We start from the raw sequence: 115343 nt of genomic DNA, 5'->3' as shown, positions 1-115343 counted from the left end.
AGGTAGTCTCCTGGTTGCTGCCGGCAAGCTGTTGCTATTCTCCCTTTTTGCAATTGAACAGACGAACTCTGTCCGCGCGACCGCTTCGGTGCTTCATGGATGGATGCAGATTGGATAGGCAGCCGCAAGATCATGCGACCTGGCCGGCGAATCTCACCGCGTCAATAAACCGAGTGAGATTCGACCCCGCCACCTGAAAGGTATACTACAAAAATACATTTCTTCAAGGAAAGTTTCAATTGGGACGTAGTGCTGAGCGCGGAGGCCGGCGACCGGCAAAGGAAGATCAGCCGCGGCGAATGCGGCGAACCATCTGGAAATCCGTTTTCCCGATTACTTCGACGCCAGGATATCGATTTTTTCGATGGCTGGCGGCTGCGAAAACAGTTCGGCCGACCTGCCCATCAGCGCAGCGGCTACCCGCCCGTTGAGATGAGCCTGACGGCCCGCCTCGTCAGGAAAAGTGTCGAAGATGCCGTAGGTGGACGGTCCCAGCTTGATGGCGTACCAGGTGGTGGTCGCCAGCTCCTGTTGCACAACTGCCAAGCCGTCGTGCAGAAATGCCTCGACCTCGGCTTCTTTTCCCGGCCGGGCTTCCAGCCTGACGAATAGACCCAGATTAGCCATGTCGACCTCCCGCTGATATGCATGGAACTAGAGTTTAGCCGTCCCCGTACGCATTGCAATGCTGCTGAATCAAGCTATCAGACGCGCACCAGCAGCTTGCCGATATTCTTGCCCTCGAACAGACTGTTGAGCGCATCCGGCAACTGTTCGAAACCGTCGACATAGGTCTCCTGGAACACGATTTCGCCGCTTTTCACCCAGGGCGCCACGATCGCTAGCATCTCATCCATGCGATTGGTGTAGTCGCGCGCCAGGATGCCCTGGATGGTGGCGCGCTGGAACAGCATATGCTGCAGGAAGCGCGGACCGAGGTCGGGCGTATCGAGGCCGCCATCATACTGGCTGATGGCGCCGCAGATGATGATGCGGGCGCGCCGCTTGATCAACGGGATGACTGCATCGGTGATAGGGCCGCCGACATTGTCGAAGTAGATATCGACGCCGCCGGTAGCCGCCTGGATCGCAGCGCTCAATGCTTCAGGCGTCGTATGCGCGCGATAGTCGATGGCGCCATCCAGCTTCAGCGTCTCGGTCAGGAACTTGCATTTCTCGGCGCCGCCGGCGATGCCGATCACGCGGCACCCTGCCCGCTTGCCGAACTGCGCCACCAGTGAACCGACCGCACCGGCGGCTCCCGACACCAGCAAGGTATCGCCCGGACGCGGACGACCGGCTTCGGTCAGGCCGAACCAGGCGGTGCGGCCCGGCATGCCCAGCACGCCGAGCGCGGTGGAAACCGGCGCAGCGCCGGGATCGAGCTTAGTCAATTCGCTGTGATGACAGCGCGCATACAATTGCCAGCCGCTATAGGCCGATACCCAGTCGCCAGCCTGATACAGAGGGCTGGCCGAAGCAACCACTTCGCCGACCACGCCGGCGCGCTGCACGATCCCCAGCGGATGCGGCACATCGTAGGTATTGCGCTCGTGCTGCTGGATACGGATATACGGATCGACGCTGATGAATTTGGCGCGCAGGATCACTTCATTGGTCGCCAGGTTGCCGTCGAGTTCGCTTTCACGCAATTCGTAGTGATCATTGCTGACCCGTCCATCCGGACGCTTGACGTAAAACCACTGGCGGTTCTGGTAGGTGTTTTGCATGTTGGAAGCCTGGTTGCTGTTGGCCTGACAGTGTAGCGAAATTGCCAAAGCTGCGCTGGCCTCGGGCATAAAGCCGACTGGACGGCAGTTGTCTAAAGAGATCGATCAACATCAACTCAAGAGGTATCGTATATTATAAAATAGCAACACTTAAAAACCTCCGCGTCGCCTGCAATTCGCCGAGGTCTAATCCGGTTTTGCCAAGGAGATTTTGGTTGAGGCAGCTATTTAGTTACCGACGTGCTTCCTGGACGGTTTTCGCCAGCGCCTGGCTTCTTCCAGTTGGATGGGCCTGGCGCCAGCAGGCGCAACTCGAAAATGCCTATCCGCTGTCAACATGCGGCATGCCAATATTTTCGATATATGCGCTCGCCGCAATTGTGGCCGCAGTACTGTCAGCTGCAGCGCTTACTTTGGGCATCGTTGCGTTCCGGCGCCTCCCTTTGCCGTCAACCAGAAAAAATGTGGCCGAGTTGCTTGTGCTGGCTGCACCGCTGGCAGCGGCGCTTTTTTTCATAATCGCGCTGTTTGCCGGCTAGCGCACCGGACAAATCATATAAACGGTATTGAAATTGCACCCGTTGCCACAAAATCTCGCCAGCCTCCCCATGCGTATTGACCAGGATATTGTTGTTCGCCTTGCATAGGCCTTGAATACGCCATATGGGAAAACATCACGCCACTCAGTAGAAACGCAGCATTCTCAAAAAGGAAAACAATGATAGAAGGCAGCACGATCAATATCCGGCACGCCAGCAAAAGCGACCTCGCAACATTGATGCCCTTGATGAATGACTTGAAGGCGCGCGGAGAATATCTGCCCAGCAGCCTGTTTGCGCCAGCCTCGATTGAAAAAAGCATCGACGCCACTGGCGGATCTTCAGGCGATGATGAACGTTTCCTCATTGTCGACAAAGAAGACCGCATACTGGGACGCATATGGCATTTCAAGGCAGGTCCCTATTTCAATGCACGGGAAATAGGCTATATCCTGTTTGCGGTGGACAAGCGGGGAAGCGGCATGACCAGCGAAGCGGTAAGGCTTTTGACTAGCTATCTGTTCCAATCCCTCATGATCAATCGCCTTGAAATCAAGATGGACGTTCTCAATATCGCTTCTGAAAAAGTAGCGGTCAAATGCGCTTATCAAAAGGAAGGCGTGGCGCGAGGCGCCGCTTTCATACGCGGCAAGCATATCGACATGAACGTGTATTCGTTGTTGCGCAGCGATTGGGAAGCTGACAAAAACTACGTCAGCAATCCATCCCGACCAGCAACGCCATCATGACGACATCGTCATACCGTCCATCCAGGAACCTGGCCTTGCGCTTCACGCCTTCTTCGACGAAGCCATGTTTCCGGTAAAGCCCGATCGCAGCGGCATTGCCAGCATACACCTCCAGCTCGACCCGGGTAATGCCGCGCCTCAGGGCGCTTTCGATAGTTGCCGCCAGCAAGGCCCGGCCGACGCCTTGGCCGCGCCAGGATTTGATCACTCCCATGCCGAGCGTGCCGCCGTGGCCGAAGCCTGGCAAGGGATGGGGCAGGATGTCGCACCAGCCGATCATCTGCTCGCCGTGCAGGGCAACCAGTTGTGCACAATCGTTCTTGACGTTGTTGGCGACAAAGTTGCTGACCCAGGCCGGCGAGCGCGCTTCTGTCTGTCCGAGATAAATACGCTCGCGTGCGATTGCGTCCAGCACTTGGTGGAATTGCGGAGCGTGCTCGGCACGGATCGGCATGATGCTGAACATGGTTTCTTTCATCGCGTAGCATTCGCTTTCAACTGGCGCCCCGCGACGCCTCCTACGCGATGCTAACGCAAATCATGCAATCTGCCCATGATTGTCTTCATCTGTCGGCAGCACCCTGGCCCACGGACAAGCCGCTTCATGGCTTTTCTCGAAAGCGCAAATCTGCGGCAGCATTTGCAAGGTTGCACCCACCATATCCAACCCTTCGACGATCATTTTCCTGTGCCGCTCGCCCAGCGTAAAACCGAATACCAGCGATCCGCACGACAGCTGCATCTGTTCCAGGTCGATAAGCAGGCGCTGCCAATTGCTCTCCAATGCCTTCAATAGCAAGGCAATCCGGTCATGCTCCAGCACGATCAGCAGCAAGCGGTTATTCAGCGCATTACTGAAAAAAATCTCGCCAAAGCTGGGGGCAATGACGGCTTCCACTCCCAATTGCTGCAAGCCCCATACAGCATGCTCACGACTGGAACCGCAGCCGAAATTGGAGCCGCCGATCAGGATGATGGCGCCCTTGTACTCGGGGCGGTTCAGCACAAAATCCGGCCTGGGACTGCCGTCCGGATGAAAGCGCAGGTCGAACAGCACGCCCCGGTCCAGTCCTTCCTTGCTGATCGTGCGCAAGAACTGCTTGGGCATGATCTGGTCGGTATCTAGGTTATCGATCGGCAGCGGCGCGGCAATGCCTTCGATGCGTTTGTTGTCAGGCATGCTGTTTCTCCAGTGCGCGGACATCGCTGATGCAGCCACTGATGGCGGCGGCGGCGGCCATCGCCGGACTCATCAGATGAGTCCGGCCACCCCTGCCCTGGCGGCCTTCGAAATTACGGTTGGTGGTGGAGGCGCAGCGCTCGCCCGGCGCCAGCACGTCATCGTTCATTGCCAGGCACATCGAACATCCCGGCTGGCGCCATTCAAAGCCGGCATCGATGAAGATGGCGGCCAGGCCTTCCTGCTCGGCCTGGCGTCGTACCGCGCCGGAACCGGGCACCACCATCGCCCGCACCGTGGCGGCGACGCGCTTGCCGGCGACGATGGCGGCGGCAATGCGCAAATCCTCGATGCGGCCATTGGTGCAGGAGCCGATGAAGACGCGGTCTAGCGGCAGGCCGGCAATTGCGGTTCCGGCCGAAAGACCCATGTATTGCAGGGCCCGGGCCGTGGTTGCCGCTACCTGTTCGTCGCTTGCCAGCGCCGGATCAGGAATCAAGGCATTGACTGCAATCGCCTGGTCGGGACTGGTGCCCCAGGTGACAAACGGCGCGACTTCCTGTGCGGCGAATATATGTTCGATATCGAACACGGCATCTTCATCTGAATATAACTGCTGCCAGTCGCCCAGCGCCCGCACAAAGCCGTGCTCGCCAAGATCCTGCGCCTTCGCCCTGATATAGGCATAAGTCGTCTCATCGGGCCGGATCAAGGCCGCCTTGGCGCCGGCCTCCACCGCCATATTGCACAAAGTCATGCGCGCCTCGGCTGACAGCGCCGCTATCGTCGTGCCGGCAAACTCGACGGCGTAGCCGCGCGCGCCCTGGGCGCCGATGCGGGCGATGATCAGCAGGATCAGGTCCTTGACCGATGTGCCCACCGGCAGCGCGCCGTCGACCCTGATGCGCATATCTTGCGCCAAGCGGTAGACCAGGGTCTGGGTCGCCAGGATGTGCTCCACTTCAGAAGTGCCGACGCCGAATCCTAGGGCGCCCAGCGCGCCGTAGGTGGTGGTATGGCTGTCGCCGCACAACACCACCATGCCGGGCCGGATCCAGCCATGTTCGGGTGCGATGATGTGCTCTATGCCTTGTTCTTCATCGTTGGTATCGAACAGCTTGATGCCGAACTCGCGGCAGTTGCGCTTGAGGTTGCTGGCTTGCAGCGCCGAGGCCGGATCGAGGATCACGCGCTGCTCGATGCTGACCGGATGGGTCGGGATGATGTGCGACACCACGGCAAGCTGCTGCCGCGGCCGCAGCACGGTCCGATTACTGGCGCGCAAGCTGCTGAATGCCTGCGGACTGGTGTATTCGTTCATGATGTGCAGGTCGGCATACAGCAGCACGTGCTGCTCATCCAATACGGCGACGGTGCGGCTGTCGACCAGCTTTCGATATAGTGTGCGATGTGGCATGGCGTGATCTCCGGCGTTCAGTCGGCGAAAAATGGCAGGACTTCCGCCAGCAACTGGTCTGGCGCCTCTTCCGGAATGTAATGGCCGCAGGCCAGCGCCTTGCCGCTCAGATGCGTCGCCAGTTTCTCCCATTCCGCTAGCGGATCGAAGCATTTTTCGATGACGCCGTTTGCGCCCCACAAGACCTTGGTTGCGCACTCGATCTTGTTGCCTTGCGCCAGGTCCAGCCGCTCATGCTCCAGGTCGATGCCGGCGCTGGCGCGGTAATCCTCGCAGATGCCATGGATGGTGGCCGGATCGCTCAGGCAGCGCAGGTATTCGGCATAGGCCGGCGGCGTGAACGGCGCCAGGCCGGCGCTGCGGCCGCCTATCGTGTGCTCCAGGTATTCCTCGGGATGCGAGCCGATCAGCAGTTCTGGGAACGGCGCCGGCCGGATCAGGAAGAACCAGTGGTAATAAGCCGTGGCGAAAGCCATGCTGGTCTGTTCGTACATGGCCAGCGTCGGCGCGATATCCAGCAGCACCAGCTTGCGCACCGCCTGTGGCTGATCGAGCGCCATGCGATAGGCTACCCGGCCGCCGCGGTCGTGTCCCATCAGCAGGAATTGCGGAAATCCCAGCTGCGCCATCAGTGCTATCTGATCTTGTCCCATGGTGCGCTTGGAATAGTTGCTGTGGTCCGCCAGGCCGGCGGGCTTGCCGCTGTCGCCATAGCCGCGTAGATCGGCGGCGACGACGGTGAACTGGCGGGCCAGCCGTTCAGCCGTCTTGTGCCAGATTACGTGGGTCTGCGGATGGCCATGCAACAGCAGCAAAGCCGGACCGTTGCCGCCGCGGATGTAGTTGATCTGCGTGCCGTTGACCTCGGCCATGCCATGCTCGAATCCTGGAAACATTGCTCGCTCTCCTTTTGATGAAGAGATTGTATAACCGGCAGTTAGATTTATAATTCATTAATATTGATTCTATTATTTCTTTCAAGTTAATAATGAATACGCTTTCCGACCTTGCGTTCTTTGCTGCCCTGGTAAAGACCGGCAGCCTTGCCGCGCTGGCGCGCGAACTTGGCGTTACCCCGCCGGCGGTCACCAAAAGACTAGCCAATCTTGAGCAGCGCCTGGGGGTGCGCCTGCTGAACCGCACCACCCGGACCATGAGCGTGACCCATGAAGGCGAGATCTACCTGGCGGACGGCGCCCGCATCCTGGCTGACATCGAAGCGCTGGAACGCACTATCGGCAGCAGTCGCGCAGTGCCCAAGGGCCTGTTGCGCGTCAACGCCAGCTTCGGCTTCGGCCGTAAGCATATCGGCCCCGCCATATCGGAATTCAGCAAGCGCTTTCCGGAAGTGGAAGTGCAGCTGCTGCTATCTGAACGGCCCTTGAACCTGGCAGACCAGGCTTTCGATATCGGCATCCGCGTCGGAGAAATGCCGGACGCGCGCATCATTGCGCGCAAGATCGCCGCCAACCGCAGGCTGTTGTGCGCGGCGCCAGCCTACCTGAAGCAGCATCCGGCGCCGGCCACGCCGCGCGATCTGCAAACCCATGCCTGCATCGTGCTGCGAGAAAACGATGCCGCTTACGGCAGCTGGCGTTTAAGCCGCGGCAAGCGCCAGCAAACCATCAAGGTGCGCGGCGCTCTCAGCAGCAACGACGGCGAAACCGTACTGGACTGGGCGCTGGCAGGCCATGGCATATTGATGCGCTCCGAATGGGACGTGGCGCCATATCTGCGCTCCGGACGGCTGCGCCAGGTGCTGCAGGAATGGGCACTACCCTCGTCCGACATTTTCGCGGTCTACCCGGAGCGCCTTAATCTGTCGGCCAAAGTCACTGCCTTTGTCGACTTCCTCGCGGCGCGCTTCACAGCCCATCTTCTGCCGCAGAAGGATGGACAGCATGGCTGGTAGGCATTTCCAGCCGGCCGAACTCGCCGCGCCGGTAAGCCTGCAGCCGGTCGTTCATCTGCTCCACGGTATTCATCACCAGCGGCCCGTGCTTGACCATCGGTTCCCTGAGCGCCGGGCCGGACAGAATCACGAAGTGGGCGGGCTCCGCCGCCGTCAACCTGAGGGCGCTCGCTTCGGCTACTCCTAGCGCGTGGCCCGCCGTCAGCTGCTGGGCGCAGGCAAAGGCGTCCATGCTCAGGCCGAGCGTTCCCTGTACCGCATAGATCATGGCGTTCCAGCCGGCAGGGATGACGTGCTCAAAGGTCCCGCCAGCTTCGAGAAAGCCGTCCAGCAGCGTGAACGGCTGCGGCAGCCGCGCCGGCGAACGCAAGCCCTGGGATTCGCCTGCCGCCACCCTTACCCGCACGCCCGGCGCCCGGAACACAGGGATGTCGGCGGCGTCCACATGCACCGCATGCGGCGCTATCATTTTCTGCGCAGCCGGCAGGTTGACGAAAATCTGCAAGGCATGCACATGCGGATTCTGGCCTTCCGGCTGTTCGGTGTGCACCGCGCCACGGCCGGCGACAAACCAGTGCAGGTCGCCGGCATGGATCGGCCCCTGGTTGCCGAGCGAATCGTAATTGTGATGCGGGCTGGCGGAATCTTCAAACACATAGGTCACCGCCGAGATGCCGGCATGCGGATGCGGCTCGAAGGTTGGCGCTGTCATGTGGAAGTGGTCCAGCATGACGACCGGATCGACCAGTCCCCGGAAATCGTTCTCCGCAAAATGCCTGGCCTTGAAACCCTGGCCGATGTGCATCTCATGCCCTGCGACGATCGGCGAGACAGATAATTTCTTGTTCATGTGAATTCCTCTGTTCCGGATAAGTGATGGCAGCTTTATTTATTGCTGAATGCACTGTGCAATTGCCAGACCAGGTTGGCGAACGGCATGTCCAGCGCCGCGTAGACATCCTGCGCCTTCGGGTCGGTATTATCCCTCAGCATTTCCACCGCCGCCGTCGCATAGTCGGTCACCGGCACGCCGGCCCCGGCCAACCTTTGCAAACCAACGGTGCGCTTGGCGTCATTGAATGTGCCTGACGCATCCAGCACCACACGCGTATCGTAGCCGGCAGCCTTGGCAGACAGCGCCGGAAAGGTAGCACAGACTTCCAGCGAGACGCCGGCGATCAGAATTTGCTTGCGTCCGGTTTTACGGATCGCTGCTTGCACCTGCGGATCTTGCCAGGCATTGACCACGGTGCGGTTGATCACCGGCACGCCTGGCAAGGCTGCGCGCAGTTCCGGGATGGTCGGGCCCCACATGCCATCCGGCATGGTGGCCGTCATGATCACCGGCACGCCCAATGCCTGCGCCGCCTTGGCCAGCGCCACCACATTGTGCTTGAGCTCGGCTACAGGCATGTCGCGCACGCCAGTAAACAGGCCGACCTGGTGATCGACCAGCAACAACACGGTGTCGTCGCGCGATTGCGGGGTGAGATAAGCATTCGCGCTCTGGACACGCGCATCGGCGGCGACAGCTGGGGCGGCTGCCGCAGCGTTGGCGGCGAATAATGAGAAAGCCAAGGCGGCAATGGCGCCAGCCTGGATAAATTTGCTGTGTTTCATGTGATTCTCCTGTGTGGAAGCAGTTTTTGATGAGCGGCAGTTGCTTTCTTTGCCTGGGATCCATCATGCGCTTGCAACGATCATGGATAAAGGTGCAAAATAACAACCTATCGTTTCGCTGGTGGAACGATAAAAACAAGCAAGGTACCTGCTTCCATGAATCCTCTGGCGATCGACCTGAATGACCTTTACCTGTTTGCCCAGGTAGTCGAGCGGCGCGGCTTTACCGCGGCTGGCGATGCGCTGGGCATTCCGAAATCGCGCATTTCGCGCCGCATCACGCAACTGGAAACGCGCCTGGGTGCGCGCCTGCTGCAACGCACTTCGCGCCGCATGAGCCTGACCGACGCCGGCCAAGAACTGTACCGCCATTGCTCCGCCATGATCGCCGAAGCCCACGCCGGCGAAGATGCGGTGCGCAAGCGCCTGGGCGAGCCCAGCGGCACGGTGCGCGTCAGCCTGCCGATGGCGATCGCCGACATTGCCTTGCCACGCCTGCTACCGCGCTTCATGCAGCAATACCCCAAGGTGCGGCTGATGGTGCAAGCCAGCAACCGCCAGATCGACCTGATTGAAGAAAACATCGATGTAGTGGTGCGCGGACTCGGCGCCCAGCAGGAGCCGTCGAGCCTGGTGCAAGCCAGCCTCTGCTCGGTGCACTGGGTGCTGGTGGCTAGCCCGCTGTATCTGAGGCATAGCGGGCCGATCGACGATCTGCCTGCGCTCGCTGCCGCCGACGCCTTGTACTACGCGCCGCTCAGCGACAGCGACGCCAGCTGGCGCCTGCTGGGACCGGACGAGGCGCGGCATCAGGCGCCGATCGGCAAGCTGCGGCTGCAGAGCGATAATTTATCCATGCTGAAACAGGCAGCGCTGGCAGGCATGGGTGTCGCCACCCTGCCGCGCTATGCCTGCGCTGCCGAACTGGCTGCCGGCACGCTGCAAGTGGTGCTGCCGGAATGGCGGCCCAAGGCCGGTCATATGGTGGTGCTGTTTCCGTCGCGCCGCGGCTTGGCGCCGGCGGTCAGGGCATTTGTGGATTTCCTGAAGAGCGAATTGCCGGCCGCGCTAGCTTAGCCATCGACGGCCGCCCAGCACACAAGCACTGCCTGACCGATAATAGGCACGACCATATCCGCTCGCCCCTATCTGAGGTATTTTGCATGCGCACACCATCCAATTCCATCCTGGCCTATATCCAGGCCAAGGACGGCAACCGGCCCCACCTGATGGCGCACGCCTTTGCCGAGGACGCCACGCTGGCCATGGCGGTCAACAGCGGCGCCATCACCTTCCCGCCGTCCACCGTGGGACGCGACAATATCGCCGACGTGCTGGTGCGCCGCTTCGGCCAGACTTACGAGAATATCTACACCTTTTGCCTGGCGGTGCCGCCGAAGAACCAGGAATCCGTCTTTTCCTGCGACTGGCTGGTAGCCATGACGGAGAAGGAAAGCCGCGCCGTGCGCGTGGGATGCGGCCGTTACGACTGGGCCTTTGCCGAAGAATCCCATCTGGCGCAAGGTTTGGCTATCACCATAGAAGCCATGCAAACGCTGCCGGCAAACGTGGTCGACGCTGTCATGGAATGGGTCTCGGTCCTGCCCTATCCCTGGTGTTCAGCCGACGCCGTGATCGCCGGCGCACCCGCCATCGAAGGCTTGGACGCGGTGCTGGCATATATCGCACTAAAAGGCCGCTAGTGCGGATCCGCCGCCGCGCCGGATTGATTCCACCAGCCTCCGCCCAGTGCCTGCAATAGCGCCGCCGTATCGGTGTAGCGCGCCGCCTGCGCCACGGTGCGCTCAAGATCGGTCTGCATGTTTTGGCGCTGGGCCTCAAGCAAGCTCAGATGGCTGACGCCGCCGGCCTGATACTGCTTCAGGGTGATCGCCAGGCTGTTCTGGGAATTCTCAGCCGCCTGCGTCCTTGCCTGCAGCGCCAGCGCATCGTTCTCCAGCGCACGCAGGCTGTCCGCCACCTGCTGCAAGGCCTGCAGCACCGTTTGCTGATAACCGGCCGCGGCTGCATCGTAGGCGGCGACCGCTGAACGCTTCCTGGCGCGCAGCTCGCCGCCGTGGAACAGGGGCTGCATCAGCTTCAGACCAAGGCTCCAGACATTCAGGCTGTTGGCGATATCGGCGATATGCGTCTGTTCCGCGCCGGCGCTGCCGGACAAGGTGAGTTGCGGATAGAGCCCGGCCGTGGCCACGCCAACCTGGGCGCTGGCCTGGTGCAAGGTGGCTTCCGCCGCGCGGATGTCGGGACGCTGGCGCGCCAGCGCCGAAGGCAGGCTCAGCGGCAGCCGCTCCGGCAAGATCAGCGCATCCAGTTCCAAAGGCGGCAAGTCAGCCGCGCCGGGCGCCTGCCCTAGATAAACCGCCAGCTGATGTGTGACCTGCGCCATTTGCTGCCGCAACGCCGGCAACCCTGCTTCGCTCTGCGCCACCAGGGTTCGCTGGTTCTTGAGGTCCAGCTCGGCAATGCCGCCCGCGGCCAGGCGCTGCGCCATGATGGCGAGCTGCTGGCGCTGCAGTTCCAGCATCCGTTCAGTGCTGTCGATCTGGGCATGCAGGGCAGCCTGCCTGATCGCCGCCGTGACGACATTGCCGGCCAGCGCCAGGCGCGCCGCCTGCAATTCCTCGGCCTGGTTCTGCGCCTGCGCCTGCAAACCTTCCAGCATGCGGCTGTTGCCGCCGAAGGCATCGACGGTGTAGGAAACATTGAGCGAGGCGTTGTACAGGTTGAACGGGCCGGCCTGCGGCACATTCGGAATCCCCAGCGCAGTGGTGTCGATCTGCTGGCGCGTGCCGCCCAGTTGCAGGTCGGCCCTGGGATAGCGGGTGGCGCCGGCTTCCGCTTCCAGCGTTGCGCCGGCCTGGCGCAGGGTGGCTTTTGCTTGCGCTATCTGCGGACTGTTGGCCAGCGCGGTACGCACCAGCGCATCCAGCCGGGGCGAATGGAACAAGTTCCACCATTGCGCCGGAATATCCATGCCGGCGTCGAACTGCTGGGCTGCACCGCCTGCTCCACCGCTGGCGGCGGTGGCCTGCGGCTGCGCGCCTGGGGTGTACTGCTGCACGGCCGGCGCCGCCGGCGCCTGGAAATCCGGCCCCACCGCGCAGGCGCTGAGCAGCGCGCTTAGCCCCAGGCACCAGGCCGGGTTCGCTGCGCGCCGCATGTGGACTAGCATGGCTGCCGGCTTCATGACGACTCCCTCAATCCAGTGTGCTGCGGTAAAAGCGCAGCGCAATGCCCATCACGATCACCGTGAACAGCATCAGCGGCCAGACGTTCGGCCACAGATCGATCCAGCCGTTGCCTTTCAGCAGGATGCCCCGTATCAGGCGGTTGAAATACGTCAGCGGCAGCAGGTTGCCGATGAACTGCGCCCACTTCGGCATGCCCTGGAACGGGAACATGAAACCCGACAGCAGGATGTTCGGCAAGAAGTAGAACATGGTCAGCTGCATCGCCTGCAACTGGTTTTGCGCGATCGACGACAAGGTGATGCCCACCGTCAGGCTGGCGGCGATGAACAGCAGCGCCGCCAGGTAGATCGCCAGCACGCTGCCGGCGAACGGCACGTGGAACATGAAGCGCGCACCCAGCAGGATGATGCTGGCCTGGATCAGGCCGATGGCGATGTAGGGCATGATCTTGCCGGTCATGACTTCGATCGGCGAGACTGGCGTCGCCAGCAGGTTTTCCATGGTGCCGCGCTCGCGTTCGCGGGTCATCGAGAGACCGGTCATCATCACCATCGTCATCGACAGGATCACCCCCATCAAACCAGGCACGACATTGTACTGGGTCACGCCTTCCGGGTTGTACAGGCGCTGCACCTGGACCTCGAAGGCGGGCGCGCCGCCGCTGAATTTCGCCAATGCCCCTTTCAGGTCCTTGTTGGCTACCGATTGCACCAGTTGCGGCAAGGCCGCCAGCGCCATGCCGGTGGCGGTAGGGTCGGTGGCGTCGGCTTCCACCAGCAAGGCCGGCCGCTGGCCGCGCAGCAGGTCGCGCGTGAAGTCGGCGGGGATGTTCAGGACGAACAGCACTTTTCCCTGCGCCAGCGCGGTGCGGGCTGCCGCTTCGTTGGGCAGTTCGGCGACGATGTCGAAGTAATCGGAAGCCTTCATGGCAGCGATGAAGGTACGCGTGAATTCGCTATGGTCGGCGGCGATGACGGCGGTCGGCATGTGCTTGGGATCGCTGTTGATGGCAAAGCCGAACAGCACCATCTGCATCACCGGGATCACGGTGATCATGCGCACCGTGACGCGGTCGCGCATCAGCTGCAGGAATTCCTTGAGGACGATGCTCCACCAGCGGCTGAATGAAAACCCCGAAAAACCGCTCATGGCTGATCTCCGAAATTGTCGGCGGAGCGGTTCATCATGTAGATGAAGACGTCTTCCAGGCTGGTGTCGATCGGTTCCATGCGCAAGCCCTGGCCGGCGGTGATGCGGCGCAAGGTCTGCTCCAGCAAGGCGGCGTCCTTGCCGCACACGTGCAGCGAGGTGCCGAACACCACCAGCTGATCGACTCCGGGCTGCCCGTGCAACTGCCGGGACAGGCCGACCAGCTGGTTGTCGTCGCTGTCGCGGCTGTTATAGATCGCCCAGGTCGTCAATCCCTGCCCCGCCGCCACTTCAGCGGCAGTGCCCTGCACCAGCAGCTTGCCGTAGGCCAGGTAAGCCAGCTTATGGCAGCGCTCAGCCTCGTCCATGTAATGGGTGCTGACCAGCACGCTGATGCCTTCCGCCGCCAGCCGGTGCAGCTCTTCCCAGAAATCGCGCCGCGCGGCCGGATCGACGCCGGCGGTCGGCTCGTCCAGCAACAGCAGCTCCGGCTGGTGCAGCATGCTGGCGGCCAGCGCCAGCCGCTGCTTCCAGCCGCCCGAGAGCGAACCGGCGAGCTGCTTGGCGCGGCTGCTCAGGCCGAGCTTCTCCAGGCTCTGGTCGACCACTTCCTTGCGCTGCTTCATGCCATAGATGCGCGCCACGAAATCCAGGTTTTCGCGGATGCTGAGGTCGTCCCAGTAGGAGAACTTCTGCGTCATGTAGCCGACCCGGCGCTTGATCTGGTAGCTCTGCTTGATGATATCGAAGCCCAGGCAGGTGCCATGGCCGGAATCCGGCGTCAGCAAGCCGCACATCATGCGGATCGATGTCGTCTTGCCGCTGCCGTTCGGCCCCAGGAAGCCAAAAATCTCGCCGCGCCTGACCTGCAGCGACAGGTCTTTCACCACATGCTTGCTGCCGAAGTGCTTGTTGATGCGGTCGACATCGACCACCAGGTCGCCGCCGGGCTTTTCGGCATCGCTGTGAGATTCGCTGGCGGCAGTCATGGCAGTTTCACTTCCACAGGTTGGCCCGGGTGCAGCTTGAGCGCATCGGCCGGCGCCGGCCGCGCTTCGATCATGTACACCAGCTTGGCGCGCGACTGGTTGCTGTAGATGATGGGCGGGTTGTACTCGGATTCGGTCGATATATAGGAAATGCGCAGCGCCACGCTGGCCTGGCAGCCATCGCAGCTGAGCGTCAGCGCCTGGTTGATCCGAAGCCTCCCAAGTATGGTTTCCGGCACGAAGAAACGGATCTTGACGTTTTCCGGCGGCAGCATGCGCAGCACAGGGCTGCCGGCGGCCACCCATTCGCCTTCCCGGTACATGGTGTCAAACACCAGTCCGGCACGGCTTGCGTTTATCGTCTTTTGGCCCAGCTTCCAGTCGGCCTGCTCCAGCACCGCCTGCGCAGCGGCGACCTGTGCCTGCTGCGCCCGTACCTGGGCCGCGCGGCTGGGCAGGCGGTCGACCGCCAGCTGGCTTTGCCACTGCCTGACCTGGGCGCTCGCCGTTTGCGCCGCCGCGCGCGCATCGTCAAGCTGCTGGCGCGCGATACCGCCGGCCTGGAACTGCAGCTCGTCGCGCCGTAACTGCAACGCGGCTTTGCTGGCCGCCGCCTGCGCTTGCGTCAACTGCGCCCGCGTCACATCCTGCTCTTGCGGCCGCTTGCCGCTCTGGATATCGGCCAGTTGCGCTTCGGCCGCGTTCAGCTGGCGTTGCGCCTGGTTGCGGGCGGCGCTTTCATCGCCCGCTTCCAGCGTGAACAACGGCGCGCCCAACGCCGCCTGCTGGCCGCGCTGCACCGACAGCCGATCCAGCCGCCCTCCCTGGGAAGAAGCGACGTACACATACTCGCCTTCGACATAGCCCTGCCAATCGTTGTCGTTGGCCGGTGTGCAGGCCGCCAGCGCCAGCCAGCTGACGGCTGCAGCCGCCATGGCTGCAGGGCGGGAAAACTGCTTGAGATGGTCGGCCAGGCTGTAGCGCATGGAAAGTCCCCGGTTAGTCGTCTGTGAGGGCGGCGCCAGGCATGGCCAGCCCGTGCAACAGCAGCGCCTTGATATGGCGCACCAGCGCCGCCTTGTCCATCAGCGCCACCTTGTGCGCGATCGGCAATGACGGCTTGTCCTTGAGCGTACGCGCCATCGCCAGCGGCAGCATGGTCAGGCCGATGACGGAAACGAAAATCAGGTTCGGCTCCAGCTGCGGATTAAGCTGGCCCGCCTGCTGGCTGCGCGCGATGCTGTCGGCGAACACGGCCAGTTTATCCAACGGCACCCGCCGCACCATGCGCTCACGCAGCTGGCCGCCGTCGCTCAGGACTTCGCGCACCCACAAGGCCGGCATCCAGGGCATTTTTTCGGTTGTGCTGATCATCCGGTCGACGATACCCATGATCATCTCCCCCGGCGGCTGCTCGCCGCTGATCGGATCCCAGATGCTGTGGATGAACAGGCTGATCCGCTCCTCGACCACGGCTTCGATCAGCTGGTCGCGGTTCTTGAAGTAGTAATGCACCATGGCGGCAGTGACGCCGGCCTGGCGCGCGACGGCGGCTACCGTGGTGGCCGCGATGCCCTGCGAGGAAAACAGCAAGGTGGCGGTATCGAGCAGCTTTTCGCGGCTGTCCTGGTCGGATGCCAGCGGTCTGCCGCGAGCGGGTGTAGACGTGGTCATGCATCGAAGATTAATCAATGCATTAATTAATTACAAGGATGGAGATGTAACGGCAAAGCCGCATCAGATCGAATAAAAAGCTTTAATAAAATTCACTAACAACATGATTTAAATGGATATTCCTCAATAAAAATCCGTACCACAAACCGGCGTGGCCTTCTTAAAATTAAAAAAATACCATTAAATGTACTAACTCAGACTTGACCAGATATTCGTTGTACGAATCTCCGTCCGGAAACGACTGTGGATTCAACTGGTGGCTACCTGGCTGCCAGACTCACCGTCGAGTTGATGACCTGCAAACTAGCGATTAGTTGCGAACTCAGCGTAGGGGAAATTACTCGCGTCCAAAACTGAGAATGGCTCTTCCTATTGAATTTCCTGATACTAACGGATTCGGCATCCAGGCCGTAAAGACGACGAGCGTGTCTCCATCAAGCTTGTAGAATCGTTCCTGCTCACTGCCGTTCCAGGCTTCATTCCAAGATGTGTCAACTTTTGTGATGAACCTATCCCCATCTATCCGATACCGTCCTGTATAGGCCATCACAGTACGGAAAAGTGCCACCAGTTTCTCATCTGTATTCCCTGGCTCCCGCGCCTTTGCGGTAATTAGTACCATCATTCGCCCATCAGAGCCGAAAATAAGGTACCCATTGGGGGCGTCGCCCCACGGATGAGTGCGCTCCTTTGAGTCCTGAAGCTCAGTATCACAAGAAACCAACCGCCAGCAACCGTGGAGCTTAGTGTCGCGCTCAGACATATTCCCTCCTGTAGTAGTTCGCCTAAATGTACCCACCTGTCGAATGTTGCGTAAGTTGCCATGCAAATTGCAATAACACCATCAAATTCGCGGCATGCGCCACGGACCGCTAATGGCCGGTTACCGACGTCCACGGCGGCGCTTCCATTCGTCCACTACATCACCCATATTCTTCGGGAGTCCGTTACGTATATAGGCCATCAGTTCGCGGTCAAATTTGAAATCCGTCCCACACTGACTGGAGAGAAAGCGCCGAACGTTTTGTGTGTTCTTGTAGTCGGAATCGATTTCAGTTGTGGGCGATATCATCCCACCATGCCAATCAAATTTCATCTTCGCACTCCATCGGTATCAAAACGCGAACGGCGGCTCCTGGCCGGTTCCTGCCAATAGCATTACCGACCGATCTAGATTTGACCTGGCACTTCCTGTCAGGTCAAATTTGAACTAGTACGCGTTAAACGTGTGGCGTTTGCTCTTGCTTCAGCGACTGCGCCAGCTCACCTGCCTTGAGCGAACCCATCAGCGACAGCAAGGTATTGAACGCATTGGTATCGCCACCGCCGCCCATCTGAATCTGCGGCACCAGCGGCACCTTGGAAGTTTCAAACGCTTCAGCCAGGCGCAGCATCACGGTTTGCATCAGCTGCTTGTCGGCGCCCTCTCCTTGCATCGCTTCTGACTTGGCCTTGATCGCGGAGGCTTCGGCCTCACCGACCGACCTGATCGCGGAAGCACGGCCGGAGCCTTCCATTTCCTGCTTGAATTTCTCCGCATGGGCCAACGCTTCGATTTCCTGGCGCTTCTTTTCAGCCGCCTTGACGTTGGCCGAACCCTGGTTTTCCTTGATCGAGATATCCACCAGCGAACCGGTCAGTTCCTTCTGCTTGGAGGCTCGCTGCTCGGCCTCGTTGAGCTCGCGTTCCTTGTCGGCGGCAATCTGCTTTTGCGCAAAGGTTTCCACCTGTTCGCGGGCGATCTGGCGGTCACGCAGCTGCGCCATGATGTTTTCGATCTTGGTGTCGCCCGGTTGCGGCTTCGGCGTGCCGATCAAGACCTCCTGGAATTCCAGCGAATACGCCTGGAAGCGCTCTTTCATGTCGGCCGAAGCATTGCCCTGCAATTCGCTGCGCGACTGGATCAGTTCGATGAAGGTCTTGGTTTGCGAGACATTCTTGAAATACGACGACACCATGGGGTCTAGCGTCTGTTCCACCAGCTGGGCGACATTGCCGAAGCGCTGCACCACCATCGGCGCTTTGCGGTAATCGATATGCACCACCACAGACAAGGGCAATTGCGGCTCAAATGCGTCCTTGGTGATCAAGGTGATCTCGCGCAGGTTGCTGTCGAAGCTGGAACCGCTCTCGCCGGACTTCCACATCAGCACGAAATTGGTGGTCGGCACCAGTTCGATCTTGCCGGCGTAAGTGTTGAACGCGTATTTCCCCGGCATCAAAGGATCGCGCCAGACGCCGCGGCAACCGCTTTCGACCAGCTCGCCATGGCTGTACTCCTTGCCGGACAAGTCGGAACCCTTGCGCCCGGTATAGGACACCACCACGCCGACATAGCCGACCGGGATGATGGTCTTCTTGATCAGCTCAACCGTGGCGAACAAGCGGTTGATGTAATACGTGCCCTCCACCAGCACCCGTTCCTGGCGGCCGCGCTGGCCGCCGGCGGCGAGGAATTTCTCCGGTTCCTGGAATGAATTGTGGCTGTCGCCGACATCCGGCGCCAGCAACTCATCCTTGGGCAAACCGGGGCCATCCTGCACGGTGACGATGGCCAACTGGTCGGAATCATGTGTGCCGGCCACTTCCTTCAGCACCACCGGCGTAAAGCCGCTGCGCTCGTCGAGCACGCCGCGCATCTGCTCGTAATACGCCTTTTCCTGGGCATCCAGCGACAGCGAATAGGTCGCTTCTTCCGTCATCACCACGAACAGCGCCGGGTTGATGATGTGCGTGCCTTCGCGCAGGATCTTGCGCTGCGGCCCCTTCTGGCCGCCGCCCTCGAGGAAGGAGCGGACATCGCGGAAGTCTTCCACCTTGGCGTTGTCGGCCAGCGTCTGCCCGGCAGGCAGGTCGATGCCGTCGCGCGCAAAGACATAGCCGATACGGCCCTGGGTGACCGATACCATCGGATGGATGTGCACGCGGAACTGGAACGGCGCAAAAAAATGGAAGCCGCCGCGCCGCAGGTCAGGCTGCAAGCCAGCCTCGCCATGCAGGGCCAGCAAGCCGGCTTTGACCGAGCCGCTGGAACTCCACAGCTTCTCGACCACGCCGATCCTGCCGTTCGGAATGTATCGGATGATGCCCGACACCGAAAAAAATATGGCCAGCAAGATGGCCGCCGCTACAAGAATGATAAGCGCCGTAGGCAACCAGCCCAGGCTTGTGATCAGATTCAGCATTTTGTTTCTTTCTTTTATTTTTAAGTGCTACGTTTTCCCCGTCGCCGCGAGTCTGCCGGCGATTTTCCAGCCAGAGTGTCATAGCAAAGTTTGGGATTTTTATGACGATATGGGGGCTGGGCCCGTCAGGAATTTGCGCCACGATCCCGATCCAGCGAGAAGCCGAAATCACCGTCGATCCAGGTATCTTTGTCGCGGATGATGGCCTGCGCAGGCAGCGCCGCGGTCTGGACCGAGAAGCCAGGTATTTTCTTGACCGCGGTGCCGATCGCCATGAATTCCACCAGGCCGTTGCCGATTTCGGCGATATAGGTCTTGACCCCGACCACTTCTTCCGCGCCCAGCGCATCGGCTTCGTTCTTCAGGCGCTCGATTGCAATTTCGCGGGCGTCGTGGATCAGTGTGGTGAGGTCGCTGATTTCGCCCTTGGTGAAGGATTTGAAGGCTGCCATGAAGCCACCCACCACGCCCAGCGAGTAGATCGAGGTCGACATCAGCAACTTGACCGGCGCATAACCAAGACTGGTCATGGCCCACAGCTCTTCACCGGTAAGGTCGCTGGTGACCGGATTGCCGTCTGCGCTGGTGGGCAACGCGCTATGCCGCGACGCGGTGCCGGCCATCAGCATTTCGTGCGTGCCCATCCATGGCAGGATGGTGGTGCGGATGCCGACCACGGCATTGGCGCCATCCGCCTTGGCCTGAGCTACCAGCCGCTCAAGCGCCTTGTGGCGGGTAGCGTTGAAGATATTGCTGTATTCGGCGATTTCGCCCCGCACCAGGGTTTTCAGCGACCCGATGATGCCGCGGCCGACGCCCATCGAATAGGCGATGTTGCCGAATGCGTGCTGGATCGGCATATAGCCGGCATCCATATGGCAGTACAGCTCCTGCGCATCGCCGGCAGTGGTGAAGAAACGGCCGGACAGCGCGCGCGAGTGGATGCAGGAGCCTACGAACAGGAATTCGGTGCTGCCGCTGAACGAGCGCAGTTCGCTGGAAACCCCCGCCACGCCGGAAGCGCCCTGCTGCATGGCTTCCTTGCTCATGCGTTCAAAAGCATTGGCGCGGCCTTCGTGGATCGCCGCGGTGACTTGCGTGATCTCCCCGCCCAGCATGTTTTTCAGGCCGGCGCCTATGCCGCCGAGGAAGCCCATCGAGTTGACGCTGTTGCCTACTACAATTTCGCCCGCCGAATAATTCTTTAACGCCAGGCAGAAAATTTCATTCCCGGATAAACCAGTTACTTTAGCCATACGCCTTCCTTTTCATCGACGATAAATCTCCAACGGCTCACTCCAGAATATCTGGGGAAATGAACTGAAGACGAAACGATTCTGAACCTTAAACTGGCCGCTAGCTACTGATTTCGGAGGCTTGCGATTGGAGTATTTCCTCAGGCCGGCCCGCATGAATTACTGATATTCAGGACGCATATTTCTCCGGCATTTTTAGAGCAAGCCAGCGGCGATGTCGTCTAGCGATGCGCAATCGCTCGGCATCTGGAGCAACGCGCGCTGATATTGGAAGCCGATGCCGGAAAAAAGCATCCTGCATGAATTGACAGTTGTCCGGGTAAGCTGCAACAGGCAATAATCCAGGTTGAATTTTTGGCGCAAATGCCATAAAAACAACTCCATCAGACACCGCCCGGAAAGCCTCACAACCCAGAGCGTTCCTTCTATGCAGGCGTAGTGGAAAAAGCAGGCCTTCCGCGCGCCAGAAAACCTTCATTTTGCCGGACCACTACATCGTATTTTGGATATGATGGCAGCTGGCAGCCAGGCGATCCCTGAACCCCGCAACCACCTAACACTACCTACCGGAGTAGCACAGCGTGACCACCACCACCCCACCCCAGCATCGCGCCCGCGAGGCTGCCATGCCCTTCATCATGCTGACGGTGTTGATCGACATGATTTCGATAGGCCTGATCGTTCCGGTCCTGCCGGCGCTGGTCGGCCAGTTCACCGGCAACCATGCCGACCAGGCGTTCTGGTACGGCGCCGTGGCGTTTGCTTTCGGCCTGGCGAATTTTTTCGGTTCACCTATCCTGGGTGCACTGTCCGATAACTATGGCCGGCGGCCGGTTTTGCTGCTGGGGTTTTGCGGACTGGCGTTGAATTTCTTCGCCACGGCTTTTGCCACTGCCCTGTGGATGCTGATCGTGGTGCGCCTGATCGGCGGCGCCATGCAGTCCAATGCCGCGGTGTGCAATGCCTATGTCGCCGACATCACCGCGCCGGAACAGCGCGCCAAGCGCTTCGGAATGATAGGCGCCATGTTCGGCGTCGGCTTCATCATCGGGCCGGTGATGGGCGGTTTGCTTGGTGCGGTCGACCTGCGCCTGCCCTTCATCGTCGCCGGCAGCCTGGCGCTGGTCAATCTGGCCTACGGTTATTTCGTCCTGCCGGAGTCGCTTCCAGTGGACCGGCGCCGCGCCTTCCAGTGGAAATTCGCCAACCCGCTGACCTCGCTGCAAGCCTTGTCGCGCCTGAAGACAGTCGGCCCGCTGGTGGCGGTGATCGCCTGCAACGGCCTGGCGCAATTCATGCTGTTCACCATCTGGGTCTTGTACACCTCCTTCAAGTTCGGCTGGGGTCCGCTGGAAAACGGCCAGTCGCTGGCGGCGGTCGGCATCGTGTCGGTGCTGGTGCAAGGCGTGCTGCTGGGACCGCTGCTGAAGCGTTTCAGTCCGCAGCGGCTGGCAGTCATCGGCCTGGTGTCGTCCACCGCCGCCTATCTGCTGTGGGGCGCCGCCAGCCACGCCTGGATGATGTATGCGGTGATTTTTGCGAATATCTTCGGCTCCACGGTGAATGCCTCGATCCAGAGCATCATTTCCAGCGCAGTGGATTCGCATAGCCAGGGACAGACGCTGGGCGCGGTCAGCTCACTGAACAGCCTGATGGCGGTGGTCGCGCCTATCATCGCCGCCCCCTTGCTAGGCGCGGTATCGCACCTGCCGAAAGATGATTGGCGCATCGGCACGCCATTTTATTTTTGCGCGGCGCTGCAGCTCGTTGCACTGGTGCTGGCGTTCTTGCACTTCCGGCGGCAACGCCATGCGCGCGCGGAATCCCAGCCGGCAGAAAGCCCGCAGGAAACTGAAGAAGCCATGTAATGGATGAAATTGCTGCCGGCGCCACCGATGTTGATGGCGGCGCCGGCGGTGAGGTTTACGCCGCCGCGGTCGCCGGCAAAGCCATGCTGCGGCCTGATGCGCGCGCCGACAAGCGGCTCAGGGGGATTTCCACCCAGCGGTAGAAAATCGCGCCGGCGGCAAGGCTGGCGGCCCATGCCATCAGCATGCCGATAGCCTGGTAGAGCGGCTGCGGCGGGACAAAACGCGCGAAGGCGGCGTTGACCACCAGGCACACCGGGAAATGCACCAGGAAAATGGAATACGAAATACGTCCGAAGGCACGGATCCAGGACAGGCGCTGACGCGACATCAGCATGCTGCGCCGGCTCACCAGCACCAGGGCGCAGGCGACAATCAGCGCTACCGCGATGCGGGCGCGGAAATCGATGGCCAGCGCGCACAAGGCTGGCAGCAGGATCGCTACCAGCAACAAGGCCACCACCGCCGGCCGACGGCTAAGATCGCGCGCCCACCAGGCGATGATGCCCAGGCCGTAGCTGCCGAAGAAATACGGCGCCCAGGCATCCCAGGCGGAGTCGCGGTTGAAGTACAGCAGCGAGGCAGTAACGCCGATCACGACCAATACCGGCGCCAGCCAGGGCGCCGAACGGCGGTTGGCGACGCTGCCGGTAAACCATAGCAGCACGGTGAGCAAGGCGTACAGCTGAAAATCGATGGCGACATACCAGGCGCCAGCCGAAATCGATTCATAGCCGAGCACCGTGTGCAGCAGCAGCGCGTGCGCGGCCAGCTGCAGCGCTGACGGCATGGCCGAGATCGAATAATGGCTCATCCACAAGGCCGCCCAGGCCGACGCCCCGACCGCCAGCGCGGTCGCTATCAGGAACGGCGGCACCAGCTTCATGTAACGCCGCCACAAAACGCGCATGGGATCGGCAATGCCGGAATTGCCCTGCGGCGACAGCGACTTGGCGGCGAGGAAGCCGCCGACCACCAGGAACACCTGCACCGCGATGCGGGCGTAGCTATCCAGCCAGCCGATCAGAGTAGGCGCGACCGGCCGCACGTAATCGGCCATCGGGCCGTAAAACGCCAGGTGATGCAGAACGATTAACTGGGCTGCCACTACCTTCAGCAGATCGATGAAGCCGAATTGAAAATTGGTATTGCGATCAGGTGCGGAGGATGAGCTTGCAGTTTGCGGTGAAACGCTCATTGTTACATCCGTGTTAAAAAAGATGCCAATGATAAAGACTCAGTCGCGCTTGTCCAGCATAATATTGTTTTGTAACACTTGACGGCGTTGACATATTCTACATAGTTGACAGGGCAACATGACATTTGTCATACGGATTCAGTTTTTCCCCACCGACAGCTGGTATTTCTTGATCTTGTCATACAGGGTCTTCTTCGGCAGGCCGAGACGGTCGGCGGCGCTGGCAACGTTGCCGCCGCTGGCTTCCAGCATCTCGACAATCAGCATACGCTCATATACATCCAGCTGCTGCGGCAGCGAGGCGGCCGGCGGCAAGCCGGCGCTGCCAACCGGGATCGGATCGGCCACGCCTTCCGCCACGCCCAGCACCAGGCGATCGGCGAAATTGCGCAACTCGCGCACGTTGCCGGGCCAGTCGCGGGTCTGCCATTGCGCCATCTGAGCCAGGCTCCACTGCGGCAGCGGCCGCTGATAGCGTAGCGCCGCGCCCTGGATAAAGTGCGCCAGCAGCAACGGGATATCGTCACGGCGCTCGTTCAGGCGCGGCAAATCGATGCTGACCACGCCGATGCGGTAATACAGGTCTTCGCGGAAGCTGCCCTGCGCACTCATCAGCAGCAGGTTGGCCTTGCTGGCGGCGATGATGCGGCAATCGATGGCGATCGCTTCGTTGCCGCCCAGCCGCTCCAGCCTGCGCTCTTGCAGCACGCGCAGCAGCTTGACTTGCAGGGCCAGCGGCATGGATTCGATCTCATCGAGGAAAACCGTGCCGCCCTTGGCATATTCCAGCTTGCCGATGCGGCGTTTCTGGGCGCTGGTGAAGGCCCCGGCTTCGTGACCGAAGATTTCGCTCTCGAAGACGGCTTCCGGCAAGGCGCCGCAATTGATGGCCACAAACGGCCCCTGGCGGCCGCTGGCCAGGTGCAGCTGGCGCGCCACCACTTCCTTGCCGCTGCCGGTTTGGCCGTTGATCAAGATATCGACCATGGTCGGGCCGACGCTGCGGATCATGGTGCGGACCCGCTCGATCGCTGCCGACTGCCCGATCAGGCTGGGCATGTCGGGATGCGCCACCCAGGCCGCCTTGAGCCGCCGGTTCTCCAGGATCAGGCTGCGCTTTTCCTGCGCCCGGTGCGCGGTTTCCAGCAAGCGCTCGGCGCCGAACGGCTTCTCGATGAAATCGTAGGCGCCGGCGCGCATGGCGTCGACCGCCATGCTGACGTCGCCGTGGCCGGTCACCACGATGACCGGCAAGTCCGGATCCAGCGTCACCACCTGGGTCAGCAATTCCAGGCCGGAACGGCCGGGCAAACGCACATCGGTGACGATGACGCCGGCAAATCCCGGCGTCAGCCATGCCTGCGCCTGCTCCACGCTGCCGCAGGCGTGCACGGTGAAGCCGCCCAGCTCCAGCGTCTGCGCAATCGCTTCCCGCACCGACTGCTCGTCCTCGATCAATACTGCTTCCAGCGCTGCCGTCGTTGTCGCCATCATGGTTCCGTGGTTTTCTCTAGCGTTTCCTGCAAGGGTATGCGCAGCACGAATTCGGCGCCGCCCTCGCTGTGATTATTCGCCGTCAGGCGGCCGTTCATCGCCTGCACGATGGAAGATGATATCGCCAGGCCCAGGCCCAGTCCCTTGCCGGACGGCTTGGTGGTAAAGAAAGGCTCGAACAGATGCAAGGCGACCTGGGCCGGAATGCCCGGGCCGGAATCGCGAATGCGGATCACGGCTTCGCCGGCATCGCGCTCCAGCACCAGCGAGACGATTTTTTGCCCGGCATTATCCACCGCGTCCAGCGCATTGCGCAACAGGTTGATCAGCACCTGCTCGGTGCGCACCGAATCGCCCACTACCTGGGCCTGGTCGCGGACATCGATGCGCAGCTCGGCGCCGTGGGTCTGGAATTCGTTGCCTAGCAAGAGCGCAGCAGCCTCTATCGATTTCGACAGGTCGATCGCCGCCACCGCCTCATGGCTTTTCCTGGAAAAACCGTTGAGCTGGCCGACGATCTTACCCATGCGAGCGCTGGCGTTGCTGATGTGGCCGAGGTTTTCCGTAGCCTTGTCGCGCTGCTCGCGCGCCAGGAAGGTAATCGCGTTGTCGGCAAAGGCGCGGATCGCCGCCAGCGGCTGGTTCAGCTCGTGCGCGATGCCGGCCGCCATCTGCCCCAGCATCGCCAGCTTGCCGGCCTGGATCAGCTTGTTCTGGGTCGAACGCAGCAGATGCTCGGTTTCCTTCAGCTTGGCGTACTTCGCTTCCAGGGTGTGATTCGCCACCATCAGTTCCTGGGTTCTTTGGGCGATGGTGCGGTCCAGATATTCCGCCGAGGTCAGGCGTTCTTCCAGACGCCGCCGGCGCTGGTAAAAAGCCCACAGGGAAATCGCCGCTATCGCCAGCAGCAGCGCCGCTGCCAGGGTCCACAGCATGGCGATGCGGGCGATCCGCGCTTGCGAGGGAAACAGCATCAGCTGCCAGCCGAGGCTGCCGATATTGCGCGTGACGTGCTGGCCGAACTCGGCTCTTTGCTGTTTCGGCAGGGAGCTCACGGGAGTGATGGCCTGGTCGGCATATTGGTGGGTGCCGGCGAGATTCTGCTGCACCTGGCCGTCCAGCGAATACAGGCTGTGATACTTCCACGCCGGCCGGTTGCTGAGGAACACCACGCCGCTGCTGTCGACCAGCGTGATCGGCTCTTCGCTGCTGCGCCAGGTATGCTCGAATTCGGTCAGGTCGATCTTGATCGCCATCACGCCCAGCACCGCATTGGCGCCATAGTCGGCAGCGCTGGCGTAGATCGGCTGGGCAATAAAATAACCGGGAACGTTGGTGGCATTGCCGATGCCGTAGAAGCGCCCGGGATTGCCTTTGATCGCCTCGCGGAAATAAGGACGGAAACCGAAGTCCCTGCCGACAAAACTGACGCTGCTGTCCCAGTTGCTGGAAGCCAGCGTCATGCCCTTGCGGTCCAGCATGAAGATCGCCACCACTTTCGACTGCCGCTGTATCAGTTGCAGAGCCTGGTTGAGGCGCTGGATGTTCTGCCGGTCGTCAGGCCGCGCCAGCGCCTCCAGGACATCCGACTGGAAACCCAGCGCGAACGGCAAGGTCTCGAATTTCTGCAGCACCGATTCCAGGTCCAGCGCGATGATCTGCAGCTGGCGTTCGCTGGCTTCTCCGATATCGTTACTGGCTTTCCTGGCCGCCAGCAGGTAGGTGGCGGCTAGCACGGCCAGCGCCGCGATCAGCGCCAGCGCCGGCAACAACAGCTGCTTTCTCAATTTCATGGCGGCATCCGCGCTTTAATCGTGATCGGCGGCGGCGCCTGCAAAGCTGTCGCCGCACTGCCTCTTCAACGGCTCACAGCCGCACCGTCCGGCGTAAATTGGCGGGCTTCCAGCGGCACGTCCTTGAGATAGCCTTCCTTGCTAGGATCGCGCATCTTGTAGGCGACGATGAAGGCGATGGCGCACATGGCCGATACGTACCAGTAGAAAGTGGATTCGGAGCCCATCCCCTTCAGTGCCAACGCCACATATTCCGCGGTGCCGCCGAACAGCGCATTGCCGACCGCATACGACAGGCCGACGCCCAGTGCGCGCACTTCTGCCGGGAACATTTCCGCCTTGATCAGGCCGCTGATGGAGGTATAGAAGCTGACGATGAACAGCGCCAGGGTCACCAGCCCGAACGCCGCATACGGACTAGTGACGTCTTTCAGCGCATGCAGGATAGGCACGGTGGCGACCGTGGCCAGGGCGCCGAACCAGAGCATCGAAGTGCGACGGCCGATCTTGTCAGACAATATGCCGAACAGGGGTTGCACCACCATGTAGACAAACAGCGCCGCCGTCATCACCGTGCTGGCGGTCTTGACGCTCATGCCGGCAGTGTTCGCCAGGTATTTCTGCATATAGGTGGTGAAAGTGTAGAAAATCAGCGAACCGCCGGCGGTGAAGCCGACTACCGTCAGGAATGCCCGCTTATGCTTCATCAAACCTGCCAAGGTGCCGGCATCCTTGTTCTTACGCGTCTCTGCGGTCGAGGTTTCGCTCAGCGATTTACGCAGATATAGCGCGACCAATGCCGCCATCGCACCCAGCACGAAGGGAATGCGCCAGCCCCAGGCATGCAGCTGCTCCGAGGTCAGCAGCTGCTGCAGGATCACCAGCGCAAGCACCGCCAGCAGCTGGCCGCCGATCAGGGTCACATACTGGAACGAGGCAAAGAAGCCGCGCCGCCCTTCCAGCGCAACCTCGCTCATATAGGTAGCACTGGTGCCGTATTCACCGCCCACGGACAGGCCTTGGAACAGGCGCGCCAGCAACAGCAGCAAGGGCGCGGCGATGCCTATGCTGGAATAGGTCGGCAGGCAGGCGATCATCAACGAGCCACCGCACATCATCAGCACCGAGATCATCATGGCAGTGCGACGGCCATGCTTGTCTGCGATCCGTCCAAACAGCCAGCCGCCGATAGGCCGCATGAAAAAGCCGACGGCGAAGATGGCCGCGCTGTTGGCGAGCTGGGTGGTCGGATTGCTGCTGGGGAAAAACATCGGCGCAAAATAGATCGCGCAGAATGAATAGATGTAGAAATCGAACCACTCCACCAGGTTGCCCGAGGAGGCGCCAACGATGGCGAAAATGCGTTTGCGGGTATCCGCGGCGGCGGCAGGATCGGAAGGATGAAGCACGGACATGGTTATCTCCTGGTTTTAATGTTTTTTGTACAATCCCGGCAACGACCGTCTTGCGGCATCTTGAACTCATGCGCAAGTTACATCATGCCATTCAGAAGGCACAACTAGCAAAGGGGGAATTTACGGCCTGGGTTCAGCGTCTGGCCAAACGACGGGCGTCGGCTCGGGCATGGCGGGCAAAGCGGTCTGGTCGGGCATGTTTGTCTCCTGTGGCTTATATTTTTACATAAGCCATTGCAGGGTTCGTGCCAGCCTGACCATAAACGCCAAGCCATTGATTTATTGGATATTTTTTTACAAAAACAATAACCGACAGGCGGTTATTGTGCGGAAACCCGGAATTGGCGCCGCCCGGCTTGCGGTTTTCCGCCCGCCTGGAGCGGATTCCCGAATCGGATATTCAGATATGTTCAGATATGACGGGCGCTATTGCGCTACCATCTGCGCTGCAAAAATCAAGGAAACGCTATAGGAAACGCTATGAATCAAGAAGAACGCATGGTCGACATCGAAATCAAGCTGACGCGCCAGGACGACCTGCTGGATGAGCTGAACAAACTGGTATATCGCCAGCAATTGAAGATAGACCAGCTGGAAGCGCTGTGCGCCGCGCTGGCGCAGCGTATCAAGGATGCCGCCGATAACAGTAATGCGAGCCAGGCCGCCAACGAGCGGCCGCCGCATTACTGACGGCGTCAGGCTCTACAAAGGCTGGGTACGCTCTTCCAGCCACTGCTTGGCGTCGCCGCGCACATGCGGCGACAGGCGCATGCGTACTTCGGCATGATAAGCGTTGAGCCAGGCTATCTCGTCGCTGCGCAACAGGCTGGCGTCGAGGCAGCGCGTATCGATAGGACACAGGGTCAGCGTCTCGAAACGCAGGTAGTCGCCAAACTCGGTGCTCTCCGCCTCCTGGTTCAGCACCAGGTTTTCAATCCGCACGCCCCAGCGGCCGGGACGATAGATGCCCGGCTCGATCGAAGTGATCATGCCCGCCTCCATGGCGGTATGCGCTTCCGGCGCCGCACTGTTGGAAATCACTTGCGGACCTTCATGCACATTCAGGAAGTAACCGACGCCATGGCCGGTGCCGTGACCGTAGTCGATGCCGGCAGCCCAGATCGGCGCGCGGGCGATGGCATCCAGCATCGGCGATTTGAGCGACCGCGGGAACTGCGCCGAAGACAAGGCAATCACCCCCTTCAGCACCAGCGTGCAGTCGCGCTTTTGCGCGGCTGACGGTTGGCCGACCGGCACCATGCGGGTGATGTCGGTGGTGCCCCCCACATACTGGCCGCCGGAGTCGATCAGCAGCAGGCCCTCGCCGCTGATGGTAGCGTGCGATTCGGCAGTCGCCTTGTAGTGCGGCATGGCGCCGTTGGCGTTGAAGCCGGCAATCGTCGCGAAGCTCGGGCTGACAAAACCGGGACGGCGCGCCCGCGCAGCGGTGATATGTGTATCGACCATCAGCTCGGTCACGGCTTCCTGCTCGCGCCTGGCGATCGCCTGATCCAGCCAGCTGAAGAATTCGCACAAGGCGGCGCCATCCTGCTCCATGGCGGCGCGTACATGCGCGACTTCCTCCGCGCTCTTGCGCGACTTGGCGAAGGTGGTCGGGTTGATCGCCTCCACCGCCTTGACGGTGGCGGCAATCGCCTGGCGCAATCCCAGCGTGACGCGGCGCGGATCGAGCAGCAGGACGGCATCGGCCGGCAATGCGGCCAAAGCCTCGGCGGCTTGCGCATACGGCGCCAGCACGACGCCATCCTGGCTGAGCAGTTCGCGCAAGGCCTCTGGCACTTTGCCGTCGGCGACGAATAGCGTGGTTTGCTGCGGCCCAATCAGTGCGTGGGCCAGGAATACCGGGTTGAAATTGACGTCGGCGCCGCGCAGGTTGAACAGGTAGGCGATATCGTCCAGGGTCGAAATGAAATGCCAGCCGGCGCCCTGCTGCTGCATGGCCCGGCGCAGGTTGGCCAGCTTGGCGGCACGCGTCAGCGGTGCATGGGCGGCGTCATGCTGATAGATTTCAGCCATGGGCAGGCCCGGCCGTTCGCTCCAGATATCGCCGAGGACGTCGAGATCGGTGCGCAGCTTGCTGCCGCCCTTGGCCAAAGCCTGTTCCAGCGCGCGCGCCGTCGCCAGGCCCAGCACTGCGGCGTCGACCGCCAGCGTCTGGCCGGCTGGCAGGTTGTTCGACAGCCAGTCCAGGTGCAGCAGGCTGCTGCCGGTCGGCGTTTTCATCAGGACGATTTCAGTGCCCGCCAGTTCGGCTTCAGCCTGCGACCAGTAACGGCTGTCGGCCCAAAGGCCGGCGAAATCGGCGGTAATGATCAGGTTGGCGACCGAACCTGTGAATCCCGACAGCCATTCCCGGCCCTTCCAGCGCCCCGGCAGATACTCGGACAGATGCGGATCGGCCGACGGAATCAGACAGGCATCGACATTGTGGCGCTTCATGGCATCGCGCAGCAGCTGGATGCGCGGCGCGGCGGTAGTTTGGGAGAAGGTTCGGGAGTTCATCGTTGAGTATGGGCAGAATGGAAATTCGGGACAATTCGGATATGGAGAGTCACTTACCGCGAGCGTCCTGACTTAGGTACTCGCCGAATGAGAAAAGTGCTGTAATCGGTGTCAAGCTAGGCGCAAAACGGAGCAAGGGTGGGACCCTTGCGAGTATTTGCAACGACGCATGGCGCCGATTACAGCACTTTTCTTCGGCGAGTACCTAAGTCAGGACGCTAGACTGCAAGCATACCACTGCGCGAGAGTAAACGGGGTCTTGCGCCATCTCCAACTGACAATCAAAAAAACGAGTAAGCTCTCACGTCACAGCCGCTGCAAAATATTCTGATCATCATAATTTCTCACAGAGGAAATCGTCATGAGCCGCAAAACCCCATTGAGCGCTACCGCAACATCGGCATCAGCGCCCACATCGACGCCGGCAAGACCACCACTACCGAGCGCATCCTGTTTTACTCCGGCGTCAGCCACAAGATCGGCGAGGTGCACGACGGCACCGCCACCATGGACTGGATGGAGCAGGAGCAGGAACGCGGCATCACGATCACCTCGGCCGCCACTACCTGCTTCTGGCAGGGCATGGCCGGCAATTATCCCATCCACCGCATCAACATCATCGACACCCCGGGCCACGTCGATTTCACGATTGAAGTCGAGCGCTCGATGCGGGTGCTGGACGGCGCCTGCATGGTGTACGACGCGGTGGGCGGCGTCCAGCCGCAATCCGAAACAGTCTGGCGCCAGGCCAACAAGTACGGCGTGCCGCGGCTGGCGTTCGTCAACAAGATGGACCGGGTCGGCGCCGATTTCTTCCGCGTGCACCAGCAGATCAGCGAGCGCCTCAAGGGCAACCCGGTGCTGGTGCAGATCCCGGTCGGCGCCGAGGAAAATTTCCATGGCGTGGTCGACCTGATCAAGATGAAGGCGATCATGTGGGACGACGCCACCCAAGGCGTCAAGTTCGAGTACATCGAGATCCCGGCGGCCCTGCAGGAAAGCGCCAAGGAATGGCGCGGCCGCATGATAGAAGCGGCGGCCGACGCCAGCGACGCCATGATGCAAAAATACCTGGAAGGCGAAGACATCAGCGAGGATGAAATCAAGGCGGCCTTGCGGCAGCGTACGATCGCCGGCGAAATCGTGCCCATGCTGTGCGGCAGCGCCTTCAAGAACCGCGGCGTGCAAGCCTTGCTGGACGCCGTGATCGATTTCCTGCCGGCGCCGACAGATATCCCGCCGGTCAAGGGACACGATGGCGATGACCTGGTGGTCGAACGGCGCGCCAGCGACGACGAGAAGTTCTCAGCCCTCACCTTCAAGATCATGACCGACCCCTTCGTCGGCCATCTGAGCTACTTCCGCGTGTATTCCGGGGTGCTGGTGTCGGGCGATTCGGTCTTCATCCCGAACAAAGGGAAGAAGGAAAGGATAGGCCGCGTGCTGCAGATGCATGCCAACCACCGCACGGAAATCAGCGAAGTGTATGCCGGCGACATCGCTGCCGCGGTCGGCCTCAAGGAAGCCAGTACCGGCGATACCCTGTGTGATCCCGGCAGCATCATCACCCTGGAAAAAATGATCTTTCCAGATACCGTGATCTCCCAGGCGGTAGAGCCGAAAACCAAGGCCGACCAGGAAAAGATGGGGGTTGCGCTGAGCCGCCTAGCCGAAGAGGACCCGTCGTTCCGTGTCAAGACCGACGAGGAATCCGGCCAGACCATCATTTCCGGCATGGGCGAGCTGCACCTGGAAGTGCTGGTGGAGCGTATGCGCCGCGAGTTCGGCGTCGACGCCTCGGTCGGCAAGCCGCAAGTGGCATTCCGCGAAACCATCCGCAAGGTATGCGAATCCAGCGAAGGCAAGTTCATCAAGCAATCGGGCGGCCGCGGCCAGTACGGCCACGTGGTGATCAAGATCGAGCCGCAAACGCCCGGCAAAGGCTTTGAATTCGTCGACGCCATCAAGGGCGGCACCGTGCCGCGCGAATATATACCGGCGGTGGAAAAAGGTGTACGCGAGACCCTGGCTGCCGGCGTGCTGGCCGGCTATCCGGTAGTGGACGTCAAGGTCACCTTGTTCTTCGGCTCCTCGCACGATGTCGATTCCAACGAGAACGCCTATCGCATGGCGGCCTCGATGGCGTTCAAGGATGGCTGCCGCCAGGCCAGCCCGGCCTTGCTGGAACCGATGATGGCGGTCGAGGTGGAAACGCCGGAAGAAAAAATGGGCGACGTCATCGGCGACCTGTCGTCGCGGCGCGGCATGATCCAGAGCATGGACGACATCCCGGGCGGGGTCGGCAAGATCGTGCGCGCGGAAGTGCCGCTGGCTGAAATGTTCGGCTACTCCACCACGCTACGCTCGCTGACCCAGGGCCGCGCCACCTATACGATGGAGTTCAAGCATTACGCGGAAGCGCCGGCCAATGTGACCGACGCCGTGATCAATGCCAAGCATGTAGGGAACAGCAGACACTGACAGCCGTCTCGCAGATCTGGTTGAGGCGCTTGACCCGGTCTGCGTTTACAGCTCGTTTTCGTCGAGATCGCGTTCCAGGCCGTCAACCGGCAGCAAATGCCCGAGTTTGACCGCCTTGGTGTCGAGGTACTTGGTATTGAAGGGATTGCGGTTGAGTATCAGCGGAATCCGTTCGACCACGTTGATGCCGATTTTTTGCAGCGCCGCGACCTTGCGTGGATTGTTGGTCATCAGCCGCAGCGCAGTGATATCCAGATGTTCCAGCATGGTTTCGCACAGGCTGTAGTCGCGCAAATCCGCCGCGAAGCCCAGCTGCTGGTTGGCTTCCACCGTATCGGCGCCGCTATCTTGTAAATGGTAGGCGCGGATCTTGTTGATCAGGCCGATGCCGCGTCCTTCCTGGCGCAGGTACAAGATCGTGCCGCGCCCTTCGGCGGCGATTTTTTGCAAGGCTCCCTCGAGCTGGGCGCCGCAATCGCAGCGCTGGCTGAACAGCGCATCGCCGGTCAGGCACTCGGAGTGGACGCGCGCCAGTACCGGCGCGCCGTCGTTGACTTGGCCCAGGGTCAGGGCCAGATGTTCTTTGCCGGTAGAGTGTTCGATAAACGCATGCAGTTGGAAAGTGGCCCAAGGGGTAGGCAGCGCGCAGGAAGTCACGTACTCCAGTTTTTGATCTGCTACGGCGGCAGCTAGGCTGCCTTTATTATTAGTGGTGCTCATCAGATAAGTTTATGGTGAATAAAAGGCACTCATTGTTAAAACAATATGCCAACAATACGCGATTCGACAGGACATTGCATAACGTATCAACGGTAGCCATCATTTTACGAGCATTCGAAAAAACGCGTATGACGCTATGACATCACACTCGTCCTGGGCGAGCCGACGGCATGCCAAGGGCCCGGCTATTGCCAGAATTAATCGTGGAATACGGAATTTTAATGTTAATTTAAAAATGTCCGTACGCCGTTTAGTCCGCGGACCAGACAATCTGTTCGAATAGCTGCTGCAGGCGCTTTCCGCGTTGCGGGTTGACCATATGCAGGTAGGCCACCTTCCCGGCAAGGAATTGCCGATAATTATCCCGCCCCTCCCGATTCTGCGATGCGGGCCCATGACGGATGCAGTTGGTCAGCGCCGCCTTCAGATTATCGAAGTCCGGGCGCGCAATATTGGGGTGGCTGTTGACCACAATGCCGGTTATTTGCTGCCTGACGGCGCTGCGCATCATGCGCGTTTTCCTGGTATTTACAGAAAAACCTTCTTCCAGGGCGATTGCCGCTACTTGCACATGGAAGCGATGCATTGCCCGTTCCAGTTCCTGGTCGCCGGAAAATACCAGGTCGTCGGCGTAACGGCTATAGCTGGCGTTGAGCGAAACCGCCAAAGCCTGCAGCCGCATATCCAGCCGGTAAGCACATAAATTGGCCAGGGCCGGAGAGCATGGGGAGCCCTGTGGCAGATGCCGCGTACGCAAGGCTAGACGTTCTTGCCAAGACATTACATGAGCGCTGCGCAGTCCTTTGTCCGGATTTGCAAGCACGCTGGCGGGTGTGCGATGCGTGCAAAGACGGGAAAAAACACCCGCGACATTGGCCGGATAACCCAGCTTGACGAACAATCCATGAATTCTCGCGGCCGGGATGCTTGGAAAGAAATTGCTTAGATCCATCCGCATGACCACCCGCTTGCCGGCGTGCAGCGCGGCGTGCGTCGCGCACGAGTGCGCACGGCGGAAGCCATGCGCCGCCGGGTGCGGCGGCACCAGGTCCAGCAAGTGGCGCAGTATCTGGCTTTGCATGGCGCGCAAGCGCAACTTGGGAATTTCGAGCAGGCGCAGACCGCCGCTGCGCTTTTGCAGCCAGCGATAATGATAGTGCTGCAAGGCGCTCGGCGCCGGCATATTGTTGCGCCATTTATCGGCGAACCAGTCGAGTTCGAGCGGCGCCACCTGCAGCCACTGCGCCAGCTCGGCAACGCTGGCAAGCCTGGGCAAGCCGAGCGCGGCCAGCCAGCCTGGCTGCTCGACTGCCAGCGGCGCGTCGAGACAATAATGCCTGATCTGCGGTGGACTGCTTTCCTGCCAGGCATCCGAGAAGCCGTCGTGCGCCAGGATCAGCGCAGCCAGTTCGGAGCGGCCGAGGCAATGCAGCTGCTCGCCATGCTGCTTGAGGATAGTCCGGAAGAGGGAAGGTATCCAGCGCCATTTTTTGCCTAGCGCCCGCCTTGCCCCTGCAATCAGGGCGTTGGTGCTGGCATCGTGCGCGAGGAAGGTGTCTGCGAGCGCCAAGGCGACAAAAGTTTTAGGAGTCATCGGGTTACAGTAGACTAGGCAGCGGAGAGCCTTCAACCAGTCCCGTCATGCATGAGCAAACCTGCATCAGGGTGCAGCGCCGCTCATGCGCTGCATTGCCAAGCCAAAATATCCCACGGGGTAGCCCCGCAGAGGCGCTCCGCTACACCAGGTAACAGCACGCCGACTTGAAGGATCCGCTGCCCGGCCACACTATTTGAATATGATAGGAGTGTCAACCAAATTCCTGCCTGAATGTCAAGCTGACATGGCATATACGCGACTGCCGCGCCCGGCATTCCGGCACTGGCCAACGATCAAGTTAACTATCTGTCGGTGGCAGCGCAGATTATTGTTAGAATCCTATCTGTCCACTTTATTGAATACTCATGCGCGAAGTCCCAGATCTGATTGCCTGCGAAGGATGCGATGCCCTGTACCGCAAGGTGCAGTTGCAGCGTGGCGAGATCGCCCATTGTCCGCGCTGCGGCACCGAACTGGAGCGCGATGACGGCCGCCAGCGTGAACGTATCTTGCCGCTCACCGTGGCCAGCCTGATCATGTTTTTCATCGCCAACTGCTTCCCGATCGTCGAAATCGAGCTGCAAGGCCTGCGCAGCCAGACCACCCTGTTCGGCGCGGTGCTGTCGCTGAGTGCCGAAGGCATGTCGCTGGTCGCCATGCTGGTGCTGGCGACCACCATCCTGTTCCCGCTGCTGCAACTGCTGTTCCTGCTATACCTGCTGCTGACGCTGCGCAACGAACGCAGTCCTCCGGGCTTCCGCTGGCTGGTGCATGCCATGCAAAACCTGCGGCCCTGGGGCATGGTGGAAGTATTCCTGCTGGGGGTGCTGGTTGCGGTGGTCAAGCTATCGAACATGGCGACGGTGATTCCCGGTGTGGCGCTATGGGCCTTCGGCGTGCTGACCGTGCTGCTGACGGCGGTGGTTTCCTTCAATCCGCGCCGCTTCTGGCAGATGGCGTTTGCCGACGGCAGCCAGCAAGGAGCACCATGAACAGCGCCAGCGGCGGCAGCGCCGATGCCGACAATCCGATCATCGTAGCCGGCGACGAAGACCTGCCGGCGCATACCGCCGCCGGCCAGGGCATGATGTCTTGCCACCATTGCGGCACGGTGTGGCAGGACGTGACTGAACATGACGACTGCCAGCGCTGCGGCACCGCGCTGCACCTGCGCAAGCCGCACAGCATCATGCGCAGCTGGGCGCTGCTGATCGCCGCCTGCATCATGTACATCCCGGCCAACCTGATGCCGGTGATGGTCACCAAGACTTTGCTAGGCGTGCAGCAGGACACCATCATGAGCGGCGTCATCTATTTCTGGGTCTCCGGCTCCTGGGAGCTGGCCGCGATCATTTTCATCGCCAGTTTCCTGGTGCCGCTGTTCAAGCTGGCTTCGCTGATCCTGCTAACGGCGACGGCGCAAAAACAGAGCCGCTGGCGCCGCCTGCAGCGGGCAAAACTGTACCGGCTGGTGGAAATCATAGGCCGCTGGTCGATGCTGGACGTGTTCGTGGTGTCGCTGCTGGCGGGGCTGGTGCAAATTGAAGGTTTCGCCAAGATCACTGCCGGCTTCGGCGTGGTGGCGTTCGCCTCGGTGGTGGTGCTGACCATGCTGGCCGCGCTCAGCTTCGACCCGCGCCTCACCTGGGACAGCCATGCGGACCGTCATGAGCATGCGTGAGCAAAAAACGAAACGAAGCAAGAAAATCAGCAAATAAGTAAGCAAAAAAGTGAAAGCACAAGATGAGTGATGAAAACACCCCGCACAGCGCCCTGCCGCCGCTGCCAGAACCAAAGCTGAGCCGCAAGCACGACTGGCTGCCGTCGCTGATCTGGCTGATTCCTATCGTTGCCGCCGTGGTCGGCCTGACGCTGGTGGTCAAGATCCTGGTCGAACGCGGGCCGTCGATCACCATCACCTTCCGCACCGCCGAAGGCCTGGAAGCCGGCAAGACCAAGGTCAAGTACAAGGATGTCGACATCGGCCTGGTGCAGACCATCACCCTCAGCAAGGACCGTTCGCACGTGCTGGCCAACGTCCAGCTGTCGAAGGAAGCGGAAAGCTTCACCGCCGCCGATACCCGCTTCTGGGTGGTGCGGCCGCGGGTCGCTGCTTCCGGCGTCTCCGGACTGGGCACCTTGCTGTCGGGCGCCTACATCGGCGCCGACGCCGGCACCTCCAAGGATAAGAAGGACGAGTTCACCGGCCTGGAAGTGCAGCCTATCGTCAGGCTCGACGCCAGCGGCAAGCAGTACATGCTGCACGCCGCCGATATCGGCTCGCTGGATATCGGCTCGCCGATCTATTTCCGCCGCATCAAGGTCGGCCAGTTGGCCGCTTACGACCTGGACGAGGACGGCAAAGGGGTGACGCTGCGCATTTTCATCGATGCGCCGTACGACAAATTCATTGGCGTCAATACCCGTTTCTGGCATGCCAGCGGCTTCGACATGCAGATCAACGCCAGCGGCTTCAAGCTGCGCACGCAATCGCTGGCGACCGTGGTGCTGGGAGGCATAGCGTTCCAGTCGCCGGATGACGAACTGGGCATGAAAGCCAAGGAAAACACCACCTTCAATCTGGCGCAGGACGAAGAAGCCGCCCTGAAAGAGCCGGACGGGCCGTCGGAAACCGTGGTCATGTATTTCAACCAGTCGCTGCGCGGCCTGACGCCAGGCACCACGGTCGATTTCCGCGGCGTGGTGCTGGGCGAAGTCAAATCGATAGGTATCGAGTACGACGGCAAGCAGCGCGAATTCCAGATGCCGGTCGCGGTGCAGATCTATCCGGAGCGGCTGGGCCGCAAGTATGCCGAGGAGGAGCGTCGTTCCACCTATAGCGCCAAGCAGCGGCTGGAATACATGGTCAGCCGCGGTTTGCGCGGACAGCTGCGGACCGGCAACCTGCTGACCGGCCAGCTGTATATCGCGCTCGACTTTTTCCCGAAAGCGCCGCCGGTGAAAATCGACACCTCGACTTCCGTAATTGTGTTGCCGACAATTCCTAACAGCCTGGATGAAATCCAGTCGCAGATCGCCGAGATCGCCAAGAAGCTGAGCAAGGTGCCGTTCGACCAGATCGCCGCCGACCTGCAAAAAACCATCGGCACCATGAACCGTACCCTGCTCAACGCCGAACAGCTGACGAAGAGCCTGAACAACGACGTCGCGCCGGAAATCATGGCGGCGATGAAGGACGTGCGCAAGACGCTGGATAACGCCGACCGCACCCTGTCCGACAATTCGCCGCTGCAGCAGGACATCCGCCAGACTTTGCAGGAACTGACGCGTTCGGCGGCCTCGGTGCGAGTCCTGACCGATTACCTGGAACGCCATCCGGAGTCACTGATCCGCGGCAAGCAAGAGGAAAGCAACAAATGATATCGACCAAGACCACAGCAAGCCGCCTGCGCGGCGCCCTCTTCACCGTAGCCGCAGCGCTGGCGCTGGCCGGCTGCACCTCCAGCCCGACGCGCTTCTATACCCTGTCGGCGCCGCCGGCGGCGCCGACACAGACGCAAAATGCGCGCCTGTTTATCGAAGTGTCGCCGATAGCCCTGCCGGAGCGCCTGGCGCGGCCGCAGCTGGTGGTGCGCAGCAGCGGCGCCAATGCCGGCACCCGGGTTGACATCCTGGAACAGGAACGCTGGTCATCGCCCTTCAACAATGAATTGCGAGACGCGCTCGCCAGCGGTCTCGCCAACCGCCTGGGCGCGACCGACGTCAGCCGCAGCGGTAGGCCGACCGACCAGCCGGTCTACCGGATCGCCATCGAACTGCGCGAATTCGATGCGGCTCCGGGTGATAAAGTGCAAGCCACCTACGGCTGGAGCATCACCCGTTCGGACAATGCCAAGACCGGCGCCTGCCAACTGACCGTCTCGGAACCGGTCGCCGCCGGCATCGATGCCCTGGTGCTCGGCGTGCAACGGACAGTGGCCGATGCGGTCAACGCCATTGCCGCCAATGTCAACACGTTCAAGAGCGGCGCCACGCCGGTCTGTCAGAGCTGAGGATGCGATGCAGTAATCCGGACATGGCAGGTCAGCAGCCATGATGGACAAACGGCGAGAGCTGGAAAGATCAAAGAATGTCGCGATGCTGTTCCTGGCCGCTGCCAGCATCGTGTTTATCGTCACCTTGCTGCTGCCCGGCGGCTTCTGGCCCGACCTGGTCAAGGCCGTTTCCGAGGCGGCGATGGTGGGCGCGCTGGCCGACTGGTTTGCGGTGCACGCCCTGTTCCGGCGCGTGCCGATTCCGCTGCTGTCGCGCCATACCGCCATCATTCCAAAAAACAAGGACAAGATCGCGGACAACCTGGCGCTGTTCGTCAAGGATAAATTCTTCGACGTCGAATCGATCGCAGGCCTGATCCGCAAGCACGACCCGGCCAACCTGCTCGCCACCTGGCTGACCGCCCCTGGCAATACCGAAAACTTCGGCCGCCACCTGCTGAGGGAAGCCGCGCGCATACTGGACTTCATCGAGGATGCTCCGGTGCAGCGCTTCATGACGAGGGCGCTGCACGTGGCGCTGGCAAAAGTGGACCTGTCGCAATCGGCTGGCGTGATTCTCGACCAACTGACCAAGGACGGCCGCCACCAGGCTTTGCTGGACGAAGCGCTGGTGCAATGCGCCGGCTTGCTGGCAAACCCAGAAACGCAAGAATTGATAGCCGGCGAAATCGTGATCTGGCTCAAGCAGGACCATCCTTTGAAAGAGAAAGTCCTGCCATCCGATTGGATAGGCCGGCAAGGCGCGGACATTGCCGTCAACGCAGTAAGCCACCTGATTGCGGAGATCAGCAGCGATAAAAACCATCCAATGCGCGGCAGGTTCGACGTCTTTACCAAGCACTTCATCGAACAGCTCAAGGACGATCCGGAATTCATCGCCAAAGGCGAACAGATCAAAACCTATCTGCTCAACGACCCTACCCTGTATCTTTATCTGAAAAACCTGTGGGGATCGCTGCGCACATGGCTAAAGGAAGACCTGCGCCGCAGCGAATCGCTGCTGCACCGGAACATCATCGCTGCCGGCCATTGGCTGGGAAAGACGCTGGCGGACGATCCGGTATTCCGGCAGTCGGTCAACCAGCATCTGGAGGAAGCAGCGAAGAATATGGCGCCCGATTTTGCCGATTTCCTGACTCGCCATATCAGCGATACCGTCAAGAACTGGAACAGCCAGGAAATGGCGCAGCAGATTGAACTGAATATCGGCAAGGACCTGCAATGGATACGCATCAACGGCACCATAGTCGGCGGCCTGATCGGCTTGCTGCTGTACCTGATTTCGCAGCTGCGGCCATGGCTGCCGCATTTTTAAGCAAAGCCAGCCGCTAAGAACCTGCGCTCAGAACCGTTCGTAGCCCAGCAGATAGCGCCACTCGCCGACCGCCAGGCTTGCCATTGGCAGGCGGCCGATGCGGATGCGCTTGATCGCCACCACTTGCAGCCCGACCTGTTCGCACATATGCGCCAGCAAACCACGCTGCGGCGCCTTGAGGGCGAAGCGCAGGCGCTTTTCATTCTGCCAGCTGACCTTGATCGGCGGCAGCGGCTTACGGTTGAAGCTCAAACCGTGGTTCAGCAGCTTCAGGCCGTCCGGGATGATGTCGCCGGCGACTTCAACGATGAATTCGTGTTCGATCTTGGCGGCGTCGTCGACCAGCTTGCGCGTGACACGCCAGTCCTGGCTGAAGATAAGCAGTCCGCTGGCCAGCGTTTCCAGCGGTTCTATCAGATTCAGGTTGCTCAGGTGGCGCTTGAGGAAGCGCAGCTCGGCACGGTCGTCGGCGGCCCGCTTGTCCGCCGTCACCAGGCGTGCCGCCAGCTCGGTCATCGGCGTCTCGGCGAACAGATTCAGCCCGGCCGGCTTATGGAACAGGATGGTGACCGGGTCTTGCGGTTCCAGCGTGGCGTCCGGCAGCAGTTCGATTTGCTGCTGGATGCCGATGCGCTGTCCCGGCTCTTCCACCAGCACGCCGTCGACCTTGACCCAGCCGCCTTCGATATATTGTTCGGCTTCGCGGCGTGAGCAGGAAAGCTGTTCGGCGAGTTGTTTTGCCAGGCGAACGGATTCAGTCATGTATGAGTGCCTTGATCTTTATTTGCGGTACAGTTCTGGACGCGACTTGTTGCGCTGTTCGTAAATGGTCTTGGCGTCTTCCCGCGCGCGCTCCAGCGTACGCATGGCCGGATCGTCGTCGTGCAGGGTAAAAAAGTCAGCGGCCTGAGCCCGCATCACGTATTTGATCGCGGCCTCGTCCTTGAGGTCGTAGAGTTCAACCATCAGCGTGGTGACTTCATCCAGATATTCTTCGTAGGTCATGATTAACTCCTGTGTTTCCCGCCTTGCCCACCTTCATCCACTGCGTTACAGGAAGGGCTCGGCGGGCGTATTTTCTCATCAATCAGGCCTAGTGTAGTGCTTCGCAAGTAATGGAGCTTCAGAAATGGTGGATTTTCGTGCCAGGCTAGGCGCAAACCGGAGCGATAGCGGGACTATCGCGAGGATTTGCAACGACGCATGGCGCGAAAAGACGCCGTTTATGAAGTTTCATTACTTGCGAAGCACTACACTAACAACCAAGTTATCGGCCTTAGTCGGGTTTCGCAGGCGGCGCCAATTCAGCGAATTTGCGCCAGACCCGCTTGATTTTCGAGCTGCGCAGCCTGGCGCCCTCGTCCAGCAGGCTCAGCGCCAGATCGCAGTGCGGCTCCAGTTCGGGGTGCTGTTCGGCGATCTGTTGCAGCAAGCTGCCGGCGACATTGCGGTCATTCGAGACGCCTAACAGATCTTGCAGCTCGCTCAGAGCTTGCACATAGGGGCGCATGCGCTTGAACGGAAAATACGATTCGAAGAACTCCGCCGCATAGCGTACCTTCTTCGCCGCGATCCTGAGCCGATGCCGCTTCGCCGGCCCCTGGCGCTTGATGCCCTTGGCGCGTTCCAGCAACTTCTTCTGCAGCCTGACCAGTTTGCTGCGTGCAAATTTTTTCAGCGGCATCGACAATGCGGCAATCTGCTCGGTGCTTTGCTGCTGGCGCCAGCGCCGCCCCTCCAGCCAGCTTCCCAACGACAGCAATAATCTTGCATATGCACGGGAAGCCAGCGCATTTGCGGCCGCATGGCGGTGTTTGCCTGCGACGCTGGCAGCGTGCTGCCGCAAATGCTCCAGTTGCGGCTCATGCGGCCGGCGCCGGGCCGCGTCGCTCAAGGTGGATGCCGCCAGCACTTCCCAGTCGCGCGCCGGCCCCAGCATGCCGGCCAGCCAGCGCAACTGCATGGCGATCTCGGGCGGCGCCTGGATGAATTTCTTGAACAGACCCAGCGTCGCGCGCAGGCGTCGCAGTCCTACCCGCATCTGGTGCAGGTGTTCCGGATCGCTGCCATGCATCACGCCGTCTTCATTGCCCTGTATCTGCGCCAGGCAGTTATGCATCAGCACCTGGAAGCCCTGCTCCAGCGTCAATGCCGGCGACAGGGTGAGCGGCAGCGCCTTCACCGCTTCCGGCGCTTGCGGCGAGTGCAAGGCATAGCCGCGCTCGGCCTTGCTGACATTGGCGGCGCGCAGCGGCAGGCTGTTCTGCAGTTCGAGGGCGACATCGAACAGACTGGCTGAATCGCCGGCTTTCAGTTCCAGCTCGATCTCGCTGATAGGGACCGTCTTGTCGCCATGAATCACTTGCCCCTGGTCCAGCGCCAGTTCGATTTCAGCGCCGGACGGCAGGCGCAACAGCCAGATGGTGCGCCGGAACTGCGTTGTAAAAATCGGCTGCAGGCGTTCGGCCAGAGCCGGCGCCGACATCAGCCTGGCCACCGCCGATCCGGCCTCGATAAGTCCGAGCAAAGCCGGCAGATCGGGCTTGGCGCCGCTGACTTCCGACTCCCATTCCGGGCGCTGGTGCAAACCGGCTGCCACCTGGCCGCCGCTTTTGCAGGTCTGCACCAAGCGCCGCCCCACCTGGCGCACGCGCAAGGCGGTGTGATTCTGCTTGAGGTACAGCTCGGGGGTATCGAAGTAAATACTGTTCAGCTGCCGCGATTGCGGCTTGTTGAGCGCATGTTTTTTTAATAATGGGTGGCGTCGAAAGCGATTTACATCGACCGGATCCAGCAAAAGTTTTAGTTCGATTTCCATGTTTTCCAATGTTAAACAAAATTGTGGATAGCGGCAAAACTACCCGGCGACACCATCACGATCGTGACGCCATATGTACAGTATATGCAGCCTTACCGGGCTTGCGCCGGCATTTTTTATTGCAAAAAATATAGGTAATTACTGCTTGATTGGAAAGCTTTTCATTTTACATTCATGATAGACAAGCAATAATTCATTTTTTGCTTACACTTCCATTCATTGATCTTTATTTTTTCTTATTTTTCACTAAATTCTTTCATCATCATGCATTTACATCTCAAAATCACTTAACAATCATTGCTAAAAAGGAATTTATTTATCACATTTTTTGTGAAAATAGTGATGCACGGAAAATAAAACAACGGAAAACCTACGTAAAAAGTTAAATATTTCAGACGCGTTACATCTGCTCACAACTTGATACAGAATGAAATGGCGATGACCCAAACCGTTGCAATGCGCGGGTCACCGTTTGTCGATTGGACGTACACAGTCCACCTCGAGAATACAAAACGAAACATGCTCTACGGCGAATTTACCGAATTGGCCGTAACAAAAGCATGAAGCGAAATTGATCATTTCCTTATTAATAAAGTGGAGAGCTCCCCAGATGAAGAAGACGTTCTTGGCATCAGCTATAGCGGCAATCGGCCTCATGCATGTACCCCTGGCCTTCGGTGCTGATCAAACCACCACCCCCTCCGACAGTCTTGAGCGCGTCACCATCACCGGCTCAAATATTTCGCGCGTCAACAAAGAAGGGCCGACCGCTGTCGAAATCATCAAAAGAACCGACATCGAAAAATCAGGCGCCAGCACTGTGGTTGAACTGCTGAGCAAACTGCCGTCGGTTTCCGTGGAATTGAGCGGCAACGACAACAATTCGTTCGCCAGGGGCGCGGCATCGGTGGGCTTGCGCGGCCTGGGGGCGAAATACACTTTGATCCTGCTGAATGGCCGCCGCCTGGCCAATTACGGCTTTGCCAACAATGCCGAAGATACGTTTGTCGACCTCAACAGCTTGCCGCTGGCGGCGATTGAATCCGTCGAAATCCTGCGCGATGGCGCTTCCGCGATCTATGGCTCCGATGCGGTTGCCGGCGTGATCAATTTCAAGACCAAGCGTAACTATCAGGGTGTCGAAGCGACGGCCAATCTCGGGAGCAATGAAAAAGGCGATGGCGGCACCGCCGGCGCCAGCGTCACCGCCGGCTGGGGCGACCTGGACAAGGATGGCCAGAATTTGCTGCTGACAGTCGATGTATTTCGCCGCAATCCGCTATACAGCGATAAGCACGACGCCACCGCCAATCGCGATTTCGGCCGCTTTGGCGGAAGCGATGGCAGGAGCATAGACCGTTACCTGGGAAGCCTGACCGACCTTACCACCGCCGAACCTGGTTTCCCTATCCCCGGTTGCCGCGGGACGGTGGGCGTCAGCCGCGACACGCGCGACACGCGTTGCTTTACCAATCCTGTGATCCGCTTATCGCCGAAGGTGCTGCGTGGCGGCATTTCAGCGATTTTCACCAAGCGGCTCAATGGGCAGGACGAATTGTTCGGCGAAGCTTCCTACAGTCACAGCGAGAGCACCACCGAATTCGGCTTACCCGCGTTTGACAGCGCCTTCATCGGCAAAACTGCCGGTTCGACCAATCCAGGCCTCGCCAATTTACCCGGCCCCAGCGCGGACGGCTCCCTGGCGGGCTTCACGCCGGGTGATCAGCTCCGCGTCTTCCGTAGCATTTACGAAGCTGCACCAAGGCAAAACAAGGTTACCAGCGACAGTGTGCGCCTGGTTGGCGGGTGGCGCGGTGAAATCGGCAAGTGGGACAGCGAGGCGGCCATCAGTCTTAACCAGAACCGCCTCAGCGACGTTGGCTCGAATGCCGTCTTGAAAAATGAGTCGTCGGCGTCGCTGCAAAGCGGCTTGCTCGGCAACGGCGGCTATGACCCGTTCGCTTACTGGAATCCGCCTAGCGTGGTCAATCCCTTGCTGACGTCCGTCGAACGGGTGGCGATATCGCGCCTCGGAACAGTCGACTGGAAAATGTCGACGCCGGACCTGTTCTCGTTCAATGGCGCGCCGGTCGGTTTCGCCTGGGGTACGCAGGCCAGCCATGAATCGATTGACGACCGCCCGGACCCATTGACTGTCGCCAACAAGATCGCCGGAGCCGGCGCCAACAGCAGCAAGGCCAGCCGTTCGGTGTATTCCTTGTACGGCGAATTCAATGTGCCGCTGATGAAGCAGCTTGAAATGCAACTTGCCTTGCGCGGCGACCACTACAGCGACTTCGGCAATTCGATCAACCCGAAAATCGCTCTTGCCTGGCGGCCTTCGGAGCAGATCCTGCTGCGCGGCTCGGCCACTACCTCGTTCAAGGCGCCGACCTTGCCCGAGATCGCCTCGACCACGACCGCCTACACCACCGTTGCCGACCGTGCCCGTTGCGGCCCGCTGGGGTACGTAGGCGCCGCCTGCAGCTATAACCCCAAAGTCTACCTGAAAGGCAATCCCGACCTGAAGGCTGAAAAGGCCAACAACTATTCCTTTGGCGTCGTATGGCAGCCTGCCAAAGATCTGTCGGCATCGCTGGACTGGTACGGCATCAAGCAACGCAACACGATTCAGTCGCTTGATGCGCAATACATCCTGGACAACGAAGACATCATTCCGGGCTACGCAGCGCTCATCGGCCGCGATCCTCGCAACCCTGCTCTGGAACGGCGCAACCCGGGGCTGAACAAGGGGCGGATCAACAGCATCACCTCGCCCTATATCAACGTCGGCAGAACCGATCTCCAGGGTCTCGATCTGGATGTGAAATACGATATCGGCCTCGGCAGCTGGGGCAAGCTCAAGTTCCGTGAAGTCAACAATTACACGCTGAGCTTCAAGCAAAGCACCACTCCGGGCGCCGATCCTGTGAGCCGGCTGGATTCGCTCAACCATCCAAGGTGGAACAACTCCTTCCGTACTGCTTATGAGTATGCCACCCACGAACTGGCGCTGACGGCGAGAACCTACGCCAGCACGCGCAATATTGACGATCCTACCCACTCCCAGGATCCTGCCATCACAAACGCACGCATTCCTTCGTACACAGTGTGGGACCTGAATTTCAACACCAGGCCGACGAAAAGCCTGACCTTGAATTTTGGCGTCAACAATCTGTTCGACAAGGCGCCGGTGTACGCAAACACGGCTTACTCCGACACTTTTGTCCAAAGCACCAATGACCTGGTTGGCCGCTACGTCTATGCCAACATGCGTTATCAGTTCCAGTAATCCGTATGGCGCAGGCCGGGATAATGCACCCATCCCGGCCTGCGCATTTTCTGATCAAAGAGATTTTAATCCGTCAGCTTTTGCGCGCGCTGCTGCACGTCTCCCAGGTCACCTTTCACCGCCGTCGTCAGGCGCGTCCCGTACTCCGCATCCGCCTTGTAGAAGTGACTCAGCATGACCTGCCGGATTTCTGCATTTTTCACCTGCCCCAGATCCGCCGCCAGGTTGCCGATCAGGTTTTCCCGGTCTTGCTTCGACAGTGAGCGGTAGAAACTGCCGGCCTGGCTGAAGTTGTCGGTCTTGACGATCGCTGCCTGCTGCGTGCTGCCCGACAATGGCGTCTGCACCGACTTGTAAGCAGGATCATCGGTTGCGCTGCCGCTTTGCCGCGACGGCTGGTAGTTGACATCGCCGCTGCGCTTGCCGGTGTCGCCAGGGCCGTCGATATTGTTGTTGTTCACCTTCACCAGAGGCTGATTGACCGGGATCAGCTGGTTGTTGGCTCCCAGCCGGTGCAATTGCGTATCGGCATAGGAGAACATGCGGCCTTGCAGCAGACGGTCTTCCGATGCTTCGATGCCCGGCACCAGATGCGATGGCGCAAACGCCGCCATCTCGGTGGTTTCAAAGAAATTGTCCGGCACCTTGTTGAGAGTCATGGTGCCGATCTTGGTTTCTGCGATGTCAGGCCAGATCTTGGTGGCATCCAGCGGATCGAACTTGAATTTATCCAGGTCTTCCGGCTTCAGGATTTGCACGTACAGGTCCCACTTCGGAAAATCGCCGCGCTTGATCGCTGCGTAGAGGTCGCTGGTCAGGTTGTTGAAGTCCTCGCCTTGCACGCGCGCCGCCTCGGCGCGGGTCAGGTTCTTTTCGCCCTGCAGGCTCTTCCAGTGGAATTTCACATAGCGCACCTGGTTCTGGCCGTTGACCATCTTGTAGGCATGCACGCCATTACCATCCATCATGCGATAAGACGCCGGGATGCCGAGGTCGGAATAGACTCGCGTCAGCATATTGGTGCTCTCTGGCTGATGGCTGAAGAAATCGAAGAAGCGGTTAGGATCCTGCGTATTGGTGACCGGCGACGGCTTCAGGGAATGCACCATGTCCGGAAACTTGATCGCATCGCGAATGAAAAAGACCGGCAGATTGTTGCCGACCAGGTCCCAGTTGCCTTGGTCAGTGTAGAACTTGGTGGCGAAACCGCGCGGATCGCGCAGGGTTTCCGGCGATCCCTTGGGATGGATGACGGTAGAAAAACGCACGAAAACCGGCGTCTTTTTACCGGCCTCGGCGAACAGGCTGGCGCGCGTCAGCGTCGACAGATTTCCTGCCGCCACGAATTCGCCAAAGGCGCCGGTGCCGCGTGCGTGCACCACGCGCTCAGGAATGCGCTCGCGGTCGAAGCGCTGCAGCTTTTCAATCAGATGGGCATCTTGCAGCAAGGTCGGACCGCGTTGACCGGCGGTCTGGGAATTCTGGTTGTTGCCGACCGCTGCGCCGTTGTCGCGTGTCATGGTTTGGGCGCTTGCGGCGCCAGCCAGCAAAGTGGTCAATCCGATTGCGGCCAGTTGCGAAGTTGAATAGGCTTTTGAGAAATGCATGCTTGGTTCTCCTCATTTTTATACGCGAGAATGCGTATTGCCAAACTTACACAAATAGTCGTTAACTATATAATTTTAAATATTAATTGATTTAATAAATTAAAACTATGCCTTATAGCAACACCGCTTGCCGGGGAAACAGATAAGCGAGGCGCAAAAAAAACGGCCCGTATGGACCATCCACCGTCAGCGCCAGGATTTTCAAATTGGTTTTGCTGCCAAATGACAGCGATCCGGGCATTGCTGTCCCGGACCGCTGATGCAGGCCGGTACTCAGAATTTGTGACGCAGCCCCAGCCGCAACATCCCTTGCCGGGCAGCTGATGAAATATCGGTTGCGCCAGGAATATAAGCGCGGTCCAGCACCGAACCGGTCGCACTGCCGGCAACCTGCTGATAAACGGCTTGCGCATAAACGTCAGTGCGCTTGGACAACTCGTAATCAGCCATCAGGCCCAGCATGTGCCATTTCGGCTTGAAATTGGCTTCCGAAGTATTGAATTTCCCTTGGGTAAACGTGTACATCGCCGCCAGCGAGAAAGCCGGCGTCAATTGATATTTGGCGTTGAGTTCGTAGTTGTTGAACACCAACCGGTTCAGGCTGCCCGCAGCCGGCGTAATCGGTCCGACATAAACTGATGACAGCGGATTGGTGAAATTGGTGTTCGAATACACAAAGCCGTAGGTGGCGTTGCCCATCGTGTAGTTGATGCCGGCGCCCGCGGTGCGCTGCTGGGAAGCGATGAAATTGGCATCATTGGTAGCGATCGAGCCGATGGCGGTTGAACCCGGCAGCTTGTTGCTCATGTATGTCGCGGCCAGCGCCCACGGACCGTTCACGTACCGGGCGCCAAGGCTGTAAGTGAGATTGGTCCGTTGCGCGCCGGCAGTCTCGCCCAAACCGACCAGGCCGCCAAAGCTGAAGCCGTTATAGTCGGCGCTGGTGTATTTGACAGCGTTATTGATACGGAAGGAATTGTCGGTATTGTCGTTGTCGAACGGATGCGAAAACAAATAACCGCCCCAGTTGCCGTTGGCAGTCAGCGGGCCGAGGAAATCCACGACTGAATCGTACTGGCGCCCCATGGTCAGGGTTCCCAGCTGTTTGCTGGACAGGCCGACGAACGCCTGCCGTCCGAACAGGCGCCCGCCTTGCCCCAAGCCGCCGGTATCGGCGTTAAAGCCGTTTTCCAGCTGGAACACGGCGCTCAGGCCGCCGCCCAGGTCTTCCTTGCCCTTGAAGCCGATCCGACTGCCGGAGGGATAACCGCTTTCCATCTGGTAGGCGCGGCTGCCGCCGGCGTTATTGGTGAAGTTGAGTCCCAGATCGACGATGCCGTAGATGATGACGTTGCTCTGCGCCTGCGCAGCGCTGGCCATGCCGCCAAGAATACCAGCTATCAAAACCATTTTTTTCATGCCATATCCTCTGTTGATTGAAAGCAGGGTTGTCGCCTTAGTCGCTATCCCCTTCATGTATTTCCCGGCCCTGATACTGCGTTGCCCGTAGACAGGCTCGTGTAGCGGCGGACGGCCAATCAATAGTATATACAAAATGACAATTAGTGATAAATAGATAATTGTAGGAATATTCCTGGATTGGCACACCAAGGACTGATCTTGATCAGCTGAACCGCGCGGGGCGGCGTTGTACCAGCCCGCAACGCGCGCAACAGCGTACTATTCAGCTGTTGCCCAGCAAAAAAATCGCAAGCTATGCCTATTCCCTATCTGAGAAAGCTGACCGGCAAGGACCGCAGCCAGCAAGCAAACCGCCATCTGGCATGCTTCCTGTCCTTTATCGCGGGAGCGATCAATGCCGGCGGCTTCCTGGCAGTTGGGCAATACACCTCTCACATGTCCGGCATCGTCTCATCGATGGCGGACAATCTGGCTTTGGGATCGCTCGGCCTGATGCTGGCGGGCCTGGCTTGCCTGCTGGCGTTCCTGGCCGGGGCGATGACATCGGCGCTGCTGATCAACTGGGGCCGGCGCCAAGAGCTGCAGGCAGAATATGCGTTGCCATTGATGCTGGAAGCGGTTTTGCTATTGCTGTTCGGGCTGCTGGGCGGCAACCTGGAGGGCCATAAATGGCTGTTCGTGCCGATCACGGTCATCCTGCTGTGCTACATCATGGGCTTGCAGAACGCCATCATCACCAAGATTTCGAAGGCGGAAATCCGCACCACCCACATTACCGGAATGGTGACCGACATCGGCATCGAGCTCGGCAAGCTGGTCTATTGGAACAAGCTCAAGCCACACCAGAACCGGCAGGACGTGCTCGGCGACCGCGACAAACTGCGGCTACTGGCGACGCTGGTGACCCTGTTTTTCAGCGGCGGCCTGACCGGCGCCATGGGCTTCAAGCATGTCGGCTTCATTGCGACCGCGCCGCTGGCCGCGACATTGATGTGCCTGGCTATCGTTCCCATTTTCGATGATTTCCTGAGATTCCGGCGCAAGGCATGACGCCGTTTGGCCGGTGCGGCTGCGCCGGCCAAACGGGACATTTCAGGGCAAACGGATTTATCTGATCTAGGCCAGGTTCAAAGTATTGGTCAGGTCACCCAGCGGCGCCTGCTGGTTCTGCAGGAAGGCCACATCGCGCGCCACCAGCGCATCGAGCTTGCGCAAGCCATACAGGCGCGTAATGAAACGCATGATCGAGGTCGTATCGTACACGGTGTGGTCGACAAAACCCTTCTTGGCATAAGGCGAAATGATGGTCGCTGGAATCCGCGAGCCCGGCCCCCAGCGATCACCCTTGGGCGGGGCCACGTGATCCCACCAGCCGCCGTTTTCATCGTGCGTGACGATCACCATCATGTTCTGCCATTGCGGCCCGCGCTGCAAATGAGCGATGACATTGGCGATATGGCGGTCGCCGGATTCGACGTCGGCGTAGCCGGCGTGCAGGTTGAGATTGCCCTGCGGCTTGTAAAAGCTGACCTGAGGCAGGCGCCCGGCGTCGACATCCGCCAGGAATTTATTGGTGGCGGGATCGTCGCCCAGGCCAGCGTCCTTCAGATGCGTCTCGCGCGCCGCGGTTCCCGGCGCAAAGCTCTTGAAATAGTTGAACGGCTGGTGATGATACTGGAAGTTCGGCACCGCATCGTCGTTGGCCTTGCCATCCAGCGCCGCCTGCCAGGCGCCGGAGTACCAGCTCCAGCTGACGCCTTTTTCCGACAGGCGGTCGCCGATGGTCGGATAGGTCTGCGGCGGCAGCACCATCGGATCGCTGGCGTCGGCATAGGCGGCATCGCCGCCCGTGGCCGGCTTGACGAAACTCGGCTGGTACGGCGGCGCCATGGTGTTCACCGCATAGCCGTCCGGGGTGATGGCGCGGTCGCGCAGGAATTTAGGCGGGCCGTCGATGGCCGAGGCCGGGTTCTTGTCATCCAGCTTCAGGCGCGTGCCCTTGGGGTCGTCGCCCTCCACCGTCGATACATTATGGCGCGCCGGGCTATTGTGCACATCCGGATAGAAAGGCGTCTGCCCGGAAACCAGGAAGATATGGTTGAGGTAGGAACCGCCGAAGGCCGACATGAAAAAATTGTCGCAAAGGGTGTATTGCTCGGCCAGCTTCCACAGGTTCAGCTTGCCGGCGGTTTCGCCGTAATGGCCCATGGTCAGGCCGCCGGAATCGGCCCAGGCCACGAACTGGTCGTTCTTGCCGCCGTTGATCTGCATCTGGTTCTGATAAAACTTGTGCCATAGGTCGCGCGTGATGACGCCCTGCGGCAAGGGCTTGCCCTGGGCATCGCTCAGTTTGAACGGTGCGTTCGGCAAGCCGTTGATCTGTTCTTCGCTGATCGCATAGCGCCGGCCGTCGACCTGCTGCGCCTGCGGCACCAGGCCGCCCCAGATCTTCGGCAGTTGCGGCAGCGGCGTCTTGCCGTCGCGGTCCAGCTGCGTGTAGCGCCCTTGCATGGCTTGCGCCAAGGGCCTTTGCACACCCGGGAAATTACCGTACAGGTTATTGAAGCTGCGGTTCTCGGCATAGATCACCACCACGTGCCTGATCGCCGCCTGCAGCTGCTGGTCCAGCAATTTTTCCTGGCTGGCGTCGGCCACCTGCTGGCTGCCGTCGCTGGCGCAATCGGCCAAGGCCAGGGTGGCGCCGACTGCCACTACGCTACCGAGAAAACGGCGGCGCGAAAAACCGCCTGGCTCATCTTCCGTGGTCAAATCAGGTTTGTCGTTTTCATTCATGGATGGGTTTCACAGTTCTTGATAGAGATATTGATAGCCGGCCTGCCGCGGCGCTGAAAACGCACCCGGCGGTCAGGGCCAGGGAAGATTGCATTGGATTTATTGCGTTTCAGACAGCGGCGTGCGCAAGGTCACGAACTCTTCCGCCGAGGTCGGATGGATGCCGATGGTGTCGTCGAACACGCGCTTGGTGGCGCCGGCGCGCAAGGCCACGGCGATGCCCTGGATGATTTCACCGGCGTCCGGGCCGACCATGTGACAGCCGAGCACCTTGTCGCTGTCGGCATCGACCACCAGTTTCATCATGGTCTTTTCATGATAGTCACCCAGGCTCAGCTTCATCGGCCGGAAGCGCGCTTCGAACAGCTTGATCTTGTGGCCGGCGCTGCGCGCCTCCTGTTCCGTCAGGCCGACCGTGGCGATATTCGGCAGGCTGAACACCGCGGTCGGGATCAGCTTGTAGTCCACCGGCCGATATTCCTCCGGACGGAACAAGCGGCGCGCCACCGCCATGCCCTCGGCCAGCGCCACCGGCGTCAGCTGCACCTTGCCGATCACGTCGCCCAGGGCCAGGATCGACGGCTCCGAACTGCGGTATTCGCTGTCGACCTTGATGAAGCCTTTTTCATCCAGCGCCACATCGACATTTTCCAGGCCCAGGTTGTCCAGCATCGGACGCCGTCCGGTAGCATAAAACACACAGTCGGCTGCCAGCACACGCTGGTCCTTCAGTGTTACCTTCAGGCTGCCGTCAGGCTGCTTGTCGATGCGCGCGATGTCGGCATTGAACTGCAGGCCCAGACCCTTTTTCTCGAACTCTTGTTTCAGATGCAGGCGCACGCCCTGGTCGAAGCCGCGCAAGAACAGGTCGCCGCGGTACAGCAGGCTAGTCTCGGCGCCGAGGCCATGGAAAATCGAAGCGAACTCGACCGCGATATAACCGCCGCCGACCACCAGCACGCGGCGCGGCAACTGCTTGAGGAAGAACGCTTCGTTGGAAGTGATCGCATGTTCCTTGCCCGGGATTTCCGGCACCTGCGGCCAGCTGCCTGTGGCGACCAGGATATTGGCGGCGCTGATGCGCTCGCCGTTGATCTCGACCGTGTGCGCGTCCACCAGCCTGGCATGACCTTCATGCAGGGCGACGCCGCTGCCCTGCAGCAGGCTGCGGTAGACTTCATTGAGACGGTGGATTTCGCGGTTCTTGTTGGAGATCAGGGCAGCCCAGTCGAATTGCGGCTTGCCGGCAGTCCAGCCGAAGCTGGAAGCGACGTCGAAATCCTCGCTGAAATGGGCGCCGTACACCAGGAACTTCTTTGGCACACAGCCGACATTGACGCAGGTGCCGCCCAGGTAGCGGCTTTCCGCTACGGCGACACGGGCGCCGAAACCGGCGGCAAAACGGGCGGCGCGCACACCGCCGGAACCCGCTCCAATTACGAACAGATCGACATCGAAAGACATTGGCATTCTCCTAGAACCAATTATTACTGAGCAAAAACGGCGAACAACAGCGGACAACAATGGACAACGGCCAAATCTTACGCCATAGCGCGTTTACGAGTGAAGCCCGCCGTATGAATCAATCAATCCAGCAGGCTCTCGTCCCAGGCATGCACCGTCTGCTGCTGCTCGCCGAGGCCATCGATACCCAGCCTGACGACGTCGCCATGCTTCAGATACAGCGGCGGCTTCTGGCCCATGCCGACGCCGGGCGGCGTGCCGGTGGAAATGATGTCGCCCGGGTACAGCGTGGTGAACTGGCTGATGTAGTGGACCAGGAAAGCGACGTTGAAAATCATGGTCCTGGTGCTGCCGTTCTGGAAGCGCTTGCCGTTGACTTCCAGCCACATCGAGAGATTTTGCGGATCACCGACTTCATCGGCCGTCACCAGCCAGGGGCCGACCGGACCGAAGGTATCGCAGCCCTTGCCCTTGTCCCAGGTGCCGCTGCGTTCGATCTGGTATTCGCGTTCGGACACATCGTTGACGACGCAATAGCCGGCGACATGCGACAAGGCCTGATCCAGTTCGACGTAACGCGCCTTGCTGCCGATGACCACACCTAGTTCGACTTCCCAGTCGGTCTTGAGCGAATTCTTCGGCATCACGATGGGATCGTTGGGACCGCCGAAACAGCTGTTCCACTTGTTGAACAACACCGGCTCGGCCGGCACCGCCAGGCCAGATTCGGCGGCATGGTCGCTATAGTTCAAGCCGACGCACATGAATTTTCCGAGGCCAGTGAACGGCGCACCGATGCGGCCGGCTGCGCTGATTTCCGGCAGGCTGGCGGCATCGATCGCGCGCAGCTGCGCCAGGCCGGCCGGCGTCAGCTGCCGCGCCGTGATGTCGGCGACGACGCCGGACAGATCGCGCAGCTTGCCGCCGCTATCCAGCATGGCCGGCTTTTCCTGCCCTTTGGGACCTACTCGTAATAGCTTCATCTGTTGCTTCCTTGTGTTTTTGCGGGACTTGGCTAAACGATCATACTATCAAACAGAGAAGCGCCAAGTCCGGCTATGCAGACGCACGGGTTTTACGTCAGAATACGGGGCCTGGCCCGATGCGGACCTCACCCTATCTCTCTTCGAATCATCTATGCCGAATCTTAATTTACTGCTGGGTTTTGCGCTGGTCGCCTTCGGCATGGTGCTGACGCCAGGTCCCAACATGATCTACCTGATTTCGCGCTCGATCTGCCAGGGGCCGAAAGCCGGCTTCATTTCGCTGGCTGGGGTCGCCGCCGGATTCGTGTTCTACATGCTGTGCGCCGCCTTCGGCATCACCGCCCTGCTATTTGCGGTGCCGCTGGCCTACGATGTCTTGCGCTTCGGCGGCGCGACCTACCTGCTCTATCTGGCATGGCAAGCGGTCAAACCGGGCGGCCGTTCGCCTTTCGCAGTGCGCGACCTGCCGATGGACAGCAACCGCAAACTGTTTTTCATGGGCTTGTTCACCAATCTGCTCAACCCCAAGGTCGCCCTGTTGTACCTGGCGCTGATGCCGCAGTTTATCGATCCGAACGGCGCCAGCATTCTGGTGCAGTCGCTGGGACTAGGTGTGGTCCAGATCCTGATCAGCATCACGGTCAATTCGATGGTGACGCTGGCGGCCGGCAGCATTGCCGGTTTCCTCGGCGGCCGCCCGAGCTGGCTGCTGATCCAGCGCTGGCTGATGGGTACGGTACTGGCCGGCCTGGCGGTGCGGATTGCGATGCAGGCAAAGAAATAAGGGAGCCTAAGGGAGTTATAAGCGCCAATTCGTCAATTATTGGCTAAGATGCAAGCTGCCCCACAAATCCGGAGTCGCCTGAATGCCGCATTTGCCGTTTGCACTGGTTTCCGCCACCGTTCTGCTGTTGCATGCCGCCGGCGTCGTCGCCGCCATCCATGCCCTGATGCATACGCGCACGCCGCAAGGCGCGGTGGCCTGGGTATTCGGCCTGGTGCTGCTGCCCTACTTCACCCTGCTGCCTTACCTGTTCCTCGGCAGCAAACGCTTTTCCGGGTACGCCGAACTACATCACTCGCGCCAGGCGCGCCTGCAGCAGCTGGACGATCCGGCCCAGCTGGCCTTGTCGGCGGAATATCCGCCGCACCCCGGCGCCCAGCGCTATCAGGCCATCAGCAAAATGCTCGGCGTGCCCTTTCTCAGCGGCCATCGCCTGCGCCTACTGGTCAACGGCGCCGCCAGTTTCGAGGCGATCTTCGCCGCTATCGCCAGCGCCGAGCGCTACCTGCTGGTGCAGTTTTTCATTATTCACGACGACGAGCTCGGCCGCAAACTGCAGGCTGCGCTGCTGGAACGCGCTGCCGCCGGCGTCCGCGTGTACGTGCTGTACGACGGCGTCGGCAGCCACGATCTGCCTGCTTCCTATGGCGCCATCCTGCGCGCCGGCGGCGTCGAGATCCATCGTTTCGCCACGCGCCGCTGGCGCAACCGCTTCCAGCTCAACTTCCGCAATCACCGCAAGGTGGTGGTGGTGGACGGCTGGCGCGGCTTTGTCGGCGGCCTCAATGTCGGCGAGGAATATCTCGGCCACAAGCCGCCGCTGGCGCCCTGGCGCGACACCCATATGGAACTGCAGGGGCCGGCGGTGGCAGATCTGCAGCTGGCGTTCGACGAAAACTGGCAATGGATCACCGGCCAGCCGCTCAAGCTGTCGGCGCCGCGCCCGGCCAACGGCCAGGCCACCAGCCTGGTGGCCGCCACCGGCCCGGCCGATGCCCAGGAAACCTGTTCACTGTTCTTCATCCAGGCCATCCACGCCGCGCGCCGCCGGCTGTGGCTGACCACTCCCTACCTGGTGCCTGACTCGGCAGTCAACGCCGCCTTGCAGCTGGCGGTGTTCCGCGGCGTCGACGTGCGCATCCTGATTCCCGCCATTCCCGACCATCGTACCGTGTTCCTGGCATCGACCTTGTACGCACACGAACTGGTGCGCGCCGGTGTGCGCATATTCCGCTACCAACCCGGCTTCACGCACCAGAAGGTGATGCTGATCGACGACGACACCGCCTCGGTCGGCAGCATGAACCTGGATAACCGTTCGCTACGGCTGAATTTTGAAATCACCTCCCTCAACATCGACAGCACATTTGCCGGCGAGGTCGAAACCATGCTGCAGGCCGACTTCGCCCAAGGCGTAGAAATCGACGTCGCCGATTACGCCAAGCTGCATTATCCGTACCGGGTGCTGGTCCATGTGGCGCGCCTGGTCAGCCCGTTACTCTAAAGTTGCCGTATTTGCAACAACATCAAAACAGAACAAAAAAACTGACTTTGCACACTGTATTTACATACAGTAGTGCTATCCTATGGCCGTATCGAATATTACATTTCACATGCCCCATGGAAGCAGCAATTCGTCGTATCGCACACCTGGATATGGACGCTTTCTACGCGTCGGTGGAGCTGCTGCGCTATCCTGAGCTGCGCGGCCAGCCGGTCGTCATCGGCGGCGGTTCGCGCCACCAGCCCACGGCCGGCGCCGACGGCAAACTGCAATTCCACAAGCTGCGCGACTACGTCGGCCGCGGCGTCGCCACCACCTCCACCTATGAAGCGCGCGCGCTCGGCGTGTTTTCCGCGATGGGCATGATGAAAGCCGCCAAGCTGGCGCCGGACGCCATCCTGCTGCCTACCGATTTCGAATCCTATCGCCACTACTCGCGGCTGTTCAAGAACGCGGTGGCCGCGATTGCGCCGCTGATAGAAGACCGCGGCATCGACGAAATCTACATCGACCTCAGCGAGCACGAGGAAGCAATCCGGCCGCTGGCGCAGCGCATCAAGGACGCCGTGCGCGCAGCCACCGGCCTGTCCTGCTCGATCGGCATCGCCCCCAACAAGCTGCTGGCCAAGATTTGCTCGGAGCTGGAAAAACCGGACGGCATCACCATCATCACCGAGGCCGACATCGCCGCCCGCATCTGGCCGCTGGCAGCGAAAAAGGTCAACGGCATCGGCCCCAAGGCGGCGGAAAAGCTGAGCGCGCTTGGACTACATACCATCGGCGACCTGGCTGCCGCCGACCCGGCTCTGCTGCAAGACCATTTCGGGCGCACCTACAGCGAATGGCTGATGCGCATTTCCCATGGCCTGGATGAGCGCCCGGTAGTCACCAGTTCGGAAACCAAGTCGATCAGCCGCGAATCGACCTTTGAACGGGACCTGCACGCCAAGCTGGACCGCGATACGCTCACGCCCATCTTCACCGATCTCTGCGTACGCCTTGCCGGCGATCTGCAGCGCAAAGGCTATGTCGGGCGCACCATAGGGATCAAATTGAAGTTTTCTGATTTCCGCGGCGTGACGCGGGATCTGACCTTGCCGGATGCCACTGATGATGCGGCGACAATCCGCCAGGCTGCGGGGGAATGCCTGCGCCGGGTTACCCTGGACCGGCGCTTGCGCTTGCTGGGAGTGCGGGTTACAGCGCTGTCGCGGAAAGAACTTGCTGACAGCGCTCCGGCAATTGTCCAGGGAGAGCTGTTCAACAACGATTAGTTTTCGCGGGCAGTCGCGAGAATGGCCAGATATCGATTGCTTGCATGCTTACAAATTAGTTGGCGCGACGCCTGCTATCGGCGGGAAATACGAGCCAGCCGCCAGTCAGACGTTATCCATTGAATCTGTCCCTCCGGATATTTCACGACATCGTCATCGATGCCGGCGCGCAGCATGCCGCTCACTTCGAACCGTTCATTCGGCACACAAACCATATCGAATGAGTAACCCTTCAATATATCGTGCTCATGTCCATGCCAATTGTCGGGGCTGTGGAGAGGCGTGATGTAATACCAGCAGGAGTAATCCAGTTTCTCGAACTTGTCGACGGCTTGATTCCGCACCTCGGTATTGTTGATCTCCACGTACACCATCGGGCGGTGGCGCAAGATGGATGCGCCGGCGCCGGCCAGCAGTTCAAGTTCGTAGCCTTCGACGTCGGCCTTGATGAAATCGAGCCGCTCCAGCTCTAGCGCATCCACTGTCGTGCAAGGTATACGCTCCGTTTTATCTGCCCACGGCCATTTCAGCGAGGCGCCGCCAAAATTCCATCCCTGGCGTGGATCCAGCAGCGGAAACTCGACCTCGCCACTTTCAGCGCCGACGGCTTTCTGCATAGCCATGACGTTGATGCAGCCATTGGCGACCAGGTTGGCGCACAGCAACTGAAAAGTATGGCGCGCCGGCTCGAAAGCAATGACGCTGCCGCCGTCGCCGACCAGCCTGGAAAGGCAAATCGTATGCGAGCCGAGGTTGGCGCCGGCCTCAATCACGACGTCTCCCGCTCTGATAATTTGCTGGAACAGCGCAACCTCCGGCTCCGACCATTCGCCATAGGTCTGCAGGCTGCGCCCCACATGCGTATCGTTGCGGTTGACGAAAAAGCGTCCATGCCGTCCTTCCGTCTGGATGAAGACGGATTGCTCGCCCGATGCCGGCACGGCGACTGTGCGCTGCGCGGCGCGCCGGGCATCGTTGCGCATCACCACTGCCCGCAAGCGGTCGGGGTAGCCCATGTAATGCAGCATGAAACTGTCGGCATCGTAGAGCGCGGGATGCGAATTGAAGGACACGCAGTCCGACAGCGGCATGGCCGCCGCCCCGCCTGCTTCTTCCCACGCCGAGATGAAAAAACGCTGATCGCCGCCCGACGCATAGACGCCGCTCTTGTCAGGCACGGCGTCTATCAATGACTGCACCCGCTCCAGGTAGGCGCGGCAGGCCGGCGTATTGCCGAATACCATGAAGCCGCTATTGAAAGCATGGCCGGAGACATCGCGCGCCAGCGTCACCGGCTTGCCTTGCGTGATAGCCGCCAGCGGTCGCGCCAGGTCGTGTATCAGGATGTCCGCATCGACCCAGATCACCTGCTCGTGTTCGTCGAAATGGCGCAGCAGCAAGGCCGCCTTGATCCAGTTGCCGCTGACTTGCTTCCCCATATCCTGCGGCAGATCCCTATAGATATAGTGAGAATAACCATGACGCAGGCAATATGCCGTGATGTTGCGCTCCGAAATGAGGGCGTATGGAGCAATATTCGGCGTATAGCATGTCACCAGCGCAACGGCTTTCCCCGGATTGACGATTTCATGCGCCGGTTTCACCGAAAGGTCGGTGTCAATATCGTCGAAGAGTACGCCATTACGCGCGCGCACTTCGTTGAGATAGCGCACGAATATCGCGACCACCCGGGCATCATGCGTGTTTTGATGAGCGCTAGGATTGAATGAAAGTACAAAGGCGGACAGCTCCGGCAAGTGATGGCCGAATGGCGTGAACAGCAGGATGGGCCGATTGACGGCGCCGACAGGCTGATCGTAAGGCTGGGCCGAGATGCCTGCGAGTTCAGAATGATTCCAGCGGTCCGCCCCCTTGTCCGGGATGTTGCGCATCTGATCCAGGACGCCGTCGACCAGGCGCAGCGCCTGCGGGCCGGATTTCATGACGAAAAAGCAGGCCTCGGGGTGATCATGGAATTCGCACTGTGCGAACCACTGTGCTGCATCGCCGATCACTTCCTGGATCGGCAGCGGCATGTAAACGGCCGCCGATTCATCGGCAAAAATCAGGGTCGTGTCCGCTGGCGCCGAGGTCAGGATTTTTCGAATCAGACTGTACTTGTAAAGCAGCAGCGTACGAGCGCCATTGTCCGGGCTGGCGATCGCGTGCGTGGCATGAGCGTAGCCATGCAGCCGGCAATAGGCGCGATGGTTTTCCAGGATTTCATCGCCAGCGGCGGTAAGCAGGATCGAATGAAAGGAAACGGGGCTTGGATTCATTGACTATGATCGAAAGAATATTGCAACATCATAGCAATTTGTACTTGCGGGTATCGGAAAAAATCAAATCCCCCGCAATTTATCTTTCGTGCCGGATCGGACGGCAAATTCAATCATGGGTGCAATGACTCATTCCTGAAATCAGATTCCGCGAATGTGCACCTGACAATCGAACATCATGTGTCACTGCAAGGCTTGACCCTGCGCGCCCATGGTGCCTCGCCTCGGCGACTTCCAAAAAGCCATCAGGCAATGGAACATGCGAGGGTCTCGTTGCTCACAGCCGTTCCTCGCTCAAGCATTCCTGAAGGTATATGGCGCCCCGTCGACCAGCTCGGCGCGTGCCCGCACCCGCAGTTCAAGGTGGGCGGCCTTATGCACGTTGCCATCTTGTTTGTGTACGAAAACCGGTTTGGTATTGATATTTCCAACCAGCTCCTCCAGCGATACCGGATGAGGCTGATAACCACGCAATATGAAAATCTGCATGAATTCACTGCGCATGAACGCCCAGCGGGCGTGCCACTGGAAATCGTACTCGGACCATACCGAGATATGCGCTTCCGAATGCTCCATCCCGCTGACATCGTAGTACAGAAATTCCGGGGCGATCACGATGGTGTAGGCGCTACGGTAAGCCAGGAAATTCAGCAGGTCGAGCGCCTGCGATTTGGGAATATGCTCGATGCAGTCGCCGATCGTTACGATGTCGTACAAACGATTTCTGCACGAGCTGTCGATCACCATCTGCGCGGCATCCATAATCAAGACTTCGTCGTATTTTTCGCGCAATCCGAAACGCTCAACGTAATCGGGCACAACTTCCATGGCGGTCATATGCGGCTGGATGCCTGCCTGTCGTGTCAACTCAGCGTATTTCCCCTGTCCCGCGCCGATGTCCAGCAGGGTCTTAGGTGCGATTTTTTCAGCCAGCCTGAGATACAAATCATTGAATATCCCACAGGAGATTCCAGACATATTTGCTCCGTCAACCTACGTTGTATGAAAAAAGAAGTGAGTACAAGGCCAGCAATCTATCGCCGCCTTAGCAATTTGTCAAATCAGGCGCCGTCGAATACTGTTGAACAGGAAACCATGGGGTCTTGCAATGACATATTGCTTGTGCCAAGACGCCGCGTTACTTACCAGTTACAACCTCAATGCAGTACAAACCCCAAGGACACAGCGCAAACCGCTGAGCCAGCGGCTTTTGCGCCAGTTCCGGAATGCGGTCGGCGTCATAAATGGCGAAGATGGGGCCAAAACCGCCTATCGACAGCGGCATGCCGTCAATCTGCGTGGCCAGGATGTAGTCATATTTCCGTAGCTGCGCAAAGCTGAGCTGCGGCATATAGCCGTCGACCGAATGGAACACGATCTGGGTATCCGCCGCCTTGCTGGCGCCGAGCATGTCCAGCACCGCGGTCAAGCGCGGGCCGCGCAGCTGGTGCTGCTTGCCGTCGTATTCCAGCGTCGGCTTGATGGTCGCCGCGGGCAGCTTGTCGAGCGCGGCCAGGTCAAAGGCGAAGGCGCGCTTGAATTGCACGTTCTGCTTGTGCAGCATCTGGTCGATCACCGCATCGACCGGGCCGCGGTTGCTGCGCTCGATGGCGCCGGCGATGGTCAGCACGGCCGGGCCGGAGGATTTGACATCCGATGCCGTGCCGGCAGCCGCGAATACCGGTAGCGCAGACACTCCAAAAGCCCCCGCAATGGAGGCGGCAGCGGTTGATATGAACTGGCGTTTCTTCATTCATGGCTCCTTGGTGAAAACAGCTCGCTATAGGCACCGCGAGATCTGCAATTGTAGGAGCGCTTTCAGGCAGCCATGACATTTTTTTTGCAAAAAAATAAACCGACAACAAAGCGCCGCTTACTGCGCTGAGGTTTTCGGCTTGACCAGGTAACCTAGCCCTGCCGCAATCAACAACAGCACAGTCGCTGTCGCCAGAGCGATCCTGACGCCGCTGCTCATGTCGCCGGCCGCGCCATCGCTCACCAGTGCGCCGAATACCGCGACGCCGACCGCACCGCCGACCTGCCTTGCGGTATTCAATACCGCCGAAGCGGTGCCGGCCCTGCTCTTCTCCACGCTCGACAGGATCGACGTGGTCATGGCCGGCACCGCCAGCCCCATCCCGGCCGGGATCAGTACGAAGCCGGGCAGCATGTGCAGGAAGCTGGCGTGCTCGGCGACGCCGATGCTGCCTAACAAGCCATAGCCTGAGGCGCCGATCAGGCCGCCCAGCACCATCGGCAGGCGAATGCCGCCCTTGCCGATCAGCCAGCCGCTGACCAGGTTCGAGAATATGAAGGTGCCGGTCAGGGGCAGGAATGCCAACCCGGCTTGCAGCACGCTGTAGTTCTGCACCTTCTGCAGATAAAAGCTGATGACGAAGATCACGCCGTAATAGGAAAAATTCACCAGCACGCCGAACAGCACTGCCGCGGTAAAGCTGGTCTGGTGGAAAAAATTCAGCGGCAGCATGGGATGCGGCACTTTGCGCTCGACCATGATGAAGGCGGCGCCGGCGACCAGGGCGATGCAGAAGCCGGCGATCACCAGAGGATGCTGCATGCCCAGCGGATGGAATTCAATCACCGCACCGACCAGCCCGGTCAGCGCGATGACCGCCAGTAGCTGCCCGAACGGATCGAAGGAACGCGCATGCGAGCTGGCGGCGATCGCCGGCACCACACGCAGGGTCAGCAAAAAGCCGAGCGCGCAGATCGGCAGATTGACCAGGAAGATGCTGCGCCAACCGGCGGTCGCCAGCAGCAGGCCGCCGATTACCGGGCCGGCAGCGATAGAAACCCCGCCGGCGGCGGTCCAGAGGCCGATGGCTTTGGCGAGCAGCTTTTTGTCATGGGCGCAGGCGTGATTCAGGATCGCCAGGGAACTTGGCACCAGCAAGGCTGCGCCTATGCCCTGCACTGCCCTGGCGAGATTCAGGAAGCCGGCGTTCGGCGCCAGTCCGCAGGCCATGGAAGCCAGCGCAAACAATAGAAATCCAGCTAAAAACAGGCGCTTGGAACCGAACTTGTCGCCCAGTGCGCCAGCCGACAGGAGAAATACCGCGAATCCCAGCGTGTAAGCATCGACCACCCATTGCAGGGCCGATACGCGCGCGCCCAGATCGGCGCCGATCTGCGGCAAGGCGACGTTGACGATGGTGACGTCGAGCTGAACGATGATGAAGGCGAAGCTGCTGGCGGCAATCGTCCACCTGACAGCGGCAGTTGTTTCATTCGCAACGATGGGCATTGGCTTGAGAGCGGTTGCGGATTGAGAAGAAGTCATTGCAGTCATCCAATCGCAAAGTAAGCAAGCCTTGATTCTGAGCGCGTCCGGGTCGCTTGTCACACAACAACAGTACGGTTACCATCAAACTATGGACAACGAACCCGACCTCAGCCGACTGGCCCGCACCATAGGCGACCCTACCCGCATTCAGATGCTGGCGCTGCTGATGGAGGGGCGCGCCCTGACCGCCAAGGAGCTGGCCTACGGCACCGAGATCAAGCCGGCGACCGCCACCAGCCACCTGAAGCAGCTGCTGGAAGACCGCCTGCTGGAAATGACCAGCCAGGGCCGGCACAAGTATTTTCGGCTGGCGTCGCCGGAAGTGGCGCGCCTGATTGAATCGCTGATGGTGTTCGCGCCGAAACGCAAGCGGGTTGGCCCGGCCACCGGCAACGATGCGATCTGCACCGCGCGTTTTTGCTACGACCACCTGGCCGGCAAGCTGGGCACCCGCCTGACCGAAGCGCTGGTCGCGCGCGGCTTGCTGAATGCCGATGACGGCCTGTTTGCGCTGTCGGCATCAGGCGAAGCCTGGTTCAAGCAGTTCGGCATCAACACCGATGAGTTGCAAAAGAGCCGGCGCCAGTTCGCCTATCCTTGCCTGGACTGGAGCGAACGCCGCGATCATCTGGCCGGCGCTTTGGGAGCGACGCTGGCCAAGCGCATGATTGAACTGGGCTGGCTGACGCGCAGCAAGCATTCGCGCGTGGTCGCCATCACCGCCGAGGGCCGCAGCGCATTGACGGCGGAATTCGACATCACTCTGGACCAGGCCTAGCGGCCCGGCTCCATCAACTATCGAGAAAAAAGTCCATGCATCAAGGTGTGCTGTCCGCATTGCTGGCTGCCGCCTTCTTCGGCGCCAGCACTCCCTTCGCCAAGCTGCTGGTCGGTCAGGTCCCGCCGGTGATGCTGGCTGCCCTGCTGTATCTCGGCAGCGGCCTCGGCCTCTCGCTCTGGTATGGGCTGCGCCGCCTGCGCGCCGGCAGCCAGGGCGCTGCCGATGGCCTGCGCGCTGCCGACCTGCCGTGGCTGGCGGCAGCGATCCTCAGCGGCGGCATCGCCGGCCCGGTGCTGCTGATGTTCGGGCTGGCGCAGACGCCGGCTTCCAGCGCTTCGCTGCTGCTGAACATGGAAGGCGTGCTGACCGCCGCGCTGGCCTGGTTCGTGTTCAAGGAAAATTTCGACCGCCGCATCGTGCTCGGCATGATTGCCATCGTCCTCGCCGGCGTGCTGCTGTCGTGGCAGCAGATGCCGCAATTCGGCCTGCCCTGGGGGCCGCTGGCGATCCTGGCGGCGTGCCTGTGCTGGGCCATCGACAATAACCTGACGCGACGAATTTCCGCCAGCAATGCGGTACAGATCGCCGCGCTCAAGGGCTTGGTGGCTGGCCTGGTGAACCTGGCGCTGGCTTTGCTATTAGGGGCAACCCTGCCGGACATTGCCAGGATAGGCGCCGCGGCGCTGATCGGTTTCAGCGGCTACGGCCTCAGCCTGGTGCTGTTCGTGCTAGCGCTGCGCCATCTTGGCAGCGCCCGCACCGGCGCCTATTTCTCGGCGGCGCCCTTCATCGGCGCGGCGATTTCGCTGCTGGTCCTGCATGAGGCTGTCGGCGGCATGTTCTGGCTGGCCGCCGCATTGATGGGATTCGGCATCTGGCTGCACCTGACGGAACGTCACCAGCATCCGCATACCCACGAGGAAATCGAGCACGGCCACAGCCACAGCCATGACCTGCATCACCAGCACGAACACGATTTCGCCTGGGATGGGCGCGAACCGCACAGCCATCCGCACCGTCATCTGCCGATCAGCCATAGCCACGCGCACTATCCCGACATCCATCACCAGCACAGGCACTGAGGCCTTGCAGGATTTGCCGGGCCAAAGAAAATGGACCGGCTGATCCACGCGATAAAACCACGTACATCAGACGATCCATTTAACCGCGGCAAGGTCCGGTCCGGACCTTGCGTTGCTTATTGCGTCTTTGCGTTCAACACCCGCCGCGCGAAGACCCAGGCCACCGCCACAAACACGATCAGGCCCAGCCATTGCGCGGTACCCTCGAACGCAGGTCCCACCAGCGCCAGCGGCGAATCCGTGCCGCTGAAACCGATGATTCCGGCCAGCACCACGCCGACCAGGCTTTCGCCGACGATCAGGCCGGACGCCAGCAACACGCCGCGGCGGTTGGACGGTTCGGCGTACTGCTCGTAAGGCAAGCCCTTTTGCTGCGCGCGCTTCTTCAGAATACGCTCGATGCCCCAGGCCAGCAAGGTGCCCAGCACCAGGGTCGACGCCACGGTCGGCGGCAGGTAGATGCCGATGCCGACTGCCAGTACCGGCAAGCGGGCCATGCCGCCGCGATGGCGCAGGATTTCATCGACGATCACCAGCGCCACGCCTAGACCGAGGCCGATCAGGATCATGTCCCAGTTCAACTGGTGGGTGAAGATGCCGGTGGCGATCGCCGTCATCAGGGTCGCCTGCGGCGCCGACAAGGCATGCGCCACGTCCATGTCGGCGCGCGGCATGGCGCCGGCGAAGCCATAGGCGTTGTACAGCAGTTCCAGCACCGGCGGAATCACCACGGCGCCGACCACGCAGCCGATCAGCAAGGCCACCTGCTGGCGCCAAGGGGTAGCGCCGACCAGCCAGCCGGTTTTCAGATCCTGCAGGTTATCGTTGGAAATGGTGGCCACGGCAATCACTGCGGAAGTCGTGAAGATCGCCAGGGCAATCCCCAGCTTGTTGCCGGTTTCGGTAGCCAGCAGACCGTCGGCGCTGCCGACCAGCAGGATCAGCAAGGAGACCAGCACCACGGCGACGATACCGACGCCGGAAATCGGGCTGGCGGACGAACCGATCAGACCGGCCATGTAGCCGCAGGCGGCGGCGATCAGGAAACCGAAAATCACGGCGAACAGGACGCTGTAAGCCACCAGCCCCCACATCACGCCCGAGCTGAGCGGTGCGGCGCTGAGGAAGCTGCCGAAGGTGGCGACCAGGATCGCCACCAGCACCAGCGTGATGCCGACGATCCAGGCCGGCGACATATCTTGTTCAGTGCGCGGGATGTTGATGCGGCCGTTGCCTCCGCTCAAGGCCCGGAAGGAAGTCTTGACGCCTTCCATCATAGGCTTGAACAAGGTAATCAAGGTCCACACCGCAGCCACGCCGATGGTGCCGGCGCCGATGAAGCGCACATCCTTGCTCCACAAGCCGGTAGCGTACTTGGCCAGCGTCATGCCGTCCGGAATGGTATGCATCGAAGTCAGCACCGGCACGGCGACGCCCCAAGCGATCAGCAGGCCGATCAGCATGGCGATGCCGGCGACGATGCCGATCAGGTAGCCGGCGCCCAGCAGGGCCAGCGAAAAGCCGCTGGAAATCCGCAGCACCGCAGGGCCGGCGGCAAACCACAGGCTGATGCCCTCGCTCAAAATGCGGAAACCGGATGAAGCCAGGGTCACGACCGCGGCGACTACGCCGCCGGCCATGATGTCGACAATGCCGGTTTCGGCTTTCGCGCCAGGCTTACCGCTGGCCGCATCGACTTCAACATCGGCGCTGCCGACACGCAGGATTTCCGCTGCCGCCACGCCTTCCGGATAGGGAAGATCGCTCTGCACCACCATCGCATGGCGCAAGGGAATCGTAAACATCACACCCAACATGCCGCCGGCGGCGCAGATCGCCAGCGTTTGCCAGTAAGGGAAGCCTTGCCAGTAGCCGATCATCACCAGGCCAGGCAGGATGAAAATAATGGAAGACAAGGTGCCGGCGGCCGAAGCCTGGGTCTGCACCATATTGTTTTCAAGGATGTTGGCGCTCTTGAACATGCGCAGCACTGCCATGGAAATCACGGCGGCGGGAATGGCGGAAGAAAAAGTCAGGCCGACTTTCAGGCCCAGATAGACATTGGAGGCAGTAAAGACGACGGTTATCAAAGCGCCGAGGATAATGCCGCGTACCGTCAATTCCGGCAGCGAAACATTATCGGCTATGCGCCCATTTTTACTAAGCAAATCGGACATCGAAACTCCATCACTAAAAATTGCAATGCGCTAATTATCCTCGAAACAGTTGCTCTCCATCCAAAAATTTGACTTCGGTCTACAATGCCCCGGTGGGAAGCTGCCAGACAAAATCAGCTCAGGATTCAGAAACGCATGTTATCAAATAAGCTACACTGTAGGGGATAACTCTTTCAATGTCCTTCAATAGCTTATCAACCCCAAGTTGGAAAGGTAAAAGCCATGACAAGCCTGAACATCAACGGCAAACAGCACGATATCGATCTGCCCGAAGACACCCCGCTGCTGTGGACCCTGCGCGACCACGTCGGCCTGACCGGCACCAAATTCGGCTGCGGCATGGCCTTGTGCGGCGCGTGCACAGTGCATCTGGACGGCGAGCCGATCCGCTCCTGCATCACGCCGATCAGCGCCGCTGCCGGCAAGAAAGTCACCACCATCGAGGCGATGGCCGAAGACAAGGTGGGCCATGCGGTGCAGGAAGCCTGGATTGCCTTGGGCGTGCCGCAATGCGGCTATTGCCAGGCCGGCCAGATCATGTCCGCCACCGCCTTGCTGAAAACCACCGCCAAGCCGACCGACAAGCAAATCGACGACGCCATGAGCGGCAATATCTGCCGTTGCGGCACCTATACCCGGATTCGCGCGGCCATCAAGCAGGTTGCGGATAAAGGAGCAGCAAAATGAGCGCCGCTTTCGATTTCGATAAAGATAGCGCTAACACCAATAGCGATGACGACAAAACCCCGGCCATCGCCTCCATCAGTCGCCGCACCTGGCTCAAAGGAGTCGGCGCATTTGCCGGACTGGCGCTGACGGTCGGCGTCAACGGCCTGGTCAGTGCGGCCGACGCCGCCGCTCCAGTCAAAAAATACGGCGGCGCCGGCATGCCAGGAGGCACCGTCAACGATCCGCTGATTTTCGTCACCATCGGCGCCGACGGCATCGTCAGCATCATTGCCCACCGCTCTGAAATGGGGCAAGGCATCCGCACCAGCCTGCCGCTGGTGGTGGCCGATGAACTCGACGCCGACTGGGGCCGGGTGCGCGTGGTGCAAGCCAACGCCGACGAAAGCCGTTACGGCAACCAGAATACCGACGGCTCGCGCAGCATGCGCCACTTCTTTACGCCGATGCGCCAGGTCGGCGCCACCGCGCGCGCGATGCTGGTATCGGCAGCGGCGGCGCGCTGGAGCGTGCCGGAAGCGGAGCTCACCACCAAGAATCATGAAGTGCTGCACGTCAAGAGCGGCCGCAAGCTCGGTTACGGAGAGCTGGCGGTCGACGCCGCCAAGCTGAAAGTGCCGTCGGCAACCCAGGTGCAGCTCAAGGATCCGGCGCAATTCCGCTATATCGGTAAAGACGTCTTCAACAGCGTCGATTTCCATGACATCGTCACCGGCAATACCCACTACGGCATCGATACCCGTCTGGACGGCATGCTGTACGCGGTGATTGCGCGGCCGCCGGTATACGGCGGCAAGGTAGCGAGTTTCGATAGCGCCGAAGCGTTGAAAATCCCGGGCGTGGTGCGGGTGATCGAGCTGAAAGGCAGCCCGCCGCCAGCCAAGTTCAATCCGCTCGGCGGCATCGCTGTCATCGCCCGTAATACCTGGGCCGCCATCAAGGGCCGCGAAGCCTTGAAGGTCACCTGGGACAACGGCCCGCACGCCGGCTACGATTCCAGCGCCTTCAAGACCACCTTGCAGGAAGCCGCGCGCAAGCCGGCCAAGGTGGTGCGCAACAACGGCGACGCCATGGCCGCTCTGGCGCAGGCCGGCAAGCGCATCGAAGCCGAGTACTACATCCCGCACCTGGCGCACGCTACCATGGAACCGCCGGCAGCCACCGCCCGCACCGCCAACGGCAAGTGTGAAGTCTGGGCCTGCGTGCAAGATCCGCAAGCCACGCGCGACACGGTGGCGGACCGCCTGGGCTGGAAGACCGACGCCGTTAAAGTCAATGTGACCTTGCTGGGCGGCGGTTTCGGCCGCAAATCCAAGCCTGACTTCGCGGCCGAAGCGGCGCTGCTGTCGCGAGCCATGGACGGCGCGCCGGTGAAAGTGACCTGGACGCGCGAAGACGACTTGCGCCATGACTACTTCCATACCGTCTCGCTGGAGCACCTGGAAAGCACGCTGGACGCCAAAGGCAAGCCGCTGGCGTGGCTGCACCGCACGGCGGCGCCGACCATCGCCTCCACCTTCGTCGCCGGCGCCAAGGGCGAACAGCCAGGCGAACTGGGCATGGGCGCAATCAATATCCCGTTCGTGATTCCGAATATCCGCATCGAAGCGCCGGAAGTCGAGGCCCACACGCGCATCGGCTGGTTCCGTTCGGTCTACAACATCCCGCACGCGTTCGCGGTGCAGTCGTTTGTCGCTGAACTTGCGGCAGCAGCCAAGCGCGACCACCGCGAATTCCTGCTGGAACTGATCGGCCCGGCGCGCCAGGTCAATCCGCAGGAGATGTCGGACAGCACCAACTATGGCGAATCGCCGACCTTGTATCCGCTCGATACCGGCCGCATGCGGCAAGTGGTCGAACTGGCCACCAAGGAAGCCGGCTGGGGCCGCAAACTGCCCAAGGGGCATGGATTGGGGCTGGCGGTGGCCTACAGTTTCATGTCGTATGTCGCCGCGGTAATCGAAGTGGTGGTTGGCGCCGATGGCGAAATCAGCATTCCGCGGGTCGACATGGCGATCGATTGCGGCCCGCAGATCACGCCGGACCGCATCCGTTCGCAAGTCGAGGGCGCCTGCATCATGGGCCTGAGCCTGGCGCTGACGGGAGAAATCACCTTCAAGAACGGCAGCGCCGAGCAAGGCAATTTCCATGAGTACGAAGTGCTGCGCGCCTTCAGCGCCCCGCGCGATCTGCGGGTGCACATGGTGCCGCCCAAGTCCAATATGTACGATACGCCGCTCGGCGGCGTCGGCGAACCGGGCACGCCGCCCATCGCGCCGGCCCTGTGCAACGCCATTTTTGCGGCGACCGGCAAGCGCATCCGCAATCTGCCGATCCGGGACCAGCTGAAAAAGAGCTGAGCCCAGCCGCCTTGCGTCTTGGATAACGGCCATGCGACTTGAGGTGCATGGCCGTTATTATTTCATCCATGACGGTTTCGGCATGATGACAAGGCGCGCACCGAGTCCGCACAAGTTAATCCAGCCAGCTCGCGCAATCTGATTCAGTCAAGTTTTTGACTGGCAACCAGTACACCATCAGCATCGGCATAAATCCAGGCGCCGGGCGCGATTGTCACGCCAGCGATCGAGACGCTGATGTCGCGCTCCCCTACTCCCTTGCGGACACTGCGTTGCGGGTGCAGCGCCAGTGCGCGAACGCCGATATCGCAGGCATTCAGTTCCGCCGAATCGCGCACGCAGCCGTAGACGACGATGCCGGCCCAGCCGTTTTTCTGCGCCAGCACGCCGAGGTTGCCGCCGACCAGCGCGCAACGCAGGCTGCCGCCGCCGTCGACCACCAGCACCTGGCCGTCGCCGGCGGTTTCCAGCGTGCTGCGCACCAGCACATTGTCTTCATGTACTTTGAGGGTGCGCGCCGGACCGCAAAACTCCTGGCGCTTGCCGAGAGAAATAAACACCGGCGGCAATACCGCCAGGGCGGCGCTGCCAAGCTTGTCTTCGTTGGCGTCGCACAGATCACAGGTGGCGAAAGTCATTGCATCTCCGTTGCAGGCAGTGTTGTTCAGCTTGGTTCTTCGGGCGGCTCAGCCGAAAATGTCAAGCCACCGAATTTCTTGACACTATACATCCGCTTGTCGGCTACTTTCAACAAGGTTTCCAGATCGAGGCCGTCGGCAGGATACAGCGCGCCGCCGATGGATGCGCCGATCTGGCAGTGGTCGCCATTGGCCATCAGGATCGGCTTGTTCAGCACCGCATAGATTTTTTCCGAAATCGCCAGCGCCGATTCCTCATCGGCGACGCCCGGCAGGTAAACGATGAACTCATCGCCGCCGAAGCGCGCTACTTCATCCTCTTTGCGCAAGGCGTTCTGCAGGCGCAGGCCTACTTCGATCAGGACCCGGTCGCCTTCATCGTGGCCGTAGTGATCGTTGACCTGCTTGAACTTGTCCAGGTCGACGAACAGCACCGCAAACCTGAACAGCTGCGGCTCGACGTCGGTGCGCCGGCGAAATTCAATTTGCGCAATCAGCGAATCGCGGTTCAGCAGGCTGGTCAGGCGGTCGGTGCGCAGATGGCGCTCCATCTCCTGGAAGCTCTCGGCCAGTTCGCCGATCTCGTCCTTGCGGTCGATATTCAGCTTGGCAAACGGCCGGCCGCTGCCTATGCTGCGCACCGCCAGCGTCAGTTTGCGGATATCGCGCAAGGCCCAGCGCAAGATCCCGTAGCCGGCCAGCAAAGCCAGCAGGATCACCAGCAGGCCGAGATACAGGCTTTTGTAGACGCTGGAGTTGATCGCGCCCCAGAAATCGGAGCGCGGCAAAGCCACCACTGCGATCCATTCCAGTCCCGCCGCATCGCGATGCAATTGCGCGGCCACCTCGATCTGCCCGGAGGCGCTGGGAAAGGCGCCGACGATAAGCTTGCCAGGTTTGGGCGGATTGAGCGTCAAGGGAATGACCGGGTCGGTAATCGGCACCACCCCGGGGTGCTTCTGCAGATAGGTTTGCACCAGTTGCCAGCTTTGACGCATGAACGGTGAAGCGATGCTGGCGAGCCCGTTCCTGACACGCAGGTCCTTGCCGCCGGGATCAGGGATGAACACATTTTCGCCATTCGACGCAGCAACCAGGTCGCCGTTGCGTTCGGCAATATAGGCCACGCCATTCCTGTCCATCGGCAGCGCCTGCAGGTATTCTCGCAACGGTTTCAGCGACAGTTCCCTGGCGACCACGCCGATCAAATCGTGGCTGGCGTCAAACACTGGCCGCGCCAGCATCAGGGCCGGCTCGTTGCTGGCGGCCTCGACAAACATCGGCGACCAGGCATCTTTTTTCTGGCTGGCGGCATTCAGGTACCAGCTTTGCGCGCGCGGCTCGTATTCCTCCGTCTCGAGAAATGTCATTTCAACTGCCGGACCACGACTGCGGTATAAATGGCTGGGCTCGTCGCCGGCTCCTCTCAGGCGGACCCGGAATTCATTGGCGGCGGTGCGGCGGATGCCGACGAAATGCCCGTCTGTGCCGGCAAAACCGATAAAGCCGCCCACCGCGGGAAACAGGCCGCTGGCAATCCACATGCGCTCTTCCAGCCGACGTACATTGGCAGGAAAGGGAATCGGCGTCGGTGTCTTGTTGGCGGCATCGGCGACTTGATCAGGCGCGACTACCCGCAACGCCGCGCCGGCGTCGAAAAGTTGCCTGTTGATTGCACTGTTGATGCCTCCCATCATGTCTGCCAGGACCTTTTGCGATAACGCATCGGTAGCATCCTGGCCAGCCTGATAAAGAAGCCAGCCGACTGAGACGGCCAGACATAACAATAGCGCTGCAAACGGCAAAATGAATAAGCGTTGCAGTGAAGTTCGCTTCAAAATTGCCTCGAAATAACACAAGAATCGGCAATATCCGACTTAAAGAAACTACTACTGCATCTTGGCGTTACCAACGCAAATGCTGCTCTACAGCAGACTTAAATGCACAATTTATAACATTCGATTATTACAGCACCAAGACAGCAGTGTAAACGGCATCAATCTGAAAAAAGGCCACACGGCGACGCCATGTGACCTTTATAAAGCAACAGGATGAAGCTTGTTGCGATTTTACTCTTTTGCGCCTGCGAAATTCAGGCTTAAGTTGTTACTTTAAAAACAATCTCACTATTGTTAACATTTACATGAACAGTGTCCTTAGGTCCGAATTTTCCCTCCAGGATCAATTTCGAGAGAGGATTTTCTATCTGCTGCTGAATTGCCCGCTTCAGCGGCCGCGCCCCATACACCGGATCGAAACCAGCCTCGGCGATTTTCTGCAGGCCGGCTTCTGAGATTTCCAGGCCCATGTCCATTTTCGCCAGGCGTTGCTCCAGTATCTTCAGCTGGATCAGGGCAATCGCACCGATGTTTTTCTCGTCGAGCGCATGGAACACCACGATTTCATCTATACGGTTGATAAACTCTGGACGGAAATGGTTCCTTACTTCCGCCATTACTTCCATTTTTACTACTGCCGGATCGCTGCCTTCCATCGCCTGGATCCGGTGCGAACCGAGATTCGATGTCATCACGATAACCGTATTCTTGAAATCCACGGTACGGCCCTGGCCGTCGGTCATGCGACCGTCGTCCAGCACCTGCAGCAACACGTTGAATACGTCCGGATGGGCTTTTTCAATCTCATCCAGCAAGATCACGCTGTAGGGCTTGCGCCGCACCAGTTCAGTCAGGTAACCACCCTCCTCGTAGCCGACATAGCCCGGCGGTGCGCCGATCAGCCGAGCCACCGAATGCTTCTCCATGAATTCGCTCATGTCGATGCGGATCATCGAATCGGTGCTGTCGAACAGGAAGCTGGCCAGCGCCTTGCACAACTCGGTCTTGCCGACGCCGGTCGGGCCTAGGAACATGAAGGAACCGTAGGGCCGGTCAGGATCGCTCAGGCCGGCGCGCGAACGGCGGATGGCGTCCGAGACAGCGACGATAGCCTCGTCCTGGCCCACCACTCGGCGATGCAGTTCTGCCTCCATATTGACCAGTTTCTCGCGCTCGCCCTGCAGCATCTTCGACACCGGGATGCCAGTCATGCGCGACACGATCTCGGCAATTTCATCAGCGCCGACCTGAGTCCGCACTAGTTGCGGCTTGCCTTCGGGATCCGGATGCTGCGCGGCCAGCGCATCCTGCTTCGACTGCGCCTCCAGCGCTTTCTCCAGCTCGTTGAGCTTGCCGTATTTCAGTTCCGACACCTTTTGCCAGTCGCTGTTGCGAGTCGCCTCGTCGATCTGCAGGCGCAGCTTCTCGATTTCCTCTTTCAGATGCTTGCTGCCCTGGGCGCTGGCTTTCTCCGACTTCCAGATTTCTTCCAGGTCGGCATATTCGCGCGACAGCTTCTCGATTTCGTCTTCGATCAGGGTGAAGCGTTTTTGCGACGCTTCGTCTTTCTCGCGGCGCACGGCCTCGCGCTCGATCTTAAGCTGGATCAGGCGCCTGTCGAGCTTGTCCATCACCTCCGGCTTGGAATCGATTTCAATCTTGATCTTGGCCGCCGCTTCATCGATCAGGTCGATCGCCTTGTCAGGCAAGAAACGGTCGGTGATGTAGCGATGCGACAATTCCGCCGCCGCGACGATCGCCGGATCGGTGATTTCCACCCCGTGATGGACTTCGTATTTTTCCTGCAAGCCGCGCAGGATCGCAATCGTGGCTTCGACGCTAGGTTCATCCACCAGGATCTTTTGGAATCGGCGTTCCAGCGCCGCATCCTTTTCGATGTATTTGCGATATTCGTCCAGGGTGGTGGCGCCGACGCAATGCAGCTCGCCGCGCGCCAGCGCCGGTTTCAGCATATTGCCGGCATCCATCGCGCCTTCCGCCTTGCCGGCGCCGACCATGGTGTGCAGCTCGTCGATGAAGACAATGGTCTGGCCCTCGTCCTGGGCAATTTCCTTGAGCACGGCTTTCAGGCGTTCTTCGAACTCGCCGCGGAATTTTGCGCCCGCCAGCAGGGACGCCATGTCGAGCGACAAGACGCGCTTGGATTTCAGGCTGTCGGGCACTTCACCATTCACAATGCGCTGCGCCAGCCCTTCCACAATCGCGGTCTTGCCGACCCCGGGTTCGCCGATCAGCACCGGATTATTCTTGCTGCGGCGCTGCAAGATCTGGATCGCGCGACGGATTTCATCGTCGCGGCCGATCACCGGATCGAGCTTGCCGAGACGCGCCCGCTCGGTCAGGTCCAAAGTGTATTTTTTCAATGCTTCGCGCTGCCCTTCGCCATCCTGCGACGCAACATTGGCGCCGCCGCGCACTGCCGTAATTGCCGCTTCCAGCGCCTTGCGCGTGAGGCCGTTTTCGCGCGCCAGCCGGCCTGCATCGGATTTATCGTCGAGCAGGGCCAGCAGCAGCATTTCGCTGGCGATGAACTGATCGCCGCGTTTTTGCGCTTCCTTGTCGGCCAGGTTAAGCAAAGCCAGCAGCTCACGTCCGATCTGCACTTCACCGCCGCTGCCGCTGACCTTGGGCAGACGGTCCAGCGCAGCCTTGAGCCCGGCGCCCAGCGCCGCAACGTTGACCCCGGCCCGCTGCAACAGCGAAGTGGCGCTGCCATCGTCCTGGTTCAACAGGGCGATCAAGGCATGCACCGGATCTATGTATTGATTATCGTTACCGACCGCTTGGCTCTGCGCGTCGGAAATCGCTTCCTGCAACTTCGTGGTTAGTTTATCGAAACGCATGGTTCCTCCAAAATATCTGATAGATAGAAAATTGGGACATGCCGGCTGATTTCAAGCGCGTGCAGACAAACTAAGCTGGAGAATAGGTCGCTATCGCTATCAAAGAAAAAATAGCATCGGACAAGACGTTAAAAAGCCCTTCACTTGGAAGGGCCAGGAGAATGGTCTCAATACAAATTACCTGATCTGCGTCGCCATGTAGTAGGTCGCCGCCACCAGCGCGGTGCCGAATCCGCACACAAAGCTTACCAGCCGCCAGGTTTGATCTGTCATCTCTTTGTGCATTTCGGCGCTTGTCGCCGTCTGGTCCAGGCGCGTCTCTATGCGCGTCAGGCGATCCCGCGCGTCGTTGACAAACTCTTCAAGCTTCCCGACTCTGGTTTCCATTCCGTCATCATAGCCACCGCCATCGCCGCCGTCAAATGGAGGCGCGGGCTGAATTCTCCTGCTGCCACTTTCGCCCCTGAAGTATGGCACTTTGGACCTGGCTTCCATATGACGCCCCCCAAAAAAATCGTTGGATATGCCGAGGCAAACGCGCCGGCTCCCGGCTAGCCGACGCTGCGTCAAAAGACACATCAATGTCATTTTGAACAACATTCCGGCCTATTTTCGGCGACTTGGCTAAGGAATTTCTGAAACTAGGAGGTCAAGACGCGATAGGTGGCAAAATCGGCGATGCACAGCAGCAAAGTACCCTATGGCAGCTGGTTTTGACAGGCGCCAAGCCAGGTGCCCAAGACAGCGCCTATGCCGACTGCCAGCCAGCTCATTTCTTGCTTTCACGCATAGGTAAAGGCAAGCCGTCCTGCTCCCATTTGGCGAGCGCTTCATCGTCGCTGCTGCGCGCATCGACCCAGCGCGCGCCTTGCTCGGTGTGCTCTTTCTTCCAGAACGGCGCTTCGGTCTTGAGATAGTCGATGATGAATTCGCAGGCGGCGAAGGCATCGCCGCGATGCGCCGAGGTGACAGCCACCAGCACGATCTGGTCCTGCGGCAGCAAGGGGCCGATGCGGTGTATCACCAGCGCGTCGAAGATTTCCCAGCGCTGCTTGGCTTGGGCGACGATGGCGGCCAGCGCCTTCTCGGTCATACCGGGATAATGCTCAAGCTCCATCTGGGCGACGCTGCTGCCGTCGTTCAGATCGCGCACGGTGCCCAGAAAACTGACAACGGCGCCAATCCTGGGATTGCCCTGCCGCAGTTGCGCCAGCTCGGCGGCGAAATCGAAATCTTCAATCTGGACACGGATTGGCATAGTCAGTACCTCATTGCCGGCAATACATCAGCCGCCGGTGACCGGCGGAAAAAATGCGACTTCGCCACCGTCGGTGACGACGGTATCGGGGTGCGCCAACTCTTGATTGAAAGCCATCCGCAACGCGCGGCCGTCCGCTAGCGCTTCGGCCCAGACGCCGCCGCGGGCGCGCAAATGCGCGCGCACAGCGCCAACGGTAGTCACCGCCTCGGGCAACTCCAGCACTTCCTGCGACCGTTTGAGCGTCTCGCGCAGGCTGGCAAAAAAACGCAGCTCGATTTTCATTGCATTCTCATTATTGATCAGTCTCAGCCAACTACTTATTGTAGTAGAGCAGAAAACGGCAGGAAGCGCAGCATGTCGCCGCGCGCAATGGTTTGTCCGGCCGGATTGTCGACCAGGCCATCGCTCCAGACAGCAGAAGTCAGCACCCCGGAGCCCTGATGCGGGAACAGATCCAGGCCGCCATTGGCATTGATTCTTGCGCGCAGGAATTCCTGGCGGCGGTCGGCCTTGGGCCAGTCGAAATCGGCGCGCATGGCCAGCGCCTGCGGCGCCACTGCGTCCGCCGCCAGGCCTTGCTGACGCAAGATGAAGGGCCGCACGAAAATCAGGAAGGTGACAAAACTGGAAACCGGATTGCCTGGCAAGCCGATAAAGAAAGCGTTGCCGCCAGCGGCGCGGCGCACCTCGCCGAACGCCAGTGGCTTGCCAGGCTTCATCGCGATTTGCCACATGTTCAGGCGTCCCTCTGCTTCCACCGCCGGTTTCACATGGTCTTCTTCGCCCACCGAGACGCCGCCTGAAGTCAGGATCAGATCATGTTCCTGCGCTGCGCTGCGCAGCGCTTCGCGGGTAGCTTCCCGGTTGTCCGGCACAATGCCGTAATCAGTAATCTGGCAACCGAGGTTTTCCAGCAAACCGCGCAGGACGAAACGGTTGGAATTATAGATAGCGCCCGGCTTCAAGGGCTGGCCGGGCATGGCCAGTTCATCGCCGGTGAAAAACATCGCCACCCGCAGCTTACGCAACACCGGCAGCCGCTCCAGGCCTACCGATGCCGCCAGGCCAAGATCCTGCGGCCGCAGGCGCGTGGCCGCAGCCAGGATCACGCTGCCGCTGCGGATGTCTTCGCCGGCGCGGCGCACCCATTCGCCGGCTTTCGGCGTGTGCCTGATCACTACCGCATCGCCGTCGGCTTCGCACATTTCCTGCATGACCACGGCGTCGGCGCCGGCCGGAATCATGGCGCCGGTAAAGATCCGCGCCGCGCTGCCGGCTGCCAGCGGCGCGCCGACGTGTCCGGCCGGGATTCTTTGCGACACCGGCAAGCGCGCCGCACCGCTGCTGCAATCGGCGGCGCGCACCGCGTAGCCATCCATTTGCGTGTTGTCCGCCGGCGGCACATTGAGCTGCGAAGTCTGGGCGCCGGCCAGCACGCGGCCGTTCGCTTCCAGCGTCGGAACCAGTTCGGTTGCTGCGCTATCGAGTAACGGACGGTCGGCGGCCAGCAGCACCGCCAGGGCTTCGGCGACAGTTAACATCGGTGGCTTTTGCATCATTTTCTCTACCGCTTTCGTTGCAGCTTACAAGCCGGTGTGGGTAGCGATGAAGCTCTTGACCTGGGCGACGTCGGCCGCCATCACTTCAAACCGCTGCGGCAATGCTTCAATGTTTTCAAAACCGGCCGGCCGTTGTGCATCGCGCCCCAATGCTTCGCGGATGGCTTCGTTGAACTTGGCCGGCAAGGCGGTCTCCAGCACGATCATCGGCACGCCCGGCACCATATATTCACGCGCGACCTTGACGCCGTCGGCGGTATGGGTATCGATGGTGACGTTGTAGCGCTGCTGGATGTCGCGGATGGTGGCTAGCCGGTCCTGGTGCGTGGACTTGCCGGACTGGAAGCCGAAACGGCCGATCCGGGTGAATTCGTCGCCGTCGCTGCCGGGGCCGCCTGCCAGGCTGAAGCCGCCTTCGGTTTCGACCTTGTGGAACAAGGCGCGCACGCGTTCGCTGTCGCCGTCCAGCAGATCGTGGACGAAGCGCTCGAAATTGGAGGCTTTGCTGATATCCATGCTCGGACTGCTGGTGTGGTAAGTTTCGGCCGACTTGCGCACACGGTAGATGCCGGTACGGAAAAATTCATCGAGCACGTCGTTCTCGTTGGTGGCGGCCACCAGCTTGTCGATCGGCAGGCCCATCATGCGCGCGATGTGGCCGGCGCAGATATTGCCGAAATTACCCGAGGGGACAGTAAACGATACTTTCTGCTCGTTGCTGGTGGTCGCACTCAGGTAACCGCGGAAGTAGTACACCACCTGCGCCACCACGCGCGCCCAGTTGATCGAATTGACCGTGCCGATTTTCTGGCTGGCCTTGAAGGCGTGGTCGTTGGATACCGCTTTCACCATATCCTGGCAATCGTCGAACACGCCTTCGACCGCAATATTGAAAATGTTCGGATCCTGCAGGCTGAACATTTGCGCGGTCTGGAATGCGCTCATCTTCTTGTGCGGCGACAGCATGAACACGCGGATGCCCTTTTTGCCACGCATCGCATATTCCGCGGCGCTGCCGGTATCGCCGGAAGTGGCGCCGAAAATGTTCAGCTTGGCGTCGTTCTTGGCCAGGGTGTATTCGAACAGGTTGCCGAGCAATTGCATCGCCATGTCCTTGAAGGCCAGCGTCGGGCCGTTCGACAAGGCTTGCAGCAGCAACTTGCCGCCGTCTTTTTCTTCCAGCACGCTGAGCGGCGTGATCTGCCCTGCATCCTCGCCTGCCCGCACATTGCGGTAGACCTCAGCGGTATAGGTCTTGTGCGCCAGTTCCCGCAGATCGGCCTGCGGCACATCGGTGGCGAATTTCTTCAGCACTTCGAACGCAAGGTCGGCGTAGGACAGCGTGCGCCAGTGGTCCAGTTCGGCTGAGGTGACTTGCGGATATTCGGCCGGCAGATACAAGCCGCCATCCGGCGCCAGGCCGCCTAACAGGATCTCGGAAAAGTTTTGTGCGGCTGCGTGGCCGCGAGTCGAAACATAATGCATAGTGTGGATGGCGTAGATAATTGGCGGGTGAAGACGGGCTGCTGCATGCATTATAGCGTCCGCTACCCTGCTGCTGTCAGCTTTGGCAGCGACAGACGGCTTAGCCCGGACTTATTTTTTCTTCCAGTAGTTGCCGCTCTCTTCGTAGCATTCGACGCTGAGGTCGGCGACTTTCGCTTCCATATGGGCTTGCGCATCGGCGATCGCCTGGTTGTAGATGGCCGGGCCGATCACCTGCAGGCAGAAATCGAGCAGCATGGCGGCCTTCAGGTCGCCGATCGGTTCTTCCATGTTTTCCTTGAAATACCGCTGAATCGAACCGGTCAGGTCTTTCTGCTCCGCTTGCTGCAATTTGATCGCCATTGCCTTGATCCTTGTCTGTTGTACATCATCAAAGCGGGCCAATAGTGCCCACGCTTTTTGGAAAACCCATAAATGTACACCAAGCGCTGGCCGGCCGTTATCACTACACCAATATACTTGGCGTACGCGCCATTCATAAAAGATACAAATCCTCGCTGCAGCCTTATTGCCACGCTGATACAATGTCACACTTACTATTCAGGTATTTTGCATACCTGAGATCCTGCACATCTTTCAATTGTTATGACACCTCCACTACCTACTCCATCCGTCGAACTGGTCAACAGCACGGCCATGCCCGATGAGCACCCGATGTCGGGCAGCCTGTTCATGGTGGTCGCTCCTTCCGGCGCCGGCAAATCGACGCTGGTGAATGCGCTGCTGGCGCAAGAGCAAACGATCAAACTGTCGATTTCCTACACCACGCGGCCGCCGCGCCCGGGTGAACAGGATGGCCGCGAATACCACTTCACCACGGTGGAAGACTTCCGCGCCCGCCATAAGCAGGGCGAATTCCTGGAGTGGGCCGAAGTGCACACCAATTACTACGGCACCTCGCGCCTGGCGATCGCCGAGCAGATGCAGTCCGGCACCGACGTCTTGCTGGAAATCGACTGGCAAGGCGCGCAGCAGGTCAAGAAGCAGTTCCCGCATGCAGTCGGCATTTTCATCCTGCCGCCATCGATCGCCGCATTGGAAGAGCGCCTGAAAAAGCGCGGCCAGGACGAACCGCAGGTCATCACGCGACGGATTCTTGCCGCCGGCGGCGAAATCGCGCACGCCCCTGAGTTTGAATATGTTATTATTAATCAAGAGTTTGCATCTGCTCTGTCGGAATTAACAGCGATTGTCAAAGCTACTCGCTGCCGCTTTTCGCAACAGGCAGTGCGAAACGCGTCTTTATTTGCCCAATTGGGCATCCACGCAAATTTAAGTTAATATTTAGCCAACTGGTATTAAGCCACCATTTGGCAGTACCGCATTCTGGAGAATTTTATGGCCCGCATCACTATCGAAGATTGTCTGAAACAGATCCCTAACCGTTTTCAGCTGACACTGTCCGCGACCTATCGCGCACGCCAGCTGCTGCAAGGCCACACAGCGAAGATCGACGCCAAGGACAAGCCAACCGTGATCGCCCTGCGCGAAATCGCTGCCGGCAAGATCGGCATTGAAATGCTCAAGAAGGTACCTGGTTAATTTTGATGAATTGAGGGCAGCGTTGTTACGTAACTGATGCGGTACGCTTGGTGACTTCACGACTCTGTCCTGCAATTGATAAAACTCATGCGGCTGCTATCGACCAAGTATGAACCTGACATCTCCAGATTCAAGCATGTCATCAGCCGCAACCACAAAAAAACGGGCGGCCTCCCCCCGCTCAGCCAGAAAACCTGTTAATACACCCCCCTTGCCAGATCCTCAGCCCGCCCTCCAGCCCGGCGTCGCCTCGATTACGCACCTGACCACCAAGCTTGCCGAATACCTGACCCCAGCCGAGCTGAAGAAGGTCAAGGAAGCCTATCGCTTTTCGGATGAAATGCATCTGGGTCAGATGCGCAAATCCGGCGAACCCTATATTTCACACCCGATTGCCGTCGCCGAAATCTGCGCCGACTGGAAGCTGGATGCGCAAGCCATCATGGCCGCCCTGCTGCACGACGTCATGGAAGACCAGGATGTAAAGAAGGATGAGCTGATCGAACGCTTCGGCGCGCCGGTGGCGACCCTGGTGGATGGCCTGTCGAAACTGGACAAGATCGAATTCCAGAGCCAGATCGAAGCGCAGGCGGAAAATTTCCGCAAGATGCTGCTGGCGATGGCGCGCGACGTCCGCGTGATCCTGGTCAAGCTGGCCGACCGCCTGCACAACATGCGCACGCTGGGCGTGATGATCCCGGAAAAGAAACGCCGCATCGCGCGCGAGACCATGGAGGTCTACATTCCGATCGCGCATCGGCTCGGGCTCAACAATATCTACCGCGAACTGCAGGAACTGGCGTTCTCGCACCTATACCCGCTGCGTCACCGCACCCTGGCGAAAGCCGTCAAGGCAGCGCGCGGCAACCGCCGCGAAGTGGTCAGCAAGATCCTGGAATCGGTCAGCACCACACTGGCGGCGACCGGCATCAATGCCCAGATCGACGGCCGCGAAAAGAGCCTGTTCGGCATCTACCGCAAGATGCACAACAAGCATCTGTCGTTTTCCCAGGTGCTGGACGTTTACGGTTTCCGCATCGTGGTCGACACCTTCGCCAACTGCTACCTTGCGCTGGGCACCCTGCACGCACTGTACAAGCCGATGCCGGGCAAGTTCAAGGATTACATCGCGATTCCCAAGCTGAACGGCTACCAGTCGCTGCATACCACCCTGATCGGTCCTTATGGCACGCCGGTGGAATTCCAGATCCGTACCCAGGACATGCACCGCGTCGCCGAATCCGGGGTTGCCGCGCACTGGCTGTACAAGGATGAAGAAGGCAACCTGAGCGACCTGCAGCAGCGCACCCATGCCTGGCTGCAGTCGCTGCTGGATATCCAGAAGCAGACTGGCGATTCGGCCGAATTCCTGGAGCACGTCAAGGTCGACCTGTTCCCCGATTCGGTTTACGTGTTCACCCCGAAATCGAAGATCATCGCCCTGCCGCGCGGCGCTACCGCGCTGGATTTCGCCTACACCATTCACACCGATGTCGGCGACCAGACCATCGCCGCCAAGATCAATCACGAACCGGCGCCGCTGCGCACCGAACTGCATAACGGCGATATCGTTGAAATCATTACTTCTACCAGTTCGCGCCCCAGCCCCAACTGGCTCAGCTTTGTGCGCACCGGCAAGGCGCGCTCGGCCATCCGCCATCACCTGCGCACCATCAACCTGGGCGAATCGGTAGAACTGGGCAAACGCTTGCTGTCGCAGGCTCTGGCCACGCTCAACCTCAATCCGGCGCTGGCGCCGGTGGTGGTCGATCGCCTGCTGAACGAATCCAGCGCCAAGTCGCTGGACGAAATCTACGCCGACATCGGCGTCGGCAAGCGCATGGCGACCCTGGTGGCGCGCCATATCATGGGCTTGCTGGAAAACGAACCTTTACAGACACCTCTGCTCGACATGGACGGCGTCAGCGCCCCGGCCAAAATGGATCCGGTGGTGATCTACGGCAGCGAAGGCATCTCGGTGCAGCTGTCGCCATGCTGCCAGCCGATTCCCGGCGACCATATCACTGGCCAGCTGAAACGCGATCAGGGCCTGGTGGTGCATGCGGAAGACTGCAACATCGCCAAGCGCCAGCGCAACAAGGATCCGGACCGCTGGATTGAAGTGCTGTGGGGCGAAGACCTGAACCGCCGCTTCGACTGCCGCATCAAGGTGCTGGTCCATAACGACAAGGGCATCCTGGCGCGGGTGGCGGCTGAAATCGGCGATTCCGACGCCAACATCATCTATGTCAACATGGACGATGACAAGGACCAGCTGATGACGCAACTGGTGTTCACCATCCAGGTCGAGGACCGGGTGCATCTGGCGCGGCTGATGCGCAATGTGCGCCGCATCCGCGGCGTCACCAGGATCTTGCGCGACCGTAACTGATAGTCCTGATGAACCTGCATGCGGCCGCTGCGGCGGCTTACTGCAGCGTCGATTTGCGGAAGGCGGGCAAAGGCAGCTGGAAAACATCGATGCCCTCGTCCGCCAGTTCATCGCATTCCTTCGCCGTGGCAACGCCGCGAATCCCGTGCTCAGGCACTTCCCTGTAGTGGATCCGGCGCGCTTCTTCGGCAAAACCTTCTCCCACGTCTTCCGTGTTTTCCATGACATGGCGCGCCATGTCCAGCAGGCGCTTCTGCATTTGCACCACTGCCGGCGAATGCTGGCCGGCCTCCTTACCGGCGGCGGTTGCGGGCTTGGCGGCGGAGAGGTTCAAATGCGGCGCTGACGGCAGCTTGCCCACTTTGACGCTGTCGCAGATCGGACAGACAATCAGTTGCCGCGCCGATTGAGAAATAAAATCATCCTCCGAGCCGAACCAGCCCTCGAAGCGATGATTTTGTTCACAAGCTAAATTGTAGACTTTCATGATGCAGCATTCGTCGGCGCGGAAAAGCAAGGATCTTACACTAACCAGCATAGAACTTAATTAAGCTCTTTGCCGCTTAAAGCTTGTTTGCAGCCTGCAGCATCTCGCTGATCTGACGCATGCCGACCGCTTCATTGCCGTAGGTGAAGGTGCCATGCTCGCGCATTTCCTCGGCTGCCCGCAGGAAGGCGCCGAGCGCTGCGCGCGCCAGAGAACCGCCGACGCTGACCCGCTTGACGCCGATCTGCGCCAGCTCTTGCAGGCCGAGCTGCACACCTTGCAATCCCATGACGACATTCACCGGCTTGTCCAGCGAACTGACCACCGCGGCAATATCTTCCCTGCTTTTCAGGCCGGGCGCGTATAGCACGTCGGCGCCAGCCTCCTGATAGGCTTGCAGCCGTTTGATGGTGTCTGCCAGATCGCTGCGGCCGACCAGGAAATTTTCTGCGCGCGCGGTCAGCATAAACGGGAAATCCAGCGCGCGTGCCGCCTCGGCGGCGGCGCGTACCCGCTCAACCGCCAGTTCCAGCGGGTAAATCGGATTCTCGCGCCGGCCGCTGGCGTCCTCGATGGAGCCGCCAACGATGCCGGTGGCCGCCGCCAGCCGGATGGTTTCCGCCACCGTTGCGGGCGAGTCGCCAAAGCCGTTTTCCAGGTCCGCGCTGAACGGCAAACTGGTGGTCGCCGCCAGTTCGGTCAGATGTGCCATCATCTGCTCGCGGCCGATGGCGCCGTCCAGCAATCCGCGGGAAAACGCATAACCGGCGCTGGTGCTGGCCAGTGCTTCAAATCCCAGCAAAGCCAGCAGCCGGGCGCTGCCGATATCCCAAGGATTGGGAATGATGAAAGCACCCGCGCGCGCGTGGAGCTGCTGAAAAACCTTGGCTTTCTCGATCTGGGATTGCATTCAATCTCTCCTATATGAAATCGTGCCGGAAGATTATTCCTGGAAAAAAACCTGCAATTATTGATGCCTCAAAACAATTTTCACAGACAACAGACGATAAACATTACCACCAGCAACTAATCAATGCAGGCGATTGCCAAAGATGTGGAGAAAGCCCGCCAGCAAGCGATTCTCTATTAGCTTAGGGCCGCTTTGTTTCCTAGAATGAAATCCTGAAGATTTAGTCGCAACACTTTACCGTCAGCTTTTTTCATGCAGGCTGGCCAAGCGGAGGGTTATATGGAAAAATTGATGCTGGTACTACTCTTGGGTGGGATCTCGGCCGGCATGCCCGGCCAGGCCATTGCCGATAACGGCACCGGCCAGCCGATTGCGGGCCAGGCGCCGCTGTTTGCCCCGCCTCCGCTATACGGCGGAGACATACATGCGCAGCCATTATTCATGGCGCCGCCGGCGGTGAGAATAGCGCCGGTCTGGCGTGAACGCAACGAATGGGCAACACGGCGCACAGATCAGTGGAGCGAACTCGAATGGCAGCGCCAGCAGTGGCGTGAAAACCGCGGCGAACCGGCCGGCGGCAACCCGATCAATACCGGCACAAGCCAGGGTACGGCGTCATCCAACAGCTTCTGATGCTGCCAGGCAGGGGCTAAAAGCGCGGCAAATCGGCCAGGGTACGGCCGGAGGCGTCGCGCTCCGCTATGCCGATGCCTTCGATACCGTGTTCATAGATAACCAATGCGATGCTGGGACCACGCACAATCTTGCCATCCACGGAAAATGCCGTCGCCACTTCGTCGCCGAAATGCAGCGCGTCGACCACCAGGCTGACGTCCTGCTCCGAGGTCTTGTGTTCCCAGCCGATAGAGCCGTCGTCCTGCGGCTTGGCCCGTCCCCAGCGCACTTCCTCAACCCGGTCGCCTTCGACATTAAAACGCACTGCTTCAATCATATGAACTGACATGTATTTCTCCGGGATAGAAGGTCTGGTTATTCAGAGCTTCATGTTACCTGCCATGTTAGCCGGCAGCAAGATACGCGCTGAGAAATCGGCTGACGCTTTCTGCCGGGGCGCACAAAAAAAACGCTACCCGGTTTTTGGATAGCGTTTGTTTGCTCAATGGCGCTCAAGGCAGCCGCCGATCGTCAATAGCCTGGAGGGTCTCCCGGAACCACGCGCAACCAGCCGCTCGGGCAACTGGAAACCTCAGGATAGTAGCCGGCCGGATCGTTGCAATAGTAGCTGTAGTTGCCGTCAGGCGCGGTATAGACAGTGCCCATCGGGTAAAGCGCCGAATCGTAGTAGTAAGGCCCCCAGAAGAACGGGCCGCCGATCACTATCACGGCGCGGCCATGGAAATCCCTGAACCTATGGAATCCGTGACGCGCTTGCGGGCCGTTGCCATGAAATTGGCCGCCATTATTGCCATGGAAGCCGCCATGAAATTGGCCGCTGCCGTGGGCGCCACCACCATGGATGCCGTCACCGTCGCGGGCAAACGCCGGGCCGGCGGCGCCGAATAATATCAGCGCAAGCGTGACCAAGCAAAAAATCAAAAACCTTTTCATAGCAAGACCTCTCACTTCCCATGCCGCCGCCCCAGGCGGCGCCACAACAGTGTCTCCCTGTATTCAATATAGTTTGCGGCAACCGAATGGTCGATACAATTCAGTAATGTTTGCAACAGCATGTATCAGAAATCAAAAAATACGGGAAAAATCGGGCGCCGGCTGACGTTTCATGCCGCGCTCCGCTTACGGTATACTTGCTCGTCCAAAACGCAGAAAGAAAGCAATAGAAATGACGACCTACAAAGAACTGCAAGCACAAATCGAGCAATTGAGGAAACAGGCAGAAGAATTGCGTCAGGCCGAAATCGCTGACGTGATTACCGAAATTAAAACCAAGATGCAGGAATACGGCATTACCGGCGCGGACCTGGGCCTGATGGGCAAGAAGCGCGTCATGAAAACCTCCTCGGCGACGACAGATGAAGCGCCGGCAATGACGCCGGCAGTTGAAGAAGCATCCGCCGCCAGCGATATGTGATTGCCAGCCGCGATTGACATCAGGCGGTTGCCATTGACGGCCAGATCACAAGCCGTCGACCGCAACCGCCGCTCGCATCAATCCAGAGCAAAACGCAAACCCAGCGTAAACACACTATTGCGCAAGCCGCCGCCGCCCAGCTGCGCATCGTAGTTGAAGTACCAACCCCAGCGCTGGTCCACCGCCGTATTCAAGCCCAGTCCGAGCCAGCCGCTGCTGCGCGCCAAACCTATCCCCTGCACCGTAAAACCCGCCGCCGGCGCGCCTACATAAGCCGCGTTGAAGTCCAGATTGCCGTCGTTGAAGGCATGCTGCCAGGCCGCGTAAGCTTGCAGCACGCTGCTGCCGCCCGCCCACTGGAAGCTGGTGTCGCCGCGCACGCCGAGGATGCCCGCCGTCTGCCGGTACGCCCTGCTATCCGCGCTCAGGCCGAACACGCCGCCGTTTTCGGTAAAGCCGCCGCGCTTGAGGCGGTCATAGGCGAGGCCGGCATAGGGTGTCAGCCGGCTGCTGCCGGATAAGGGCAAGACATAGCCGCTTTCGGCATAGGCCGACCATAGGCTGTCGGTATGCTCGGCGCTCAGGTGCTGCGTGCTGCTGCCGATCAGCGCTTCCCGCGTCACCGTGCTGTCGACTGTCGCTACGCCGGCCCGTCCCGAGATATACCAGCCCTGTTCGCCAAACGCCTGGCGGCCGTATAGCGAAACGCCGGTATCGCGACTTTTCGATTGCCCGCCGAGCCGGTCAAAGCTGGCCTTGCTGTCCGAATAGGCGATGGCAGCACCGACGATGGTGTTGGCGCCCAGCCGGGTATCGACGCCGAACTGGCCGCCCCACAGGGAAGTATCGCCGCTGGCGTAACCGCTCTGGCTCAGCTTGCCGGAGGCGCCGATGGCGCTTACCCACAGGCCTGTGCCGTCATGCCCGCCGGGCTGGTTACCCAGCAGCGACAAACGATTGGCCAGGTCGCGGTTGATGGCCTGCGATTGCTGGAAGGTCAAGGCTTGCGCCGAGGCGTGGATCTGGCCCGACAGGCTGTCCAGCACCTGCCCCGCGACCGCCACGCTGGCGCTCTTCTGCACGGCGGCGGCGCTGGCCAGGAATTGGCCGTTCACGCCACTGACATTGCCGCTGGCGACCATCCGGTCGGCAGCCTGCAAGCCGCTCTCCAAGGCCACTGCGGCATTGTTGCGGGTGGCGTCACCGGCGAAGGCGTGCGCCGCCATGGTGGCGACATTGGTGCGGCTGATGAGCAGATCGACTTCCTTGGCCTGGTACGACAAGTTGGCCACGATGAATACGCCCGGTGTAAAGCTGACGCCGTCGGCTTCAAAACTGAGCGTGCCGAACTGGCCGCTGACGCCGCCGGCGGCGGTAAGCACCTTACCGGCAACGCCCGTCTGCTGCGTCACATAGCCGGACGGATCGCTGCTGCCGGCCGGCGTGGTGGCGATCAGGTGCGAGTTGCCGAGGATGGCCGCACCGCCTACCGTCAGCGTGCTGTTGAGCTGGTTGGCCAGTATGGCGTTTGGCGTGGCGACATAGTTGCCGCCAATCGTCAGGCCGGCGCCGCTGTTGTCGAGGCGGCCGCTGTTGCTGACATTGCCATGCACGGCGCCGCCGGCGCCGGCCAGCCGGCCCAGGCTGCCGATATTCACATTGGAGGCAACCGCGCCGGTGATGTTCAGGCTGCCGCCCAGGACATTGCTGTCGCCCAGATAGGTATTGTTGCCGGCCAGGGTCAGTTGGCCGCTGCCGCTCTTGTTGAGGCCGGCATCGCCGCCGATATCGTTCTTGAATACAGAAGAGGCGCTGTCGAACTGCACATTGACGTTGGCCCCCAGCGCCAGGCTCTGGGCGAACAATGCCGGGCCGTTGACCGCCTTGCTGGCGTTCAGCAAGCCCCAGCCATAGGTGGCGGTATCGTGCATGTCGGTGGCGGTGGAGAGGATGGTCTGGCGGATCAGGTCGGCATTCATCCAGGGATAGGCTTGCTGCACCAGCGCCGCCGCCCCGGTCACGGCAGGTGCGGCAAAGGAGGTGCCGAAGACGCGGCCGCCGCTGCTGGAAATGAAATCGCCGGGCGCCGCCAGGCACCAGTTGGCGGCGACGCCGCAGCGGTTGGCGTAGCTGGAAATCATGCCCGGCACCGTATCGCTGGCGCTGTAGCCGTTGCTGCCGCCAGCGGCATTGACGGCCGTCACGGCCAGCCAGCCGGCTTGCAGATCTGGAAAAAGCTTGGGCAGGCTGGCGTTCAGATTCGGCTGCGCGCCGCTATCGTTGCCGGTGGACCAGACGAACAAACCCTGCTGCGCCACCAGCGGCTGGTACATGGCGTGCAAGGCCAGCGCCTGGCCGACTGTCGCGCCGCTGCTGCTGATGCCGCTGGACTGGTTGAAAATCCGTACGCCCTTGGCGAACATGTCCTGGTACATCTGACTGTTGAACAGCACGTTGTTATCCGTGGTGCCGGCTGCGGCCGCCTGTATCCGCACAGCGGAGGCCACGCCCAGGGTGTTGCCGGCCAGGACTTCCACCACTTCAGTACCGTGCATATTGCCGTCCGCGCCGCTGGCGTTATACACCGTCTTGCTGATGCGTCCGGCAAACTGCGGATTGCTGACATCGAAATCAGTATCGATCACCCCTACGGTAACGCCTGCGCCAGTTATTCCCTGCGCGCGGGCAGCAGCGACATTGCTGGGGTCAAGTACATTCAGCATGGCCGGAGGCGGCGCGACAGGCGGTGGAGTTACAGAGCTGGTATTGCCGGGCGGGGTAGGGGTAGGAGCAGGGGCTGGTGCGGGACTTGGAGCAGGCGGGACGCTGGGTACGGGAGTAGCGACCGGATTCGGGTTGCTGCTGCCTCCCCCGCCTCCGCCGCAACCTGAAATCATTATCAATACAGCAATGGAGATGATCGATAGCGAATTCTGGCGAGACAATTCTTTTCCCATAACGCCTCCCACATATATGTGCATTAACTTCAACCCGATCAGCGATCGGCATATCGGCCTGCTGCATTCACATACTCAGTCGTGCATCTATAGTAATAAGTCTTATTGTTTCTCTTCGGCAATTAAAGTATGCGCGCCTTTTTCTTACATTTCATTACTTCATAGAAATATTTCTACATGGATACATTTATGCAGCCAGATAACCACACACAGCAGATGGCGTGGGAGAAGTCTTGGCGAGGGGAATGGATGAAATATGACGAGACCGCCAAATTTACGATCAACCAACTTTTTACGAGAATTGCGGCAGCTTTTGTTATTATTACCTCCCGGTAACCTTACCGAACTGCATGGGCATCGGCACCGTCACAAACGGAGCCCTCGTCCATGCAGGCACAACTTCAGGGGGATAAACATGACGTTCACAGAATCAATCAAGGTCTGCTTTTCCAAGTATGTCGATTTCAACGGCAGAGCATCGCGCTCCGAATACTGGTGGTTCATGCTTTTTCTTGTGCTGGGTACGGTTGCCACAGGCGTAGTCAGCAATAAACTGAGCGGGCTTTTTTCTCTCGCCACGCTGCTGCCTTCCATCGCTGTGGCAGCACGCCGCTTACACGATACGGATCGTACGGGCTGGTGGCAGTTGCTGGGGTTTGTCCCGGTCCTGGGCTGGATCATCGAAATCTACTTCCTGATTCAGGAACCGAAAGAACCGAACAGATTCGGTTCAGCACCGGCCAGCCAGGCACTGCCGGAAACCTGAAAATCAGGCGAACAACGGCGCCCGCCTTCCACCCAGGCGGATGCCGCTCAATGAAAATGTGACGGAATCATCCGTCTTTCATCAGCAGGACAATATGAAATCCGCTCTGTTAATCATCGATGTCCAGCACGATCTTTTTGAAGGCGCCAGGCGGCCGTTTGAAGCCGATGCGGTGGTCGAGCGCATCAACGCGCTCGCCGCCAAGGCGCGCTCCGCCGGCGCTCCGGTGGTTTTTATCCAGCATGAGGAGCCCGCCAGTCCGCTTGAGTACAATTCCCCGGGCTGGCAACTGCAAGCTGGCTTACAGGTAAAAGGCAGCGACACCAAGCTGCGCAAGAAGACCAGCGATTCCTTCCTCCGTACCGAGTTGCAGGATCTGCTGATCTCATGGAACATCGATCGCCTGGTGATTTGCGGCTATGCCTCGGAATTTTGTGTCGACACCACCGTCCGGCGCGCTGCCGCGCTGGGATACCCAGTAATCCTGGTGTCCGATGCCCACACCACCCACGACAAGCCGCATGCCACAGGATTGCAGATACGCACGCATGAAAATGCGACATTGCAGAACGTCGACAGTTTTGGTCCGAAAATCACAGCGGTGGCGACGGCTGAAGTCAGTTTCTCCGCCTAGGCAGTTAAATTTATTGTCAAAAGCAACTGCTTACGAGAAGATGGCCTTAGCAGGGAGAACCTGTTAAAATTCGGCCCTGCCCAGTATCGCAGGCCGTTTCTGTCGATACTTTTTGCGGTTTTCATGCAAACCCGCAAACTTGCCCGAGTGGTGAAATCGGTAGACACAAGAGACTTAAAATCTCTCGCTCGTAAGGGTGTGCCGGTTCAAGTCCGGCCTCGGGCACCAATTACTAAAAGGCTCTCAGCGATGGGGCCTTTTTTCATTTCCGCGATTCGGGATCTTCCCCGCAAAATCCTCTCCTGCATCACGAGCATCCACAATCGGCTAAAAACTTGTAGCTAGGGTAACGGGAGCACGTTTGAGAAGGAACTTCCTAGAGCTTCCTCCAACCGCGGTAATTCAGCGGAACTACCGCTATCGATGTCGACGACATTCAGAATGCTCGACTAAGGCGCTTAGACGGCATATCGCTTAAGTCATTGAAAAGCCTGGAAACTCAAGGCGCGCCTGGCAGTCCAAAAGTTATCAGGACCGGAGGCCATATGTTTATCAAACGAAAAGATTACACAGTAGGTCATGACGGCTATGTCTCGGAAATCACGCAATTCCTGAACAATTTTCTGGCGGAGCACCCAGAGGTGGTCGACGAACAAAGCCGGGGCTGGCACATACTCTGGGATCGCGAGGTTAACCTGGACGAACAAAAAAAGGCCAGCGAGGATACTGTGCCGACCAAACCTTACTACTACAGCTGACTCGGCATATAGGGACAATTTTCAAAGACAGGCATCGATTTGCTTCGCCTTGCCAGAGCTATCTTGTAGTATCCGCTATGCTACTGATTTCCTTTTGACAATCAAATGCTTGGGACAAAAATGAAAAATGTACTGTTCGCATTCGCCATGATCGTTTCAGCTGGCGGTTGCGCCATGTCGCCAGCTCCGATCAACAATGCACGTTCTGTGCCGATGGAGCGAGTATTCCGTGCCGACGCATTGCCGCTGGCGAATAATGCCCGCGCGATATTTGTGAGGGATGCCGGCTTCTCTGGCGCGAGCGCGTATCAGCACCTGTACATCGACGGTAAAAAGGCCGCCTCGCTAAACCCGGGTGAAAAAATAGAATTCATGCTCGCGCCAGGCGAGCATGTTTTCGGCGCCACTCCGACCGACGGACTCAATACCCGCTCGCTGAACGCGTTAAATCAAGACCTCAAGGCCGATAAAACCTATTTCTACCGCATTCAAACGGAAGGCAGCTCCTTCCGCACCACCGTCCAGCGATTTGTCCCAGATTACCAATAGGCCGAGATGCTCGTTGCCGCTTGCCGCAGTTGCCATTATTGTTGCCACTAGAGTCGGAACATGAGGCGGCAGACAATGACTGCTTGCTCACAGCTGCCACGAACGACATCTATGAAGTCTGCAAAACCGGATAATATCGCCTGCTCGGCATTTGACAACATTGGCATGACTGCGAACAAACTTGACGACGACGGGTTTCTGATCACCGGCCCGCTTTTTGGGCATGAGCTCGGTCCTCGGCTCGAAAATATTATTCCACAACTCAAACAGGACAGCATCGGAAGCAGAAATTTGATGGAACATTCATGGTGCGTGGACTTAGCCAAGCTGATTCGCGGGCATCAGCGGATTGCGCCGTTTCTTTCGGCTGCGGCCGTCGCCGTACAGTGCAATCTGTTTGAAAAATCGAAAAATCAGAACTGGCTCGTCCCCGTTCATCAAGATCTCGGTATAGCGGTCCGAGAAAAAATCAAACACCCGGCACTGACAGGATGGACTGAAAAAGAAGGATCCATTTTCGTCCAGCCGCCCGATAGCTTTCTTCACGAGATGGTCGCGGTTCGGTTTCATATTGATGAGTGCGGGCTGGACGATGGACCGCTGCGTGTCGTCCGAGCGTCCCACAAAGCTGGCCGGCTTGATAGCCACGCTGCATTAGCTGAACGCGATCGGGTCGGGGAAACATTGTGTGCGGTCGAACGTGGCGGTGCAATGCTCATGAAACCGCTGCTGCTGCATGCATCGTCTAAAGCGTCCGGCCATAGCAGGAGACGTGTTTTGCATTTTGTGTTTGCACCGCCGGTGCTGCCTTTTGGGCTGCAATGGCGGCATGCATTTTAATTTTTCTTCGACGCAGAGCGTTCAACAAGGCTGACAATTTTGCCTCTGCTCCGCCTGCCGCAATCCGCTGCGATCTGGGCACTTCGCCAAGACGAAAAAATGGCGAGGAAACGCCCGGGACTCAACTGACATTGACGGCTTATTTAGCTGCAACAGTGATAGCCGAGGCATCCACGCTCTTCACGCCTTTTACTGGTCCTTAGCGTGCCGGCAAAGGTGCGGCAGGCAGGGCGACGTTGTGTGTCGCTCGCAAAGACATCAAGCGTTGCGCCATGCAAAAAATGAACAACAGCGCGCCGATCACGATTTTGGTCCACCAGGAGCTGAGTGTGCCGTCGAAGGCAATCAAGGTCTGGATCAAGCCCAGGATCAGCACGCCGCTCAGGGTGCCGGCGACGTAGCCGTAGCCGCCGGTCAGCAAAGTGCCGCCGATCACCACCGCGGCGATCGCATCCAGTTCGGTGCCCTGCGCATGCAAGCCGTAGCCGGACAGCATATAGAATGAAAACAAAACGCCGGCCAGCGCCGCGCAGAAACCGCTGAAGGCGTAAACCAGCACTTTGGTGCGCCCCACCGCCAAGCCCATCAGCAAGGCCGATTGCTCATTGCCGCCGATGGCATAGACGGCGCGCCCGAACCGCGTGTAGTGCGCGAGATAGATGGCCAGCGCCAGCATCGTCACGGCGATCAGCACGCTGGGCGAGACGAAGGCGCCAAACATGCCGATCCTGGCTTGCGACAGCGCCACATACAAGGGCTGATCGATGGTGATGGAATTGATGCTGATCAGGTAGCACAGGCCGCGCGCCAGGAACATTCCCGCCAGCGTGACGATGAATGCCTGCAGCTTGAAAAAATGGATCAGCGCTCCCATGAAGGCGCCGAAGCCGCCGCCGATCAGGAGCACGCAGGCAATCACCAGCAGCGGCGGCCAGTGCCAGTATTGCAGCAGGTAAGCCGAGATCATGGTGGTCAGGGCCAGCACCGAGCCAACCGAGAGATCGATACCGCCCGACAAGATCACAAAAGTCATGCCTATCGCAATCACCAGCAGGAAGGCGTTATCGATCAGCAGGTTGAACACCACCTGCAAGGAAAAGAAGCCGGTATAGGCGACGGAACCGAGGCCGAATGTCAGCAGCAGCAATGCCACCGTCACCATGGAAGTGAAATAGGGAGAGGCCAGCAGCGTGCGGAATATTTTCATCATTTGTCCCCGGCTGAACGGCGCATCCGGGAAGCGCCGCCAGACAAGCGCGGCATCAGATGGCGGAATTCCTTCGACTGCGACAGGCATACCGCAAACACCACGACCGCCTTCACCACCATATTGACTTCCGGCGGCACTCCCATCGAATAGATCGTATAGGTCAGCGCCTGGATGATCAATGCGCCGACCACGCTGCCGGCCAGGCTGAACTTGCCGCCGCTCAAAGAGGTACCGCCAAGAGTCACCGCCAGGATGGCATCCAGTTCCATCAGCAGGCCGGCATTGTTGGCGTCCGCGCTCTTGATGTTGGAACTGATCATCAGCCCGGCGACACCGGCACAGGCGCTGCAAAACATGTAGACGAAAAAGATCAGCGCCGCGGTGCGGACGCCGGCCAGGCGCGACGCCACCGGATTGATGCCGACCGCCTGGATGAACAGGCCCAGCGCCGTTTTGCGCATGAGAAAAGCCACCACCAGAAAAACGCCGAGGGCGATGAACAGGGAAAACGGCAGGCCGAGCAGGTAGCCGCTGCCGATATAGAAAAACGGTTTGTAGTAGACGGTGATGATCTGGCCGTCGGTCAGCAGCTGCGCCAGGCCGCGCCCGCCGACCATCAGTATCAAGGTGGCGATGATCGGCTGCAGGCCCAAGGAAGAAACCAGGAAGCCGTTCCAGACGCCGCACAGGAGCGCCGCGCCCAAGGCCGCAGCGATCGCCCATGCCATCGGTATGCGGCTGGCGTATTCCGGCACGCCGCCGTGCATCTGCAGCGTGCCGCCGATCAGCAAGGCGGCGACAGTGCCGGAGATCGCCACTACCGCGCCGACCGAGATATCGATGCCGCGCGTAGCGATCACCAGGGTCATGCCGAGCGCGGTCAGTATCAAGGGTGCGGCGCGGTTGACGATATCGATCAGGCTGCCGTAGAGATGGCCGTCTTTCCACTCCAGCCGGAAAAACCCCGGGATCATGAAGAAATCCACGGCCAGCAGCAGCGCCAGGGCCGCCACAGGCCGGAACAGAGGATGCCGCAGAAAACCAGATAGCTGTTCCATGGGAGTGTAAGGTGGGGACGCCGCCTGCCCGGCTTGCTTGCCGGCATCCGGGTTCAATGGAATACTCATGCGCATTCCCCGGCAATCACCTGCAGCACCAAATCGTCATCCAGCTCGCCGCGCCGGTACTCGCCGCAAGCCTTGCGGTCGCGCAGCACCAGCATGCGGTCGCTGACCCGCAGCACTTCGGAAATTTCGGATGAGATGAACAGAATCGCCATGCCCTTGTGGCACAGAGCAATTACATGCTCCATGATTTCCTGCTTGGCGCGCACATCGATGCCGCGCGTCGGTTCGTCGAGAATCAGCATGGCCGGATCGGTAGCCAACCAACGCGCCAGCAAGGCTTTCTGCTGGTTGCCGCCGGACAGTGCGCTGATCGGGGTTTCCATATCCGGGGTTTTTATGCCCAGCCATTTGATGTAGTCGCTGGCCAGCGACTGCTGCCGCTTGTACGGGATCACGCGCAGCAGGCCGGCCCTTGCTTGCAAGGCCAGGATGATGTTTTCCCGGACCGACAGTTCCAGTATCGCGCCTTCCTTTTTCCGGTCTTCCGAGCAAAAGCCGATGCCGGCAGCGATCGCATCGCGCGGTGAATGGAATTTTTCGGTTTTCCCTTGTACCTGTATCGTCCCGCTGTCGGGCTTGTCGGCGCCGAACAGCAGGCGCGCCGTTTCGGTCCTGCCGGAACCGAGCAAGCCGCACAGGCCGAGCACCTCGCCGCCGCGCAAATCGAGATCCAGCGGCGCCAGTATGCCATTCCGCCCCACTCCCCTGGCCTGCAGCACGGCGTGCCGGCCGTCGCCATCCGGTGCTTCAGTGCGCTCGCTGGCGGCGTCCGCATTGGGCAGCGATGAGGCTTGCATGCCGACCATCTTGTTCACCAGATCCAGCCGGCTGAGCTGGCTGGCGAGGTATTCGCCCTCGCGCACGCCGTTGCGCAACACTGTGATGCGGTCAGAGATTTCGTAGGTCTGTTCCAGGAAATGGGTCACGAACAGGATTGCCATGCCCTGTCCGCGCAGCTTGCGCAAGACCTCGAACAGCAGCTTGACCTCGGCGTCGTCGAGGCTGGAGGTCGGCTCATCCAGGATCAGCACTTTGGCCGATATGCTCAAGGCGCGTGAAATCGCCACCATTTGCTGGATCGCCAGCGGATACCTGGAAAGCGGCGCCGCCACATCGATCCTGACGTGGAGTTCGCTCAGCAGGCGCTGCGCCTGCAACTGCATGGATTTCCAGTCGATCGCACCGTATTTTTTCGGATAGCGGCCGATAAAAATGTTTTCAGCCACCGACAGGTTCGGGCAGAGATTGACTTCCTGGTACACGGTGCTGATGCCCAGGCTCTGCGCCTCCAGCGTCGAGCGCGGCTGCACCGGCTGGCCATGCAAGAGTATGCGGCCGCTGTCAGGCGCGTAGACGCCGGTCAATACCTTGATGAGCGTCGATTTGCCTGCACCGTTCTGGCCCATCAATGTGTGGACTTCGCCCGGATACAGCCGCAAGGCTACATCGCTGAGCGCTGTTACGCCGCCAAATGCCTTGCATATGCCGCTCAGGGCCAGGGTTGGAGCGTCGCTGGCCTGCGCCTCGCCGGTAGTGCCTGTTGCCGTTTTAGTCATCCGCCTGCGATCCCATGGTTGCACGCAAGATGGCGCGTTCGGTGCACCATCATGACAAATATGGCGGCGCAGAATTCACGCCGCCATCCGGATCGGTCTTTTAATATTTCCGGTTCGGGAATTCCTTGGCGGCGACTTCTGCCGGGAACACGCTCTCCTCGGTCGTAATGCGTTTAGGTACCGTCTCGCCGGCGACAACCTGCTTCGCCACCTTCATCAGTTGCGGTCCGAGCAAGGGGCTGCACTCTACCGTGACGTTGAGCTTGCCAGCCATCATCGCTTCAAATGCGCCTTTGACGCCATCCACCGAGATCACCAAGATATCTTTGCCGGGTTTCAGGCCGGCTTCTTCAATGGCCTGGATCGCGCCTATCGCCATGTCGTCATTGTGGGCGTACAGCACATTGATTTTCTTGCCGTCGGTCTTGAGGAAGGCTTCCATTACTTCCTTACCCTTGGCGCGGGTGAAGTCGCCGGATTGCGAGCGGATGACCTTCAGATGCGGATTGGCGGCGATGGTCTCGGCGAAACCGGTCTTGCGGTCGATCGCCGGCGCCGAACCGACCGTGCCTTGCAGTTCGACGATATTGATATCGCCGACAGGCATGCTCTTGGCGCGCTCCAGCAACCAGCGGCCGGCGCGGCGGCCTTCTTCAACGAAATCGGAGCCGATGAATGTCACGTACAGAGACTTGTCCTTGGCGTCGACCGCACGGTCGGTCAGGATCACAGGGATCTTGGCGGCTTTCGCTTCGCCCAGCACGGTATCCCAGCCGGACTCGACCACCGGGGAAAAGGCGATCACGTCGACTTTTTGCGCAATGAAGGAACGGATCGCCTTCACCTGGTTTTCCTGCTTTTGCTGGGCGTCGGCGAACTTCAGTGTGACACCGGCCTGTTTCGCCGCATCCTTGATCGATACGGTATTCGCGGTACGCCATTCGCTCTCAGCGCCGACCTGCGAAAATCCCAGGACCAAGGCCTTCTCGGCGCTGGCGCCGGAAACGATTCCGAATCCCAATCCCAGGCAAAGAGCCGCGTTAAGTACCGTTCTGCGTGTCATTTTCATTGCTTGTCTCCGTTAATTTATCGGCATTTTTCGCAACGCAGATCACTGGCCTGACCGGCGCGACAAAGCCATCCCTCCGGTATTATTTTTTTACTATATAAAAGATTTTGGGGGATGTGCGCGCACCATACTAGGAGGGAAGCGGCGGACTATCCAATGAAATTTTTCGCCCTTCAGATACGCATTTCGATATCTGTTCCGCGACATGCGCTGAGGGATGCCGGCAGTCCGGCGCCTTGGTCTGGACAAAAAAAAGCCCGCTAACTTTCGTTGCGGGCTGAATCCAAACCTTATGAGGTGTTGGAGGAGACAAGTTCATCATATCGCAGCGCAGCATATCCGTCTGCTTGATTGTTGTGATACCTGATATTCACCAAGCAAATACTAGCGTGCGGCTATTTGCGCGCCGCATCAAGAATCAAGCCGGCCAAGCGTTCGTAGTTGCCGTCGAAATGATGGCCGCCGGTGAGCTTCAACAACTTGACATGGCTGGCATCCAAGCCGGGGCAGGACGTGTCCGTCTCTTCGCTGCCATAAATGCACATCCCCAAACCCGCCGGCAACCTGGCGACTTCCGGCGCTATGGGCAAGCCGTCGTTGCTGGAACTGACCCAGTTGGTCATATGAAACTGGAAATCGGCTTTTTTCCCCAGGCCCATCATGGCGACCAGCGGAACCGATGAGAGCATTGCCGGCGACAGCCGGTTGACCACAAAAGGCAGAACATCGGCTCCTTGCGAATAGCCGATCAGCAGCACCTTGCTTTTCTTCCAGCGCGCCATATAGAACTGCGCCAGGCGCTCGACATCCCTGGCGGTCGAGGCCGGCGTGCGGGCGCTCCAGAAATAGCGCAGGGAATCGACGCCGACTACCGGCACACCGCGCTTGGCAAGCGCGGCCGCGACATCGCGATCGATGCCGGCCCAGCCACCGTCGCCGCTGATCAGGATCGCCATGGTGTCGGCATCTCGCAGCGGTTGTGATTGAGTGGCGGCGGCGACCTCGACCACCGGCAGGTCCGACACCGCGGCCGGCGGCGCTGGCAGCGCCAGCGGCTGCCTGGCCGCCATGCTGGCGTAAGCGGCAGCCAGTGCAGCCGTCTGATTTTTTCCGGCGCCGTCGGCATTGATCAGCATGGTGCCGGCAACACCGGCGACAAACGCCTGGGTAACGCCGGCGCTGCATAGTCCGTCATTCGGCGCCTGCGTATTTTGCAGGACACGCCATGCCGCAGGCAATTTGGAGACCGGCAGCAGCTCGACACCCTCGCCTTTGGCGCGCGCCCTGAAATGAACGCCCTCGCCTTTGCATAGCGGCTTGCGCAGGGCCAGGGCCGGACAGAATCCCAGCGTCAGGGCGCCGCTGAAAGTGTTCGCGGGTGCCTGCGCCAGCATGGCGTAGGACAAAGTGGCGCCGGCGCCTTGGCCCACCAGCAATGGCGGAAAATATCCCGGCACCTTTTCATAGGCTTGCACGAAGCGGCTCAGATTCTCCAGGTCGCCGTCGGGAAAGGCGCAATCGCCGCCATCGGCGTTGAGGCTGGCAAACAGCTGCGGCGTGCTGATCCCCGCCACCAAAGCGCCTTGCGCCGCCAGTGCCTTCGCCTTTTCAGCCGCGCTCTTGTCCCAGCCGGCATCACCAGACAGCAACAGGACGACACCGTTCACGGCGCCGCTCGGTTTATAGATTTCGATATTCTTGAAACGGCCGTGGCTCAGGCGCTGGTGCGATTCCTCGGCCGCGGCGGCGCTGCAGGCCAAAACAGCACCCGCCAGGCAGACCGCCCACAACGCTGATGCTTTTTTCATTTGCTGACCGCGCCCTTGAGACCGCCGCTGATCAGCGCGGCAGTATCGGTAAATGTGAAAATCGGCGCCAGGCCGCCCTTGCTCACCAGGTAGCGTGCTTCCCACACCGGATCGAACTTGTCCTTGAAATTGCGCAGGCCGCGGAAATTGTAAAAGCGTCCGCCATGCATGAACAGGATGCGGCCGAAGCGTTGCCAGCGCGAGGCCAGCTGATGGTCTTTCATGCCCGACATCGGCGCCATGCCCAGCCCGAAACGCTGGAAACCCTGCTCCTTGAAATGCAGCATCAGGCTGGAGAACAGGAAATCCATGGTGCCGGGCGGCGCATCCGGCAGTTGCCGCATCAGGTCGATGGCGGCCTCGACCCGCGACACATCCGGACACATGAGGCTGGCGAAGGCGATGATCTTTTGTGCGCGGCGAATCACCGCGACAGGCTGGCGCAGGATATAGGCCTGGTCAAAGCCGCCCAGCGAAAAACCCTTCTCGCGCGTGTCCTGATCGGCCAGCCAGGCATCCGAGACGATCTTCAGTTCAGCCATCACGGCCGGCAACCGTGCCTGCGCGACGATTTCGAAGCTCAAGCCCTCGCGCTCAGCGCGGTTGACGCCATGCCGCAGATTGGCGCGGCGCGGTCCTTGCAGGTTGAACTGATCCAGCGGCACATAGGCTTCTTCGCCCAGCTTATAGACCCGCAGGCCGGCATCGAGATACAGCGGCAAGGATTGCGGCCGCACTTTGTAGAAGGCGGCGCGGCCGCCGTAGCCGTCAGCCAGTTCGATAAAACGCCAGATCAATTCCGACCATTCCTGCTGCTCGCCGACCGGGTCGGACAGCGCCACCCAGGAGCGGTTGTGCTTAGCGTACATGATGAAGCTGTTGCCAGAGGCTGAAAACAGCAGGCTTTTATCGCCCATCAGCGCCAGGCAGGCATCCGCCGCCGGCTGCTTGCGCAGAATCTCGGCGGCGCGCTTCAGCTCCTCCTCGCCAGGACGCTCGGCGACGCCGGTGGAACGGCGGAACAGCTGCCACAAACCGAGGCCGAGCGCCATGATCGCCACTACCATCAGGGTTCGCATCGACCGTGGCGCGTAGTCGTCAAAAGCAAATTGCCACCACATGCGGTCGGCAAAATCGATGTCGCGATAGGCGAACAGCAGTATCCAGCCGCAAGCAGCCAGCACACAGGCAACCGCAATCAGCCAGCCGGGTTCAAAGGTCTGGGAGAACAGCGAAGAGCGGCGGTCAAACTGCTTGCGTGAAATCACCAGCAGCGAGGCCAGCAGGAACAGCACGATGAATTCGTTCACCGCGATCCCTTTGGGCAGCGCCAGGATGCCGGCAATGATGGTCAGCACCAGCGACGCCCACCATGCCGCATCGAGCCTGTGCAGCAGGCCGCGCGCCAGGAACAGCATCGCCAGTCCGGCCACGCTGCCGATCAGGTGCGAAGCTTCCACCACGAACAGCGGCACGTGCAGCCTCAGCAATTCCTCGGCATGGCGGGTGGCCGGCGTCACGCCGGATATCAGCAGCATGGTGCCGGTGACCAGGGTCAGCGCGGTCAGCAGCCAGGGCGACAGACGCACCGCCGCGCGCGCCACCGGTGCGCCGCTGCCGGCGCGTATTTCAATCGCGGCGAGCAGGATCGTCGCCAGCAACAAGGGCAATAGAAAATAGATGCTGCGGTAGAGCAGCAAGGCTGCTGCGATATCGCTGGTCGGCGCGTGATTGGCGCAAGCCAGCAGGATCACCGCCTCGAACACGCCGACGCCGCCCGGCACGTGGCTGATCACGCCGAGCGCCATGGCGATAGCGTAAAAAGCGACGAAGGTCGGCAAATCGATGACGCCGCTCGGCAGCAGGAACCACAAGGTAGCCGCGGCCGCGCTCAGATCGACGGCCGAAATCAGCAGCTGACGCAGCGCCAGCCCGACTTCCGGCAAGCGCAGGTTCCAGCGCCCGAACAGCATCACTTCGCGGCGCACTTTGCACAAGACCATGAAGCCGGCCACGCCAAGCAGCAGCAGGCTCGCCAGCGCACGCAGCAGCCAGCTCGGAATATGCGCCAGCGCCTCGATCTGCGGCGCGCCCCACAGAAGACCGAGAGCGCCGAAGGTGCTCATGCCCAGACCGAACGCGCTGGCATTGAAAGCGACCGCCTGCGCCACCTGGGACGCTTCGACGCCGCTTGCCGTGTACAGGCGCATGCGCACCGTGCCGCCGGTCAGCACGCCAAGGCCGACCGTGTTGCCGAGCGCGTAAGCGATGAATGAAGTAAGACCGATGGTGGTCCCTTTCACCTTGGCGCCGACGTAGCGCAAGCTGGAGACATCGTAGCCGGCCAGCGACAGGTAACTGACGGCGGTCGCCAGCACCGCCAGCAGCAGGTTGCTCACAGGGGTATGCCTGACCGCGTGGACAATGCTGCGGTAATGCACATCCGCCAGCAAGGCATACAGCGACTTGAACACCAGCGCGCCGAGAATCAGCACCAGCAGCACCGTGGCCCACGAACGCCAGCTGATGCCGGTCTTTTGCACGGCGGCGGGATTCACGCCGGCGATTGTCTTGTCTGCTTTTGACGAGGAAGAATGACTTGCCATGTAACCTTAATGTACCCGCCCGCGCCCCGGGCACGGAAAGCGGAAGTTGCTTAACCATCTGGTAAGAGCCAGTTTACAAAGCAAGGTTCGTCACGGCAAGTAATAAACTGGCAAAGAAATTGCAGGTGGAAACAAAAAAACCGCTCCAGCACGAGGCTGGTAGCGGCTTTTTGTACGTTCCGGAATGAACCGCAACATGTTCTTGGAGGAGGCGGTGGGAGTCGAACCCACGATACAGGTTTAAGCCCGTATGCTTCCTTAGCAGGGAAGTGCCTTCGACCACTCGGCCACGCCTCCAAGCTTAAACGGCTTTTAGTAACGCCGCGTTAAGGACACGAATAATAACTTTTCATAGGGCATCGGTCAATAACGCTATGCCAAATTAACAGTTTTTTTTGAAAATTTTTTGAAAAACCTCTGAAAACCTGCTGCGCTGCCCGGTCCAGGACCAAATCAGCGCAGCACCAGTGCAATTTTGAGAGAATTACGCCGATTTACGCGCTTTCCAGGCCAAAAGCCTTGTGCAAGGCACGTACCGCCAGCTCCATGTACTTCTCGTCGATCAGCACCGAGATCTTGATTTCAGAAGTCGAGATCATCTGGATATTGATGCCCTCTTCCGACAAGGTACGGAACATTTGCGAAGCGATGCCGACATGGCTGCGCATGCCCACGCCAACCACCGAAACCTTGGACACCTTGGCGTCGCCGGTGATGCTGGCTGCGCCGACATGGGTCTTGACCTTCTCGTTGAGCACATCCATGGCCTTGGTGTATTCGCCGCGCGGCACGGTAAAGGTGAAGTCGGTCTTGCCATCCACCGACTGATTCTGGATGATCATGTCGACTTCGATATTGGCATCGGCGACGGCGCCCAGGATCTGGTAGGCGATACCAGGACGGTCAGGGACGCCGAGCACGGTAATCTTGGTCTCGTCGCGATTAAACGCGATGCCGGTAATGGTGGCTTGTTCCATCTTGGTATCTTCCTCAAACGAAATCAGGGTGCCGGAAATTGCTTCTTCTTCCAATGGCATTAATGGGTCGGTCAGCGAGGACAGCACGCGGGTCGGCATCTTGTAGTTGCCGGCGAATTCGACCGAGCGAATCTGCAGCACTTTAGAACCCAGCGATGCCATCTCCAGCATTTCTTCAAAAGTCACCGTCTTCAGGCGGCGCGCATCGGAGACGACGCGCGGGTCGGTGGTATAGACGCCGTCGACGTCGGTGTAAATCAGGCATTCCGCCGCCTGCAGCGCAGCAGCAACCGCCACCGCCGAGGTATCGGAACCGCCGCGGCCCAGGGTGGTGATGTTGCCTTGTTCGTCGACGCCCTGGAACCCGGTGATGATCACGACTTTGCCGGCATCCAGGTCTTGCCGCACCTTGGTGTCGTCAATCGAACGGATGCGCGCCTTGGTATGGGCCGAATCTGTCTTGATCGCGACTTGCCAGCCGGCGTAGGACACCGCTTGCTTGCCGATCGCTTGCAAGGCCATCGCCAGCAAGGCTACCGAAGCCTGCTCGCCGGTGGAGGCCAGCATATCGAGTTCGCGCGGGTCGGGCTGGGCGCTGATTTCCTTTGCCAGGCCCAAGAGGCGGTTGGTTTCACCGGACATCGCGGAGGGCACCACGACGATTTGGTGGCCAGCGTCATGCCATTTGGCGACGCGCTTGGCGACATTCTTGATGCGCTCGGTCGAGCCCATCGAAGTGCCGCCGTATTTGTGGACGATTAAAGCCATAGGGTGTGTTTTGGGTGCTGGAAGCGGACTTAGTGCAAGAAAAATAAAAAATCAACCCTTTAATGTACCCGCAACCGCCCATTATGACAAGTGGATTACTGGCAAGAAATGACAGATAACGCTTATGCGTCAAATTGAATATCTTGACTCAGCGGCAACACATCAGACTGCCAGCGCAGGGCGATGCGCGGACCGGGTTCAGTCGCCAGCACATGGCAATCGAAGCCGATGCCGGCCGCAAACACCATCTGCTTGCCGCTGCGCACCAGCGGCAGCCGCTCGCGCTCCCACGGCGGCACGTCAAAGGCCTGGTAGTGGTATTTCACGCTTTTGGTGGGCCGGTTGAACGCCAGCTTGAGTTTTTCGCCGCCGCTGCGGAACTGGATCTGCAAAGCTTGCTGACGCAGCCAGTCGGCGCTGACGCCCTGCTCCGCCGGCTCGAAATGCATGACGCCGCCGAATACCGGAAAGGCGATTTCGGCTTCACCGTTCCAGCGGAAATCCTGCGGCTCGATTTCGGAACGGTCGACATCGTCGCGCGGCGTCAGGAACACGCGGTTGCGGTGACGCCGGATATGGCAATCCGGATGAGTCACGCACAGCTGGGCGTCGGCTTTCGCTTCCAGCAGCTGTTGCCGCATTTCGCTCAGCCAGGCGCTGGAGGGCATGCGCAGATGATGCAGACCGAACCAGTAACGCAGCAGGTTATCGATACGCTCCGGCTTGAGCAAGCGCAACTGATCCATATTGAGGCAGGCGCCGTCGGCGCACAGCGCCATGTCTTGCGCCGCCAGTTCGACCAGCAGCTTTTGCGTGGTTTGCATATGACCGGCGCTGCGCGAGAAGCGCTCCTGGAAGCCGGGGAAATATTGCGCCAGCACCGGCATCACCTGCTGGCGCAAGGCATTGCGGGCGTAGCGCGGATCTTGATTGGATTCGTCTTCGACGTAGGTCAGCTGTTGGGCTGCGGCATACTGCTCCATTGCCGCGCGCGATACTTTCAACAGCGGGCGCACCATCAGCAAGCTGGCATCGCCGAGCAGGCTAGGCGCCGTATTCCAGCTATCCATACCCGACAGGCCAGCCGCGCCGGAGCCGCGCAGCAGTTGCAGCAGCACGGTCTCGGCCTGGTCGTCCAGATGATGCGCGGTCAGCAGCAGCGGCGCCTGATGCAGGCGGCACAAGTCGCCCAGCGCTGCATAACGGCTGTTGCGGGCAGCTTCTTCCACGCCGCTTTTTTCAGCGTCGCGCAATTCGATGCGTTGTGCATGGAATTCCACGTCCAGCCGCGCGCAAGTCTCGGCGCAATGGACTTGCCACTGATCCGCATTGGGACTGATGCCATGATGGATATGAAACGCCAGCAGCTTGACGCCATGACTGGCGGCATAGCGCGCCGCCGCATGCAGCAAGACTGTGGAGTCCAGACCGCCGCTATAAGCGATCGCCAGCCGGGCCGGCGCCGGCGAAACAGCGGCGGCAGCCAGCGCCGCCAGTGTATTTTCTAAGTATGCATCGATACTTGGCGAATGAGGATTTGACACGCCTATTCTGTAGCCAGTACTTCCTTGAATTTACCGTAGCTCATCAGTTTTTCATGGCGTGCATTCAGCAAATCCTTGGTCTTGACGCCTTGGAACTGGCGCAAGGTGTCGGCCAGCGCGCGCTTCAGCAGCGAAGCCATCTGCTTCGGATCGCGATGGGCGCCACCCAGCGGTTCACTGACGATCTTGTCGATCAGACCGATCGCTTTCAGGCGGTGCGCAGTCAGGCCCAGCGCATCAGCGGCATCGGCTGCACGTTCGGCGGTCTTCCACAGGATAGAAGCGCAGCCTTCAGGCGAAATCACCGAATAGGTTGAGTACTGCAGCATCAGGACCGCATCGCCGACGGCAATCGCCAGCGCGCCGCCGGAACCGCCTTCACCGATGATGGTGGCGATCAGCGGCACCTTCAGTTCCGCCATGGCGTACAGGTTATGGCCGATCGCTTCCGACTGGCCGCGTTCTTCGGCATCGATGCCGGGGAAAGCGCCGGGAGTATCGACAAAAGTAAAGATCGGCAAACCGAATTTTTCCGCGACCTTCATCAGGCGCAGGGCCTTGCGATAGCCTTCCGGTTTCGGCATGCCGAAGTTGCGCAAGGCGCGCTCCTTGGTGTCGCGTCCCTTCTGATGGCCGATCACCATGCAAGCCTGGCCGTTGAAGCGGGCCAGGCCGCCGACGATAGACAGGTCATCGGCGTAGGTGCGGTCGCCGTGCAGCTCATGGAAATCCGTGAAAATTTCATTCACGTAATCCATGGTGTAAGGACGTTGCGGGTGGCGCGAAATCTGCGACACCTGCCATGGCGTCAGCTTGGCGTAGATATCCTTGGTCAGCTGCTGGCTTTTCTTGGACAGGCGGTCGATTTCTTCCGAAATGTCCACAGCCGAATCGTCCTGGACGAAACGCAGCTCTTCGATCTTGGCATCCAGCTCGGCGATCGGTTGCTCGAAGCCGAGAAATGTTGTTTTACTCATATTGTTCCTTTTATTAATCCGTCACTACCGATTTGCTGTCGGCTAAATCAAAACCAGAATAAGTTATAGCTCAGCCATGACTTGGTCCGATCAGTTGCCTATTTACTCAGTAGTGACTTGATATTCTGTCGATACAGGATCCAGACTACGCCACAAATACCATGTTGCCACAGTACGCCAGGGCTCCCAATTGGCCGACACTTCGCGCGCATCGCTGCGCGAAACCGGCTCGCCTGAAAAATAATTGACACTGATGCCTTTGAGCAACCCCGGGTCATCCAGGGGCAAGATATTGGGCCGGAGCAAATTAAATATCAAAAACATCTCCGCTGTCCAGCGTCCGATGCCGCGGATTTGCGTCAGATCCGCAATCACGGCCTCGTCTTCCATCTCTTGCCATTGCTCGGCATCGACCCGTTTTGCCTTGAAATGATCGGCCAGGTCCAGAATATAGTCTGCTTTACGTTTCGATAAACCGCAAGCTGCCAATTGTTCGGGGCCGGCTTTCAAAACCTGGGCCGGGGTAGTCTTGGGACAGACCTGCAGAAATTTTTGCCATACCTGCTCCGCTGCCTTGACCGTGATCTGCTGGCCGACTACCGAACGCGCCAGCGTAGTGAACGCTTCGCCGCGGCCAACCAGATGCAGATCGCCAAACTGCGGAATCAGTTTGCGCATGATACGGTCACGCTTCATCAACTCGTTTTTCGCATCTTCCCAGTACGAAGGCACAAAAAAAGAGGAGTCGACAGCTATCGTTTTTTGCATACGTTTACGCCCTTCGCCATTCGGTTAGACCGCCGGGCTTATCTTCCAGCAAAACGCCTTCGGCCAGCAAATCCTTGCGGATCTGGTCTGCCGCGGAAAAATCCCTGGCTATTTTTGCTGCTTGACGAGCTTGAATTTTGAGTAGGATATCTTGCTCCGACAACGCCGCTTGCGCAATGCCATTTCCGTCAATTTCACTGCCCGCGAGTGCGCGGCCCTTCAAAAAATCTTCCGGCGCGCGCTGCAACAGGCCGAGTGCACCGGCCAGTTTTTTCAGCTGACGAGCGGCCGCAGCGGATTTACTCTTGTTGACTTCATTGGCCAGGTCGAACAAGCCGGAAATCGCCATCGGCGTGTTGAAGTCGTCATTCATGGCGGCAGCCAGGCGCTGCGCATGCGCCTCGCTCCAGTCCAGCGGTAAGTCGTCGGCCGCCACCTCTTTCAAGGCGGTATAGAGGCGGGTCAGGCTTTGCTTGGCGTCGTCCAGGTTGGTATCGGCATAATTCAGGGGACTGCGGTAATGCGCGCGCAGGATGAAAAAGCGCACTACTTCGGCATCGTATTTTTTCAGGACGTCGCGGATCGTGAAAAAATTTCCTAGCGACTTGGACATCTTTTCATTGTCGATGCGGACAAAGCCATTGTGCATCCAGTAATTGACGAAATGGTGGCCATGCGCACCTTCCGATTGCGCGATTTCATTTTCATGATGCGGGAACTGCAGATCCTGGCCGCCGCCGTGGATATCGAACTGCTCGCCCAGCAATTGCTCGGCCATCGCCGAGCATTCGATGTGCCAGCCCGGCCGCCCCTGGCCCCAGCGCGAAGTCCACTTGACCTCTTCAGGCTCGCTGGTCTTGGCCGCCTTCCACAGCACGAAATCAAGCGGGTCGCGCTTGCCGACGTTGACGTCGACCCGTTCGCCGGCGCGCAAGTCATCCAGCGACTTGCCCGATAGCTTGCCGTAGCCGCTGAAGTCGCGCACCGAATAATTGACGTCGCCGTCGCTGCCCTGATAGGCCAGGCCTTTGTGCTCCAGTTTTTCGATCAATGCCAGCATCTGCGGCACGAATGCTGTGGCACGCGGCTCGTGATCCGGCTTTTGCACGCCCAGCGCCGCCGCGTCTTCATCCATGGCCTGGATGAAACGGCCGGTCAGCTGCGAGATGGTCTCGCCGTTTTCCACTGCGCGCTTGATGATCTTGTCGTCGATATCGGTGATATTGCGTACATAAGTGACGTCAAAGCCCGACTGCCGCAACCAGCGCTGCACCATGTCGAACACCACCATCACGCGGCCGTGGCCAAGATGGCAATAGTCGTAAACCGTCATGCCGCATACGTACATGCGGACTTTGCCCGCTTCGATCGGAGAAAACGGCTGCTTCTCACGCGCCAGCGTGTTATATATTTTCAGGTCGCTCATGGGAAGTTACGGCTCAGGTACAGAAATAAGGCAAGGAAATAAGCACAGAAATATTGCACGCCGTTCCACGCATCCACGCACTTTCAGTGCGCGACGCCAATACAACAAGGCCGTCAAAACTCTTTTGCAGTGTTTAGTTTGATAAAATGTTGCTTTTCGCCGCAGTATATCATTACTGAAAAGCGAAAATGCAGCACATGGAATACGAAAACGGCACCCCTTACATGAAGGATTTTTATGACCGCACCTCTTGGTTTGTCCCGTCGCAAGTTCACTTTGGCATTGGCGTCGGCGTTAACAGCCGTCACTTTTGCAGCTAGCCCATCGCTTGCCAGCGCTGCCGACAAGCCGCATGTTCTGTTGAAAACCAACATGGGCGACATCGTCATCGAACTGAATCCGGAAAAAGCGCCGAAGACAGTCAAGAACTTTCTGGGCTACGTCAACAGCGGCCACTATAACGGCACGATTTTCCACCGCGTGATCGACAGTTTCATGATCCAGGGCGGCGGCATGAGCAAGGACATGGTCGAGAAGCCGGCTCCCAACAAGGTCGAGAACGAAGCCAAGAACGGCCTCAAGAACGTTCCTTACAGCGTCGCCATGGCGCGCACCGCCGATCCGCAGTCGGCCGGCGCGCAGTTCTTCATCAATGTCAACAACAATGAATTCCTCAACTACCCTGGCCGCGACGGCTGGGGCTACGCGGTATTCGGCCAGGTCATCAAGGGCATGAACGTGGTCGACAAGATCAAGAAAGTGAAGACCGCCTACCAGGACGTGCCGACCACGCCGGTGATCATCGAATCCGCCACCGTGACCAAATAATATTCGTCCTCTATCAACCCACGCACCAACCATTAATAGGAAATACCATGGCTGTCATCCTCACCACCAACCACGGCAATATCAAGATCGAACTGGACGCTGAAAAAGCGCCGAAGAGCGTCGAAAACTTCCTGGCCTATGTCAACGCCGGCCATTACAACGGCACGATTTTCCACCGCGTGATTTCCGGTTTCATGGTGCAAGGCGGCGGTTTCGAGCCAGGCATGAAGCAAAAGCCGACTAACGATCCAGTCGAAAACGAAGCCAAGAACGGCCTCAAGAACGAGCCTTATACCCTGGCCATGGCGCGCACTTCGGCGCCGCATTCCGCTTCGGCGCAGTTCTTCATCAACGTCAAGAACAACACCTTCCTCGACTATCCAGGCCAGGACGGCTGGGGCTATTGCGTTTTCGGCAAAGTGGTTGAAGGCAAGAACATCGTCGATGCTATCGAAAAGGTCAAGACCACCCGCAGCGGCATGTTTGCCGATGTACCAGTGGACGACGTCATCATCGAAAAAGCCGAAGTAGTCGCTTAATAGCGCTTATTCCAAGCCACAAGTCACAAGCCCTTTCATGACAACCACAGACTCGAACCAGCCAGCCGCTACCGTTGCGCTGTTTATCTCCGACCTGCATTTGCAGGCGGCGCATCCACGCACCACGCAAGCCTTCCTGGACTTCCTGCAAGCCAGGGCAATGCAAGTGCAGCAACTGTATCTGCTGGGCGACCTGTTCGAGTACTGGGCTGGCGACGACGACCTGGAAACGCCCTACAACAGCGAAATCGCCGCCGCGATCCGGCAAGTCAGCGCCGGCGGCGTCGAGGTTTTCTGGATCGCCGGCAACCGCGATTTCCTGGTGGGTGAAGGCTTCGCGCAGGCCGCCGGCCTGACCATGCTGCCGGACCCCTCAGTGATTGATGTGGCGGGCCGGCGCCTGGCGATTGCCCATGGCGACGCCCAATGCACCGATGACCTCGCCTACATGCAGTTCCGGGCGCAAGTGCGGCAACCACAATGGCAAGCGCAATTCCTGGCGCTGCCGCTGGCGCAACGCAAGGCGATCATCGCCGGCGTACGCAAGGAAAGCCAGGAAGAGCAGCGTCATAAAACAATGGAAATAATGGACGTCAACGCCGAGGCAGTGAATGCCCTGTTTGACGCCACCGCCACCAGCACGCTGATTCACGGCCATACGCATAGGCCGGCACGCCATCAGATGCAGCAGGATAACGGCATCCGCACACGCTATGTGTTGCCGGACTGGGAATATGACGTCAAGGCGCAGCGCGGCGGCTGGATTGCCATCGATGCAGCCGGCACGATCCGCCGCTTCGGCCATGACGGCCAGGAAATCATTGATTGAGGCCTAGTGTGAGTGTAGGCGCTTGTTCCCGCCTATAGCCCAGAATCATTACACCCCCAGGGCGAGCAAAAAAACCTGCTTACCCTAACGGTTTACAACACGGCGCTCAGCTGCAATCAGTCGAATTGCCGCTTGAACTCTGCAAACTGCGCGCTCAAATCGTCCATTTGCCGGCGCAAGCCCGACACTTCTTCCTCAAGCTGGGCGATCCGGTCCTGGCTGCCGCCCGTAACCACGGAAGCGCTGCCCGACATCGCATCCGCGATGGCCTGCTGCTCAAGTGCCTCCTCGCCGGCCAGCAGGTGCGCATAACGCGGCTCCTTGGTGCCCGGCGCTTTCGCCAGGCGCGCCACCAGCGGCGGATATTTATCGACCAGGAACTGCAAGGCGGTTTCCACCTCGCCCACGCCGGCGAACTCATGCAGCCGGCCGCTGCGGCTGCGCAACTCGCCGGCAGTCTGGATGCCACGCAGCATCAGGGTCGTCAATACCGCCAGCTTATCTTGCTCCAGCACCCATTTGATGCGCATCCGGTGCTCGAACTTGGAGACCCTGGCGCCGGCCTGCCTGACCTCGAGCACCAGCTTGCGCTGCATCAGCCGCTGCAGGATATCCAGCACGCTAGACTCGCTGATCGACATCACCGGATCGCGGCTGGACAGCTGGTTGCAGCCGTTGGTCAGCGTGTTCAGGGACAGGGGATAGTTATCCGGCGTCAGCGCCTCTTTCTCGGCCAGCACCGCGAGTACGCGGATTTCAAAGGGATCGAGAAAATCATCTGTGCGGACAGCATCCGCTGGCGGCTGCTCGCCGCTGGCAATTTCGTTGTCGTCTTGATTCATTGACAGTTCTCCTGGTGCGCGGACCTACTCAACCAGCTTGTTGAGCTGGTCCGGATCAAATTTTTCCAGCTCGGGCAAGCTCTCGCAAGCGATGCCCGATTTCTTCAGCAGCGCAATGATGCGGTCGATCTGGTGCTCCTGCGCAGCGGCGTTGTCGATCAGGCCATGCAGCGCCTTCGACAAGGGATCGTCGCCGTTCGGCGTAACACCGTAGGCAGCGAACATGCGCGCTGCCGCTTCATCCTTGCCGCTGCCGCTTTCCTTCTGCACGATGCGGGCCGGGTTGCCGACCGCCGTTGCGCCCGGCGGCACTTCCTTGACCACCACGGCATTGGAGCCGACCTTGGCGCCCTCGCCGACGGTGAAGCCGCCCAATACCTTGGCGCCGGCGCCGATGATGGCGCCGCGCGCCAGGGTTGGATGGCGCTTGGCGCCCTTGTTGAGCGAAGTGCCGCCCAGGGTGACCCCCTGGTAGATGGTGCAGTCATCGCCGACTTCGGCGGTTTCGCCGATCACCACGCCGAAGCCATGGTCGATGAAGACCCGGCGGCCGATAGTGGCGCCGGGATGGATTTCAATCCCGGTGAAAATGCGCGCGATATGCGAAATGAAGCGCCCCGGCCATTTGAAGCCGTTGTGCCAGCAATGGTGCGCCCAGCGGTGCAGGATGATGGCATGCAGCCCCGGATAACAGGTCAGCACTTCCCACTGGGTGCGGGCGGCGGGATCGCGCGCCATGATGTTGGCAATGTCTTCACGAATGTTGCTGAACATAGGGATATCGAATGAATGCGGAGGCGTAATGTTATTCCAAATTACGCCGGCCGTCTTTTATCGCAGAACTTCGGGAACAGCCACGAAAGTAGCAACTGAGCAGCGGCCGGAAAGGCGCCTGGAGCCGGTCCGCCAGCGCGTGGCGGACCGGGCTCGGCACAGGTAGTGCGGAAGTAGAATCAACAACCCTTGACCATGCGCTGGCGGCGCGCTTCGTACAGGCAGACGCCGGACGCGACCGAGACATTCAGGCTTTCGACCGAACCGAACATCGGCACATTGACCAGCACATCGCAGGTTTCACGCGTCAGGCGGCGCATGCCCTCGCCTTCGGAGCCCATCACAATCGCGGCCGGGGTCGAGAAATCGGCTTCATACAAGCCCTTTTCGCCATCCTCATCGGTGCCGATCAGCCAGATTTCACGCTCTTTCAGCTCACGCAAAGTGCGCGCCAGGTTGGTGACGGTAATATAAGGGACTGTTTCAGCGGCGCCGCTG

Annotated in this window: 101 protein-coding genes, 2 tRNA genes and 1 pseudogene (1 of these 104 running past the window's edge); 36 read left to right on the top strand and 68 right to left on the bottom strand. The window is 59.9% G+C overall.

What is annotated here, in order from left to right:
- Positions 1–333 precede the first annotated feature (333 nt).
- Together BCF11_RS23645 and BCF11_RS23640 are read right to left on the bottom strand one after the other, a co-directional pair.
- The gene (locus BCF11_RS23645) at positions 334–627 is read right to left on the bottom strand and encodes a putative quinol monooxygenase (protein ID WP_098496908.1); all 294 of its coding nucleotides are present in this window, start codon (positions 625–627) and stop codon (positions 334–336) included.
- Between the two features lie 77 nt (positions 628–704).
- Positions 705–1730 (bottom strand): NADP-dependent oxidoreductase, encoded by a 1026-nt coding sequence (locus BCF11_RS23640; protein ID WP_098497671.1) that lies wholly within the window; start codon positions 1728–1730, stop codon positions 705–707.
- A gap of 215 nt (positions 1731–1945) precedes the next feature.
- On the opposite strand from BCF11_RS23640, the gene BCF11_RS23635 reads away from it, so the two are divergent.
- Together BCF11_RS23635 and BCF11_RS23630 are read left to right on the top strand one after the other, a co-directional pair.
- Positions 1946–2269 carry a 1,4-dihydroxy-2-naphthoate prenyltransferase gene (locus BCF11_RS23635; protein WP_098496907.1) on the top strand — a complete coding sequence of 108 codons (324 nt, stop codon included), beginning with the start codon at positions 1946–1948 and terminating at the stop codon, positions 2267–2269.
- Positions 2270–2448: 179 nt separating this feature from the next.
- Complete coding sequence (locus tag BCF11_RS23630) at positions 2449–3018, top strand: GNAT family N-acetyltransferase (RefSeq protein ID WP_098496906.1); 570 nt, start codon at positions 2449–2451, stop codon at positions 3016–3018.
- On the opposite strand, the gene BCF11_RS23625 is transcribed toward BCF11_RS23630, so the two are convergent.
- The 4 genes from BCF11_RS23625 to BCF11_RS23610 all read right to left on the bottom strand — a co-directional run bounded on the left by BCF11_RS23625 (position 2984) and on the right by BCF11_RS23610 (position 6511).
- Positions 2984–3484 carry a GNAT family N-acetyltransferase gene (locus tag BCF11_RS23625; RefSeq protein ID WP_158229264.1) on the bottom strand — a complete coding sequence of 167 codons (501 nt, stop codon included), beginning with the start codon at positions 3482–3484 and terminating at the stop codon, positions 2984–2986. The genes BCF11_RS23630 and BCF11_RS23625 overlap by 35 nt on opposite strands.
- A gap of 72 nt (positions 3485–3556) precedes the next feature.
- Positions 3557–4198, bottom strand: a complete 642-nt coding sequence (gene leuD, locus BCF11_RS23620) for a 3-isopropylmalate dehydratase small subunit (RefSeq protein ID WP_098496904.1) — start codon at positions 4196–4198, stop codon at positions 3557–3559.
- Positions 4191–5615, bottom strand: a complete 1425-nt coding sequence (gene leuC, locus BCF11_RS23615; RefSeq protein ID WP_098496903.1) for a 3-isopropylmalate dehydratase large subunit — start codon at positions 5613–5615, stop codon at positions 4191–4193. The genes leuD and leuC overlap by 8 nt, the downstream gene beginning before the upstream one ends.
- A gap of 17 nt (positions 5616–5632) precedes the next feature.
- Positions 5633–6511: an alpha/beta fold hydrolase gene (locus BCF11_RS23610; protein ID WP_098496902.1), complete on the bottom strand. Its 879-nt coding sequence runs from the start codon at positions 6509–6511 to the stop codon at positions 5633–5635.
- A 92-nt stretch (positions 6512–6603) separates the two neighbouring features.
- Here BCF11_RS23610 and BCF11_RS23605 point away from each other — a divergent pair, with 92 nt between their 5' ends.
- The gene (locus BCF11_RS23605) at positions 6604–7527 is read left to right on the top strand and encodes a LysR family transcriptional regulator (RefSeq protein ID WP_098496901.1); all 924 of its coding nucleotides are present in this window, start codon (positions 6604–6606) and stop codon (positions 7525–7527) included.
- On the opposite strand, the gene BCF11_RS23600 is transcribed toward BCF11_RS23605, so the two are convergent.
- Both BCF11_RS23600 and BCF11_RS23595 read right to left on the bottom strand, forming a co-directional pair.
- A complete protein-coding gene (locus BCF11_RS23600; RefSeq protein WP_098496900.1) occupies positions 7481–8377 on the bottom strand; it encodes a pirin family protein in 897 nt (298 codons plus the stop codon). The genes BCF11_RS23605 and BCF11_RS23600 overlap by 47 nt on opposite strands.
- 35 nt (positions 8378–8412) lie before the next feature.
- Entirely contained in the window at positions 8413–9147 is a 735-nt protein-coding gene (locus tag BCF11_RS23595; RefSeq protein ID WP_098496899.1) for an isochorismatase family protein, read from the bottom strand.
- A gap of 156 nt (positions 9148–9303) precedes the next feature.
- On the opposite strand from BCF11_RS23595, the gene BCF11_RS23590 reads away from it, so the two are divergent.
- Together BCF11_RS23590 and BCF11_RS23585 are read left to right on the top strand one after the other, a co-directional pair.
- Positions 9304–10224, top strand: a complete 921-nt coding sequence (locus tag BCF11_RS23590; protein ID WP_098496898.1) for a LysR substrate-binding domain-containing protein — start codon at positions 9304–9306, stop codon at positions 10222–10224.
- A gap of 86 nt (positions 10225–10310) precedes the next feature.
- A complete protein-coding gene (locus BCF11_RS23585; RefSeq protein ID WP_098496897.1) occupies positions 10311–10850 on the top strand; it encodes a hypothetical protein in 540 nt (179 codons plus the stop codon).
- Here the strand turns inward: BCF11_RS23585 and BCF11_RS23580 are convergent.
- The 10 genes from BCF11_RS23580 to BCF11_RS27770 form a co-directional block, all read right to left on the bottom strand.
- Positions 10847–12355 carry an efflux transporter outer membrane subunit gene (locus BCF11_RS23580; protein WP_098496896.1) on the bottom strand — a complete coding sequence of 503 codons (1509 nt, stop codon included), beginning with the start codon at positions 12353–12355 and terminating at the stop codon, positions 10847–10849. The genes BCF11_RS23585 and BCF11_RS23580 overlap by 4 nt on opposite strands.
- Positions 12356–12365: 10 nt before the next feature.
- Positions 12366–13508, bottom strand: coding sequence for an ABC transporter permease (locus tag BCF11_RS23575; protein ID WP_098496895.1), 1143 nt, complete (start codon positions 13506–13508; stop codon positions 12366–12368).
- The gene (locus BCF11_RS23570; protein WP_098496894.1) at positions 13505–14497 is read right to left on the bottom strand and encodes an ABC transporter ATP-binding protein; all 993 of its coding nucleotides are present in this window, start codon (positions 14495–14497) and stop codon (positions 13505–13507) included. Before BCF11_RS23570 ends, BCF11_RS23575 begins: the two co-directional genes overlap by 4 nt.
- A complete protein-coding gene (locus tag BCF11_RS23565; RefSeq protein ID WP_098496893.1) occupies positions 14494–15483 on the bottom strand; it encodes an HlyD family secretion protein in 990 nt (329 codons plus the stop codon). The genes BCF11_RS23570 and BCF11_RS23565 overlap by 4 nt, the downstream gene beginning before the upstream one ends.
- A gap of 13 nt (positions 15484–15496) precedes the next feature.
- Positions 15497–16171, bottom strand: coding sequence for a TetR/AcrR family transcriptional regulator (locus BCF11_RS23560; RefSeq protein WP_098496892.1), 675 nt, complete (start codon positions 16169–16171; stop codon positions 15497–15499).
- 337 nt (positions 16172–16508) lie between these two features.
- Complete coding sequence (locus BCF11_RS23555; protein ID WP_098496891.1) at positions 16509–16934, bottom strand: lipocalin-like domain-containing protein; 426 nt, start codon at positions 16932–16934, stop codon at positions 16509–16511.
- Positions 16935–17054: 120 nt separating this feature from the next.
- Positions 17055–17267, bottom strand: coding sequence for a DUF6434 domain-containing protein (locus BCF11_RS23550; protein ID WP_098496890.1), 213 nt, complete (start codon positions 17265–17267; stop codon positions 17055–17057).
- Positions 17268–17391: 124 nt separating this feature from the next.
- A complete protein-coding gene (locus BCF11_RS23545; protein WP_098496889.1) occupies positions 17392–19356 on the bottom strand; it encodes an SPFH domain-containing protein in 1965 nt (654 codons plus the stop codon).
- 125 nt (positions 19357–19481) lie between these two features.
- The gene (locus tag BCF11_RS23540) at positions 19482–20612 is read right to left on the bottom strand and encodes a heavy metal-binding domain-containing protein (protein ID WP_098496888.1); all 1131 of its coding nucleotides are present in this window, start codon (positions 20610–20612) and stop codon (positions 19482–19484) included.
- Between the two features lie 169 nt (positions 20613–20781).
- Positions 20782–21090 carry a hypothetical protein gene (locus BCF11_RS27770; RefSeq protein ID WP_143751434.1) on the bottom strand — a complete coding sequence of 103 codons (309 nt, stop codon included), beginning with the start codon at positions 21088–21090 and terminating at the stop codon, positions 20782–20784.
- 103 nt (positions 21091–21193) lie between these two features.
- On the opposite strand from BCF11_RS27770, the gene BCF11_RS23530 reads away from it, so the two are divergent.
- Complete coding sequence (locus BCF11_RS23530) at positions 21194–22480, top strand: TCR/Tet family MFS transporter (RefSeq protein WP_233212615.1); 1287 nt, start codon at positions 21194–21196, stop codon at positions 22478–22480.
- Between the two features lie 55 nt (positions 22481–22535).
- Here the strand turns inward: BCF11_RS23530 and BCF11_RS23525 are convergent, their stop codons facing one another.
- The 4 genes from BCF11_RS23525 to BCF11_RS23510 form a co-directional block, all read right to left on the bottom strand.
- Positions 22536–23678 carry an acyltransferase gene (locus tag BCF11_RS23525; RefSeq protein ID WP_098496885.1) on the bottom strand — a complete coding sequence of 381 codons (1143 nt, stop codon included), beginning with the start codon at positions 23676–23678 and terminating at the stop codon, positions 22536–22538.
- 138 nt (positions 23679–23816) lie between these two features.
- Entirely contained in the window at positions 23817–25169 is a 1353-nt protein-coding gene (locus BCF11_RS23520) for a sigma-54 dependent transcriptional regulator (RefSeq protein ID WP_098497670.1), read from the bottom strand.
- On the bottom strand, positions 25169–26965 hold the full coding sequence (locus tag BCF11_RS23515; RefSeq protein WP_098496884.1) for an ATP-binding protein: 1797 nt from the start codon (positions 26963–26965) through the stop codon (positions 25169–25171). The genes BCF11_RS23520 and BCF11_RS23515 overlap by 1 nt, the downstream gene beginning before the upstream one ends.
- 65 nt (positions 26966–27030) lie before the next feature.
- Entirely contained in the window at positions 27031–28380 is a 1350-nt protein-coding gene (locus BCF11_RS23510; protein WP_098496883.1) for an MFS family transporter, read from the bottom strand.
- Positions 28381–28860: 480 nt separating this feature from the next.
- Here BCF11_RS23510 and BCF11_RS23505 point away from each other — a divergent pair, with 480 nt between their 5' ends.
- On the top strand, positions 28861–29070 hold the full coding sequence (locus BCF11_RS23505; protein WP_098496882.1) for a SlyX family protein: 210 nt from the start codon (positions 28861–28863) through the stop codon (positions 29068–29070).
- A 12-nt stretch (positions 29071–29082) separates the two neighbouring features.
- Here the strand turns inward: BCF11_RS23505 and BCF11_RS23500 are convergent, their stop codons facing one another.
- Both BCF11_RS23500 and BCF11_RS28430 read right to left on the bottom strand, forming a co-directional pair.
- Positions 29083–30903, bottom strand: a complete 1821-nt coding sequence (locus BCF11_RS23500; protein WP_098496881.1) for an aminopeptidase P family protein — start codon at positions 30901–30903, stop codon at positions 29083–29085.
- 306 nt (positions 30904–31209) lie between these two features.
- Positions 31210–31395: a hypothetical protein gene (locus tag BCF11_RS28430; protein WP_233212614.1), complete on the bottom strand. Its 186-nt coding sequence runs from the start codon at positions 31393–31395 to the stop codon at positions 31210–31212.
- Between BCF11_RS28430 and fusA the strand changes: the two genes are divergently transcribed.
- Positions 31306–33384 carry an elongation factor G gene (gene fusA / locus BCF11_RS23495; RefSeq protein WP_233212706.1) on the top strand — a complete coding sequence of 693 codons (2079 nt, stop codon included), beginning with the start codon at positions 31306–31308 and terminating at the stop codon, positions 33382–33384. The two genes, BCF11_RS28430 and fusA, sit on opposite strands and share 90 nt — an antisense overlap.
- A gap of 45 nt (positions 33385–33429) precedes the next feature.
- Here fusA and ribA read toward each other — a convergent pair whose 3' ends face one another.
- Entirely contained in the window at positions 33430–34104 is a 675-nt protein-coding gene (gene ribA / locus BCF11_RS23490; protein ID WP_098496879.1) for a GTP cyclohydrolase II, read from the bottom strand.
- A gap of 250 nt (positions 34105–34354) precedes the next feature.
- Positions 34355–35698 (bottom strand): reverse transcriptase family protein, encoded by a 1344-nt coding sequence (locus BCF11_RS23485; RefSeq protein WP_098496878.1) that lies wholly within the window; start codon positions 35696–35698, stop codon positions 34355–34357.
- A gap of 368 nt (positions 35699–36066) precedes the next feature.
- Here BCF11_RS23485 and BCF11_RS23480 point away from each other — a divergent pair, with 368 nt between their 5' ends.
- The 5 genes from BCF11_RS23480 (at position 36067) to BCF11_RS23460 (ending at position 41032) form a co-directional block, all read left to right on the top strand.
- Positions 36067–36693: a paraquat-inducible protein A gene (locus BCF11_RS23480; RefSeq protein ID WP_098496877.1), complete on the top strand. Its 627-nt coding sequence runs from the start codon at positions 36067–36069 to the stop codon at positions 36691–36693.
- A complete protein-coding gene (locus BCF11_RS23475) occupies positions 36690–37382 on the top strand; it encodes a paraquat-inducible protein A (protein WP_098496876.1) in 693 nt (230 codons plus the stop codon). The genes BCF11_RS23480 and BCF11_RS23475 overlap by 4 nt, the downstream gene beginning before the upstream one ends.
- A 62-nt stretch (positions 37383–37444) precedes the next feature.
- A complete protein-coding gene (locus tag BCF11_RS23470; protein ID WP_098496875.1) occupies positions 37445–39082 on the top strand; it encodes an intermembrane transport protein PqiB in 1638 nt (545 codons plus the stop codon).
- The gene (locus BCF11_RS23465) at positions 39079–39714 is read left to right on the top strand and encodes a membrane integrity-associated transporter subunit PqiC (RefSeq protein WP_098496874.1); all 636 of its coding nucleotides are present in this window, start codon (positions 39079–39081) and stop codon (positions 39712–39714) included. Before BCF11_RS23470 ends, BCF11_RS23465 begins: the two co-directional genes overlap by 4 nt.
- A gap of 43 nt (positions 39715–39757) precedes the next feature.
- On the top strand, positions 39758–41032 hold the full coding sequence (locus BCF11_RS23460) for a DUF445 domain-containing protein (RefSeq protein WP_098496873.1): 1275 nt from the start codon (positions 39758–39760) through the stop codon (positions 41030–41032).
- A gap of 27 nt (positions 41033–41059) precedes the next feature.
- Here BCF11_RS23460 and BCF11_RS23455 read toward each other — a convergent pair whose 3' ends face one another.
- The 3 genes from BCF11_RS23455 to BCF11_RS23445 all read right to left on the bottom strand — a co-directional run bounded on the left by BCF11_RS23455 (position 41060) and on the right by BCF11_RS23445 (position 43850).
- Entirely contained in the window at positions 41060–41794 is a 735-nt protein-coding gene (locus BCF11_RS23455; protein ID WP_098496872.1) for an rRNA pseudouridine synthase, read from the bottom strand.
- 18 nt (positions 41795–41812) lie between these two features.
- Positions 41813–42037 (bottom strand): hypothetical protein, encoded by a 225-nt coding sequence (locus BCF11_RS23450; RefSeq protein ID WP_092411871.1) that lies wholly within the window; start codon positions 42035–42037, stop codon positions 41813–41815.
- A 271-nt stretch (positions 42038–42308) separates the two neighbouring features.
- A complete protein-coding gene (locus BCF11_RS23445) occupies positions 42309–43850 on the bottom strand; it encodes a CYTH and CHAD domain-containing protein (RefSeq protein WP_098496871.1) in 1542 nt (513 codons plus the stop codon).
- Positions 43851–44475: 625 nt separating this feature from the next.
- Here BCF11_RS23445 and BCF11_RS23440 point away from each other — a divergent pair.
- Positions 44476–47142, top strand: coding sequence for a TonB-dependent receptor (locus BCF11_RS23440; RefSeq protein WP_233212613.1), 2667 nt, complete (start codon positions 44476–44478; stop codon positions 47140–47142).
- Positions 47143–47207: 65 nt separating this feature from the next.
- On the opposite strand, the gene BCF11_RS23435 is transcribed toward BCF11_RS23440, so the two are convergent.
- Together BCF11_RS23435 and BCF11_RS23430 are read right to left on the bottom strand one after the other, a co-directional pair.
- Positions 47208–48749 carry a catalase gene (locus tag BCF11_RS23435; RefSeq protein WP_098496869.1) on the bottom strand — a complete coding sequence of 514 codons (1542 nt, stop codon included), beginning with the start codon at positions 48747–48749 and terminating at the stop codon, positions 47208–47210.
- 273 nt (positions 48750–49022) lie between these two features.
- Positions 49023–50168 (bottom strand): porin, encoded by a 1146-nt coding sequence (locus tag BCF11_RS23430; RefSeq protein ID WP_098496868.1) that lies wholly within the window; start codon positions 50166–50168, stop codon positions 49023–49025.
- 297 nt (positions 50169–50465) lie between these two features.
- Between BCF11_RS23430 and BCF11_RS23425 the strand changes: the two are divergent.
- Positions 50466–51194, top strand: a pseudogene (locus tag BCF11_RS23425) (YoaK family protein); the annotation flags it as partial.
- Between the two features lie 93 nt (positions 51195–51287).
- Here the strand turns inward: BCF11_RS23425 and BCF11_RS23420 are convergent.
- From BCF11_RS23420 to BCF11_RS23410, 3 genes are all read right to left on the bottom strand, one after another.
- The gene (locus tag BCF11_RS23420; RefSeq protein WP_098496866.1) at positions 51288–52964 is read right to left on the bottom strand and encodes an acid phosphatase; all 1677 of its coding nucleotides are present in this window, start codon (positions 52962–52964) and stop codon (positions 51288–51290) included.
- A 99-nt stretch (positions 52965–53063) separates the two neighbouring features.
- Positions 53064–54428 (bottom strand): glutathione-disulfide reductase, encoded by a 1365-nt coding sequence (gene gorA, locus BCF11_RS23415; protein ID WP_098496865.1) that lies wholly within the window; start codon positions 54426–54428, stop codon positions 53064–53066.
- A gap of 122 nt (positions 54429–54550) precedes the next feature.
- On the bottom strand, positions 54551–55411 hold the full coding sequence (locus BCF11_RS23410) for a fumarylacetoacetate hydrolase family protein (protein ID WP_098496864.1): 861 nt from the start codon (positions 55409–55411) through the stop codon (positions 54551–54553).
- Positions 55412–55565: 154 nt separating this feature from the next.
- On the opposite strand from BCF11_RS23410, the gene BCF11_RS23405 reads away from it, so the two are divergent.
- The 3 genes from BCF11_RS23405 (at position 55566) to dinB (ending at position 58976) form a co-directional block, all read left to right on the top strand.
- Positions 55566–56198: a LysE family translocator gene (locus BCF11_RS23405; protein WP_098496863.1), complete on the top strand. Its 633-nt coding sequence runs from the start codon at positions 55566–55568 to the stop codon at positions 56196–56198.
- Between the two features lie 82 nt (positions 56199–56280).
- Positions 56281–57702, top strand: coding sequence for a cardiolipin synthase (gene cls, locus BCF11_RS23400; protein ID WP_098496862.1), 1422 nt, complete (start codon positions 56281–56283; stop codon positions 57700–57702).
- Between the two features lie 116 nt (positions 57703–57818).
- On the top strand, positions 57819–58976 hold the full coding sequence (gene dinB / locus BCF11_RS23395; RefSeq protein ID WP_098496861.1) for a DNA polymerase IV: 1158 nt from the start codon (positions 57819–57821) through the stop codon (positions 58974–58976).
- Positions 58977–59050: 74 nt separating this feature from the next.
- On the opposite strand, the gene BCF11_RS28425 is transcribed toward dinB, so the two are convergent.
- The 4 genes from BCF11_RS28425 to BCF11_RS23375 all read right to left on the bottom strand — a co-directional run bounded on the left by BCF11_RS28425 (position 59051) and on the right by BCF11_RS23375 (position 64520).
- Positions 59051–61255, bottom strand: coding sequence for an FkbM family methyltransferase (locus BCF11_RS28425; protein ID WP_233212612.1), 2205 nt, complete (start codon positions 61253–61255; stop codon positions 59051–59053).
- A 294-nt stretch (positions 61256–61549) separates the two neighbouring features.
- Entirely contained in the window at positions 61550–62233 is a 684-nt protein-coding gene (locus BCF11_RS23385; RefSeq protein WP_143751432.1) for a methyltransferase domain-containing protein, read from the bottom strand.
- Positions 62234–62393: 160 nt separating this feature from the next.
- Positions 62394–63008, bottom strand: coding sequence for a molybdopterin-dependent oxidoreductase (locus tag BCF11_RS23380; protein ID WP_098496859.1), 615 nt, complete (start codon positions 63006–63008; stop codon positions 62394–62396).
- 120 nt (positions 63009–63128) lie between these two features.
- Positions 63129–64520 (bottom strand): MFS transporter, encoded by a 1392-nt coding sequence (locus BCF11_RS23375; RefSeq protein ID WP_098496858.1) that lies wholly within the window; start codon positions 64518–64520, stop codon positions 63129–63131.
- Between the two features lie 127 nt (positions 64521–64647).
- Between BCF11_RS23375 and BCF11_RS23370 the strand changes: the two genes are divergently transcribed.
- Together BCF11_RS23370 and BCF11_RS23365 are read left to right on the top strand one after the other, a co-directional pair.
- Complete coding sequence (locus BCF11_RS23370; RefSeq protein WP_098496857.1) at positions 64648–65337, top strand: helix-turn-helix transcriptional regulator; 690 nt, start codon at positions 64648–64650, stop codon at positions 65335–65337.
- Between the two features lie 35 nt (positions 65338–65372).
- On the top strand, positions 65373–66422 hold the full coding sequence (locus tag BCF11_RS23365) for a DMT family transporter (RefSeq protein ID WP_098496856.1): 1050 nt from the start codon (positions 65373–65375) through the stop codon (positions 66420–66422).
- Positions 66423–66538: 116 nt separating this feature from the next.
- Here the strand turns inward: BCF11_RS23365 and BCF11_RS23360 are convergent, their stop codons facing one another.
- The gene (locus tag BCF11_RS23360; RefSeq protein WP_098496855.1) at positions 66539–68599 is read right to left on the bottom strand and encodes an OPT family oligopeptide transporter; all 2061 of its coding nucleotides are present in this window, start codon (positions 68597–68599) and stop codon (positions 66539–66541) included.
- A gap of 222 nt (positions 68600–68821) precedes the next feature.
- On the opposite strand from BCF11_RS23360, the gene BCF11_RS23355 reads away from it, so the two are divergent.
- Both BCF11_RS23355 and BCF11_RS23350 read left to right on the top strand, forming a co-directional pair.
- The gene (locus tag BCF11_RS23355) at positions 68822–69286 is read left to right on the top strand and encodes a (2Fe-2S)-binding protein (protein WP_098496854.1); all 465 of its coding nucleotides are present in this window, start codon (positions 68822–68824) and stop codon (positions 69284–69286) included.
- Positions 69283–71646 carry a xanthine dehydrogenase family protein molybdopterin-binding subunit gene (locus BCF11_RS23350; RefSeq protein WP_098496853.1) on the top strand — a complete coding sequence of 788 codons (2364 nt, stop codon included), beginning with the start codon at positions 69283–69285 and terminating at the stop codon, positions 71644–71646. The genes BCF11_RS23355 and BCF11_RS23350 overlap by 4 nt, the downstream gene beginning before the upstream one ends.
- A gap of 143 nt (positions 71647–71789) precedes the next feature.
- Here the strand turns inward: BCF11_RS23350 and rraA are convergent, their stop codons facing one another.
- The 9 genes from rraA to BCF11_RS23305 all read right to left on the bottom strand — a co-directional run bounded on the left by rraA (position 71790) and on the right by BCF11_RS23305 (position 81654).
- Positions 71790–72284, bottom strand: coding sequence for a ribonuclease E activity regulator RraA (gene rraA, locus BCF11_RS23345; RefSeq protein WP_098496852.1), 495 nt, complete (start codon positions 72282–72284; stop codon positions 71790–71792).
- 26 nt (positions 72285–72310) lie between these two features.
- On the bottom strand, positions 72311–74122 hold the full coding sequence (locus BCF11_RS23340) for a sensor domain-containing diguanylate cyclase (protein WP_143751430.1): 1812 nt from the start codon (positions 74120–74122) through the stop codon (positions 72311–72313).
- 260 nt (positions 74123–74382) lie between these two features.
- A complete protein-coding gene (gene clpB / locus BCF11_RS23335) occupies positions 74383–76986 on the bottom strand; it encodes an ATP-dependent chaperone ClpB (protein WP_098496850.1) in 2604 nt (867 codons plus the stop codon).
- Between the two features lie 177 nt (positions 76987–77163).
- The gene (locus tag BCF11_RS27765) at positions 77164–77373 is read right to left on the bottom strand and encodes a hypothetical protein (protein WP_143751428.1); all 210 of its coding nucleotides are present in this window, start codon (positions 77371–77373) and stop codon (positions 77164–77166) included.
- Positions 77374–77755: 382 nt separating this feature from the next.
- Positions 77756–78244, bottom strand: coding sequence for a molybdopterin synthase catalytic subunit MoaE (gene moaE / locus BCF11_RS23325; RefSeq protein ID WP_098496848.1), 489 nt, complete (start codon positions 78242–78244; stop codon positions 77756–77758).
- Positions 78245–78271: 27 nt separating this feature from the next.
- Positions 78272–78529 carry a molybdopterin converting factor subunit 1 gene (moaD, locus tag BCF11_RS23320; protein WP_098496847.1) on the bottom strand — a complete coding sequence of 86 codons (258 nt, stop codon included), beginning with the start codon at positions 78527–78529 and terminating at the stop codon, positions 78272–78274.
- A 35-nt stretch (positions 78530–78564) separates the two neighbouring features.
- Positions 78565–79788: a gephyrin-like molybdotransferase Glp gene (glp, locus tag BCF11_RS23315; protein WP_199111017.1), complete on the bottom strand. Its 1224-nt coding sequence runs from the start codon at positions 79786–79788 to the stop codon at positions 78565–78567.
- A 42-nt stretch (positions 79789–79830) separates the two neighbouring features.
- The gene (gene thrC, locus BCF11_RS23310; RefSeq protein WP_098496846.1) at positions 79831–81291 is read right to left on the bottom strand and encodes a threonine synthase; all 1461 of its coding nucleotides are present in this window, start codon (positions 81289–81291) and stop codon (positions 79831–79833) included.
- Positions 81292–81402: 111 nt separating this feature from the next.
- Complete coding sequence (locus BCF11_RS23305; RefSeq protein ID WP_098496845.1) at positions 81403–81654, bottom strand: DUF2164 domain-containing protein; 252 nt, start codon at positions 81652–81654, stop codon at positions 81403–81405.
- Between the two features lie 294 nt (positions 81655–81948).
- On the opposite strand from BCF11_RS23305, the gene gmk reads away from it, so the two are divergent.
- From gmk to BCF11_RS23290, 3 genes are all read left to right on the top strand, one after another.
- The gene (gene gmk / locus BCF11_RS23300; RefSeq protein WP_061941191.1) at positions 81949–82593 is read left to right on the top strand and encodes a guanylate kinase; all 645 of its coding nucleotides are present in this window, start codon (positions 81949–81951) and stop codon (positions 82591–82593) included.
- Between the two features lie 57 nt (positions 82594–82650).
- Positions 82651–82854 carry a DNA-directed RNA polymerase subunit omega gene (gene rpoZ / locus BCF11_RS23295; RefSeq protein WP_092351791.1) on the top strand — a complete coding sequence of 68 codons (204 nt, stop codon included), beginning with the start codon at positions 82651–82653 and terminating at the stop codon, positions 82852–82854.
- Between the two features lie 109 nt (positions 82855–82963).
- Positions 82964–85246: a bifunctional (p)ppGpp synthetase/guanosine-3',5'-bis(diphosphate) 3'-pyrophosphohydrolase gene (locus BCF11_RS23290; RefSeq protein WP_098496844.1), complete on the top strand. Its 2283-nt coding sequence runs from the start codon at positions 82964–82966 to the stop codon at positions 85244–85246.
- A 37-nt stretch (positions 85247–85283) separates the two neighbouring features.
- Here the strand turns inward: BCF11_RS23290 and BCF11_RS23285 are convergent, their stop codons facing one another.
- Together BCF11_RS23285 and BCF11_RS23280 are read right to left on the bottom strand one after the other, a co-directional pair.
- Entirely contained in the window at positions 85284–85733 is a 450-nt protein-coding gene (locus tag BCF11_RS23285) for a DUF1178 family protein (protein ID WP_098496843.1), read from the bottom strand.
- Positions 85734–85809: 76 nt separating this feature from the next.
- The gene (locus BCF11_RS23280) at positions 85810–86643 is read right to left on the bottom strand and encodes an isocitrate lyase/phosphoenolpyruvate mutase family protein (RefSeq protein WP_098496842.1); all 834 of its coding nucleotides are present in this window, start codon (positions 86641–86643) and stop codon (positions 85810–85812) included.
- 291 nt (positions 86644–86934) lie between these two features.
- Here BCF11_RS23280 and BCF11_RS23275 point away from each other — a divergent pair, with 291 nt between their 5' ends.
- Entirely contained in the window at positions 86935–87276 is a 342-nt protein-coding gene (locus BCF11_RS23275) for a hypothetical protein (RefSeq protein ID WP_143751426.1), read from the top strand.
- Between the two features lie 16 nt (positions 87277–87292).
- On the opposite strand, the gene BCF11_RS23270 is transcribed toward BCF11_RS23275, so the two are convergent.
- Complete coding sequence (locus BCF11_RS23270) at positions 87293–87607, bottom strand: hypothetical protein (RefSeq protein WP_233212611.1); 315 nt, start codon at positions 87605–87607, stop codon at positions 87293–87295.
- A 182-nt stretch (positions 87608–87789) separates the two neighbouring features.
- Positions 87790–88200, bottom strand: coding sequence for a hypothetical protein (locus BCF11_RS23265; RefSeq protein WP_199111014.1), 411 nt, complete (start codon positions 88198–88200; stop codon positions 87790–87792).
- A gap of 244 nt (positions 88201–88444) precedes the next feature.
- Here BCF11_RS23265 and BCF11_RS23260 point away from each other — a divergent pair, with 244 nt between their 5' ends.
- On the top strand, positions 88445–88693 hold the full coding sequence (locus BCF11_RS23260; RefSeq protein ID WP_098496838.1) for an H-NS histone family protein: 249 nt from the start codon (positions 88445–88447) through the stop codon (positions 88691–88693).
- A 77-nt stretch (positions 88694–88770) separates the two neighbouring features.
- On the opposite strand, the gene BCF11_RS23255 is transcribed toward BCF11_RS23260, so the two are convergent.
- Entirely contained in the window at positions 88771–91416 is a 2646-nt protein-coding gene (locus BCF11_RS23255; protein WP_233212610.1) for an autotransporter serine protease, read from the bottom strand.
- A 649-nt stretch (positions 91417–92065) separates the two neighbouring features.
- On the opposite strand from BCF11_RS23255, the gene BCF11_RS23250 reads away from it, so the two are divergent.
- The 6 genes from BCF11_RS23250 (at position 92066) to BCF11_RS23225 (ending at position 95197) form a co-directional block, all read left to right on the top strand.
- Positions 92066–92416 carry a DUF805 domain-containing protein gene (locus tag BCF11_RS23250; protein WP_098496836.1) on the top strand — a complete coding sequence of 117 codons (351 nt, stop codon included), beginning with the start codon at positions 92066–92068 and terminating at the stop codon, positions 92414–92416.
- Positions 92417–92510: 94 nt separating this feature from the next.
- Complete coding sequence (locus BCF11_RS23245) at positions 92511–93050, top strand: cysteine hydrolase family protein (protein ID WP_098497667.1); 540 nt, start codon at positions 92511–92513, stop codon at positions 93048–93050.
- Positions 93051–93191: 141 nt separating this feature from the next.
- A tRNA-Leu gene (locus BCF11_RS23240) sits at positions 93192–93278 on the top strand.
- A 317-nt stretch (positions 93279–93595) separates the two neighbouring features.
- Complete coding sequence (locus tag BCF11_RS23235; RefSeq protein ID WP_098496835.1) at positions 93596–93808, top strand: DUF3460 family protein; 213 nt, start codon at positions 93596–93598, stop codon at positions 93806–93808.
- A 120-nt stretch (positions 93809–93928) separates the two neighbouring features.
- Positions 93929–94357 (top strand): hypothetical protein, encoded by a 429-nt coding sequence (locus tag BCF11_RS23230; RefSeq protein ID WP_098496834.1) that lies wholly within the window; start codon positions 93929–93931, stop codon positions 94355–94357.
- 111 nt (positions 94358–94468) lie between these two features.
- Entirely contained in the window at positions 94469–95197 is a 729-nt protein-coding gene (locus BCF11_RS23225) for a phytanoyl-CoA dioxygenase family protein (RefSeq protein ID WP_158229263.1), read from the top strand.
- A 199-nt stretch (positions 95198–95396) separates the two neighbouring features.
- Here the strand turns inward: BCF11_RS23225 and yjfF are convergent, their stop codons facing one another.
- From yjfF to cysS, 12 genes are all read right to left on the bottom strand, one after another.
- Positions 95397–96404: a galactofuranose ABC transporter, permease protein YjfF gene (gene yjfF, locus BCF11_RS23220; protein ID WP_098497666.1), complete on the bottom strand. Its 1008-nt coding sequence runs from the start codon at positions 96402–96404 to the stop codon at positions 95397–95399.
- The gene (locus BCF11_RS23215; RefSeq protein ID WP_369827817.1) at positions 96404–97534 is read right to left on the bottom strand and encodes an ABC transporter permease; all 1131 of its coding nucleotides are present in this window, start codon (positions 97532–97534) and stop codon (positions 96404–96406) included. The genes yjfF and BCF11_RS23215 overlap by 1 nt, the downstream gene beginning before the upstream one ends.
- Positions 97531–99090, bottom strand: coding sequence for a sugar ABC transporter ATP-binding protein (locus BCF11_RS23210; RefSeq protein ID WP_098496831.1), 1560 nt, complete (start codon positions 99088–99090; stop codon positions 97531–97533). The genes BCF11_RS23215 and BCF11_RS23210 overlap by 4 nt, the downstream gene beginning before the upstream one ends.
- A 100-nt stretch (positions 99091–99190) precedes the next feature.
- Positions 99191–100159: an ABC transporter substrate-binding protein gene (locus BCF11_RS23205; RefSeq protein ID WP_098496830.1), complete on the bottom strand. Its 969-nt coding sequence runs from the start codon at positions 100157–100159 to the stop codon at positions 99191–99193.
- A 395-nt stretch (positions 100160–100554) separates the two neighbouring features.
- Positions 100555–101967, bottom strand: a complete 1413-nt coding sequence (locus BCF11_RS23200) for a virulence factor family protein (RefSeq protein ID WP_098496829.1) — start codon at positions 101965–101967, stop codon at positions 100555–100557.
- On the bottom strand, positions 101964–104573 hold the full coding sequence (gene mprF, locus BCF11_RS23195; RefSeq protein WP_098496828.1) for a bifunctional lysylphosphatidylglycerol flippase/synthetase MprF: 2610 nt from the start codon (positions 104571–104573) through the stop codon (positions 101964–101966). The genes BCF11_RS23200 and mprF overlap by 4 nt, the downstream gene beginning before the upstream one ends.
- Positions 104574–104776: 203 nt before the next feature.
- Positions 104777–104870, bottom strand: a tRNA-Ser gene (locus BCF11_RS23190).
- Positions 104871–105067: 197 nt separating this feature from the next.
- The gene (locus BCF11_RS23185) at positions 105068–106318 is read right to left on the bottom strand and encodes an aspartate kinase (RefSeq protein ID WP_098496827.1); all 1251 of its coding nucleotides are present in this window, start codon (positions 106316–106318) and stop codon (positions 105068–105070) included.
- A 122-nt stretch (positions 106319–106440) separates the two neighbouring features.
- A complete protein-coding gene (tilS, locus tag BCF11_RS23180; protein ID WP_098496826.1) occupies positions 106441–107862 on the bottom strand; it encodes a tRNA lysidine(34) synthetase TilS in 1422 nt (473 codons plus the stop codon).
- A 2-nt stretch (positions 107863–107864) separates the two neighbouring features.
- On the bottom strand, positions 107865–108839 hold the full coding sequence (locus BCF11_RS23175) for an acetyl-CoA carboxylase carboxyltransferase subunit alpha (RefSeq protein ID WP_098496825.1): 975 nt from the start codon (positions 108837–108839) through the stop codon (positions 107865–107867).
- A 102-nt stretch (positions 108840–108941) separates the two neighbouring features.
- Entirely contained in the window at positions 108942–109607 is a 666-nt protein-coding gene (locus BCF11_RS23170; protein WP_098496824.1) for a DNA-3-methyladenine glycosylase, read from the bottom strand.
- 4 nt (positions 109608–109611) lie between these two features.
- A complete protein-coding gene (gene cysS / locus BCF11_RS23165) occupies positions 109612–111033 on the bottom strand; it encodes a cysteine--tRNA ligase (RefSeq protein WP_098496823.1) in 1422 nt (473 codons plus the stop codon).
- Between the two features lie 237 nt (positions 111034–111270).
- On the opposite strand from cysS, the gene BCF11_RS23160 reads away from it, so the two are divergent.
- From BCF11_RS23160 to BCF11_RS23150, 3 genes are read left to right on the top strand one after another with little or no spacing between them, the layout of a single operon-like run.
- Positions 111271–111861 (top strand): peptidylprolyl isomerase, encoded by a 591-nt coding sequence (locus tag BCF11_RS23160; protein ID WP_098496822.1) that lies wholly within the window; start codon positions 111271–111273, stop codon positions 111859–111861.
- Between the two features lie 47 nt (positions 111862–111908).
- Positions 111909–112400 (top strand): peptidylprolyl isomerase, encoded by a 492-nt coding sequence (locus BCF11_RS23155; RefSeq protein WP_098496821.1) that lies wholly within the window; start codon positions 111909–111911, stop codon positions 112398–112400.
- A gap of 37 nt (positions 112401–112437) precedes the next feature.
- Positions 112438–113229, top strand: coding sequence for a UDP-2,3-diacylglucosamine diphosphatase (locus tag BCF11_RS23150; protein ID WP_098496820.1), 792 nt, complete (start codon positions 112438–112440; stop codon positions 113227–113229).
- A gap of 116 nt (positions 113230–113345) precedes the next feature.
- Here the strand turns inward: BCF11_RS23150 and BCF11_RS23145 are convergent, their stop codons facing one another.
- From BCF11_RS23145 to rlmB, 3 genes are all read right to left on the bottom strand, one after another.
- A complete protein-coding gene (locus tag BCF11_RS23145) occupies positions 113346–114071 on the bottom strand; it encodes a YceH family protein (RefSeq protein ID WP_098496819.1) in 726 nt (241 codons plus the stop codon).
- Positions 114072–114095: 24 nt separating this feature from the next.
- Positions 114096–114845, bottom strand: a complete 750-nt coding sequence (cysE, locus tag BCF11_RS23140; protein ID WP_098496818.1) for a serine O-acetyltransferase — start codon at positions 114843–114845, stop codon at positions 114096–114098.
- A gap of 179 nt (positions 114846–115024) precedes the next feature.
- A protein-coding gene (gene rlmB, locus BCF11_RS23135) for a 23S rRNA (guanosine(2251)-2'-O)-methyltransferase RlmB (protein ID WP_038488753.1) crosses the window boundary here: on the bottom strand, positions 115025–115343 show its final stretch. It continues 425 nt past the right edge of the window; the window shows 319 of its 744 coding nt (coding positions 426–744); its start codon lies off the right edge, out of view — the gene reads right to left on this strand; it ends in the stop codon at positions 115025–115027.

This window comes from Collimonas sp. PA-H2 (assembly GCF_002564105.1).
GTDB lineage: Bacteria > Pseudomonadota > Gammaproteobacteria > Burkholderiales > Burkholderiaceae_D > Collimonas.
Note: the sequence above shows the minus strand (reverse complement) of the source record. Positions and strands in the feature narration are given on the sequence as shown.

Coding starts and splice junctions, on each gene's coding strand:
- BCF11_RS23235 (WP_098496835.1), top strand. CDS start 93,596: ATGTTTATCAAACGAAAAGATTACACAGTAGGTCATGACGGCTATGTC.
- BCF11_RS23260 (WP_098496838.1), top strand. CDS start 88,445: ATGACGACCTACAAAGAACTGCAAGCACAAATCGAGCAATTGAGGAAA.
- BCF11_RS23600 (WP_098496900.1), bottom strand. CDS start 8,377: ATGAACAAGAAATTATCTGTCTCGCCGATCGTCGCAGGGCATGAGATG.
- BCF11_RS23275 (WP_143751426.1), top strand. CDS start 86,935: ATGCTGGTACTACTCTTGGGTGGGATCTCGGCCGGCATGCCCGGCCAG.
- BCF11_RS23410 (WP_098496864.1), bottom strand. CDS start 55,411: ATGAAGCTATTACGAGTAGGTCCCAAAGGGCAGGAAAAGCCGGCCATG.
- BCF11_RS23170 (WP_098496824.1), bottom strand. CDS start 109,607: ATGCAAAAAACGATAGCTGTCGACTCCTCTTTTTTTGTGCCTTCGTAC.
- BCF11_RS23545 (WP_098496889.1), bottom strand. CDS start 19,356: ATGCTGAATCTGATCACAAGCCTGGGCTGGTTGCCTACGGCGCTTATC.
- BCF11_RS23430 (WP_098496868.1), bottom strand. CDS start 50,168: ATGAAAAAAATGGTTTTGATAGCTGGTATTCTTGGCGGCATGGCCAGC.
- BCF11_RS23175 (WP_098496825.1), bottom strand. CDS start 108,839: ATGAGTAAAACAACATTTCTCGGCTTCGAGCAACCGATCGCCGAGCTG.
- moaE (WP_098496848.1), bottom strand. CDS start 78,244: ATGCCAATCCGTGTCCAGATTGAAGATTTCGATTTCGCCGCCGAGCTG.
- BCF11_RS23470 (WP_098496875.1), top strand. CDS start 37,445: ATGAGTGATGAAAACACCCCGCACAGCGCCCTGCCGCCGCTGCCAGAA.
- BCF11_RS23570 (WP_098496894.1), bottom strand. CDS start 14,497: ATGACTGCCGCCAGCGAATCTCACAGCGATGCCGAAAAGCCCGGCGGC.
- BCF11_RS23160 (WP_098496822.1), top strand. CDS start 111,271: ATGACCGCACCTCTTGGTTTGTCCCGTCGCAAGTTCACTTTGGCATTG.
- leuD (WP_098496904.1), bottom strand. CDS start 4,198: ATGCCTGACAACAAACGCATCGAAGGCATTGCCGCGCCGCTGCCGATC.
- BCF11_RS23210 (WP_098496831.1), bottom strand. CDS start 99,090: ATGACTAAAACGGCAACAGGCACTACCGGCGAGGCGCAGGCCAGCGAC.
- BCF11_RS23540 (WP_098496888.1), bottom strand. CDS start 20,612: ATGGCTAAAGTAACTGGTTTATCCGGGAATGAAATTTTCTGCCTGGCG.
- BCF11_RS23500 (WP_098496881.1), bottom strand. CDS start 30,903: ATGAACTCCCGAACCTTCTCCCAAACTACCGCCGCGCCGCGCATCCAG.
- BCF11_RS23505 (WP_098496882.1), top strand. CDS start 28,861: ATGAATCAAGAAGAACGCATGGTCGACATCGAAATCAAGCTGACGCGC.
- cysS (WP_098496823.1), bottom strand. CDS start 111,033: ATGAGCGACCTGAAAATATATAACACGCTGGCGCGTGAGAAGCAGCCG.
- BCF11_RS23420 (WP_098496866.1), bottom strand. CDS start 52,964: ATGAATGAAAACGACAAACCTGATTTGACCACGGAAGATGAGCCAGGC.
- BCF11_RS23255 (WP_233212610.1), bottom strand. CDS start 91,416: ATGCTGAATGTACTTGACCCCAGCAATGTCGCTGCTGCCCGCGCGCAG.
- BCF11_RS23560 (WP_098496892.1), bottom strand. CDS start 16,171: ATGACCACGTCTACACCCGCTCGCGGCAGACCGCTGGCATCCGACCAG.
- moaD (WP_098496847.1), bottom strand. CDS start 78,529: ATGAAAATCGAGCTGCGTTTTTTTGCCAGCCTGCGCGAGACGCTCAAA.
- rraA (WP_098496852.1), bottom strand. CDS start 72,284: ATGACTTTCGCCACCTGTGATCTGTGCGACGCCAACGAAGACAAGCTT.
- BCF11_RS23565 (WP_098496893.1), bottom strand. CDS start 15,483: ATGCGCTACAGCCTGGCCGACCATCTCAAGCAGTTTTCCCGCCCTGCA.
- BCF11_RS23590 (WP_098496898.1), top strand. CDS start 9,304: ATGAATCCTCTGGCGATCGACCTGAATGACCTTTACCTGTTTGCCCAG.
- BCF11_RS23145 (WP_098496819.1), bottom strand. CDS start 114,071: ATGAATCAAGACGACAACGAAATTGCCAGCGGCGAGCAGCCGCCAGCG.
- BCF11_RS23270 (WP_233212611.1), bottom strand. CDS start 87,607: ATGTCAGTTCATATGATTGAAGCAGTGCGTTTTAATGTCGAAGGCGAC.
- BCF11_RS23225 (WP_158229263.1), top strand. CDS start 94,469: ATGAAGTCTGCAAAACCGGATAATATCGCCTGCTCGGCATTTGACAAC.
- BCF11_RS23515 (WP_098496884.1), bottom strand. CDS start 26,965: ATGAAATTGAGAAAGCAGCTGTTGTTGCCGGCGCTGGCGCTGATCGCG.
- BCF11_RS23550 (WP_098496890.1), bottom strand. CDS start 17,267: ATGAAATTTGATTGGCATGGTGGGATGATATCGCCCACAACTGAAATC.
- BCF11_RS28425 (WP_233212612.1), bottom strand. CDS start 61,255: ATGAATCCAAGCCCCGTTTCCTTTCATTCGATCCTGCTTACCGCCGCT.
- BCF11_RS23480 (WP_098496877.1), top strand. CDS start 36,067: ATGCGCGAAGTCCCAGATCTGATTGCCTGCGAAGGATGCGATGCCCTG.
- dinB (WP_098496861.1), top strand. CDS start 57,819: ATGGAAGCAGCAATTCGTCGTATCGCACACCTGGATATGGACGCTTTC.
- BCF11_RS23405 (WP_098496863.1), top strand. CDS start 55,566: ATGCCGAATCTTAATTTACTGCTGGGTTTTGCGCTGGTCGCCTTCGGC.
- BCF11_RS23525 (WP_098496885.1), bottom strand. CDS start 23,678: ATGAGCGTTTCACCGCAAACTGCAAGCTCATCCTCCGCACCTGATCGC.
- ribA (WP_098496879.1), bottom strand. CDS start 34,104: ATGAGCACCACTAATAATAAAGGCAGCCTAGCTGCCGCCGTAGCAGAT.
- BCF11_RS23575 (WP_098496895.1), bottom strand. CDS start 13,508: ATGAGCGGTTTTTCGGGGTTTTCATTCAGCCGCTGGTGGAGCATCGTC.
- BCF11_RS23185 (WP_098496827.1), bottom strand. CDS start 106,318: ATGGCTTTAATCGTCCACAAATACGGCGGCACTTCGATGGGCTCGACC.
- BCF11_RS23205 (WP_098496830.1), bottom strand. CDS start 100,159: ATGAAAATGACACGCAGAACGGTACTTAACGCGGCTCTTTGCCTGGGA.
- thrC (WP_098496846.1), bottom strand. CDS start 81,291: ATGCATTATGTTTCGACTCGCGGCCACGCAGCCGCACAAAACTTTTCC.
- BCF11_RS23280 (WP_098496842.1), bottom strand. CDS start 86,643: ATGCAATCCCAGATCGAGAAAGCCAAGGTTTTTCAGCAGCTCCACGCG.
- BCF11_RS23450 (WP_092411871.1), bottom strand. CDS start 42,037: ATGACCTACGAAGAATATCTGGATGAAGTCACCACGCTGATGGTTGAA.
- glp (WP_199111017.1), bottom strand. CDS start 79,788: ATGTTAACTGTCGCCGAAGCCCTGGCGGTGCTGCTGGCCGCCGACCGT.
- BCF11_RS23215 (WP_369827817.1), bottom strand. CDS start 97,534: ATGAGTATTCCATTGAACCCGGATGCCGGCAAGCAAGCCGGGCAGGCG.
- BCF11_RS23360 (WP_098496855.1), bottom strand. CDS start 68,599: ATGTCCGATTTGCTTAGTAAAAATGGGCGCATAGCCGATAATGTTTCG.
- BCF11_RS23380 (WP_098496859.1), bottom strand. CDS start 63,008: ATGAAGAAACGCCAGTTCATATCAACCGCTGCCGCCTCCATTGCGGGG.
- clpB (WP_098496850.1), bottom strand. CDS start 76,986: ATGCGTTTCGATAAACTAACCACGAAGTTGCAGGAAGCGATTTCCGAC.
- BCF11_RS23150 (WP_098496820.1), top strand. CDS start 112,438: ATGACAACCACAGACTCGAACCAGCCAGCCGCTACCGTTGCGCTGTTT.
- BCF11_RS27765 (WP_143751428.1), bottom strand. CDS start 77,373: ATGGAAACCAGAGTCGGGAAGCTTGAAGAGTTTGTCAACGACGCGCGG.
- gmk (WP_061941191.1), top strand. CDS start 81,949: ATGCCCGATGAGCACCCGATGTCGGGCAGCCTGTTCATGGTGGTCGCT.
- BCF11_RS23365 (WP_098496856.1), top strand. CDS start 65,373: ATGCATCAAGGTGTGCTGTCCGCATTGCTGGCTGCCGCCTTCTTCGGC.
- BCF11_RS23485 (WP_098496878.1), bottom strand. CDS start 35,698: ATGACTCCTAAAACTTTTGTCGCCTTGGCGCTCGCAGACACCTTCCTC.
- BCF11_RS23595 (WP_098496899.1), bottom strand. CDS start 9,147: ATGAAACACAGCAAATTTATCCAGGCTGGCGCCATTGCCGCCTTGGCT.
- BCF11_RS23520 (WP_098497670.1), bottom strand. CDS start 25,169: ATGGCGACAACGACGGCAGCGCTGGAAGCAGTATTGATCGAGGACGAG.
- BCF11_RS23250 (WP_098496836.1), top strand. CDS start 92,066: ATGACGTTCACAGAATCAATCAAGGTCTGCTTTTCCAAGTATGTCGAT.
- yjfF (WP_098497666.1), bottom strand. CDS start 96,404: ATGAAAATATTCCGCACGCTGCTGGCCTCTCCCTATTTCACTTCCATG.
- BCF11_RS27770 (WP_143751434.1), bottom strand. CDS start 21,090: ATGAAGGTTTTCTGGCGCGCGGAAGGCCTGCTTTTTCCACTACGCCTG.
- BCF11_RS23465 (WP_098496874.1), top strand. CDS start 39,079: ATGATATCGACCAAGACCACAGCAAGCCGCCTGCGCGGCGCCCTCTTC.
- BCF11_RS23645 (WP_098496908.1), bottom strand. CDS start 627: ATGGCTAATCTGGGTCTATTCGTCAGGCTGGAAGCCCGGCCGGGAAAA.
- BCF11_RS23200 (WP_098496829.1), bottom strand. CDS start 101,967: ATGAAAAAAGCATCAGCGTTGTGGGCGGTCTGCCTGGCGGGTGCTGTT.
- BCF11_RS23475 (WP_098496876.1), top strand. CDS start 36,690: ATGAACAGCGCCAGCGGCGGCAGCGCCGATGCCGACAATCCGATCATC.
- BCF11_RS23580 (WP_098496896.1), bottom strand. CDS start 12,355: ATGAAGCCGGCAGCCATGCTAGTCCACATGCGGCGCGCAGCGAACCCG.
- BCF11_RS23445 (WP_098496871.1), bottom strand. CDS start 43,850: ATGGAAATCGAACTAAAACTTTTGCTGGATCCGGTCGATGTAAATCGC.
- BCF11_RS23385 (WP_143751432.1), bottom strand. CDS start 62,233: ATGTCTGGAATCTCCTGTGGGATATTCAATGATTTGTATCTCAGGCTG.
- BCF11_RS23435 (WP_098496869.1), bottom strand. CDS start 48,749: ATGCATTTCTCAAAAGCCTATTCAACTTCGCAACTGGCCGCAATCGGA.
- mprF (WP_098496828.1), bottom strand. CDS start 104,573: ATGGCAAGTCATTCTTCCTCGTCAAAAGCAGACAAGACAATCGCCGGC.
- BCF11_RS23625 (WP_158229264.1), bottom strand. CDS start 3,484: ATGTTCAGCATCATGCCGATCCGTGCCGAGCACGCTCCGCAATTCCAC.
- BCF11_RS23455 (WP_098496872.1), bottom strand. CDS start 41,794: ATGACTGAATCCGTTCGCCTGGCAAAACAACTCGCCGAACAGCTTTCC.
- BCF11_RS23510 (WP_098496883.1), bottom strand. CDS start 28,380: ATGTCCGTGCTTCATCCTTCCGATCCTGCCGCCGCCGCGGATACCCGC.
- BCF11_RS23610 (WP_098496902.1), bottom strand. CDS start 6,511: ATGTTTCCAGGATTCGAGCATGGCATGGCCGAGGTCAACGGCACGCAG.
- BCF11_RS23605 (WP_098496901.1), top strand. CDS start 6,604: ATGAATACGCTTTCCGACCTTGCGTTCTTTGCTGCCCTGGTAAAGACC.
- BCF11_RS23155 (WP_098496821.1), top strand. CDS start 111,909: ATGGCTGTCATCCTCACCACCAACCACGGCAATATCAAGATCGAACTG.
- BCF11_RS23350 (WP_098496853.1), top strand. CDS start 69,283: ATGAGCGCCGCTTTCGATTTCGATAAAGATAGCGCTAACACCAATAGC.
- BCF11_RS23305 (WP_098496845.1), bottom strand. CDS start 81,654: ATGGCGATCAAATTGCAGCAAGCGGAGCAGAAAGACCTGACCGGTTCG.
- cysE (WP_098496818.1), bottom strand. CDS start 114,845: ATGTTCAGCAACATTCGTGAAGACATTGCCAACATCATGGCGCGCGAT.
- BCF11_RS23585 (WP_098496897.1), top strand. CDS start 10,311: ATGCGCACACCATCCAATTCCATCCTGGCCTATATCCAGGCCAAGGAC.
- BCF11_RS23230 (WP_098496834.1), top strand. CDS start 93,929: ATGAAAAATGTACTGTTCGCATTCGCCATGATCGTTTCAGCTGGCGGT.
- BCF11_RS23290 (WP_098496844.1), top strand. CDS start 82,964: ATGAACCTGACATCTCCAGATTCAAGCATGTCATCAGCCGCAACCACA.
- rpoZ (WP_092351791.1), top strand. CDS start 82,651: ATGGCCCGCATCACTATCGAAGATTGTCTGAAACAGATCCCTAACCGT.
- BCF11_RS23370 (WP_098496857.1), top strand. CDS start 64,648: ATGGACAACGAACCCGACCTCAGCCGACTGGCCCGCACCATAGGCGAC.
- BCF11_RS23640 (WP_098497671.1), bottom strand. CDS start 1,730: ATGCAAAACACCTACCAGAACCGCCAGTGGTTTTACGTCAAGCGTCCG.
- BCF11_RS23460 (WP_098496873.1), top strand. CDS start 39,758: ATGGACAAACGGCGAGAGCTGGAAAGATCAAAGAATGTCGCGATGCTG.
- gorA (WP_098496865.1), bottom strand. CDS start 54,428: ATGTCTTTCGATGTCGATCTGTTCGTAATTGGAGCGGGTTCCGGCGGT.
- BCF11_RS23355 (WP_098496854.1), top strand. CDS start 68,822: ATGACAAGCCTGAACATCAACGGCAAACAGCACGATATCGATCTGCCC.
- cls (WP_098496862.1), top strand. CDS start 56,281: ATGCCGCATTTGCCGTTTGCACTGGTTTCCGCCACCGTTCTGCTGTTG.
- BCF11_RS23630 (WP_098496906.1), top strand. CDS start 2,449: ATGATAGAAGGCAGCACGATCAATATCCGGCACGCCAGCAAAAGCGAC.
- leuC (WP_098496903.1), bottom strand. CDS start 5,615: ATGCCACATCGCACACTATATCGAAAGCTGGTCGACAGCCGCACCGTC.
- BCF11_RS23285 (WP_098496843.1), bottom strand. CDS start 85,733: ATGAAAGTCTACAATTTAGCTTGTGAACAAAATCATCGCTTCGAGGGC.
- BCF11_RS23555 (WP_098496891.1), bottom strand. CDS start 16,934: ATGTCTGAGCGCGACACTAAGCTCCACGGTTGCTGGCGGTTGGTTTCT.
- BCF11_RS23375 (WP_098496858.1), bottom strand. CDS start 64,520: ATGCCCATCGTTGCGAATGAAACAACTGCCGCTGTCAGGTGGACGATT.
- BCF11_RS23245 (WP_098497667.1), top strand. CDS start 92,511: ATGAAATCCGCTCTGTTAATCATCGATGTCCAGCACGATCTTTTTGAA.